The sequence below is a fragment of the Streptomyces sp. Ag109_G2-15 genome, assembly GCF_900215565.1.
Classification (GTDB): Bacteria; Actinomycetota; Actinomycetes; order Streptomycetales; family Streptomycetaceae; genus Streptomyces; species Streptomyces diastatochromogenes.
The window spans coordinates 7476971-7590577 of the sequence record NZ_OCNI01000001.1 but is presented as its reverse complement, the minus strand read 5'-3'; the positions used below and the strand labels follow the sequence as shown (position 1 = coordinate 7590577).

At 72.0% G+C, this 113607-nt stretch carries 102 protein-coding genes and 7 pseudogenes (2 of these 109 only partly in view); 52 read left to right on the top strand and 57 right to left on the bottom strand.

The genetic code is table 11. The annotated features are described in order from the left end of the window. On the top strand, positions 1-1684 hold the 3' portion of the coding sequence (locus CRP49_RS34155) for a LuxR C-terminal-related transcriptional regulator (RefSeq protein ID WP_097256826.1). 788 nt of this gene lie to the left of the window's left edge; only the last 1684 of its 2472 coding nucleotides appear in the window; its start codon lies beyond the left edge, outside the window; its stop codon occupies positions 1682-1684. A 307-nt stretch (positions 1685-1991) separates the two neighbouring features. Then, on the top strand, positions 1992-2768 hold the full coding sequence (locus CRP49_RS34150) for a CAP domain-containing protein (protein ID WP_097256825.1): 777 nt from the start codon (positions 1992-1994) through the stop codon (positions 2766-2768). A 157-nt stretch (positions 2769-2925) separates the two neighbouring features. Here CRP49_RS34150 and CRP49_RS34145 read toward each other — a convergent pair whose 3' ends face one another. The 6 genes from CRP49_RS34145 to CRP49_RS34120 form a co-directional block, all read right to left on the bottom strand. After that, the gene (locus CRP49_RS34145) at positions 2926-3252 is read right to left on the bottom strand and encodes an SCO4225 family membrane protein (RefSeq protein ID WP_097256824.1); all 327 of its coding nucleotides are present in this window, start codon (positions 3250-3252) and stop codon (positions 2926-2928) included. A 106-nt stretch (positions 3253-3358) separates the two neighbouring features. Beyond that, a complete protein-coding gene (gene tatA, locus CRP49_RS34140) occupies positions 3359-3637 on the bottom strand; it encodes a Sec-independent protein translocase subunit TatA (RefSeq protein WP_097257693.1) in 279 nt (92 codons plus the stop codon). A 59-nt stretch (positions 3638-3696) separates the two neighbouring features. Beyond that, positions 3697-5406, bottom strand: coding sequence for an LCP family protein (locus CRP49_RS34135; RefSeq protein ID WP_179851838.1), 1710 nt, complete (start codon positions 5404-5406; stop codon positions 3697-3699). A 144-nt stretch (positions 5407-5550) separates the two neighbouring features. Beyond that, complete coding sequence (locus tag CRP49_RS34130) at positions 5551-5910, bottom strand: metalloregulator ArsR/SmtB family transcription factor (protein WP_097256823.1); 360 nt, start codon at positions 5908-5910, stop codon at positions 5551-5553. A 104-nt stretch (positions 5911-6014) separates the two neighbouring features. After that, the gene (locus CRP49_RS34125) at positions 6015-7940 is read right to left on the bottom strand and encodes a peptidoglycan recognition protein (protein WP_373560405.1); all 1926 of its coding nucleotides are present in this window, start codon (positions 7938-7940) and stop codon (positions 6015-6017) included. Between the two features lie 484 nt (positions 7941-8424). Continuing rightward, entirely contained in the window at positions 8425-8874 is a 450-nt protein-coding gene (locus CRP49_RS34120; RefSeq protein ID WP_179851837.1) for a hypothetical protein, read from the bottom strand. A 139-nt stretch (positions 8875-9013) separates the two neighbouring features. Here CRP49_RS34120 and CRP49_RS34115 point away from each other — a divergent pair, with 139 nt between their 5' ends. Then, a complete protein-coding gene (locus CRP49_RS34115; RefSeq protein ID WP_097256822.1) occupies positions 9014-9442 on the top strand; it encodes a hypothetical protein in 429 nt (142 codons plus the stop codon). Between the two features lie 21 nt (positions 9443-9463). Here the strand turns inward: CRP49_RS34115 and CRP49_RS49245 are convergent, their stop codons facing one another. The 4 genes from CRP49_RS49245 to CRP49_RS34095 form a co-directional block, all read right to left on the bottom strand. Then, positions 9464-10957, bottom strand: coding sequence for an ABC transporter ATP-binding protein (locus CRP49_RS49245; RefSeq protein WP_373560378.1), 1494 nt, complete (start codon positions 10955-10957; stop codon positions 9464-9466). A 110-nt stretch (positions 10958-11067) separates the two neighbouring features. Further along, positions 11068-11901 (bottom strand): ABC transporter permease, encoded by an 834-nt coding sequence (locus CRP49_RS34105; RefSeq protein ID WP_097256821.1) that lies wholly within the window; start codon positions 11899-11901, stop codon positions 11068-11070. Next, positions 11898-12917, bottom strand: a complete 1020-nt coding sequence (locus CRP49_RS34100; protein ID WP_257033582.1) for an ABC transporter permease — start codon at positions 12915-12917, stop codon at positions 11898-11900. Before CRP49_RS34100 ends, CRP49_RS34105 begins: the two co-directional genes overlap by 4 nt. Next, entirely contained in the window at positions 12902-14458 is a 1557-nt protein-coding gene (locus CRP49_RS34095) for an ABC transporter substrate-binding protein (protein ID WP_097256820.1), read from the bottom strand. The genes CRP49_RS34100 and CRP49_RS34095 overlap by 16 nt, the downstream gene beginning before the upstream one ends. A gap of 231 nt (positions 14459-14689) precedes the next feature. Here CRP49_RS34095 and CRP49_RS34090 point away from each other — a divergent pair, with 231 nt between their 5' ends. From CRP49_RS34090 to CRP49_RS34065, 6 genes are all read left to right on the top strand, one after another. Further along, on the top strand, positions 14690-15679 hold the full coding sequence (locus tag CRP49_RS34090; RefSeq protein ID WP_097256819.1) for a TauD/TfdA family dioxygenase: 990 nt from the start codon (positions 14690-14692) through the stop codon (positions 15677-15679). Beyond that, positions 15676-16677, top strand: a complete 1002-nt coding sequence (locus CRP49_RS34085) for an ornithine cyclodeaminase (protein ID WP_097256818.1) — start codon at positions 15676-15678, stop codon at positions 16675-16677. The genes CRP49_RS34090 and CRP49_RS34085 overlap by 4 nt, the downstream gene beginning before the upstream one ends. After that, on the top strand, positions 16668-18026 hold the full coding sequence (locus CRP49_RS34080) for an alanine racemase (RefSeq protein WP_218892974.1): 1359 nt from the start codon (positions 16668-16670) through the stop codon (positions 18024-18026). Before CRP49_RS34085 ends, CRP49_RS34080 begins: the two co-directional genes overlap by 10 nt. A gap of 13 nt (positions 18027-18039) precedes the next feature. Then, a complete protein-coding gene (locus CRP49_RS34075; protein WP_097256816.1) occupies positions 18040-19098 on the top strand; it encodes a cysteine synthase family protein in 1059 nt (352 codons plus the stop codon). Further along, positions 19098-20489 carry an MATE family efflux transporter gene (locus CRP49_RS34070; protein ID WP_097256815.1) on the top strand — a complete coding sequence of 464 codons (1392 nt, stop codon included), beginning with the start codon at positions 19098-19100 and terminating at the stop codon, positions 20487-20489. Before CRP49_RS34075 ends, CRP49_RS34070 begins: the two co-directional genes overlap by 1 nt. A 104-nt stretch (positions 20490-20593) precedes the next feature. After that, on the top strand, positions 20594-21331 hold the full coding sequence (locus CRP49_RS34065) for a VOC family protein (RefSeq protein WP_097256814.1): 738 nt from the start codon (positions 20594-20596) through the stop codon (positions 21329-21331). Between the two features lie 32 nt (positions 21332-21363). On the opposite strand, the gene CRP49_RS34060 is transcribed toward CRP49_RS34065, so the two are convergent. Both CRP49_RS34060 and CRP49_RS34055 read right to left on the bottom strand, forming a co-directional pair. Further along, on the bottom strand, positions 21364-22269 hold the full coding sequence (locus CRP49_RS34060) for a YegS/Rv2252/BmrU family lipid kinase (protein ID WP_097256813.1): 906 nt from the start codon (positions 22267-22269) through the stop codon (positions 21364-21366). Between the two features lie 47 nt (positions 22270-22316). Continuing rightward, positions 22317-23906, bottom strand: a complete 1590-nt coding sequence (locus CRP49_RS34055; protein WP_179851835.1) for an FAD-binding oxidoreductase — start codon at positions 23904-23906, stop codon at positions 22317-22319. A gap of 83 nt (positions 23907-23989) precedes the next feature. Here CRP49_RS34055 and CRP49_RS34050 point away from each other — a divergent pair, with 83 nt between their 5' ends. Next, complete coding sequence (locus CRP49_RS34050) at positions 23990-24589, top strand: TetR/AcrR family transcriptional regulator (RefSeq protein WP_097256812.1); 600 nt, start codon at positions 23990-23992, stop codon at positions 24587-24589. Further along, positions 24586-26184: a glycerol-3-phosphate dehydrogenase/oxidase gene (locus CRP49_RS34045; protein WP_097256811.1), complete on the top strand. Its 1599-nt coding sequence runs from the start codon at positions 24586-24588 to the stop codon at positions 26182-26184. Before CRP49_RS34050 ends, CRP49_RS34045 begins: the two co-directional genes overlap by 4 nt. Here CRP49_RS34045 and CRP49_RS34040 read toward each other — a convergent pair. From CRP49_RS34040 to CRP49_RS34010, 8 genes and pseudogenes are all read right to left on the bottom strand, one after another. Further along, a complete protein-coding gene (locus CRP49_RS34040) occupies positions 26162-27523 on the bottom strand; it encodes a tannase/feruloyl esterase family alpha/beta hydrolase (protein WP_097256810.1) in 1362 nt (453 codons plus the stop codon). The two genes, CRP49_RS34045 and CRP49_RS34040, sit on opposite strands and share 23 nt — an antisense overlap. Before the next feature lie 305 nt (positions 27524-27828). Next, entirely contained in the window at positions 27829-29193 is a 1365-nt protein-coding gene (locus tag CRP49_RS34035) for a S41 family peptidase (protein WP_097256809.1), read from the bottom strand. A gap of 130 nt (positions 29194-29323) precedes the next feature. Next, positions 29324-29722 carry an ACT domain-containing protein gene (locus tag CRP49_RS34030; RefSeq protein WP_097256808.1) on the bottom strand — a complete coding sequence of 133 codons (399 nt, stop codon included), beginning with the start codon at positions 29720-29722 and terminating at the stop codon, positions 29324-29326. A gap of 24 nt (positions 29723-29746) precedes the next feature. Further along, a pseudogene (locus tag CRP49_RS49240) lies at positions 29747-29911 on the bottom strand (pyoverdine biosynthesis protein PvcA); the annotation flags it as partial. Further along, a pseudogene (locus CRP49_RS48895) lies at positions 29909-30016 on the bottom strand (asparagine synthase-related protein); the annotation flags it as partial. The pseudogenes CRP49_RS48895 and CRP49_RS49240, both read right to left, overlap by 3 nt. A gap of 193 nt (positions 30017-30209) precedes the next feature. After that, complete coding sequence (locus tag CRP49_RS34020; protein WP_257033581.1) at positions 30210-30929, bottom strand: ScbR family autoregulator-binding transcription factor; 720 nt, start codon at positions 30927-30929, stop codon at positions 30210-30212. Between the two features lie 220 nt (positions 30930-31149). Next, positions 31150-32388, bottom strand: coding sequence for a cytochrome P450 (locus tag CRP49_RS34015; RefSeq protein ID WP_097256806.1), 1239 nt, complete (start codon positions 32386-32388; stop codon positions 31150-31152). A gap of 112 nt (positions 32389-32500) precedes the next feature. Then, the gene (locus CRP49_RS34010) at positions 32501-33184 is read right to left on the bottom strand and encodes a ScbR family autoregulator-binding transcription factor (RefSeq protein ID WP_097256805.1); all 684 of its coding nucleotides are present in this window, start codon (positions 33182-33184) and stop codon (positions 32501-32503) included. Between the two features lie 393 nt (positions 33185-33577). Between CRP49_RS34010 and CRP49_RS34005 the strand changes: the two genes are divergently transcribed. After that, positions 33578-35524, top strand: coding sequence for an acyl-CoA dehydrogenase (locus CRP49_RS34005; protein WP_097256804.1), 1947 nt, complete (start codon positions 33578-33580; stop codon positions 35522-35524). 57 nt (positions 35525-35581) lie between these two features. Here the strand turns inward: CRP49_RS34005 and CRP49_RS34000 are convergent, their stop codons facing one another. Further along, positions 35582-36187 (bottom strand): TetR/AcrR family transcriptional regulator, encoded by a 606-nt coding sequence (locus CRP49_RS34000; protein ID WP_097256803.1) that lies wholly within the window; start codon positions 36185-36187, stop codon positions 35582-35584. Positions 36188-36281: 94 nt separating this feature from the next. On the opposite strand from CRP49_RS34000, the gene CRP49_RS33995 reads away from it, so the two are divergent. Next, positions 36282-37103 carry an SDR family oxidoreductase gene (locus CRP49_RS33995; protein ID WP_097256802.1) on the top strand — a complete coding sequence of 274 codons (822 nt, stop codon included), beginning with the start codon at positions 36282-36284 and terminating at the stop codon, positions 37101-37103. A gap of 38 nt (positions 37104-37141) precedes the next feature. Here the strand turns inward: CRP49_RS33995 and CRP49_RS33990 are convergent, their stop codons facing one another. Beyond that, entirely contained in the window at positions 37142-39604 is a 2463-nt protein-coding gene (locus CRP49_RS33990) for a SpoIIE family protein phosphatase (protein WP_097256801.1), read from the bottom strand. Positions 39605-39779: 175 nt separating this feature from the next. Here CRP49_RS33990 and CRP49_RS33985 point away from each other — a divergent pair, with 175 nt between their 5' ends. The 3 genes from CRP49_RS33985 (at position 39780) to CRP49_RS33975 (ending at position 44188) form a co-directional block, all read left to right on the top strand. Next, positions 39780-41846, top strand: coding sequence for a SpoIIE family protein phosphatase (locus CRP49_RS33985; RefSeq protein WP_097256800.1), 2067 nt, complete (start codon positions 39780-39782; stop codon positions 41844-41846). A gap of 94 nt (positions 41847-41940) precedes the next feature. Beyond that, entirely contained in the window at positions 41941-43419 is a 1479-nt protein-coding gene (locus CRP49_RS33980) for a glutamate-cysteine ligase family protein (protein WP_097256799.1), read from the top strand. Positions 43420-43510: 91 nt separating this feature from the next. After that, positions 43511-44188, top strand: coding sequence for a DUF6215 domain-containing protein (locus CRP49_RS33975; protein WP_097256798.1), 678 nt, complete (start codon positions 43511-43513; stop codon positions 44186-44188). 12 nt (positions 44189-44200) lie between these two features. On the opposite strand, the gene CRP49_RS33970 is transcribed toward CRP49_RS33975, so the two are convergent. The 5 genes from CRP49_RS33970 to panD form a co-directional block, all read right to left on the bottom strand. Continuing rightward, positions 44201-45121: a DMT family transporter gene (locus CRP49_RS33970; RefSeq protein WP_257033580.1), complete on the bottom strand. Its 921-nt coding sequence runs from the start codon at positions 45119-45121 to the stop codon at positions 44201-44203. Positions 45122-45304: 183 nt separating this feature from the next. Next, positions 45305-46432: a potassium transporter TrkA gene (locus CRP49_RS33965; RefSeq protein WP_097256796.1), complete on the bottom strand. Its 1128-nt coding sequence runs from the start codon at positions 46430-46432 to the stop codon at positions 45305-45307. Beyond that, positions 46429-47181, bottom strand: a complete 753-nt coding sequence (locus CRP49_RS33960) for a TauD/TfdA family dioxygenase (RefSeq protein WP_097256795.1) — start codon at positions 47179-47181, stop codon at positions 46429-46431. The genes CRP49_RS33965 and CRP49_RS33960 overlap by 4 nt, the downstream gene beginning before the upstream one ends. 35 nt (positions 47182-47216) lie before the next feature. Then, on the bottom strand, positions 47217-48635 hold the full coding sequence (locus CRP49_RS33955) for a DUF6002 family protein (protein ID WP_097256794.1): 1419 nt from the start codon (positions 48633-48635) through the stop codon (positions 47217-47219). Between the two features lie 91 nt (positions 48636-48726). Beyond that, complete coding sequence (panD, locus tag CRP49_RS33950; RefSeq protein ID WP_094222546.1) at positions 48727-49146, bottom strand: aspartate 1-decarboxylase; 420 nt, start codon at positions 49144-49146, stop codon at positions 48727-48729. Positions 49147-49521: 375 nt separating this feature from the next. Between panD and CRP49_RS33945 the strand changes: the two genes are divergently transcribed. After that, on the top strand, positions 49522-49935 hold the full coding sequence (locus CRP49_RS33945) for a cytidine deaminase (protein WP_097256793.1): 414 nt from the start codon (positions 49522-49524) through the stop codon (positions 49933-49935). A gap of 25 nt (positions 49936-49960) precedes the next feature. Here CRP49_RS33945 and CRP49_RS33940 read toward each other — a convergent pair whose 3' ends face one another. Then, positions 49961-50737, bottom strand: a complete 777-nt coding sequence (locus tag CRP49_RS33940; protein WP_097256792.1) for a cache domain-containing protein — start codon at positions 50735-50737, stop codon at positions 49961-49963. A gap of 37 nt (positions 50738-50774) precedes the next feature. Beyond that, on the bottom strand, positions 50775-51536 hold the full coding sequence (locus CRP49_RS33935; protein WP_257033579.1) for a FadR/GntR family transcriptional regulator: 762 nt from the start codon (positions 51534-51536) through the stop codon (positions 50775-50777). A gap of 110 nt (positions 51537-51646) precedes the next feature. Between CRP49_RS33935 and CRP49_RS33930 the strand changes: the two genes are divergently transcribed. From CRP49_RS33930 to CRP49_RS33915, 4 genes and pseudogenes are all read left to right on the top strand, one after another. Then, the gene (locus CRP49_RS33930) at positions 51647-52678 is read left to right on the top strand and encodes an ABC transporter ATP-binding protein (protein ID WP_097256791.1); all 1032 of its coding nucleotides are present in this window, start codon (positions 51647-51649) and stop codon (positions 52676-52678) included. Positions 52679-52736: 58 nt separating this feature from the next. Next, on the top strand, positions 52737-53930 hold the full coding sequence (locus CRP49_RS33925; RefSeq protein ID WP_097257687.1) for an ABC transporter substrate-binding protein: 1194 nt from the start codon (positions 52737-52739) through the stop codon (positions 53928-53930). 3 nt (positions 53931-53933) lie between these two features. Next, positions 53934-54828: pseudogene (locus tag CRP49_RS33920) on the top strand (ABC transporter permease). 12 nt (positions 54829-54840) lie between these two features. Continuing rightward, positions 54841-55656: an ABC transporter permease gene (locus CRP49_RS33915; protein WP_097256789.1), complete on the top strand. Its 816-nt coding sequence runs from the start codon at positions 54841-54843 to the stop codon at positions 55654-55656. 279 nt (positions 55657-55935) lie between these two features. On the opposite strand, the gene CRP49_RS48205 is transcribed toward CRP49_RS33915, so the two are convergent. Then, on the bottom strand, positions 55936-56118 hold the full coding sequence (locus tag CRP49_RS48205) for a hypothetical protein (protein ID WP_257033578.1): 183 nt from the start codon (positions 56116-56118) through the stop codon (positions 55936-55938). Between CRP49_RS48205 and CRP49_RS48200 the strand changes: the two are divergent. From CRP49_RS48200 to CRP49_RS33860, 12 genes and pseudogenes are all read left to right on the top strand, one after another. Then, positions 56096-56428 (top strand): annotated as a pseudogene (locus CRP49_RS48200) (FG-GAP repeat protein); the annotation flags it as partial. The gene CRP49_RS48205 and the pseudogene CRP49_RS48200 overlap by 23 nt on opposite strands. A 128-nt stretch (positions 56429-56556) precedes the next feature. Then, on the top strand, positions 56557-57183 hold the full coding sequence (locus tag CRP49_RS48195; RefSeq protein WP_257033577.1) for an FG-GAP repeat protein: 627 nt from the start codon (positions 56557-56559) through the stop codon (positions 57181-57183). Between the two features lie 68 nt (positions 57184-57251). Then, entirely contained in the window at positions 57252-58100 is an 849-nt protein-coding gene (locus CRP49_RS33905) for a DMT family transporter (protein WP_097256788.1), read from the top strand. A gap of 326 nt (positions 58101-58426) precedes the next feature. Then, positions 58427-59608, top strand: coding sequence for an ATP-binding protein (locus CRP49_RS33900; protein WP_097256787.1), 1182 nt, complete (start codon positions 58427-58429; stop codon positions 59606-59608). Continuing rightward, positions 59605-60447 carry a roadblock/LC7 domain-containing protein gene (locus CRP49_RS33895; protein WP_257033576.1) on the top strand — a complete coding sequence of 281 codons (843 nt, stop codon included), beginning with the start codon at positions 59605-59607 and terminating at the stop codon, positions 60445-60447. Before CRP49_RS33900 ends, CRP49_RS33895 begins: the two co-directional genes overlap by 4 nt. Further along, positions 60444-60827, top strand: coding sequence for a DUF742 domain-containing protein (locus tag CRP49_RS33890; RefSeq protein ID WP_094222555.1), 384 nt, complete (start codon positions 60444-60446; stop codon positions 60825-60827). The genes CRP49_RS33895 and CRP49_RS33890 overlap by 4 nt, the downstream gene beginning before the upstream one ends. 3 nt (positions 60828-60830) lie before the next feature. Next, the gene (locus tag CRP49_RS33885) at positions 60831-61391 is read left to right on the top strand and encodes an ATP/GTP-binding protein (protein ID WP_097256786.1); all 561 of its coding nucleotides are present in this window, start codon (positions 60831-60833) and stop codon (positions 61389-61391) included. A 13-nt stretch (positions 61392-61404) separates the two neighbouring features. Continuing rightward, complete coding sequence (locus tag CRP49_RS33880) at positions 61405-62766, top strand: cytochrome P450 (protein WP_097256785.1); 1362 nt, start codon at positions 61405-61407, stop codon at positions 62764-62766. 96 nt (positions 62767-62862) lie between these two features. Continuing rightward, positions 62863-64110, top strand: a complete 1248-nt coding sequence (locus CRP49_RS33875) for a cytochrome P450 (RefSeq protein ID WP_097256784.1) — start codon at positions 62863-62865, stop codon at positions 64108-64110. After that, positions 64107-64904 carry an enoyl-CoA hydratase/isomerase family protein gene (locus CRP49_RS33870; protein WP_097256783.1) on the top strand — a complete coding sequence of 266 codons (798 nt, stop codon included), beginning with the start codon at positions 64107-64109 and terminating at the stop codon, positions 64902-64904. Before CRP49_RS33875 ends, CRP49_RS33870 begins: the two co-directional genes overlap by 4 nt. Before the next feature lie 93 nt (positions 64905-64997). Next, positions 64998-65396, top strand: coding sequence for a nuclear transport factor 2 family protein (locus CRP49_RS33865; protein ID WP_097256782.1), 399 nt, complete (start codon positions 64998-65000; stop codon positions 65394-65396). Further along, a complete protein-coding gene (locus CRP49_RS33860) occupies positions 65393-65800 on the top strand; it encodes a hypothetical protein (protein ID WP_097256781.1) in 408 nt (135 codons plus the stop codon). The genes CRP49_RS33865 and CRP49_RS33860 overlap by 4 nt, the downstream gene beginning before the upstream one ends. A gap of 96 nt (positions 65801-65896) precedes the next feature. Here CRP49_RS33860 and snpA read toward each other — a convergent pair whose 3' ends face one another. Beyond that, positions 65897-66580, bottom strand: coding sequence for a snapalysin (gene snpA, locus CRP49_RS33855; RefSeq protein ID WP_097256780.1), 684 nt, complete (start codon positions 66578-66580; stop codon positions 65897-65899). 185 nt (positions 66581-66765) lie between these two features. On the opposite strand from snpA, the gene CRP49_RS33850 reads away from it, so the two are divergent. The 3 genes from CRP49_RS33850 (at position 66766) to CRP49_RS33840 (ending at position 70124) form a co-directional block, all read left to right on the top strand. Then, the gene (locus tag CRP49_RS33850) at positions 66766-67734 is read left to right on the top strand and encodes a LysR family transcriptional regulator (protein ID WP_097256779.1); all 969 of its coding nucleotides are present in this window, start codon (positions 66766-66768) and stop codon (positions 67732-67734) included. A 120-nt stretch (positions 67735-67854) separates the two neighbouring features. Next, entirely contained in the window at positions 67855-68703 is an 849-nt protein-coding gene (locus CRP49_RS33845) for an alpha/beta fold hydrolase (protein ID WP_218893003.1), read from the top strand. Positions 68704-68822: 119 nt separating this feature from the next. Continuing rightward, complete coding sequence (locus CRP49_RS33840; protein ID WP_097256778.1) at positions 68823-70124, top strand: hypothetical protein; 1302 nt, start codon at positions 68823-68825, stop codon at positions 70122-70124. Positions 70125-70164: 40 nt separating this feature from the next. On the opposite strand, the gene CRP49_RS33835 is transcribed toward CRP49_RS33840, so the two are convergent. The 17 genes and pseudogenes from CRP49_RS33835 to CRP49_RS33755 all read right to left on the bottom strand — a co-directional run bounded on the left by CRP49_RS33835 (position 70165) and on the right by CRP49_RS33755 (position 90814). Next, positions 70165-71679, bottom strand: a complete 1515-nt coding sequence (locus tag CRP49_RS33835) for a hypothetical protein (protein WP_179851834.1) — start codon at positions 71677-71679, stop codon at positions 70165-70167. 199 nt (positions 71680-71878) lie between these two features. Further along, positions 71879-73017: pseudogene (locus tag CRP49_RS33830) on the bottom strand (sugar phosphate isomerase/epimerase family protein). Then, complete coding sequence (locus CRP49_RS33825) at positions 73014-74432, bottom strand: nucleotide pyrophosphatase/phosphodiesterase family protein (RefSeq protein WP_097256776.1); 1419 nt, start codon at positions 74430-74432, stop codon at positions 73014-73016. The pseudogene CRP49_RS33830 and the gene CRP49_RS33825 overlap by 4 nt, the downstream one beginning before the upstream one ends. Further along, entirely contained in the window at positions 74429-75592 is a 1164-nt protein-coding gene (eboE, locus tag CRP49_RS33820; RefSeq protein ID WP_097256775.1) for a metabolite traffic protein EboE, read from the bottom strand. Before eboE ends, CRP49_RS33825 begins: the two co-directional genes overlap by 4 nt. A gap of 5 nt (positions 75593-75597) precedes the next feature. Then, positions 75598-76446 carry a TatD family hydrolase gene (locus CRP49_RS33815; RefSeq protein ID WP_097256774.1) on the bottom strand — a complete coding sequence of 283 codons (849 nt, stop codon included), beginning with the start codon at positions 76444-76446 and terminating at the stop codon, positions 75598-75600. Then, a complete protein-coding gene (locus CRP49_RS33810) occupies positions 76446-77084 on the bottom strand; it encodes an EboA domain-containing protein (protein ID WP_097256773.1) in 639 nt (212 codons plus the stop codon). The genes CRP49_RS33815 and CRP49_RS33810 overlap by 1 nt, the downstream gene beginning before the upstream one ends. After that, positions 77081-77974: a sugar phosphate isomerase/epimerase family protein gene (locus tag CRP49_RS33805; RefSeq protein ID WP_097256772.1), complete on the bottom strand. Its 894-nt coding sequence runs from the start codon at positions 77972-77974 to the stop codon at positions 77081-77083. Before CRP49_RS33805 ends, CRP49_RS33810 begins: the two co-directional genes overlap by 4 nt. Positions 77975-78107: 133 nt before the next feature. Further along, the gene (locus tag CRP49_RS33800; RefSeq protein ID WP_097256771.1) at positions 78108-78953 is read right to left on the bottom strand and encodes an SCO3242 family prenyltransferase; all 846 of its coding nucleotides are present in this window, start codon (positions 78951-78953) and stop codon (positions 78108-78110) included. Further along, positions 78950-80074 (bottom strand): inositol-3-phosphate synthase, encoded by a 1125-nt coding sequence (locus tag CRP49_RS33795; RefSeq protein WP_097256770.1) that lies wholly within the window; start codon positions 80072-80074, stop codon positions 78950-78952. The genes CRP49_RS33800 and CRP49_RS33795 overlap by 4 nt, the downstream gene beginning before the upstream one ends. Before the next feature lie 139 nt (positions 80075-80213). Beyond that, a complete protein-coding gene (locus CRP49_RS33790) occupies positions 80214-82700 on the bottom strand; it encodes a PQQ-dependent sugar dehydrogenase (protein WP_097256769.1) in 2487 nt (828 codons plus the stop codon). Positions 82701-82797: 97 nt separating this feature from the next. Further along, entirely contained in the window at positions 82798-83796 is a 999-nt protein-coding gene (locus CRP49_RS33785) for a sugar phosphate isomerase/epimerase (RefSeq protein WP_097256768.1), read from the bottom strand. Between the two features lie 12 nt (positions 83797-83808). Beyond that, the gene (locus CRP49_RS33780; protein WP_097256767.1) at positions 83809-85056 is read right to left on the bottom strand and encodes a Gfo/Idh/MocA family protein; all 1248 of its coding nucleotides are present in this window, start codon (positions 85054-85056) and stop codon (positions 83809-83811) included. A 52-nt stretch (positions 85057-85108) separates the two neighbouring features. Then, positions 85109-86173 carry a substrate-binding domain-containing protein gene (locus tag CRP49_RS33775; protein WP_097256766.1) on the bottom strand — a complete coding sequence of 355 codons (1065 nt, stop codon included), beginning with the start codon at positions 86171-86173 and terminating at the stop codon, positions 85109-85111. A 16-nt stretch (positions 86174-86189) separates the two neighbouring features. Beyond that, a complete protein-coding gene (locus CRP49_RS33770; protein WP_097256765.1) occupies positions 86190-87209 on the bottom strand; it encodes an ABC transporter permease in 1020 nt (339 codons plus the stop codon). Then, positions 87206-88723 carry a sugar ABC transporter ATP-binding protein gene (locus CRP49_RS33765; RefSeq protein WP_097256764.1) on the bottom strand — a complete coding sequence of 506 codons (1518 nt, stop codon included), beginning with the start codon at positions 88721-88723 and terminating at the stop codon, positions 87206-87208. Before CRP49_RS33765 ends, CRP49_RS33770 begins: the two co-directional genes overlap by 4 nt. A gap of 190 nt (positions 88724-88913) precedes the next feature. After that, entirely contained in the window at positions 88914-90095 is a 1182-nt protein-coding gene (locus CRP49_RS33760; RefSeq protein ID WP_097256763.1) for an ROK family transcriptional regulator, read from the bottom strand. Between the two features lie 176 nt (positions 90096-90271). Next, positions 90272-90814, bottom strand: a complete 543-nt coding sequence (locus CRP49_RS33755) for a HEAT repeat domain-containing protein (protein WP_097256762.1) — start codon at positions 90812-90814, stop codon at positions 90272-90274. Between the two features lie 159 nt (positions 90815-90973). Here CRP49_RS33755 and CRP49_RS33750 point away from each other — a divergent pair, with 159 nt between their 5' ends. Next, positions 90974-91624, top strand: coding sequence for a DedA family protein (locus CRP49_RS33750; RefSeq protein ID WP_097256761.1), 651 nt, complete (start codon positions 90974-90976; stop codon positions 91622-91624). A 6-nt stretch (positions 91625-91630) separates the two neighbouring features. Here CRP49_RS33750 and CRP49_RS33745 read toward each other — a convergent pair whose 3' ends face one another. Further along, positions 91631-92599, bottom strand: coding sequence for a PHB depolymerase family esterase (locus CRP49_RS33745; protein WP_097256760.1), 969 nt, complete (start codon positions 92597-92599; stop codon positions 91631-91633). Between the two features lie 176 nt (positions 92600-92775). Here CRP49_RS33745 and CRP49_RS47035 point away from each other — a divergent pair. From CRP49_RS47035 to hypA, 12 genes and pseudogenes are all read left to right on the top strand, one after another. Next, positions 92776-92870 (top strand): annotated as a pseudogene (locus CRP49_RS47035). Between the two features lie 130 nt (positions 92871-93000). After that, a complete protein-coding gene (locus CRP49_RS33740) occupies positions 93001-94116 on the top strand; it encodes an aromatic acid exporter family protein (RefSeq protein WP_097256759.1) in 1116 nt (371 codons plus the stop codon). Further along, entirely contained in the window at positions 94113-95258 is a 1146-nt protein-coding gene (locus CRP49_RS33735; RefSeq protein ID WP_097256758.1) for a PP2C family protein-serine/threonine phosphatase, read from the top strand. The genes CRP49_RS33740 and CRP49_RS33735 overlap by 4 nt, the downstream gene beginning before the upstream one ends. 302 nt (positions 95259-95560) lie before the next feature. Next, positions 95561-96061, top strand: a pseudogene (locus CRP49_RS33730) (LysR substrate-binding domain-containing protein); the annotation flags it as partial. Positions 96062-96188: 127 nt separating this feature from the next. Further along, a complete protein-coding gene (locus CRP49_RS33725; protein ID WP_257033575.1) occupies positions 96189-97745 on the top strand; it encodes a hypothetical protein in 1557 nt (518 codons plus the stop codon). Positions 97746-97802: 57 nt separating this feature from the next. Beyond that, entirely contained in the window at positions 97803-98864 is a 1062-nt protein-coding gene (locus tag CRP49_RS33720) for a hydrogenase expression protein HypE (protein WP_097256756.1), read from the top strand. 64 nt (positions 98865-98928) lie between these two features. Further along, positions 98929-100722, top strand: coding sequence for a nickel-dependent hydrogenase large subunit (locus tag CRP49_RS33715; RefSeq protein ID WP_097256755.1), 1794 nt, complete (start codon positions 98929-98931; stop codon positions 100720-100722). After that, positions 100715-101287 carry a NifU family protein gene (locus CRP49_RS33710; RefSeq protein ID WP_097256754.1) on the top strand — a complete coding sequence of 191 codons (573 nt, stop codon included), beginning with the start codon at positions 100715-100717 and terminating at the stop codon, positions 101285-101287. The genes CRP49_RS33715 and CRP49_RS33710 overlap by 8 nt, the downstream gene beginning before the upstream one ends. Continuing rightward, complete coding sequence (locus CRP49_RS33705; RefSeq protein WP_094222043.1) at positions 101284-101880, top strand: DUF5947 family protein; 597 nt, start codon at positions 101284-101286, stop codon at positions 101878-101880. Before CRP49_RS33710 ends, CRP49_RS33705 begins: the two co-directional genes overlap by 4 nt. Before the next feature lie 21 nt (positions 101881-101901). Continuing rightward, positions 101902-102108 (top strand): hypothetical protein, encoded by a 207-nt coding sequence (locus CRP49_RS33700; protein WP_097256753.1) that lies wholly within the window; start codon positions 101902-101904, stop codon positions 102106-102108. A 17-nt stretch (positions 102109-102125) separates the two neighbouring features. After that, entirely contained in the window at positions 102126-102317 is a 192-nt protein-coding gene (locus tag CRP49_RS46565; RefSeq protein ID WP_143670046.1) for a hypothetical protein, read from the top strand. A gap of 7 nt (positions 102318-102324) precedes the next feature. Next, positions 102325-102681, top strand: a complete 357-nt coding sequence (gene hypA / locus CRP49_RS33695; RefSeq protein ID WP_097256752.1) for a hydrogenase maturation nickel metallochaperone HypA — start codon at positions 102325-102327, stop codon at positions 102679-102681. 59 nt (positions 102682-102740) lie between these two features. On the opposite strand, the gene hypE is transcribed toward hypA, so the two are convergent. Genes hypE through CRP49_RS33660 form a run of 7 tightly spaced genes read right to left on the bottom strand, consistent with a single transcriptional unit; the run spans position 102741 to position 110730 of the window. Next, positions 102741-103823, bottom strand: coding sequence for a hydrogenase expression/formation protein HypE (gene hypE, locus CRP49_RS33690; RefSeq protein ID WP_097256751.1), 1083 nt, complete (start codon positions 103821-103823; stop codon positions 102741-102743). After that, complete coding sequence (hypD, locus tag CRP49_RS33685; protein WP_097256750.1) at positions 103816-104943, bottom strand: hydrogenase formation protein HypD; 1128 nt, start codon at positions 104941-104943, stop codon at positions 103816-103818. Before hypD ends, hypE begins: the two co-directional genes overlap by 8 nt. After that, positions 104940-105230 carry a HypC/HybG/HupF family hydrogenase formation chaperone gene (locus CRP49_RS33680; protein WP_094222048.1) on the bottom strand — a complete coding sequence of 97 codons (291 nt, stop codon included), beginning with the start codon at positions 105228-105230 and terminating at the stop codon, positions 104940-104942. Before CRP49_RS33680 ends, hypD begins: the two co-directional genes overlap by 4 nt. A gap of 3 nt (positions 105231-105233) precedes the next feature. Further along, positions 105234-107633, bottom strand: a complete 2400-nt coding sequence (hypF, locus tag CRP49_RS33675) for a carbamoyltransferase HypF (RefSeq protein ID WP_097256749.1) — start codon at positions 107631-107633, stop codon at positions 105234-105236. Beyond that, positions 107630-108355, bottom strand: a complete 726-nt coding sequence (gene hypB, locus CRP49_RS33670) for a hydrogenase nickel incorporation protein HypB (RefSeq protein WP_094222050.1) — start codon at positions 108353-108355, stop codon at positions 107630-107632. Before hypB ends, hypF begins: the two co-directional genes overlap by 4 nt. A 60-nt stretch (positions 108356-108415) precedes the next feature. Next, positions 108416-109006 carry a hydrogenase maturation protease gene (locus CRP49_RS33665; protein WP_097256748.1) on the bottom strand — a complete coding sequence of 197 codons (591 nt, stop codon included), beginning with the start codon at positions 109004-109006 and terminating at the stop codon, positions 108416-108418. Then, positions 109003-110730 carry a hydrogenase maturation protein gene (locus tag CRP49_RS33660; RefSeq protein ID WP_097256747.1) on the bottom strand — a complete coding sequence of 576 codons (1728 nt, stop codon included), beginning with the start codon at positions 110728-110730 and terminating at the stop codon, positions 109003-109005. Before CRP49_RS33660 ends, CRP49_RS33665 begins: the two co-directional genes overlap by 4 nt. A 208-nt stretch (positions 110731-110938) precedes the next feature. On the opposite strand from CRP49_RS33660, the gene CRP49_RS33655 reads away from it, so the two are divergent. From CRP49_RS33655 to CRP49_RS33645, 3 genes are all read left to right on the top strand, one after another. Further along, positions 110939-111544 carry a hypothetical protein gene (locus CRP49_RS33655; RefSeq protein ID WP_097256746.1) on the top strand — a complete coding sequence of 202 codons (606 nt, stop codon included), beginning with the start codon at positions 110939-110941 and terminating at the stop codon, positions 111542-111544. Between the two features lie 16 nt (positions 111545-111560). Beyond that, a complete protein-coding gene (locus tag CRP49_RS33650; RefSeq protein ID WP_097256745.1) occupies positions 111561-111983 on the top strand; it encodes a DUF2267 domain-containing protein in 423 nt (140 codons plus the stop codon). Between the two features lie 178 nt (positions 111984-112161). Further along, complete coding sequence (locus tag CRP49_RS33645) at positions 112162-113331, top strand: AI-2E family transporter (RefSeq protein ID WP_097257683.1); 1170 nt, start codon at positions 112162-112164, stop codon at positions 113329-113331. A 47-nt stretch (positions 113332-113378) separates the two neighbouring features. On the opposite strand, the gene CRP49_RS33640 is transcribed toward CRP49_RS33645, so the two are convergent. Continuing rightward, positions 113379-113607 carry the 3' portion of a TetR/AcrR family transcriptional regulator gene (locus tag CRP49_RS33640; protein WP_097256744.1) on the bottom strand. The gene runs 329 nt beyond the window's last position, so the window shows 229 of its 558 coding nt (coding positions 330-558); its start codon lies off the right edge, out of view; it ends in the stop codon at positions 113379-113381.

Here is a 113607-nt window from a genome sequence, read left to right as displayed (position 1 = left end):
GCGGCTGGACGGCCTGACCCTCGCCGTCGAACTGGCGGCCCGGCACGTCGGTGCCCTGGCGCCGAGTGACATCCTGGCCGGGCTGGACGACCAGCTGTCCCAGCTGGACCTCCTGGCCGACGGAAGCAGAACCGGGCCCCGACGCCACCGAGGGCTCGCCGCCGCCGTCGACTGGAGTCATCGGCTGCTGGACCCGGCGGAGCGGGCCGTCTTCAGGCGCCTTGCGGTCCTGGTCGGCGGATTCGACGTGGCCGCCGCGCGCTCGGTGTGCGCGGGCGACGGCATCGGACCGGGGCAGGTCTTCCGCATCCTGTGCGCTTTGGAGGCCAAGTCCCTGGTCGTACGACTGCCAGGAGACGCGGCGCCCACCCGTTTCCGGCAGCTCGGCACCATCCGCGCCTACGCCATGGAACGGCTGCGCGCGTCCGGGGAGCTGCCCGGCACCCTGCGACGAGCCCTCGTCTGGCTGACCGGGCTGGCCGACCGTGGCCGCGGGGATGTGTTCGCCGACCAGGCGAGCAGCCCGCTGGCGGCGGAACGGGACAATCTCGCGTCGGTACTGGCCTGCGCCACCGGCCAGGACGACGCCGCGCGGGCGCGGCTCACCCTCGAGCTGGCGCGTGTGCACTACCAGCAGGAGCAGCCGTCGGCCGCCCGCGCGCTGCTGACCGGACCGCTGGGCGGAGCCGGCGCCCCGGCGCCGGGCGGAGAGGTGCCCGCGCTCGCCGCGCGAGTGGCCTGCCAGCAGGCCGACCTGGACGAAGCGCTGCGGCGGGGCGAGCAGGCAGTGGCCAGGGAGCGGATGCGCCACGACCCCGCCGGGCTGGCCAACGCCCTGGACGCCCGGGCGGCGGCGCGGCTGTGCCGCGGGGAGTTCACCGAGGCCGTCGCGGACCTGCGCGAGTGCCTGGACGTCGTCGCCTCGCTCGGCACACCGGAGGAGATCGCCTGGTGCACCCATCACCTGGCCTGGGCACTGCTCCAGGCGGGTCGGGCACCCGAAGCCGACGCACTCATGGCGCGGTGCCTGCCGGTACTCAGGGAGCAGGCACCCTGGCCTCGGACCGCGGCAGCGCTGCACACCGCGGGGGCCGTACGCCTGGCTCTCGGGCATCTGGAGAGCGCCGAGCGACTGTTCACCGAAGTCCTGCGGATCACCCCCGGGACGAGCTTCCATTCCTTGTATCCCGTCGAGGGCCTGGCCCTCGTGGCCGCCGAGAGCGGGGACCCGCAGCGCGCCCTGCGGTTGTACGAGGCGAGCGCGCGGGCACGGCACCGGCTGGACACCGAGCCCGAGGTGCCCTGGCGGCGCACGATGGAACAGGCGGCGGACCGTGCCAGGAAGCTGCTGTCGCCGGCCGCCCGGGAGGCCGCCGTCGCCGGCGCACGGGGGCTGCACGGGGAGCGGCTCGTCGCGTACGCCCTGCGGGCGAGGCGCGGCGCGGACGAGGGGTCCCGGCTGACCGCACGGGAGTCCATGGTGGTCGAGCTTGTCCGAGAAGGGCTGACCAACCGACAGATAGCGGAGCAACTCAGACTTTCGGTGCATACGGTCGCCACACACCTGGACAAGGTCCGCGACAAGCTAGGTCTTCGCTCACGCACACAGATCGCCCTGTGGGCGGCCGACGAGAACCGGAAGCTTTGGTTCCGTGACATCCGTCACGCCGCCCCCGAGAGCTAGGGGTGCCGAATAGTAGATGCCGCTCTGGCGACATATGGGATTTGTCCGGCTTGACGTAGGAGACTGGCGGGTCAGGCAGGACGCCATACCCTCGGCTCGGCATTTCCGCCCGTTCCCCGAAGCTCATCGGGTTTCTGACGGGGCAACAGCAACTCACGCAAACTGCGAACGCCGGACCAGCACGCTCGCCTGCCCTTGGCAAGGGCCCTCGGGATCTACGAAGCAAGGTAGTACGAAGGCTCTTTGCGCTCTCTGTGAGGCCTTTCTAAGAATGACGGCCCGCAGGAAGTTACCGGTGAGGTCACGCATGGCGAAGCATCGTAAGAAGCAGCATTACCGGCGGATGGTCATCGCGGCTGTCGCCTTGAGTGCCGTGGGCGTCCCGACCGCCGCCATGGCCTGTGGCGACTGGGGGAACGACGGCGAGCCCCAGGCCGACGGTGCCGGGAACTACGCGGCCCAGACCTGGCAGTACCAGACCCATCGCCATCACCACCACAAGAGCCACTGGAAGCACCACTGGCAGGGCGGCGAGACCAGCACGCCCGCTCCGGCGCCGTCGAAGACCCCGACCGCCTCCGCGACTCCCCACGAGACCGTCAAGCCGAAGCCCAGGCCCAGGCCCACCGCGACGCACAGCGTCCCCAGGCCGACCGCCTCCGCGACCCCCACCCCGTCGAGCACCCCGAAGCCCACCGCCACGGCCTCCGGGGTCGCCGCTCGCATCGTGGCACTCGTCAACGCCGAACGCGGCAAGGTCGGTTGCGCGGCCCTGACGCTGAACGCGACCCTGACCAAGGTGGCGCAGGCCCACAGCCAGGACATGGCGGCCCACCAGAACATGTCGCACACCGGGTCCGACGGGTCGTCCCCCGGCGACCGGATCACGAGCGCCGGCTACAACTGGAGCACCTACGGCGAGAACGTCGCCTACGGCTACTCCACTCCCGAGCAGGTCATGGCGGGCTGGATGTCCAGCCCCGGCCACCGCGCCAACATCCTCAACTGCTCGTTCAAGGAGATAGGCGTCGGCCTGGCCCAGCCCAACAGCTACTGGACGCAGGACTTCGGCACCGCCCGATAAGCGCTCCGTGGGATGTGCCGCGATGTGCCGTCAGCCGTCTGCGGCGCTGTCGTGGCTGGTCGCGCAGTTCCCCGCGCCCCTTTGCGGCTCTGCAGAACCGCAGCCGACTTCGCCGACCCCGCTTGGTCAGCGCAACAAGAGGCCTCCGGCCGTCTCCTCACGCACCGCTCGGGCGGGTGCCGTGACGGGGGCGGCCGGAGAGCTTTCGGTACGCGACACCGAGCACCACAGCCTGGAACAGGGCGCCCACGACGATCCCGGTCCACGGGAGAGGCTCCGGCAGCATCAGGAACAGCCAGGAGGTGGGCGCCGTGACCACGAACAGCAACAGACCGGCGAAACTTGCGTCCTGGTGCTCGACGAAGTGCGCGTCCACCTCGACATAGGCGAGGACGCCGACCACCATCGCCAGATAGCCCAGTGCCATCGGGTTGAGCAGGTAGTGGCACACCGTCGCGGTGAGGGAACGCGGCGAACCGTCCATGTCGAAGAACCCCCTGAGATCGTTTCCGGCTTCCAACGATCCGGCAGGAGGGCGACACGAGCCTGAGTAGCCGTACTCACGTTCGCACGCGCGGCTACCCAGGATGTCAGCGAGCGGGGGTGTCCTCGGCCATCGTGCGGGCCGCGGCCGTGTCACCCGGGGTGGTCTGGATGACCTTGGGGGCCGACTGCTCGGGCGCGCCCTCGGCGGGGGCCGCGGACTGCGCGACGCCGTCCTCCTTCATGGCCTTGGCCTCGCTCTTGAGGATGCGCATCGACTTGCCGAGCCCGCGGGCGGCCTCGGGCAGCTTCTTGGAGCCGAACAGCACGATGACGACGATCGCCACGATCAGCAGGTGCCAGGGTTCCAGCCCGTTGCGCAGCATGCCGCCCACCCCTTCTCGATGATTGCTACCTTGCGCAACTGTACAACCCAGAGGTCGGATCAGGCGTCGGAGTCGGGCTTGCCGCGGGCCGCCGCGTAGGCCTGGGCCGGGGTCATGGGGACACCGTTGAGGCTGACCGTCTTGTAGGGGCTGACCTTGGCGCAGGTCTTGGCCTGGTCGGCGGTCTGGGCGTGGGCGTTGGAGACCGCGGCCTGGGTGTCGGCGGGCGCGGGCGAGGACGTACCGCCGCCGTAGCTGGTGCCGCTGGGCCAGTCGCTGCCGATCACCAGGGTCAGGCCGCCGCCGGCGCCCTGCTTCAGATGCGCGGCGGACAGGCCCAGCGCCTTCGCGACCGTCTGCGCCTGGGCCTTCTCACCCGTGCCGTAGGTGAGCGTGGTGGTGGTCGCGGGGCTGGGCGCGTTGGCCGTGGTCGTCTCCGGGCTGAAGCCCTGATCGGTGAGCGCGGTCGCGATCGCGGACGCCCGGCCGGTGACCGTGGTGCCGTTGGCCACCGTCACCGCGATCTGCGCTGCGGGCACCGCCGACGCGGTCGCCTTGGCCGTCGCGGAGGCCGCCGCGGACTTCTTGCCCGAGCCGGTGGTCAGGGACTGGTCGTTGGCGATGGTGGCGAACAGGGTCTTGGCGCCCGCGCCCACCACCACCCGGTCGCTGTTGTTCGGATCGGCGCCGGTCTGCATGGTCGTGAAGGTCATCCGCTTGGTGGGGACCTTGTTCAGGTCCGCCGCCAGCGAGATCAGCTTCTTCACACTGCCCAGCCCGTCGTCCACCGTCAGCGCCTTGGTCGCCGCATCGGCCAGGTCGTAGACCGCGGTCGGGTCGGTGAGCGTGCCCGCGCTCTTGAACTTGCGGATCATCGCGCTGAGGAAGATGTGCTGCGAGACCGTGCGGCCCAGGTCGCTGCCGTCCCCGAAACCGTGCCGGGAACGCACGAACTCCAGCGCCGCGACCCCCTTGAGGGTGTGGCCGCCCTTGGACAGCTTCAGATGCGAGTAGGTGTCGTACACGTCGTCGCTCACACACACGGAGACACCGCCGACCGCGTCCGACATCTTCACCACACCGGAGAAGTCCAGCTTGACGAAGTGGTCGATGGGGATGCCGGTGAGCTGGTGGACGGTGGCCACCTGGCAGGCCGGGCCGTACTGCAGCGCGCTGTTGATCTGCCCGTAGTACCCGGACGTGGACTGGCCGCTCGCGCTGTCCTTGCAGGCCGGGACCCGGGTCATCGTGTCCCGCGGGATGCTCATCACGGTCGCGTTCGAGCGGTCGGCGGATATGTGCACCACCATCTGCACGTCCGCGTTGCTGCCCGTCTGCACGCCGGTCTTCGAACAGCCGCCGCCCAGCTTGCAGTCCGCCTTGCTGGTCCGGCCGTCCGAACCCATCACCAGAATGTTGATCGGCGTCCGGCCGAACGCGTCCGCCTTCTCCGCGCCGCCCTTGCCGTCCAGCGACACACTCTGGATGTTGCCGTTCAGATGCTGGTAGAACCACCAGCCGACGCCGGCCGTGCCCAGTACCAGGAGTGACAGACATATCGCGGCGATCTTCAGTACGCGCTTGCCGCGTCCTGCCGGACGGGCCCGGCGCCCCGAGCGCTTGTCGCCGCGTGAGCGGGAGGCGGCGGCCCTGGCCGCGGCCCGGCCGCCCGGGCGCGGTCCGTCGGGCCCGCCCGTACGCTGTCCGGGCACCCGGGCGGTGCGACCGCGCGTGGCCTGGCCACCCCGATCGTCCCACGGCTCGCTCATCTACCCACTCCCAATGAACCGTCGGACCCATCACCTCGATTGCGTGATTGCGCAATCTAACAAAACCCTGGCCCGAGCAGCACAGATCCCGTGGGAATTCACAGGTGAGGGATCTCATGCAGCGGGGAAGCAGGTCCCGTGGGCTCAGGCGCGGGCCCCGTGGAGCTGCCGTACGAGGGCGGAGGCTGGCTGGGAGCGTGCGGTGAGCTGTCCGACCAGCACCCGTACGACGGCCACGATGTCGGGGTCGTCGATGTAGTAGACCTGGCGGCGGCCCTCACGGCGGGAGCTGACGAGGCCGGCGAGCTTCAGCTTGGCCAGGTGCTGGCTGACCGCGGGCAGCGCACCGCCCACCCGGTCGGCGAGATGCGTGACGTCGCTCTCGCCCTGTGCCAGTGCCCACATCAGGTGCAGCCGGGCCGACGAGGCGAGCAGCCCGAACGTGGCAGCGGCCGCCGCCAGCACCTCGGCCGACGGGTCCTCGAAGCCGCCGTTCTCCGCCACAGTCCTCTCCTGCCCCCGCCCGGTTTCACCGTCCACGCATGTGCGCGCACCCAGTGTAGGGGTCCGCCCAGGGTCACCTGGGCGGACCAGGACCGCGTGCGCGGTTACTTGATGTAGACCAGGCCGTCCGTGGTGACGGTCGGGCGGCCGCTGGTGCCGACCACGACGATCTTGACGGTGTGCTTGGCGCTGCTGGACCAGGTCTTGGTCCAGATGGCCTGGCGGTACTGGGTGCTGGTGGACTTCAGGTCGACCGTGGCGGTCTTCGTGCCGTCCACGTAGACGTACGCCTGCCCGGAGGTGGAGGCCCGGGAGACCACCCAGGCGGCGGAGCGGCCGGTGAAGGTCCAGGTGAGGGCGGCGCCCTTGGAGCCGCTGGAGTACGACTTGCCGCCGAGGTAGCTGGTGGAGGAACGGGTGGTCCAGCTGCCGGACTTGGTGGCGGAGGTCTCCTGCAGGATCACCGGGGTGTAGGAGGGCGAGGAGGTGCGGTAGTTGCCGGCGTAGTCGTAGGCGCGCATCGACCAGGTGGCGGCGGTGCCGGACGCCGCCGTGCGGTTGGAGCTGGTGGTGGTCGGGCCGAAGGTGGCCGTCGTCGGGGACAGCAGGTCCACCTTGCGCAGTGCGGTGTTGTCGGTGGCCTTCCAGCCGAGGGTGACCGGGACCGCGCCGGTGGTGACCGTGCCGGTGCGCAGGGAGAGCTTCGGGGTGGTGGTGAAGGTCGGTGCGGTCGTCTCGGCCACGACGTTCAGCGCGTCGCTCGTCGTGGTCTTCCCGGACTGGTGGACGGCCCGGACGGCGACGGTGTGCGTGCCCGGGGCCAGTGTGGCGCCGGCCGAGGTGGCGTCACCGGACACGCTGGTGGCGGGCTCGCCGTCGACCAGCAGCTCGAACTTGGAGATGAGCGAGGCGGGTGTGGTGGCCGTCCAGTGCAGCGTAACGGCGTCCTTGGTGTAGTACGTCGAGCCGGAGAGGGCCGCGTCGTCGACCGAGGTGACCTTGAGACCCTGCACCGGGCCGGCTGCCCAGGCGCGGATGGTGGGCAGCTGGTCGTAGAGGGAACCGCCCGGGCACTCGGTGTTGTAGCCGTCGCGGTGGCCGGAGATCCGCTGGAAGGAGTAGGTGCTGCCCGCGGTGAAGTTCGTGCTGAAGTAGTTCGTCTGGGTCGCGCCGGCCGTCAGCTGGGAGCTGCCGTCCGGGTCGAGGCCGTACTGGCCGAGCTTCCACGCGGCCACGCGGGCGATCGAGGTCAGCGCGGCGTCGGTGGCGCCGGTGGTGGTGTAGTCGCCGAGCACGGCGATGCCCGCGGACTCCCGGTTCCAGCCGTAGGTGTGGGCACCGAGCACCGGCAGGTCGACACCGCCCTTGCGGCCCTCGAAGACGGTGCCGCACTTGTCGACCAGGAAGTTGTAGCCGATGTCCTTCCAGCCGTTGACCTGCACGTGGTACGCGTAGATGCTCCGCACGACCGACGCCGAGTCGGCGCAGGAGTAGTCGTTGCTGCCGTCCGTGTGGTGGACGAAGACGGCCTTGACGTCCGCGTTGTACTCGGGCGCCTCCGGGCTGATCGACTCGTCGGCGCCCCAGTCGGCGCGTGAGGTGATCGGCGGTTCGGGCACGGTGGACGGCGGCGCCGACGGTGTGGTGGGCGACGGGCTCACCGAGGGGGACGGGCTCGCCGAGGGGGACGCCGTGTCCTCGGCGAACGCTGCCGGATGGGCGTCACCGGCGCCGGACTTGACCTCGGCGGCGGTCACCACGCCCGGGTCGACCAGGTTGACCTCCAGGCCCTTGGGCAACGGGCCGGTGGAGCCGTCCTTGTGGACGACCTGCGCCTGGACGCCGTCGGAGGGGCCGACCCACAGCGGCTCGGAGGCACCGCGGACTTCGGCGTCGGGGTGCTCCAGCGGATCGACGTTCACCTCGAGATCACGCCATGCGCTCCAGTCCCCGGTATCCCGGCTCCGGGTGCGCACCTGCGCCTTGCCGTCGAGCCGCTTGGCGCCGCCGGTCCAGGACACACCGAGCATCGAGAACTGCGCGGTGTCGGTGCGGGGCAGCTCCCGCCTGCCGTTCGCGGTGCCCTTCAGCGCGAGGTCGTAGACCTTCACCGGCCGCTTGGCCCGGCCGGCGGCACCCGAGTCGTGGGCGGGGCTGGCCACCGCGTAGGAGACCACTCCCCCGCCGCCCAGGACCACCGCACCCAGTGTCAGCCATGCCCGCCGCTTGAGACTCAACGGTCTGTACGCATGCGCTGTACGACGGCTCACGGAGAGTCCACCCCCACAATCGGCCGGGAAGGGCCATAGAAGAACGTCACGTCAGGCCCACCCGTCACAGAGGCTGCCCCTTTCGAAAGCGCGTACCGGCCCGCAAACATCACTGGTGGACGGGGTGAAGTGAGCCAAGACACACCTCCCGACGCCCAGCGAGATGATCTTGGCCTGATAACGCCACAATTACCCGCAAGTTATAGGCAAATGGGCGTCAATGTGCCTGTTTGTCGCCGAAGGCTCAGATGGTGATGGCGAGTTCCTGGTCCGTGAACGCGCCGTACGACGGGTTGACGTCGCTCTCGCCGCCCCGGCCGTCACAGCCCCGGTCGGGGTTGAACGTCAGGTACGTCCCCGACGAGCAGGTGATCCACATCTCGGCGTCCCCGCCGAGGACGAGGCTGCCGGACAGGTTGGCTCCGCCCTGGACGATCGCGCTGTCCCTGACGACGACGTCGCGCTTGATCTTGTTGTAGCCGTAGTCCGAGGGCGCCGGCGCGTCCGGGATCGCGTAGTGGCCGGCGGACTGGTTCACGGCGTTCACCGGGACGCCGTTGTAGGCGTTGAGGAAGCCCGCGCCGCACAACGTGCTCGCCGTCCGGGTCGACAACAGCGGCCAGAACAGCCGCTGGTGCTCGGGCTCCGGCATCTGCCGGCACACCTGGCTGACCGTGACGGGTCCCGTGCGCATCCCGCTGTGGGGCGTGCCGTCACGACACCCGAGGTCAGCGCGCGTCGCTCGGTCGCCCATGTGGAGGTGTCGGTGGCCAACCTCGGCGCGGCGGCCGCGGCTGCGGAGGTGCGCGTCACCGTCGTCGACCCGGGTCACCGTGCCGTACCAGCCGGGCGAGTTGACGGCGATCGCCTACCGGGCCGGCGCGGAGTTCGGCCGGACGTCGCTCGGCACGGTGGGCGCCCCGGCCGCGCTGCGTCTCGTCGCGGACGTCCGCGCCCTGACCACGAGCCGGGCCGATCTCGCGCACGTACTGGTCGAGGTGACGGATCGTCAGGGCAGGCTCGCGCCGGACACGACCGTCCAGGTGTCCTTCGACGTCGAGGGTGCCGGGGAGCTGGTCGGGGTCGCCAACGGCAACCCGCACGACGTGGACAGCTTCGAACAGCCGCGCCGCCACACCTGGCACGGCCGGGCCCTGGCGATCCTGCGCCCCGCGAAGAGACCGGGCCACGTCACGCTCACCGCGAAGACACCGGGCCTGCGACCGGCGAGGCTCACGCTGCCCGTGACGGTCCGAAGCTGAACACGCGTGCTCCTGAACGGCTCAGGCCAGGTCCGCCGGCTCGGCGGTGCCCAGCAGGGCGCGGGTCGTGGGATGTCGTGGTGCGGTGAACACCTCGGCCGTGCGGCCCGACTCCACGACCCGGCCGCTCTCCAGCACGGTCACGGTGTCCGTGCGGTCGGCGACGAGCCGCAGGTCGTGGCTGATCAGGACGAGGGCGGTGCCGCGCCGCTCGCGCAGGCCGGTCAGCAGGTGCATCACCGCCGCTCCGGTGTCCGCGTCCAGCGCGGAGGTGACCTCGTCGCAGATCAGTACCTCCGGGTCGGCCGCGAGCGCTCGGGCGATGGCGACGCGCTGGCGCTGTCCGCCGGACAGCTCGTACGGGTAGCGGTCCGCGAACGCGGGCGGCAGGCCCACCTGTTCGAGGAGGTCCGCGACGCGTTCGCGGACCTCTCCGGCCGCGCACCTGCGGTGCAGGCGCAGGGGTCTGCCGAGGGTCGCGCCGACGGTCCGGCTGGGGTTCAGCGCACCGAGCGGGTTCTGGGGCACCAGCTGCACCGCTCGCCGCTGCTCGCGGCCGCGCCCGCGCAGGCCCGTGCGCAGCGGCGTGCCGGCCAGGTGGACGGTGCCGGAGGTCGCGCGCTGCAGGCCCACGACGGCGCGGACCAGGGTGGTCTTGCCGGAGCCGGAGACACCTACGATGCCGACCGCGGAGCCCGCCGCGACGGTGAGGTCGACGCCGTCGAGGGCCGGGACGCCACCGAACGCGACGTGCAGGTCCCGTACTTGGAGGACAGGCGGGCCGTCTTGGTTCTCCTGCCGGGGCTCGGCGGGGCGGGTGTGGCTGTGCGTCCGCGGTCGGGGCAGGTGTGTGCCGAGGGTGACGACCTCGTCGGCGTACCGTTCGACCACCTCGGGGTCGTGGCAGGAGAAGGCGACGGCGAGGTGGTGCTCGCGGGCCAGGTGGCCGAGCAACTCGCCTATCTCGTCGCGGAGTTCCGGGTGGAGGCCGGCGGTGGGTTCGTCCAGGAGGAGGACCTCGGGTCGGCGGGCGAGGGCCCGGGCGAGGGCGACGCGGCGCTGCTGTCCGCCGGAGAGGGCGCCGGGCCGGCGTGCGGCCAGACATCCGTCGTCCGGGAGGCGCACCTCGGCGAGGAGCGCTCGCACTGCCTCGGGGCGTCGGTCGACGGCAAGTTCGCTGATGAGCGTCCGGACCCGCATACGCGGGTTGAGGCCGGAGCCGGGGTCCTGGCCGACGTAGGCGAGACGCTTGCCGCGCAGGGCCCGCAACTCCCGCTCGGGCAGGGCGAAGACGTCGTGGCCGAGGACGTCGACCCGGCCCGCGGTACGGGTGGTGCCGGGCGGCAGCAGGCCGGTGACCGCCCGCAGCAGGGTGGTCTTGCCCGCGCCGGAGGGACCGGTGAGGGCGGTGAGCCGGCCGGGGCTCAGGGTGAGGGAGGAGTCCTGGAGCAGGATCCGGCCGTCCGGGGCGGCGACGGTGAGGCCGCCGATGCGGACCGCGGGGCCGTCGGCCACGGGCCTCTCCGGCCTGGCGTAGGGATCACCGGATCCCTCCGGCTCCGCCTTGCCGACTGACGGGTCGTGTACCGGATAATCCGGCCCGGAGCGCTGGTCGCGGGTGTGGCTCACTGGACGGGCACCGCCTTCCGGCCGGTCTGCGGGGCGAGCGCGGAGGCCGCCAGGTTGACGCTGAGGGCGAGCAGGGCGACGGCGGCGCCGGGGGCGACCACGGCCCAGGGGTTGAGGAGGATCCCGGCGGAGTTCTCGCGGATCATCAACGCCCAGTCGGCGGCGGGTGGTTGGGGGCCCACCTGAAGGAACCCGGCCGTGGCCACGAGGTACACGGCGGCGACGAACCTCAGCCCGAAGAGCGTGAGCACGGTGGCGCGCAGGTTGGGCAGGATCTCCCGGACCACGAGGTACCACAGGCGCTCACCGCCCGCCGCCGCTGCTTCGACGTACCCGGCCTGCGCGACCGGCGCGGCCGCACCGGCCGTGAGCCGCACGGCGTACGGGACCCCGAGGACGACGGCGGCCGCGATGACCGCGAACCTGCCGCCGCCGGGCCAGGACAGGGTGACCAGCAGGATGGCCAGGACGGAGGGCAGCAGCATGAGGACGTCCGCGATCCGCTCCACCAGCCGCCCCACCAGGGGCCGTACCGCGCCGGCCGCGCCGAGGACGGCCGCGGTGCCCGTGACCAGTACGGCGACCAGCAGCGAGGAGAGGACGAGGTCGCGGCCGCCGGCCAGCAACCTGCTGAGCACGTCCCGGCCGAGCTGGTCGCCGCCCAGCAGCGCCTCCCCCGTACCCGCCGCGTAGGGCGCGGTCACCGGGGTGTCGATCGGGTGCGGCGCGATCCAGGGGCCGACCAGGGCGAGGCCGATCAGCAGGAGGGCGGGCAGGATCCGTACGGCGGTCGCCGTGCGCGGGGTCGCTCCGCGGGTGTCCGCGGTCATCGTCGTCCTCCCGTGAGCAGGTCCCGCACCAGGTCGGCCAGGAGCAGCATCCCGGTGATGACGGCTCCGGTGAGAGCCGTGACGCCGGCGATGACGGGGCTGTCGCGGTCGGTGACGGCGGAGGCCAGCACCGAGCCGATGCCGGGGTAGTTGAAGATGGTCTCGACGGCCACGGCGCCGCCCAGCAGCATGCCGGTTGAGGTGGCGAGGCCCGCCGCGACGGCGGGCAGCGCGCCCGGCAGGACGTGGTGGGTCAGGACGCGACGGGGCGGGAGACCGTCGAGGACGGCGGTCTCCACGTGCGGGGCGCGGGCCTCGTCGGCGAGGGCCGCGCGCACGATGCGGGTGTTCCAGCCGACCTGGGGGACGGTCAGGGCGAGGACGGGCAGGACGAGCATGTCCCAGGAGGCCGGGGAGCCGCCGGCGTCGGTGAGGGTCACCGCGGGCAGCCAGCCGGTCCACAGGGACAGCACCAGGACGAGGGCGACCGCGAGCACGAACTCGGGCAGCGCGAGGACCGCCGTCGCCGTGCCGGAGACCGCCCGGTCGAGCCTGCTGCCCGGCCGCAGGGCGGCCCAGCAGCCCAGGGCCAGCGAGAGCACGGCGGTGAGCAGCAGCGCGATGCCGCCCAGCAGCAGCGTGTTGGGGAAGGCGCCGGAGACCAGGTCGGTGACCTTCTCGCCGCGTGCGGAGGTGCCGAGGTCACCGGTGGGCAGGCCGGTCATCCAGTCCCAGAAGCGTTCCAGGACCGGCCGGTCGAGGCCGAGCAGTTCGCGGCGCGCCGCCAGGTCGGCGGCGGTCTCGCCACGCTCGGAGGTGGCCTTGGCCGCGTCACCGGGGAGTAGTTCGACGGTGACGAAGACCAGGGCGAGCAGCGCGGCCAGCAGGGCGGCCCGCTTCAGCAGGACGAGGCCGGCGCGGACGAGCAGCGGTGCGGGGGTCCGCGCCGGCCGCCGGTCCGGGGTGAGCGGAGAGGCGGCCGGCATCGTGGTGTCCGGGGTCAACTGGCCAGCCATGCGCTTTCGAGCTGGACCCGTCCATATCCGGGCAGCGTGGGCAGCCCGCGCACCCGGGACGCGGCGAGGTCGATGCCGTCGGCCATGCCCCACAGCAGATAGCCCGAGCGGTCGTACTCGATCTGCTGGAGCTGCTGGAGGAGCTTGGTGCGCCGGGCGGTGTCGGCGGTGCCGATGGCCTTCTCGTAGGCCTTGTCGAAGGCGGAGTCCTTCCAGCCGGCCTCGTTCTGGCCACTGTCGGAGACCATGGTCTTGCTGGCGAAGAAGACCACGGAGTCGTTGGTGCCCCAGTAGGTCGTGTAGAGGTCGCCCTTGAGCCAGGTCTTGTCCCAGAAGACGGCCGACTCCTGCTTGACGACCTTGATCTTCACCCCGGCCTCGCGGAGCTGGGAGGCGAGCAGGGTGGCCGATTCGGCGAGTCCGGCTATGTCCTCGGTGGTGAACAGTTCGTACGTCCGCGAGGTGTCGAAGCCGGCTTCCCTGAGGAGCTTCCTGGCCTTGGCGAGGTCGCGGGTGCGCTGCGGAACGTCCTTGTCGTAGGCGGGGTCGCCGGTGCCGAGGATGTCGTTGGCGACCGTGCCGTATCCGGACAGGACCTGCTTGACCATGGCCTCGCGGTCGACGGCGAGGCGCAGCGCCTCGCGCACCTTCGGGTCGGCGAACGGGCCGTCGGCCGTGCGCATGACGAGGGGCATCGCCATGTCGTTCGGGCGGCGGACCGTCTGGATGTCCTTGCGGGACGCGGCGGTTCGGGCGGCGACGGCGCCGGCGTTCGAGGCGACGTCGATCTGGCCGGCCAGCAGGGCGTTGGCCATCGCCTGCGGGCTCTCGAAGATCTTCACCTCGATGGCGTCGAGGTGGACCTCGCCGCCGTACCAGTCGTCGTTGCGGACCAGGCGGGCGTTGCCGGAGCGGAACCAGTCGAGCTTGAAGGGCCCCGTGCCCGGGGCCTTGGCGATGTCCTTGTCGGAGGTTCCCTCGGGGACCACGAAGGTGGTGAGCCTTGTGAGCAGCGGCAGTTCGGCGTTGGCGTAGTCGGAGACCAGGACGACGGTGTCGGTGCCCTCGGCGGTGATGTTCTTCGCCTGGATGCCGGGCAGCCGGGAGGCGCCGGACGGGGTGGCGCGCAGCCGCTTCAGCGAGAAGACGACGTCCTCGGCGGTGACCGGTGAACCGTCGTGGAACCTGGCCCCCTTGGCGAGGGTGAAGCGCCAGGTCCTGAGGTCGGCGGACGGCTTCCAGCTCGCCGCGAGCCGGGGCAGGGTGTTCGGCTTGGCGCCGGGCACGGTGAGGGTGTCGTATACGAGGCTGAGGATCAGGTAGTCGCTCTCGTTGGACTGGGTGCCGTGCGGGTCGCGGGTGATGGCACCGGCCCGGCCGAGGGCGCCGACGCGCAGCGTGCCGCCCTTGCGCGGCTTGGCGGAGCCGCCGGAAGCGGACCCGGCCGGCTCGTCGCCGCTGCCGCCTCCACAGGCGGCGAGCAGGGCTGCCGCGCTCAAGGCGCCACCTACTCCGAGCAGTTGACGTCTCGTCAGGTCCACTTGGTCCTCGATTTCACAAGCCGAGCTGAAACTTTGCTTAGGCTTGCCTACCCTAAATCACAGCTGGGACACAAGGGCACACAGGCTGTGACGTAGATCAAACTTAGGTAAGCCTTGCCTACTCCCTGTGGGCTGACTATGTTTCCGATCGGCTACCGGGCCGCGCCACAGCAGCCCGCCCCTCCGTACCGCGACCGCACCCCCCACCCGCACCGAACGGACGGTTCACCCATGCCGACGGGAGCCATCCCCGTACGCCGGCTCAGCCCCGACTCGGTCGAGGAGCTGACCACAGCGGCCCACGCCCTGCTCGCCGCCTTCGACGGCCGCGCCACCCAACCCGATCTGCTCGCCGAAGTCCCGCACACGGCCGCCTCGTTGGGGGACGGGATCCGGCAGGCCTGCCGCCCCGTCGACACCCCGGACGGACTGTTCGTCCTGCGTGGGCTCCCCGTGGACGACGAGGCGATCGGCCCGACCCCCGGCCACTGGTCGACCGCCGCGGACGCGGGCGCCGCATTCGACGTAGTCCTCCTCCTGCTCTCGACCCTCATGGGCACACCCGTCGCGTGGGAGGGTCAGCAGGACGGCCGGTTCGTGCACAACATCGTCCCCTCGCCCGGGCACGAGCAGGAACAGACCGGCGCCAGCAGCAGCGTGCTGCTCAGCCCGCACACCGAGGACGCCTTCCACCCCGGCCGTGCCCATCTGCTCGTCCTCGGCTGCCTGCGCAACCACGACTCCGTCGCCACCACGGCCGCCAGCGTCCGCCGTGTCCAACTGGGCGCCGAAGATGTCGAGTTGCTTAGCCGGCCGGCTCTTCCCATCCTTCCCGACGACGCCTACGCCGAGGCCCAGGCCTACGCCGGCGATCCGCCGTCGGTGCCCACGCTGTGGCAGGCCGAGGACGGCCCCACCCTGCGCTTCGACCCCGCCTACACCCCGCTGGAGCGGGCCTCCGACGCCCATCGCGCCGCCTACCGCCGCCTGGAGGACGAACTCGCCCGGGTCTCCGTGGCGGTGAGCCTGAACCCCGGCGAGGTCCTGGTCGTCGACAACGACCTCGTGGTCCACGGCCGCGTCCCCTTCCAGGCGCGCTACGACGGCACGGACCGCTGGCTGAAACGTTCCTCCGTGCGCGTGCCCGGACGCCGCACCCGTCCCCCCGCCGAGCGTGCGGAGCACGGCTACGGCCAGACCGTTGTGGAGGCTTTCGCATGAGCGGCATACCCGGCAGCGCGGGCAGCGCACTGCGCGTCCTGAGCACCAGCGATGTGGCGGGCATCGACATCGGCCTCGCCGACGTCGTCTCCGTGGTGGAGGAGGCCTACGGCACGCTCGCCGCCGGCCGCTCCGACAACCCGCGCAAGCTCACCGTCCAGCCCGGCGACGGCCACTCGGTGGCGTACGCGATGCTGGGCCGGGACGGCGTGCGCGACGTCGTCGCCGTCAAGACGTCGTACAAGCACGGCCTGCACGAGGACCGCGCCAAGCAGCACTACTACACGACGCTGACCCTCTACGACGACACCACCGGCCTGCCCGTGGCGATGATGGACTGCGGCCGGGTCGGCGCCCTGCGCACCCCGGCCGTCTCCGCCCTGCTCGCCCGGGAACTCGCCGCCCCCGGCAGCCGCAGCGCCCTGGTCGTCGGCACCGGCACGCAGGGGCGGCTCGCGCTGCCCTTCCTGCTGACCACCCTGCCGGACCTGGACCGGCTGATGCTCTTCGGCACGCATCCCGACGGCGTCCGGGCAGTGCGGGAGCAGTTGCGGGCGCACTTCCCCGAGCGGGACGTGGAGGTGGTGACCGACCTGCGGGCCGCCGCCGGGGACGCCGACATCGTGCTGGCCACAGCGGGGCCGAACACCCCGGCCGCCGTGGAGTCCGCCTGGCTCAAGCCCGCCGCGCTGTCCGTGCTGGTCGGCTACGGCATAGCCCCCTCCACCCTGCACCACGCCGACCGGGTCGTCGCCACCAGCGCCGCGCAGATGCGCGTCACCGGCACGGACATGGCCGACGCGGACGGCCGACTGCGCGATGTGGACGCCGAGTTCCCCGAGGTGCTGGCCGGGCGCGCGGAAGGCCGTACGGACCCGGGGCAGCGAATCTTCGCCTACAACAGCGGGCTGGTCGTCACCGACATCGCCCTCGGCCACCGGTTCGCCCAACTCGCCCTCGCCCAGGGCCTGGGCACGGCGGTACAGGTGTGGCAGTGACGCCCCTGCCGACCCTGCCCGGTCGCACGACCGAAGCGGTGCGCGCGCTGCTCCGGCCCGACTCCCTGTTGTTCGAGCTGAGTTACGCGTTCGGGGGGCCGTACCACGTGCTGTTCCCTGAGCTGTTCGACAGCAACGCCAGAGCGTTCCGGACGGCGTTCGCCGAGGCGGGTGTCGACGGGCACGTCTACTACGCCAAGAAGGCCAACAAGGCGGCCGTGTTCGCGGAGCGGGCCGCGGTGCTGGGCCTGGGCGTCGACGTGGCGAGCCACGGCGAGCTGCGCGAGGCGCTGGCCGCCGGGGTACGTGGAGCCGATCTGGTGGTGACCGGCCCGGCCAAGGCGGACGAGCTGCTGCGCGTAGCCGTGCTGCACGGCGCGCTCATCGCCGTCGACGCCCTCGACGAGCTGGACCGACTGCTCGGCCTCGCCGCCGAACTGGGACGCACCGCCAGGGTGTTGCTACGGCGGCTGCCGCCGGCGCAGCCGGACAGCCGGTTCGGGCTCGACACCGGCGAACTGGAGGCGGCACTGCGGCGCTGCGCGGCGGCCGGCGTGGACCTGGAGGGCTTCAGCTTCCACCTCTCCGGCTACGAGGTCGAGTCGCGTGCCGACCTCGCCGCCGAACTGGTCCGGCTGTGCCTGCGCGCACGGCAACTGGGCCTGCGCGCCGACCGGATCAGCATCGGCGGCGGTTTCGCGGTCGACTACGTGGACGCGGGTGACTGGGACTCCTTCGACGAGGCCCTCCGTCCCGAGCACGTCCACGCGGGGAAGACGTTCTCCGGCTTCTACCCCTACCACTCCCCCGTCGCCGGGGCCGACGCCCTGCGCGCGGTCCTGGCCGCCGTGCCCGCCGGGGAGCAGGCTCCGCTGGCCACCCTCCTGCGCACGGCGGGAGTGACGCTGCTCGTGGAGCCGGGGCGGGCCCTGCTGGACCAGGCCGGATGCACGGTGTTCGGCGTCCAGGGCGTCAAGGAACGCGACGGGTACGGGATCCTCACCGTGGACGGCACCAGTCTGAGCCTGTCCGAGCAGTGGTTCGCCAGCGAGTTCCTGCCGGACCCGGTGCTGGTGCCCGCGGCTCCCGGACCCGGGGCGCCCGAAGGGCCGTACCCGTGCTGTGTCGGTGCCGCCTCCTGCCTGGAGTCCGACCTGCTCACCTGGCGCAAGATCCCCTTCTCGCGCCGCCCCGCCGTCGGTGACCTGCTCGTCTATCTCAACACCGCCGGCTACCAGATGGACTCCAACGAGTCACCGTTCCACGAACTGCCGCTGCCGCCCAAGGCCGTCATCGAGCCCGCCGCCGGCCCGGGCCGCCCCCGCTGGCGCCTCGACCGCCACCCATAGAGAGTTCCCGACCATGGACCTGTCCCTGCACCGCCCGCCCGTCGTGCGCCGGGTCTCCGAACTCATCGGTGCCACCCCGCTGTTCGAGCTGTGCCGCACCGAGGACGACGTACGGTTGCTGCTGAAGCTGGAGCAGTTCAACCCGACCGGGACGGCCAAGATACGCATGGCCCGGCAGATGGTCCTCGACGCCGAGGAGCGCGGGCTGCTGCGCCCCGGCGGGAGGATCGTCGAGTCCACCTCCGGCAACACCGGTCTCGGCCTCGCCGTCGTCGCCGCCGAGCGCGGCTACACCTTCACCGCCGTCGTCGACCACCATGCCGCCGCCGACAAGCTGCGCGCGATGAAGGCCCTCGGCGCCGAACTCGTCTACGTCGCCGACGAGGGCGACGAGGAGCTGGCCACCGCGGCCCGCGAGGAGTTCGCCGAGAGGCTGGCCGCCGAGACGCCGGGCGCCTACTTCACCGAGCAGCACAACAACCCCGCCAACGGGGTCGGTTACCACGCCGTCGCCCGCGAACTCGACGCCGCGCTGGACGGCCGCGTCGACGTGCTGATCGCAGCGGTCGGCACCGGCGGCGGGCTCTTCGGCACCGGCGGCGAACTGCGCAGGACCGTGCCGCAGGTGCGGATCGTCGGCGTGGAACCGAAGGGCTCCATCGCCTTCGGGCCACCCGCCCACGACTACTACCAGTCCGGCACCGGCACGCCCGAGGGCGCGACGATCGGCGCCATGGTCGACTACGACCTGCTGGACGAGGGCGTGAAGGTCGGCGACGTCGAGGCCTTCGCCACCGCCCGCGTCCTCGCCCGCCGCACCGGGCTGCTGATCGGCGGCTCGGCGGGCGGGGTGGTGTACGAGGCGCTGACCCGGCTGTCCTCGCTCCCGCCCGGTACGACTATGGTCGCGCTGGTCAACGACGGCGGCGAGAAGTACATGGACACCGTCTTCGACGACGACTGGATGACCGCCCGCGACCTGCTCGACGCCCATGTGGAGCGCGAGGTCGACGAGTTGCTGACCAAGCTCCGCCCCACCACCGCGCCGGACACCCCACAGGAACAGCACTGATGCCGCCCGTCCTCGCCCGCCTGCTCACCGACGGCCGCGCGCTGGCCACGCTCGCCGTACCGCTCGCGCTCACCCAGCTCGCCCAGGTCGCGCTCACCACCACCGACACCGTCATGATGGGCCTGATCAGCACCGAGGCCCTCGCGGCCGGCGGTCTGGCCATGGTCGTCTTCAACCAGCTGCGCACCATGGGCGTCGGTCTGGTCACCGCCGTCGGCAACCAGGTCGCCGCCGCCGACGCACGTGCCGAGCGGGACGGCGGCGAACAGGCGCGCGATGAGGTACGGGACCTGGTCCGGGCGAGCCTGCTGCTGGCGACCCTGGCCGGGCTCGTCGGCGCGGTGCTGATGGTGCTGATCGGGCATGCCATGGTCTGGCTCGGCCAGGACCCGGACGTCGTCGACACCGCGAAGCCGGTGCTGTACGCCATGGCACCCGGACTGATCCCCTGCCTGTGGTTCCAGGCGATCCGGCAGTTCACCGTCGGCATGCGCCGCCCACAGGCCCTGCTGCGCATCACCCTTGCCTCGATCGCCGTCAACGCGGGTCTCAACTGGGCCTTCATCCACGGTACTTGGATCGTCCCGAAGCTCGGTCTGCCCGGCATCGGGCTCGCCACGACCGCGGTGTACGCCCTGTCGTTCCTGGCGCTGTACGCCTCCGCCCGGCGCGATCCCGCCCTGGCGCCGCTACTGTCCCTGCGCATCTGGCGGACCCGTCCGGCCACCCTGCGCCGGCTGACCGCGCTCGGCACGCCGATCGCCGCCACCTACGGCTCGGAGGCGGGCTTCTTCTCGGTCGTCGCGCTGATGGTCGGCAGCTTCGGCACCGCCGCGCTGGCCGCGCACACCGCCGTCAACCAGCTCGTGTACATCGTGTTCCAGATCGCCGTGGGCCTCTCCCACGCCGCGTCCCTCGGCGTCAGCCGCGAACTCGCCCTGGGCAACAAGGCGGCGGCCCAACGGCTCAAGACCACGGCGCTGGCCTGCGCCGCCGCGGTCATGGCGGTCGTGGCGCTGGTGTACGTGACCGTGCCCCGCCTGGTCCTGGCCCCGTTCTTCGACACCGGCGACTCGGCGGCCACCGACATCGCCGTGCATCTGCTGCTCGTCGCCGCGGTCCTGCAGTTCTTCGACTGCACGCAGAACATCGGCGTCGGCCTGCTGCGCGGCCTGGACGACACCAAGGGTGGCTTCCGCGTCACCCTCGTCGGCTACTGGCTCGTCGGTCTCCCCACCGCGGCGCTGCTCGGCCTCGGCACCGGACTCGACACCCTCGGCATCTGGCTCGGCCTCCTCACCGGCCTCGCCGCCACCGCCGTACTCCTGCTGCGCCGCTTCAACCGGGGCGTCGGCCGACTGGAGGCGACCTCGGCACCGGCGACCGTCTGAACGGGCGGCTGGTCGGCGAGCTGAGCATTACGGCTGGTGAGCCAGTCGATCTTTGTGTGGCGAGGTATCTGCGGTGTCGTTGCAGCGTGCATAGGATCGCCGGCATGACACTCCGACCTGCTCTGGTGAACATAAAGGCACTTGATGACTCGGCGGTCGGCCGGTTCTGGGCGGAGGCGCTCGGCTGGGGTGTTTCCAGCTCGCAACCCGGCGCGACCGCCGCCAAACCCGCCGGCTTCGATTGGCTGGACCCGGTCGGCGTCTGCATCTGCGTCATCGCCGTCCCGGAACCCAAGACAGCAGCAAAGAACCGTGTGCACGTCGATCTCGCCACCACCTCTGCGGCCCATCAGGCGGAGTTGGTCGCGCGCCTCCGGGCTCTCGGTGCGACGCCCGCCCACGTGGGCCAGGGCGACGTGCCGTGGACGGTCCTCGCCGACCCGGAGGGCAACGAGTTCTGCGTGCTGGAGCCGCGGGAGATCTACCGGGACACCGGGCCGATCGCCCGGGTGGTGGTCGACTGCGCCGATCCGCGGGCCATGGCCCGCTTCTGGGACGAGGCGCTGGACTGGACCCTGCACGAGGTGACCGACGATCACGCGGTGCTGCGCTCCGCCAAGGGTGTCGGCCCGTATCTCGAGTTCCTCCGCACCGGCGTGAAGACCGTGCCGGACCGCGTCCATCTTGACCTGGTGCCGGACGCCGGTGACGACAAGGCAGCGGAGGTGGCCCGGCTGCGGGCCCTCGGCGCCACCGACCTCGACGTCGGCCAGGGTGACGTCCCGTGGACGTGCCTGACCGACCCGGAGGGCCACGAGTTCTGCGTCCTCTCCCGGTCCTGACGCCGAGCAGCTGAACGACGGCCGCCGAGAAGTCAGGGGCGGTCCGCGGTGGCCGGCCGCCACAGCATCGGCAGGTCCGCGGGCCGTACCCGCACCGTCACCGGCAGCGCGGCCTCCACCTCGCCGTCGGCTCCGTAGGGGACGGGGCGGGAGGCCTCGATGCGGATCTCCTTTCCGCGCAGGACCCGCACCTCGGGGCGGTGGACGTGGCCGCCTGTCTTCAGCTCGTTCATGAGGGTGAAGAACAGCCGGCGCGGGGCCTCGCGGATCATGACGATGTCCAGCAGTCCGTCGTCCACCCGCGCGCCGGGCGCGATGAGCCGGCCGGAGCCGTAGTAGGGGGAGTTGGCGGCCACGACGGTGTAGCCGCGGTGGGCGTGCTCCTCGCCGTCTACGGTGACGCGGTAGTCCGCCGGTCGCCAGGTGGTCACGGCGCGCAGGCCGCCCGCGTAGTACGACGCGGACCCGCGCAGCAGCCGGGCCTCGTTGGCGTGCCGGTTGGCCAGCGCGTCGACGCCGGCGTAGACGCTGCCCAGGACCACGGTGCGGTGGTGGACGGCCGACTCCACCTCGATGGTGTCGACAGGGCTGGGCTCGGCGTGCAGCAGGAGGTCGGCGAGCGCGGCCGGGTCGGCCGGCAGGCCCAGCGCCCGGGCGAAGTCGTTGCCCCGGCCGGCGGGTACGAGGCCCAGGACCGTACCCGTGCCGCTGAGCGCGCCGCCGATGCCGCCCGCCATGCCGTCGCCGCCGACCGCCAGGACCACCCGGCCGCGTTCCCCGGCCTGCCGGGCGATGTCCTGGGCGTGGGCGAGGCTGTTGCTGTACTCCGTCTCCAGCTCGGCTCCGGCCTCGCGGAGCAGTCGGGCCAGGTGGAGCAGCGATGCCGCCCCGGTCGAGTCGCCCGCGGTCGGGTTGACGACGGCGGTGAACTGTCGCATCGGTGGGCCTCCGGGCGGTGACGAGAGTGACGGGCTGGCGGAACGGATCAGTCGGTGGGCAGCAGGACGCCCGGGTTGAGGAGTCCGTCGGGGTCGAGGCGGCGCTTGACGGCGCGCAGGGCCTCGACACCCAGCGCTCCGGCCTCCCTGACATACCAGTCTCGGTGGTCGGTGCCCACCCCGTGGTGGTGGGTGATCGTGCCGCCGGCGGCGAGTACCGCGTCGTTGGCGGCGTGCTTGGCGTGCGTCCAGTGCGCGACGGGGTCCTCGCCCTGGGCGCTGACGACGGTGAAGTACAGCGAGGCGCCGTTCTCGTACACGTGGGAGATGTGGCACATCACCAGGGGCGGGGTGCCGGCCTCGGTGAGGGTGTCGGCGAGGGCGGTGCGGACCGCCGCGTACAGGTCGGGGATCCGGGACCAGAAGGCGGCGGTCTCCAGCGTCTCGGCGAAGGCTCCCGCGTCGAGCAGGGAGTCGCGCAGGTAGGGCGCCGAGTAGCGGCCGTGGGCCCAGCGTTCGCCCGGTTCGGATCCGATCAGGGTGCCGCCGGCGGCGCGCAGGACGGCCGCCGCCTGCTCGCGGCGCTGGGCCGTGTCCTCGGCCGTGCCCTCGTAGCCGGTGATCGCCATGCATCCGGCGTTGCTCTCCAGGCCGGCGCCGATGGCGTCCGGCTGGGCGAGGCCGATGAGCGTCTCGGTCTCGTCGGACAGGCGCAGCACGGTCGGCCGGGGTCCGTCCTGGGCGAGCCGGCGCAGTGCCGCGGTTCCCTCCTCGAAGGAGGCGAACCGCCAGCCCTCGTAGACCCGCTCCTCCGGCAGCGGGCGGATCCGTACGGTGACGGAGGTGATGACGCCGAAGGCGCCCTCGGAGCCGAGGATCAGCTGGCGCAGGTCGGGTCCGGCGGCGGAGCGGGGGGCTCGGCCCGTCTCGATGGTTCCCTCGGGAGTGGCGAGGGTGAGGCCGAGCACCATCTCGTCGAAGCGGCCGTATCCGGCGGAGGCCTGTCCGCTGGAGCGGGCGGCGGCGAAGCCGCCGATGGTGGCCCACTCGAAGGACTGCGGGAAGTGGCCGAGGGTGAAACCCCGTGCGGCGAGCAGGGCTTCGGCCTCGGGGGCGCGCAGGCCCGGCTGCAGTACGGCGGTGCGGGAGACCGGGTCGAGGTCGAGCAGGCCGGTCATGCGGCGCAGGTCCAGGGCGACGAAGGTGCTCCGCTGGGGCGCGAGTCCGCCCACGACAGAGGTGCCTCCGCCGAAGGGGACGACGGCCAGGCCGTGCACGGCGCAGGCTCGCAGCACGGCGAGGACCTCGTCGTGGGAGGCGGGCAGGACCACGGCCTGCGGGACGTCGGACGTGTCGCCGGCGCGCAGCCGCAGCAGGTCGGGGGTGGACTTGCCGCGGGTGTGCCGGATGCGGCTCTCGGCGTCCGTGCGGACGTGGTCCTCGCCGCCGACGGCCTGGGCGAGCGCCTTGAGCGCCGCCGGGTCGGCCGTGGGCGCGGGCAGGTCGATGTCCTGAAGGGCGAGCGCCGGCGTGGTCCGCGGTTTGACGCCGAGCAGGTCGCGCAGCAGTCCGGTCACCGTGTCGGGCAGCGGTGCCGCCTTGGCCGGGTCGCCCCAGCCGTTCCACAGCATGTCCATCGAAGGGTCGTCCTCACAGGTCGGTGTGCTCGGTTCGCGCGGCGGCGTCTCCGCCCGGCCCCCGGGGCGTTACACTGTGACACATGACGCCTATTCGTCACAACGGTTCGGACAATGATCACGTGCTCGACGCGGTGCGCGACTGTGTGCTGGCCGTCGGGGTCCGCCGCACCACCCTCGCCGACGTGGCCCGCCGCGCCGGCGTCTCCCGGATGACGCTGTACCGGCGCTGGCCCGACCTGCGCACGCTGGTGGGCGACCTGATGACCCGTGAGTGGATCGACGTGGCCACCCGCGCGATACCGGAGCACACGCCCGGCACCGAGACGCGCGGCCGGATCGTGGCGGGGCTGGTGGCGGGGGTGGAGGCGTTCCGCGCCCACCCGCTCTTCCGCAAGATCGTCGACGTCGATCCCGAGCTGCTGCTCCCCTACGTGCTCGACCGGCGCGGGGCGAGCCAGGAGGCGCTGCTGGCCCTGCTGGCCGACGCGCTGCGCGAGGGCCACGCGGACGGCTCCGTGCGCACCGCGCACACCGAACGGCAGGCCCGTGCCCTGCTGTTGATCGTGCAGTCCTTCACCCTGTCCCTGCGCACGATGACCGACGAGGACGATCCCGACCTCGACTCCGCGGCCTTCCTCGGCGAGCTGCGCACCCTTCTGGAGAGGACCCTGACGCCATGAGCCACCTCGAGGCCGTACGAGGCTCGTCCCTCGGCGCGGGTCGGCGTACCCGGGAACTGGCCGAGGCCACCGACGGCAGGGTCGCCGACGTCCTGGTCGTCGGGCTCGGCGCCACGGGGGCCGGAGCCGCCCTGGACGCGGCCGCCCGCGGTCTGGACGTCGTCGCGGTCGACGCCCATGACCTGGCCTTCGGCACCTCCCGCTGGAGTTCCAAGCTCATCCACGGCGGGCTGCGCTATCTGGCCTCCGCGCAGTTCGACGTCGCCCACGAGAGCGCGGTCGAGCGCGGAGTGCTGATGACCCGCACGGCCCCGCACCTGGTCGCCGCCCAGCCGTTCGTGCTGCCGCTGACCCCGCTGGTGTCTCGGGCGCAGGCCTCGCTGGCCTGGGCCGGGTTCCGGGCCGGCGACATGCTGCGGCTGGCCGCCCGGACCCCGCGTCAGGTGCTGCCCGCCCCGCGCCGGCTGTCGGCGACGGAGGCCCGGCACCTGGCGCCCTCGGTGCGCGCGGCCGGGCTGCGCGGCGGGCTGCTGTCCTGGGACGGCCGGGTCACCGACGACGCCCGGCTGGTGACCGCCCTGGCGAGGACCGCCGCCGCGCAGGGCGCCCGGGTGCTGACCCGGGTCAGGGTGCTGGAGCTGACCGGCACGGTCGCCCGCGTCCGCGACGAACTCACCGGCGAGGAGGGCGAGATCCGCGCCCGCGCCGTGATCAACGCCACCGGCGTGTGGGCGGGTGACCTCGTCGACGGCATACGGATCCGGCCCTCCCGCGGCACGCACCTGGTCCTGCGCTCGGAGCGGCTCGGCGCCCTGCCGGCCGGCCTGCACATCCCGATCCCGGGCGAGACCAACCGCTTCGTCCTGGTCCTGCCCCAGGGGGACGGCCGGGTCTACGTCGGCCTCACCGACGAGCCGGTCGACGGCCCGATCCCCGACGTACCGGAGGTCCCCGAGACCGACATCGGCTTCCTGCTGGACGTGCTCGGGTCCGCCCTGGACACGCCGGTCCACCGGGACGAGGTCGTCGGCGCCTTCGCCGGGCTGCGCCCCCTGCTGGACACCGCCGGGCACGACGGCCCGGGTGACGGACCGGCCCGTACCTCCGACATCTCCCGCCGGCACGCGGTGCTGACCTCCCCCGACGGGGTGACCACCATCGTGGGCGGCAAGCTCACCACCTACCGGCGGATGGCCGAGGACGCCGTGGACGCCGCCGTCGAGGCCCGTGGCCTGCCCGCGCGCCCCTCCCCCACCGCCGCCCTGCCGCTGGTCGGCGCCGCCGCACCGGACCGGCTGCGCGCCCTGCCCGCGCCCCGCCGGCTGGTCCGCCGCTACGGCACCGAGGCCCCGGCCGTCCACGCCCTCACGGAGCGGGATCCGGCCCTGGCCGAACCGGTGCTGCCCGGGTACCCGGTCACCCGGGCCGAACTCGTGTGGGCCGCCGGGCACGAGGGCGCCCTCGACGCGGCGGACCTCCTGGACCGGCGCACCCGGATCGGCGTCGTCCCCGAGGACCGCGCGGAGGCGCTCGCGATCGCCCAGGAGGTCCTGGCACAGGCGACCACCGACGTCAGGTCAGTGAACCAGCGTTGACCGGATCACCGGAGCGCGGCCGGGGAACGGTGCCGCTCGGCGGCGGCTCCTCGTCGTGCTCCACCCAGGCCGTCAGCGCGGTGAAGGCGGTGCGGTAGCAGGGCAGGATCGGACGCAGCCGGTCCGGGAAGGTGTCGTAGAGGCTGTCGACGTGGGTTCCGCCCTCGATCCGGTAGTACCGATGCAGTCGGGAGCGGCCCTGCTCGGCGATCATCCGCGCGTAGACGTCGGACTGGACGGTGATCGGCAGCAGTGCGTCCAGGGTTCCGTGCAGCGTGATCATCGGTCTGCCGATGCGGCCGGTGAGGGAGATCCGGGCGACGGCCTCATGGACGGGACGCGGCCGTGCGGCGTAGTCGTACGCGGCGTCGGAGGGGCAGGGGGCGAGGATCTCCTCGGGGGTCGTACCGGCCGAGGCGCCGGGACAGGCGGGGTCGTAGCCGGGGTCGAACTCGGCGCGGTAGATCTTCTGGGTCAGGCCCCAGTACGCCTTCTCGTGGTACGGCCACAGGAACTCCGACCCTCGCGCGAAGCCGGCCGCGTACATGTCCTCGTCGTCGGCCCGGCCCAGTTGGCGGGCGACGGCGGTGGGCAGGAAGGTGAGCAGGTTCGGGCCCTCGGGCCGCCACAGCGGGCCCTCCCAGTCGACGCCGCCGTCGTACAGCTCGGGGTGGTTCTCCAGCTGCCAGCGGGTGAGGTAGCCGCTGTTGGAGATCCCGGTCATGTACGTGCGGCGCGGGGCGTGGCCGTAGTGCTGGGCCACCACGGCCCTGGCGGCCCGGGTGAGCTGGGTCGTGCGCCGGTTCCACTCGGCGACGGCGTCGCCGGGACGAGCGCCGTCGGTGTAGAAGTCCGGGCCGCAGTTGCCCTTGTCGGTGGCGGCGAAGGCATAGCCCTGGGCCAGCACCCAGTCGGAGACGAGGGTGTCCATCGCGTACTGCCTGCGGACGCCCGGGGCACCGGTGACGACCAGCTTGCCGTTCCAGTGTTCGGGCAGCCGCATGACGAACTGGGCGTCGTGGTTCCAGCCGTGCGCGGTGTTGAGGTGCGAGGAGCCGGGGAAGTAGCCGTCGATCTGCCAGCCGGGCACGCCGGAGGGGTTGTGGGTGCCCCGGGCGGTGAGTCCGGCCCAGTCCGCGGGGTCGGTGTAGGGCGTGCCGGTGAGGGCGCTGGTCGTCAGGTCGTCGTGACGGGAGATCAGCTGCCGTTCGGCACCGGGAACCGTGATCCGGCGCCGGCCGCCGGGACCGTCGTCGGCTCGGGCGGCAGCCGTGGGCGTGACCGCCGATGCCGCCAGCAGGGCGGCGGACAGGAGGGTGGTTCGTCGACTGGGGCGCATGACGCACATCGTTGGCCTCCCGCACCGGGTCGGCCATGGAGGGAGCCCACACTCCGACGGCCTCCGCAGTAGAGCCAACGACCATGCTGCGATGGGCGTCTCCGGCGTGCGGGCTGACGGTGCCTACGGCACGCTACGGGACGGTCGAGAGCACGAGCCGACGTCGCAGCCGGGCGGGGAACAGATCAAGGCGTACTCGACCGCTTCCCCGGCGTCCGGCTCGCCGTACCGGCCGCCGAGGTCGAGTTCCAGCGCGGGGGCCTCATTCGCGGGCCGAGGACGCTGCCGGTCGCCTGGCAGCCCGCTCACGCGGAGGGGAGTGTCCGCACCGCCCGGTCGAACGCCGAGTCGCGGCCCCGGTCGAACTCCTCCTTCGTGAAGACCGGTTCGGTCAGCTGCGGCGGGACGCCCGTGCCGTCGAAGGTGCGGCCGGTGCGGGTCAGGTACTCCTCGTTCGGCAGGCCGAAGAGCATGCCGTCGGGAAGGTGGCGCAGCATCACGTCCGAGAAGACGCCCTGCGTGGGCTGCCCGACGCGCACCGTACGGCCCGGCCGGTCCAGGAGTGCCTGGGTGAAGGTCTCCCCCGCGCTCACCGTGGAACCGCCGGTGAGGACGGCGACGGGGCCGGTGTAGCGGGGTGCGTCGGCCGGGACGACCGGAACGGGTTCGGGGCGGGTGTGCCGGGTCGGGTCGGCCGGATCGTTGCGGGCCCGCTTGGAGTACGCGATGTAGGGGGTGTCGGTGAGGCGCTGGGCGATGCGGATGCCGAGGGTGTCGGAGCCGCCGCCGTTGATGCGCAGGTCGATGATCAGCCCCGTCAGGCGTCGCACCCGGCCGGGGGTCAGGATCGTGTTCAGCGCCCTGTCGAGTTCGGCCTGCTGCGCGCTGTACGGGGCGTCCTCGCCGGCGTATCCGCCGAAGCCGGAGATCCGCAGATAGCCCTGGCCGCCGCGCAGGTCGGCATAGGTGATGCGGCCGTCGGCGAAGTCCCGCCGGCAGGGCGCGTCCTCGAGGTCGCGGGCGACGATGAACTTCTTGACCTTCGCGTCCAGTTCCTCGCTCGGCATCTCGGTGCCCGGCCGGACCTGGTAGAAGACGCGGTCGCCGTCCTGGATCCCGACATGGGCGTCGTACAACGGCCGCACCATCCGGCTGAAGACGTCGAAGAGTTCCTTCCTGGTGGTGTCCTTGTGCACCGACGGCCGGTACCGGTCGCGTACGGCGTGCCAGTCGACGCCCTTCGCGGCGAAGAACGGGTAGTTCTCCTCGAAGGTCTGCCAGAAGACGTCGAAGTCGGCACGGGGGTCGTCCGGCAGGACGCGGGTGCAGTCGGCCGGCAGTGCGGCGATCCGTCGGAGCCCCCGGTGGCCCACCGAGCTGTCCGCGGCGAGTACGGCATGGTCGCGGTCGTGCACGGTCCGGACGGTCAGGACGGTGCCGTCCGTCGTCGTGTAGGTGCCGGGTCCCGTCTGCTGTGAGGTGTCGCCCTTGACGCAGCCGGCGGACGTGGTCTGGTACTCCTGGAGGACTCCACCGCCGAGGGTGAGGACGGTGCCGTAGCCGTCCATGCGCCACACACCGTCGGTGCTCGGCCGCGCGGCGGCTGCGGCGGTCGGTGCGGCGGCCGCGGTGAGGGTGAGGGCGACGACGGTGGCCGTGACGATGCGCACGATGTGTCCTTCCGGTGCGTGCCCGCGGTGCCTGCGGGGCACCACCAGCGTGGCCGACGGCGCCGCGCCCGCTCCATCCGGCGAACCGGTGCATCGAAGGTCGGGACAACCCCCGTGTCCCGGTGCCGGCTCAGGCGGAGTGCCGCGCCAGACTCTCCAGGACGGCCACCGCCTGATGAGCGTGCTCGTACGGCACGAAGAGGTGGTCGTGGTGGAACCCGGCGACGACGTTGCAGCTCAGGCCGGCGTCGGCGAGTTCCCGCGCGACCGCGGCGGTCAGCCCCACCGCCTCGAGCGCCGAGTGGACCCGCAAGGTGATCCAGGCGGCCACGTAGTCGTACCCCAGCCCCGCCGCGTCCGCCTCGTCCAGTCGCGCCACCAGGGTCAGGCCCTCCTGCTCGGCGACCGTGACCACCGGGGTGATGCCGGAGGGCACACCTCCCTCGACCGTGGTGAACACATAGCGGCCCGGATTCAGCTCGGGGCGCATCCCGCTCAACAGCTTCTGCAGATCTCTCTCGCCGGTCATGACCACACGGTACGGAACCCGCGATCACCGCTGCTCGAAATGGCTCGGTCTGTCGTCGCGGTAGACCAGACGGCCCAGCCGGGCCGCGCGCTCGCGGGGCATGAGGGCCCAGGTGCCGTCGGTGCGGCGGAGCGCGGCCGAGTGCCACGGGGTGGTCCAGGCGTCCGGGGCGTCGGGCAGGCGGATGCCGTCGTGGCTCTTCAGGGCCCAGGGTGTGGTGAAGGCGTACTCGACGAGCCGGTGGTCGCAGTACGGCACGCGCACCTCCAGGCCCTGGGCCATGCTCAACTGGTCGGCAGGGCGATGCCCTTGTCGAAACCGGGGAGGTCGCGCAGCCAGGACAGTTCCGCGGCCGCCTGCCCGGCGACCGCGGCTGCGCCGCAATGTGCGCCACCGTGGGAATCAACCGGCGCCCCGCTATGGCCCGTACGAGCAGCACTCCGCCAAGACCTGCCCTGCCCTGCCCTGCCGTCAGGGCAGCGCCGTCCTACAGCCCGGCCATGCTGTTCTCGGCGTCCCGGTCGCCGGTCGGCTCGCCCTCCAGCACCCGGGCGAGGTCCGGTCCGGGCACGGTCGCCAGCCGTGGCAGCAGGCAGGTCCAGAACTCGACCATGCGCTCCTTCGACAGCCAGTCCCGGTCCCCGCTGCCGAGGACCTCGAAGCCGACCGTCGCGGCCACCACGGCCCCGGCCACGCACTCGGGCGAAACGTCGTCCGTCAGCTCTCCCGCTTCCTGCGCCTGGGCGACCACGTCGCGCACCCAGCCGTGCCAGGAGTCCACCACCGCGGTCCCGCCGTCCCGCGCGGGGTCGCCGCTGAGCGCGAATCCGGCCCGCATGACCGGGTCGGCCGCGAACGCGACCACCAGCTGGCGAATCGCGGCGACCAGCACCCCGAGCGCACTGCCGCCAGTGGACCGGCAGTGCGCGGTCATCTCCTCCACCGTGCGCGCCGCCCCGCTCTCGATCTCGCTCGCGAGGGCGTCCTTGCTCGGGAAGTGGAAGTGCAGCGCGCCGGCGCTCACCCCGGCCCGCTTGCTGATCGCGGGCAGGGACGCGCGGGCGTATCCGTCGTGGGCGAAGGCCTCCGCCGCCGCGCGGATGAGGGCCTGCCGTGTGCGAACCGCCCGTACCTGCTTGACCATGACGCCCTCCTCCTGGGCCTGCGCGGAGACGAGCCCACACACCTCGGCCGAATATAACCGCATGTTCAGTATGTTTACGAGGGTGCGGTGCGGCAAGACCTGACGGCACGCCAGGACGAAAACACTCAGGAACTGCACAAACGCCTCCGCCCTGGTGATCTGACGCCCCATCGACCACGAAGCAAACCGCGTGCATGGTTTGACTGTCGGGAGCGTGACACACAAGGAAGTCCGCCGCCCGCGACGGGCGGCGGACTTCCGGCGGGCGCACCCGCCCGCACGCTCAGGACGCCGATGGACGCAGCAGCACCGGCAGCGATCGGTATCCGTTCAGCATGAAAGTCGGAAGCGGGGCCAGCTCCTCGGGCGTGCAGGCAAGTTGTACGTCCGGGAACAGATCGAAGAGCTTGGAGAGGGCGGAGGCGGCCTCGATCTCCCCGAGCGGTGCACCGAGGCAGCGGTGCGTTCCGTGGCCGAAGCCGAGGACGTCCCGGTCGCCGCTGCGCAGCAGGTCGAAGCGGTCCGCGTCCGGCCCGTGCCGGTCGCTCTCGTGGCCGCCCGCCGCGAAGTTGACGAGGATGCAGTCGCCCTTGCGGATCCGCACCCCGTCGAGGTCGATGTCCTCGACCGCGAACCGCATCGGCGCGTACGCCCCGGGCGTGTGCACCCGCATGGTCTCGGCGACCACGTCCGCCCAGGTCGCCCGGCCCGCGCGCAGGTGCGCCAGTTGCTCGGGATGGGTCAGCAGGGCGCCGGCCGCGTTGGTGATGAGGGTGGCCGTGGTGTCCTGTCCCGCGGCGATGAACATGAAGAGGGAGCCGAGCAGTTCGTCCTCGGTGAGGCGGTCGCCGTGGTCCCGGGCCGCGATCAGCGAGCTGGTGAGGTCGTCGCCCGGCCGCTCCCGCTTGGCCTTGACCAGCGCGGCGAGCCGCCCGAAGGCCTCCAGCCGGGCGGCCTCCATCTCCTGGCCGCTGACGGTGGAGCTGAACACCGTGCTGAGCGCCGCGGACAGCGCGTCCGTCTCGGCGCCCTGCGGTACGCCGAACAGCTCGCAGATGACCCGCAGCGGCAGCACCTCCGCGTACGCGGTGCGCAGGTCGACCGGGGTGCCGGGCGGGAGGGCGGCCAGTTCGCCGAGCAGTTCGGCCGACAGCTCCCGCACCCGGGGACGCAGCGCCTCGGAGCGTCGCGCGGTGAACGCGCCGGCCACGAGGCGGCGCAGCCTGGTGTGGTGCTCCCCGTAGGCGAACAGCATGTTCTCGTTCGCCACCCACGGATAGAGCGGCCACTCCTCGGTTATCTTCCCCTCGATGAACGGCGGCCAGTGCAGGCGGGCGCTGCGCGAGACGCGCGGGTCGGTCAGCAGCTGCTCCACGTACCTCTGCTGTACGACGGCCCAGGCGAGCACGCCGCCCGGCAACTCCACCTGGACCGCGGGGCCTTGGGCGCGCAGCATCGCGGCCTCCCCCAGGTGGTCCTGGCCGGTGAGGTCGAGGGCGTACGGGCAGGCGGTCTCTTCCATCGGTGTGCTCCCTGGGTCGGTCCTGCATCACGTTGTGGCGTTGCGACGTGCCCATGGCAGCGATGTCCGCTCCCCCGGCTCCCGGCGTCCGCGGTCCGCGGAGAGACCCCGGTCAGCCGGCGGCCTGCGCCTCCTGCGGTTCCCGGCGCAGCTCCATGGCCTCTTCGTAGACGCGCCGGCCCCGGTCGAGCGACATGTCCAGGCGCACCAGCACCGCGGGGACCGCGATGCTGGTCATCAGGTGCCGGTAGAGGTCGACCACGCGTTCCATCAGGTCGGCATGGTCGTTCATGATCTTGGACAGCACCTGCGCCCCGGTGAACGCGGCGACGAACGCCTTCGCCGCTGCCTCCACGTCGACCTGGGGCAGCACCTCCCCGTTCGCCTTCGCCCGCTCCAGGAGCGTGGCGTTGTAGTCGACCCAGGAGGCCATCGGCACCCGCCGGTCCAGCCCGTCGTGCGGTGACCCCTGGTCCACGGTGAGGCGGATGCTGCCGCGCACCATGGGGTCGCCCGAGCCGAGCAGATGAGCGAGGAGGAAGCCGGCGTCCAGTCCCTCCTGGAGCACCAGCTCCCGCGGCGGCGATTCCGGCACCGACTTCAGCTGGTCGGTCAGCACCGCCTGGGCGAGCTGCTCCTTGGAGGAGAAGTGGAAGTAGAGGGCGCCCTTGGTGACGTTCGCCCGCTGGAGGATCTCCGAGATGGTCGCCGCCTCGTAGCCGACGTCGGCGAACACGTCGGCGGCTGCCACCAGGATGTTGCGCCTCGTCCTGATCGCTCGTTCCTGCAGGGCCACGGCACATCCTCCGCACTGGCTTCACGGACCGGTCGGCCACAAAAAGAAACCGACAGGTACGTATCCTGCCACCTCGGAAGATGGCCTTTCAACCATGTGAACGCCCCCTCCTCACCCGGTACGCCAGAACTCCTCGAGCCGTCGCTGACCGCCACAATAAAACCTGTCGCCCGGTATCTCAACGTTCGCGCAGCGTCTGCCTGTGCAGGGAAGTCCGCCAGAGCGGACCGGAGTTGAGCATCCCGCTTACTTCTGAGGCCGAGGAGCGTCCTCAAGACACCACAGTTCGGCCACCGTTGGCAGAAATTTGGCTTGATAAGCAAACCGGGAGGTCCGTATCTTCTGACTCTGCGCATCCCTACCCTTCCGGATCTGCGACGACGGGAGAGGACCATGACCCTTCTGACACCCCAGGTACATCTCCCCTCCTTGCCGGAGATCGAGCACTACGGCACGAATCAGGCGCTCGGTCCGGACACGTTCCGACCCGACGGTCTGGATTCCGGGCCCGGCGGAGCCCTCTCCGGCACCGTGTCCGGCGAGTTGACCCGGCTCCTCTTCGACGGCGACGACCGGGAGCACATCCACGGGATGTGGCGCGACCTCATCTCGAAGGACACCTTCCGTCACCGCCCCGGGCTCGGCTCCGCCGAGCGTGCCGCCCTCTCCTACGAGTGGCTGCGTCTGGTGAACGACACGGCCGGCGGGGCCGAGCGGCTGGCGGACGACCCGCGGCTGCTGGCGGGGTTGCACGAGTGGGCGGCGATCGTGGACGGCGGCGGGGGCCTGTGCACGGTGGCGAGCATCCACTACAACCTGTTCCTCGGCAGCCTGCTCGATCACGAGGGCGCGGAACGCCGGGATCTGTCCGACTTCACGACCCTGCGGCGTACCGGCACGTTCCTGTGCACCGAGCTGGACCACGGCAACGACGCCTCGGCCCTGGAGACCACCGCCGAACTGGACCCGGCCACCGGCGGTTTCGTGCTGAACACACCGCACCCCGGCGCCCAGAAGTTCATGCCCAACACCAGCATGACCGGCGGACCGAAGAGTGCCGTGGTGGCCGCCCGCCTCATAGTCGACGGCCGGGACGAGGGCGTCTTCCTGTTCCTGACGCCACTGAGCGACGAGCGGGGCCTGCTGCCGGGGGTGCGGGTCCGCCGGCTGCCGCTGCGTACCGGCGCCCCGGTGGACCACTGCCTGACCGCGTTCGACCGGGTGCTGCTGCCGCGCGACGCGCTGCTGGAGTCCGAGCACGGCCGCCTGGACACCGACGGCCGTTTCCATAGTAATCTCGGCAATCGGCGCAAGCGGTTCCTGCAGTCCATCGGCCGGGTCACGATGGGCAAGCTGTGCATGAGCGGTGCCGCCGTCGGTGCGACCCGGGCCGCGCTCTCCATAGCCGTCCGCTACGGCGACCACCGGCAGGTCAGCGGGCCCCGCGCGGGCGAACGCATCCCGGTCAACGCCCACCGATCGCACCACGGGCGGCTGCTGAAGGGCCTGGCCTCGGCCTACGCCATGACCTTCCTGCACCGCTCGGTGCTCGCCCGCTGGGCCGCCGTGCACGCCGGCGGCGACGCCGGAGAGCGCGCGGAGACGGAGCGGCTGATCGCGATCGCCAAGAGCTGGATCACCTGGCAGGCGCGGGACATCACCATCGAGTGCCGGGAACGGTGCGGTGCGCAGGGCCTGTTCGCCGCCAACGGTCTGTCCGAGTTCCCGCAGTACGTCGAGGGCACGATCACCGCCGAGGGCGACAACCTGGTGATCTGGGTGAAGGCCGCCGCCGAGATGCTCTTCGAGCACCAGCCGCCCCGCGAGGCCCCCGAACCCCCCGGTGACGTGGAGCGGCTGACGGATCCCCGGCATCTGCGCGGACTGCTCGCCCGGGCCGAGGCCGCCTGGCAGGACCGGGCCCGGGCGGCGCTGCGCCGGGGTCCCTCCGGGGATCCGGTGGAGCGGTGGAACGGCGCTTCGTCCGCCGCCCTGGAGATGGTCTCGGTGCACGCCCGGCTGCAGGCGGCCGACGCCTTCCTGGACGCGGTCGCCCGGGCGACGGACCCTGAGGCCCGCGAACTGCTGGAGCGGCTCTGCCGGTTGTTCCTGCTGCAGCAGCTGGGCGAGCACACCGGCGACCTGCTGGCCGACGGCCATCTCTCCGCCGAGCAGGTGCGCGCCCTGCCCCAGCTGCTGGACGAGCTGCTGCGCGACCTCGCCCCGCACATGACGGACCTGATCGAGGGCTTCGATCTGCCCACCGCGTACCTGGAGGGAATCCCGCTGGCCAACTCGGGCCGCCTCTCCCTGGCGGACTACACGACCGAGGCCGAGTGACAGCACTCCGAAAGGCGCGATGCGGACCCCGGGATCAGCGGAACATCTGATCCCGGGTCAGGGCCGTGCGAGGCCGTCGACCCACGCCTGGAGGCGTTCGCCCTGAGCGGCCATCAGGCCGGGGTCGCGCAGGGTGTTGGTGAGGACCGACATGCCCTGGTAGGCGGCGACCAGTTCGATGGCGAGGGCGTGGGCGTCGGGGCGGCCCAGCTCGGTGAACTGGCCCTCGACCCAGTCGATCAGGGCCCGCATGACCTGGGCGGCGGCCAGGTCCAGGCCGTCGTCGCGCTTGTCGAGTTCGGTGGCCAGGGTGCCGAAGGGGCAGCCGAAGCGGGCGGCGGTCTCCCGCTCCTCGACCCAGCCCGCGATCAGGGTCTTCAGCCGGGCGGCCGGGTCGGGGAGCCGCTCCAGGCCGGCCGTGAGCGCGGTGAGCTGGTCGCAGTGGGCCTCCACGGCGGCCTCGACCAGCTGGTCCTTGGTCTTGAAGTAGTAGTAGACGTTGCCGAGGGGCACGTCGGCGGCGCGGGCGATGTCCGCGAGGGTGGTCTTCTCCACGCCCTGCTGGTGGAAGACCTGGACGGCCGCTTCGACCAGGCGTGCGCGCTTGCCGCCCCTGCGGGAGGTGGCGGCTCCGGCCGTCGTACCGGATTTTGAGTCAGTCACCTGACTAAGGATAGACAGCGCCCGGTGGACCGGCTAGCGTAGCGACTTAGTTAGTCAACTAACTCAGTTCAACCGACTCGGTCGAGGAGACGTCATGATCGTCGTAACGGGTGGTACGGGGAACGTCGGGCGGGCCCTGGTCGCGCAGCTGGCCGCGGAGGGAGAGGCCGTGACCGCGGTGGCCCGGCGCATCACCCCCGAGGACGTCCCGGCGGGGGTGCGGGCCGTGGCCGCCGATCTCGGGCAGCCGGCCGGTCTCGGCCCCGCGCTGGAGGGGGCCACGGCACTGTTCCTGCTCGTCGCCGGGGACGACCCGGAGGGAATCCTCAAGCAGGCCGCCGCGGCCGGCGTCACCAAGGTGGTCCTGCTGTCCTCCCAGGGCGTGGGCACCCGGCCGCACGGCTACGCGCACGCCGCCGGCTTCGAGGCGGCCCTGGCCCGATCCGGACTGGCCTTCACCGTGCTGCGCTCGGGCGGGATGGCCTCCAACGCGTTCGCCTGGGCCGAGCCCGTGCGGCACCACCGCACCGCGGCGGCACCCTTCGCCGACGTGGCCCTGCCGTTCGTCGACCCGGACGACGTCGCCGCGGTCGCCGCCGCTGTCCTGCGCCGGGACGGGCACGACGGCCTCACCTACACCCTGACCGGCCCCGAGGCCACCACACCCCGGCAGCGGGCCGCCGCCCTCGCCGAGGCCCTCGCCGAGCCGGTGACCTTCGTGGAACAGAGCCGCGAGGAAGCCCGCGCGCAGATGGCGCAGTTCATGCCGAGCGCGGTGGTGGAGGCAACCCTGTCCATCCTCGGCGACCCGACCCCGGAGGAACAGACGGTCAGCGGGGACGTCGAGCGGATCCTGGGGCGACCTGCGGCTCCCTTCGCGGCGTGGGCGGCACGCAACGCACCCGCGTTCCGCTGAAGCTCGGAACTCACCCAGAAGCCGGTGCCCCGACGGCCTCACGGGATCTCCTGCTCGGCCCAGATGATCTTCCCCTCGGCCGTGTACCGGGCGCCCCAGCGGAGGGCGAGCTGGGCCACCAGGAACAGTCCGCGGCCGCCCTCGTCCGTGCTGCGGGCGTGTCTCAACCGGGGGGCGGTGCTGCTGGCGTCGGCGACCTCGCAGGTCAGGCGGGCGTCGCGGAGCAGCCGTAGCCGGATGGGCGAGTCGGCGTAGCGGATCGCGTTGGTGACCAGTTCGCTGACGATGAGTTCCGTCGTCATGGCCTGTTCGGGGAAGCCCCAGTCGATCACCTGGCGGGTCGCCTCGGCCCGGACATGTCCGACGGCGGCCGGGTCGGCGGGCACGTCCCACGACGCCACCTGGTCCGCGGCGAGGGTGTGGCTGCGGGCCAGCAGCAGGGCGATGTCATCGGGCTGCGGCTCGGACACCAGTTGCTGCACCGCGGAGGTGCACAGCGTGCCGAGGTCCGCCTCGGTCCGGGCCAGCGCCTCGCAGAGCCGGGCCATGCCCGACTCCACGTCCCCGTCGCTTCCTTCGATGAGGCCGTCGGTGAAGAGACCGAGGAGGCTGTTCTCGGCCAGCTCGATCTCGGCGGCTTCGAAGGCCATGCCGCCCAGCCCGAGCGGCGGCCCGGCCGGGATCTCGGGGTAGTAGGCGTGTCCGTCCGGTGTGACGATGACGGGTGGCGGGTGCCCGGCCCGGGCCATCGAGCACCGCCGGGAGACCGGGTCGTAGACGGCGTAGAGGCAGGTCGCGCCGGTGAAGGTCGACGTGCTCCGGTCGGCCGGGGCCCGCTCGGTCTCCTCGTCGGTCAGCCGCAGCACCAGGTCGTCGAGGTGGGCGAGCAGTTCGTCGGGCGGCATCTGCATGTCGGCGAGGGTCTGCACCGCCGTACGCAGGCGGCCCATGCTGGCCGCCGCGCTGATGCCATGGCCCACCACGTCACCGACGACGAGGCCGACGCGTGCGCCGGACAGGGGGATCACGTCGAACCAGTCGCCGCCGACCCCGCCCGTCGGGTCCGCCGGAAGGTAGGAGGAGGCGACCTCCACCGCCGTTCCGCCGGTCAGGGCGTGGGGCAGCAGGCTGCGCTGCAGGGTGACGGCCGCGGTGTGCTCGCGGGTGTAGCGGCGGGCGTTGTCGACGCACACCGCCGCGCGTGCCACCAGCTCCTGGGCCAGCAGGACGTCGTCGGGCCCGAACGGGACCGTGTTGAGCGACCGGGCGAACGTGGTGAGGCCCAGTGCCGTGTTCCTCGCCCGCATCGGCACGGAGATGAGGGAGTGCACACCGAACTCCCGGATGCGGGCCGCTCTCTCGGGCTGCTCGGTGGCCCACAGGGCGTCGGACGGGTCGAGGACCGGGATGAGGACCGGCTCGCCGCTGATGAGGAGGTTGACGTCGCTGGGCGGAGGCAGGAAGTACACCTCCTCGCCGATCCGCACCACGGCCTCGGGAACGCCCTCCCGCACCGACTGCAGTCCCGCGCGGCGCATCGTCGGCCGGGCGGGCGCCGGTCCGGCGTCGGTCAGCCAGGCTCCGTGGCCCTCGGTGCTGAGCACGGGCTCCAGGAGGTCGACGGCGACGAAGTCGGCGAAGCGCGGGACCGCGAAGTCGGCCAGTTCCTGGGCCGTCTCCAGCACGTCGAGGGTGGTGCCGATGCGAGTGCCGGCCTCGTTGACCAGGGACAGGAGCCGGCGGGCGGTCCAGCGCTCGGTGACGTCCAGGACCATGTAGCAGACCGCGGTGGTGGTGCCCTCGGCGTCCACCAGGGGGAAGAAGGAGGTGGAGTAGGCGTGCTGGCGGTGCGGATCGGCCCAGCTCCAGCCGCTGTACTCGTAGTCGGTGACCGGCTCCCCCGTCGCCAGCACCTTGCGCATCAGGCCTTCCAGGGTGTCCGCCTGCAGCCCGGGCAGCAGTTCGCTCAGCCGGCGCCCCAGCCGCTGTTCCCGGGGCACACCGCCGAACCGTTCCAGCGTGTCGTTCAGCCAGATGTAGCGCAGCTCCAGATCCATCACGGCCATGCCGACCGGTGCGCGGGTCAGGAATCCGTCGAGGACGGACTGGCCGACCGTCCACTGCGGCCGCTGCTCCCGGGCCGAGAGCAGAAAGCACTCCTGCCCTCCCATCCGGAAGGCCGCCGAGACCCGGAGATCGATCTCGATGCGGCGGCCGTCCCGGTGTCGTACGGGCACGAGACCGTTCCATCCCATTCCGGCGCGGCACCGCTCCGCGATGCCGGCGGCACGGGCCGGGTCCTCGGGCACCGCCAGCAGGCGCGCGGCGGGGTGGCCGACGACCCCGGGCGCGGGGCGGCCGAGCAGCGCTTCCGCGCCCCTCGTCCAACCGACCACGACGCCGTCCGCCGAGATCACCGCCGCAGCGTCGGTGGAGGCGTCCAGGAGATCACGCGGTTCCACAGATGTGGACGCGTCGAAACCCTTTCGCGGTGGTTCCATCTGCTCCATCCTCTTTCTTCACCATGGTCCTGCTTGTTCACCGGATACGCACGGGCCGGTGCTGGGGTTGGGGCAGGCGGAACCAGGGGGCAGCATGGAGGTGACGGTCATCGGCGCTCGGGCGTGCGGCCGTACCGGCACGGACGGGTGACCGGCCGCTGGAGGTGGTTCTGGCATGGCAGTGGAATCCTTGCGCGCCGGCGACGACGAGCAGAACCCCCAGCCGCCCCGGCCGACCGGCCTGCTGGACGTGCTGAGCGTGGCCGCGGTGGCACTGGACACCCGTGGGCGCATCGTCTTCTGGACCCCGCAGGCCGAGGACCTGTTCGGCTACACGGCGGAGGACGTCCTCGGCAAGTACGCCGCGCGGCTGCTCATCCGTCCCGAGCATCTGCAGGCCGTGGTGAGTCTGTTCACGGAGGTGCTGGAGACTGGCCGGGGCTGGGCCGGCGCCTTCCCCGTGCGGCACAAGGACGGCAGCAGCCGGCTGACGGAGTTCCGTACGATGCGGCTGCTCGACGACCTCGGCGATGTGTACGCCCTGGGCATCGCGGCCGACCACACCCTGCTCCAGCGCGTCGAGACCGACCTGGCGCTGTGCGAGCGGCTGATCAACCAGTCCCCGATCGGTCTGGCCCTCATGGACCCCGATCTGAAGTACCTCCTGGTCAACCCGGCACTGGAGCGGATCGACGGGATCCCGGCCGAGGAGCACATCGGCCGTCATCTGAGGGAGACCCTGCCCTTCCTCGACGTCAAAACCGTCGAGTCCGCCCTGCGTCAGGTGCTCACCACCGGCATGCCCCTCCTCGACCAGTACCACGTGGGCTGTCCCCCGGCCGATCCCGACGACGAGCACGCCTGGTCGCTGTCCTTCTACCGGCTCGAGGACCCGGGTGGGCGGGTCCTGGGCGCGGCCGCGTCGGTCGTCGACGTCACCGAACGGCACCACGCGGCCGCCGAGGCCGACCGGGCCCGGCGGCGCCTGGCGCTGATCGCCGACGCCTCCGCCCGCGTGGGCACCACGCTGGAGGTGGAGCAGACCGCCCTGGAGCTGGCCGACATCTGCACGCCCGTGCTCGCGGACGTGGTCGCCGTGGACGTCCTCGACGCCGCGCTGGCCCTGCGCCGCGCCCGCCGGCCGGACAACGGCCCCGAGCTGTTCCGCGCCCTCGCCCTCAAGGCGGCCCACCCCACCGTGGCGCTGCGCGCCGCCGACGCGCCCGGCGACGTCGCCTCGTACGACGGCGACCGCCTGGTCACCCTGTGCGTCCACACCGGCCGGCCGGTCCTGGTGCGCCACGTCGGGGCGCGGGATCTGCGGCAGATCGCCCGGGACGCCGAGGCCGGCGCGCTCCTGTCCCGGGCCGGCGTCCACTCGTATCTCGCCGTGCCGCTGATCGCGCACGGTGAGGTGCTCGGCGCCCTCGATCTCAAGCGCACCCGCAACCCGCTGCCCTTCGACGAGGACGACGTCGTCCTGGCCAGCGAACTGGCCAGCCGTGCCGCCGTGGCCATCGACAACGCCCGCTGGTTCCAGAGCGTGCGCAACACGGCGCTCACGCTCCAGCGCAGCCTGCTGCCCGACCACTCGGCGCACCACACGGGCCTGGAACTGGCCTCCCGGTACCAGCCCGCGCAGGCCACGAGCGAGGTCGGTGGCGACTGGTACGACGTCATCCCGCTGGCCGACGACAAGACCGCCCTGGTGGTGGGCGACGTCATGGGCAACGGCATCGACGCGGCCGCGACCATGGGCCGGCTGCGCACCGCCACCTGTGCGTACGCGGACCTGGACCTGGCCCCCGGCGCGGTGCTCCAGCACCTGGACAAGATCACCTGCGATCTGGAGCACTACATCGTCACCTGCCTCTACGCCGTCTACGACCCCCGCACCAGGCGGTGCACGATCGCCAACGCGGGACACATGCCGCCCGCCCTCGCGCGGCCCGGTCAGGCGGCCGTGTATCTCGACCTGCCCACCGCGGCTCCGCTCGGTGTCGGCGGCATCCCGTTCGAGGCCACGACGACCGAACTGCTGCCCGGCGACCTGCTGGTGCTGTACACCGACGGTCTCGTGGAGACCCGGCAGCACCCCATCGACGACCGCCTCGCCGTCCTCCTCGGCTTCCTCGACGAGCCCCGCAGGCCGCTGGAGGAGACCTGCGACCTCCTGCTGTACGGCCTGCGCCATCCCGACGACCACGACGACGTGGCCCTGCTCGTCGCACGGGCCCTGTAGCTCGTGCGGCGGCTCTCCATCCGCTTGGTGGGGGTCGCCCGTCGGTGCGACTCTGGGGGGAGAGGTGTCCGAGGAGCGGAACCCAGGAGGGCCGATGGGACGGGACGTCCCGGCGCTCGTCTTCACCCGCGAGGACCGCCGCCGGTACCGGATCAAGATGCAGGAGTGCCTCGACGCCCTGGCGCAGATGCTCCGCGACGCTCGCTTCGAGTCCGAGCGACCTCAGGTCGGACTGGAGATCGAGCTGAACCTGGTCGACGACCGGGCCGAGCCGGTGATGCGCAACACCGATGTGCTGGAGGCGATCGCGGACCCCGCCTGGTCGACCGAACTGGGCCGGTTCAACCTGGAGATCAACGTTCCGCCGCGCGGGCTGACGACGGGCGGACCCGACGCGTGGGAGTCCGAGATCCGCTCCGCGCTGAACCACGCGGACGAGCGGGCCAGATCGGTGGGCGCCCGCCTGGTCATGATCGGCATCCTGCCCTCCCTGCGCCAGGAGGACATCGGCGAGGCGTCCCTGTCGGAGAACCCGCGCTACCGGCTGCTCAACGACCAGGTCTTCGCGGCCCGGGGCGAGGACCTGCGTATCGAGGTGGACGGCGTCGACCGGCTGCGGACCTACGCGGACACCATCACTCCGGAGGCCGCGTGCACCAGCACCCAGTTCCATCTGCAGGTGTCCCCGGATACGTTCGCCGCCTACTGGAACGCGGCGCAGGCCATCGCCGGGGTCCAGGTCGCCCTGTCGGCCAACTCACCGTTCCTGTTCGGCAAGGAGCTGTGGCACGAGACCCGTATCCCGCTGTTCGAGCAGGCGACGGACACCCGCCCGGAGGAGATCAAGGTCCAGGGGGTACGGCCGCGGGTGTGGTTCGGCGAGCGCTGGATCAACAGCGTCTTCGACCTCTTCGAGGAGAACCTGCGGTACTTCCCGGCCCTGTTGCCCCTGTGCGACGAGCAGGACCCCGGGGAGACGCTGGACCGCGGGGACATCCCCGAACTCTCCGAACTCACCCTGCACAACGGCACCATCTACCGCTGGAACCGGCCCGTCTACGCCATCGCCCACGACAGGCCTCACGTCCGGGTGGAGAACCGGGTGCTGCCCGCCGGACCGACCGTCGCCGACACGCTCGCCAACGGCGCCTTCTACTACGGGCTCACGCGCGCCCTGGCGGAGGAGGACCGCCCGGTGTGGTCGCGGATGTCCTTCTCCGCGGCCGAGGAGAACCTCCACACGGCGGCCCGGCACGGCATCGAGGCGCTGCTGTACTGGCCGGGCATGGGCGAACTCCCGGTGCCCGAACTGGTGCTGCGGCGGCTGCTGCCGCTGGCGCACCGGGGGCTGGAACTGTCCGGCATGGACGCGGCCTGGCGGGAGCCGCTGCTCGGCATCATCGAGCAGCGCTGTGTCACCGCCCGCAACGGGGCCGTGTGGCAGAAGGAGATGCTGCACCGCGTCGAGGACACGACACAGGCCGGCCGCCACGAGGCCCTGCGGCGGATGACGGAGCTGTACATCGACTTCATGCACCTCAACGCCCCGGTGCACACCTGGCCCGTCGACTGACGGGGCCTGCCCCCTATAGGAGATGCCGGAGGAGACGATCACCGGTTAGGCTCCTCCAGCGTTTGTCGGGGGACGGCTGAAGTGGGGGAACATGGTGGACGATTCCGCGTCCGAGCAGGCCCGGAGACCGGTGGTCCAGGCACTCGCGGCGGTGTTGGTCTTCGCGGGGGTGGCGGGAGTCCTGTGGGCGCAGGCGGCACTGCACGGCTCCTCGGACGAGGGACCGGCCAGCTGCTCCAGCGACCGTCACAAGCCCGGCAAACATGTGTCGGCGGCCCGGTTGTGTACGGCGCTGAACCGATCCGACCTGCCCGTGCTCCTCGGGACCCCGCAGGAACAGGCCGAGATCGCCTACGGCTCCGAGAGTTCGGCCAAGGACGCCGACGGCACCAAGACCCCCTCGTCCGAGGCGGAGGTCGACCTGAAGACGTACTCCGTGAAGCTGTGGGCGTCGGACGACGATCTGCGGGTCCGTGAGTTCTCCGGGCTCTTCGCCAGCGACGTGGAGTCGAGGAAGGTCCTGGGTCACCCGGCCGTCCTCTACTCGGACAACACCATCTCCCTCCGCTTCAACCTCGGCGGCGGCAAGATCGACTCCGGCCCCGGTGGCATCGCCCGTCATCTGCTGGTCGCCAGGGACCCGAAGGACGGAGGCGGTTCGCTCGAGATCGCCGTCTGGCGCCAGGACGACGTACCGCCCGACGACACCGCGCTCTTCCGCGTCGCCGAGCGGGTGCTGCCGACGGTCCCCGGCTGGACCGGCGGCTGAGGCCGGGCTCTGTCACGTGCCCTTGCCGAGCGGGCGCGGGCCGTGCGTCGCGGGCCGCGATCCGGTGTCCTCGTGCGGACCGTCGTCCGCGCCCTCCACTCCGCCGTCCGTGTCGGCGGGTTCGCCCGTGCGCGTGGCCCCCACCGAGGCCAGGGCCACGGCGCCGACGCCCACCCACTGGGTCGCGGCGAGGTGCTGGCCCAGCAGGAGCAGGCCCAGCAGCGCGCCGACCGCCGGTTCCAGGCTGGTGAGCACACCGAACACGCGGGGCGGGAGCCGGCGCAGCGCCTCCAGGTGGAAGGTGTACGGCAGGACGCTGGAGAGGACGGCCACGGCGGCGGCCAGGGCGAGGGTTCCCGGGGCCAGGAGCCGAGTGCCCGCCTGTGTGATGCCGTAGGGCAGGCTCAGCAGGGCCGCCCAGGTGACCGCGACAGCGAGGCCGCGGCCGTCGGGGAAGCGCTCGGCCAGCCGCTTGCCGACCAGGATGTAGCCGCCCCAGCAGCAGCCGGCGACGGTGGCGCAGGCGACGCCCGCTCCGTCGAGGGCGGTCCCGGAACGGCTGAGCAGCACGACTCCGGCGGCGGCCAGGCATGCCCACAGCAGATCGGGCACGCGCCGCGAACCGCACAGGGCGATGGCGAAGGGGCCGAGGAACTCGAGGGTGGTGGCGGCCCCCAGGGGCAGCCGGTCGACCGCTTCGTAGTAGGCGAGGTGGTGCAGGGCGAGCAGGGTGCCCGCCGCCGCGGCGATGCCCAGGGTGGCCCGGTCGCCCCGGATCCGGGGCCGCCACAGGGAGACGAGGACGAAGGCTGCGATGCACAGCCGCAGGGTCACCACCCCGGCCGGCCCCACGGCGGGGTACAGGCGGGTGGTGAGCGCGGCCCCGCCCTGCAGGCCGAGCACACCGCCCATGACGAGTCCCGGGGCGGGCACGGCACCGAGCCCTCGGCCGATGGCCGTGGCGGCGCGAGCGCGGGGGGTGTGGAGCCGGCTGATGAGGGGCCTCCTTCCGGCGGCCCGGCCCGCAGGGCACGGGGCCGCCTTCCTTGGTGGATCGTCGCGGGGCTGCTGGCTGCCCCGGGGGGCCGGGCTGGGCCCGGAGGACGGGTTACGGCGTCACGCGGCCGAGTCCGTGTGCGCGGCGGGCCGTTGCGTCCGCAGGGTGTCGCGCAGGCTCAGGAGCCTGTGCGTCAGGGGTGCGATGTCCCTGGTGTGACGGGCTTCGGCCAGGTCCGGCAGACGGGCTGCCAGGGCCTGGCGGGCCCGTGGACCGAAGCGGACCTCGCCGGACGGACGGACCGTGACACCGTCGTGTGCGGCCATCCTCGTCTGCCACGCCACCGCTTCCTGCTGTGTGAGACCGGGAGGCAGGTCGAGGCCGATGCGGCCGCCGGTGATACGGACGGGGTAGCCGCCCGGCAGTCCCAGCGGCCCGGGCAGGTCGGCGTACACCTCCTGGGCCGCGGCCAGCCGGGCGGCGAGCACCGCGGCGGTGTGCCCCGTCACCGCGTTCAACTCCTCGCGGGAGCAGGCGCGGTGGGCCGTGAGCAGTTCGCCGACCTGCGGCACCGGCCGGTCGTCCAGCCATACACGGGCCTCGTCCGCGGGGTCGGCGGGCGCGTGCAGATGGGCATGGTGGGCGAGCACCCTGAGCCGTTCGCCGGCCTGCGGCCGCAGTACGGCGCGCAGGGATGCCGCCAGCGTGGCGGAGTTTCCTACGCCGCAGAACACGGGCAGTCCCTCGGCGTGCAGCAGGGGGTTGACCGCGTCGGGGTAGCAGGCGTTCACGAACAGCGTCGGGACCCGGCTGCTCCGGATCGCCTGTGCCACGTTCCGGGCCAGTACGGCATGGAGCGGCAGAGCGATGCCGAAGCCGCCGGCCGAGAGCAGGTCCGTCCACGCGGAGGGAGCCCGCGCGGCTTCCCAAGGGGACTGCACGGACGCGCAGTTGAGCACGACCCGGGGCCGGATGCGGGCCAGGACCGCGGTGAGCGCCTCCTGGCCGGCCGCGTCGACGGGCTCGGCCGTGAATCGGGTGGGGGAACCGGAGACGGCTGCCCGGGCGCCCGCGATGGAGGCGATCTCATGGGCGGCCCGGGCGGAACGGGCGAGCACGGTCACCGTGCCGGGCGGTGGCACGGCCGCGACGGCCAGTGAGTAGCAGATGGCGCGGGCCAGGGACCCGCCGCCCACCACGGCGATGCCCTGCGCTTCCTCGTGCCGGGCGGCCTCTTCGGCCGTCATGCGGTGACCCGCTGGGCGATCTGGATGCGGCGCAGGTGGCGTCCGGTGTCGGTGAAGGCGTTGCGGGCGTGCAGCATGCGCCAGTTGTCGAAGACGAGCATGTCGCGCCGCTCGTACTGGATCGCGATGTGCTCCCGCTCGAAGTACGCCTTCGCGCCGTCGAGCAGCGGGCCGATGCGTTCGTCGTCCCCACGCACCAGGTTGTTGAAGGAGTAGCGGACGATGGTGCCGTCGGGGTGGTCCTCGATGACCGGGTGCTCGGGATGCAGGTCGAGGCCCAGGTGGCGCATCGCGTCCGTGGTCTCCCAGGTCCAGATCCGCTCGCGCAGGAAGGCGCGGTCGTCCTCGGCGAGCGTCGCGGTCCAGGCGTGCGCGTCGGCGAGCGTGGTCTCGCCGCCGGCTCCCGTGTTGGGGGTCTCGCACCACAGGGCAAGGTAGCGCGGGGGCAGGCCTTCGAAGTCGTAGCCCTCGGAGTGCGGGTAGAGGGGTTTGGTGTTGCCCGCGTGGTAGAACTCGTCCATGCCCGGTTCGGGCCGGACGTCGCCGACCAGGACGCCGGTGTACTGGGGGACGAAGTCGCCGAGCCGCTTGCAGAAGGCCACCGGGTCGAAGGTGTCGGGTACGCGGCTCATGAGGACGTAGCCGTGGCGGTCCATCAGGGCGTGGAAGCTCTGCCACACCATGTCGTCGGCGAGCGGGGCGCCGTTGAAGTCGGTCAGGGACAGCAGGCTGTCGGCGTGCCTGGGCATGGTTCCTCCTGTATGTGGTCCGGTCCGGGGCCGGTTCAGCGGGCGGCGGTGGCGCGGACCGCGTCCTCGATGTGGCCCGCGAGTTCTGTCACGTCGGCCGCGGTGCGGCGATGTGCTTCGGGGACCGGCCGGTAGTCCTGCTCGCCGTAGCTGCCCGAGCCGTGGATCAGCAGGTCGTCGCTGTCCGGGAGCAGCCCGCGGTCGGCGGCGTTGAGGGTGCCGGTGACGGCCATGACCAGCGACCACTCGCGCAGCCTGCGGGGATCGGCGGGCAGAGCGAGGCCGGCGGCGGCGAGGAGGGCGCGCACCTCGGCGTAGCGGCCCAGGCACTCGTGCAGGGAGACGACCACGCCTCCCCCGCCGTGCGCGGCGATCAGGGGGTCCATCCGGGCGGAGGTGACGGGGCGGCGGGTGTAGAAGGTGGGGTCGAGCTGTTCCTCGGGATCGAAGGTGGTCGCCGGGAAGTGCGGGTCCTCCTCCTGCCGGTAGAGGCCCGCTGCGGTGTCGAAGCGGTACGCGGGCAGGTTCGCCCGGTCATGGGTGCCGTGGCGCAGGCTGAGCACCATGTCCGGGGTGCCGAGGTGCTGGACGAGGAAGTAGCGGGACTGCGGCAGGCTGCTTCCGCCGGCCGTGACCGTGCGGTGGCCCAGCTCGTGTCCTAGCAGTCCGAAGGCGCTGGAGACGGAGTGCACGTGGGTGCGGCTGCGTGTGCCGTCGTCGCCCGTGGGGAGCAGGTCCCGCTCGGCGAAGGCCCGCAGGACGTCCGCGGCCCGGTAGTTGTCGAGCCCGAGGGTGTACCAGACGCGGGTGCCGTACTGCCTCCACAGCCGGTCGGCGTGGGTGACGGCGAACGCGGTGGCCAGCTCCTTGACCGCGGCCGGTTCCTCGCAGGCGTGCACCACGAGGGGGTTGCGGACGCGCAGTGCGGGGTCCTCGCTCAGCGGTGACGCCCACAGCTTGGCCGTGGACTGCGCCGGGACCACGCTCGCGATGTGCAGCTGATCCGCCGTCACCAGCCCGCAGTCGACGGCGCGGTGGACCGCGTCGCGCAGTGCGGTGGCCTTGTTGGCGGAGGACGGGGTCACGATCAGGACGCGCTCGCCGGTCTCGGTGATGTGCCGTACCGCCCGGGCGACGATCACGAGCGACGCCAGGGTCTTGGTGGTACGGGTCGCCGGGTTGCGCATCAGGTCGAGCAGGCGCAGGCGGTGGCCGCGGTAGTCGGGCAGGTCGGTGACGCCGATGTCGGAGACGGCGAAGAAGCGTTCCAGAGCGGGGCTGGGGTCGGGCAGCCGGAAGGCCGGGGAGAACATCGGGGCCCCGTCGGGGCCGTCGGCACGGTCGTGTTCGAGAGCGGTCAGCGCCTGCCGCAGTTCGGCGTCGTAGTGCGTGAGGGCGTTCCTCAGGACCGTGGCCGTGGACGTCTGTGCGGATGCGGAGAGGGTGGGGGTCACGTCGTTCCCGTTCAGAAAAGGGGGGGTGGGGGTGGGGGTGCGTGTGGGGCGGGGCCCCGGGGCTCGGCTCGGCCCCGGGGCCCCGTCCGGGTCAGGCTCCGGCGACCTGGTCTCCGCGGATCAGGCCGCTGCCCGGTGGGACCTCGGCCGGGTCGCCGCCGAATCCGGTGATCCTGTTCTTGCCGTCGACGAAGACGACCTTCGGCTCGAACTCCTCGGCCTCCTCGGCGGTGACGGAGGCGTACGACACGATCAGCACGAGGTCGCCGACCTGTGCCTGGCGGGCCGAGGGGCCGTTGACGCCGATGACGCCCGACCCTCGGGGTCCTTCGATGACGTAGGTCGACAGGCGTGCGCCGTTGGTGACGTTGACCAGGTCGACCTTCTCGTGACGGCGGATGCCCGCCGCTTCCATCAGATCGGCGTCGATCGTGATCGAGCCGACGTAGTTGAGGTGGGACTGGGTGACGGTGGCACGGTGGATCTTGGCTTTGAGTGTCTCGAAACGCACGGTGGCCCTTCGCGATTGCGTCCGGTCAGTCGATGATCTCGGTGTCGCGACGGAAGGGAGCGTGGCATGCGCCGAGGGTGGGTACAACCCCCGACTGATCAACGAAATCCGAAGTAAAGAACGGGGTTTGACCTTGTGATCACATCCTCAGGACCGTGATCACCGCCGACCGCGAGCCTGCCCATTTCGTGGCTCTGCCCCTGCGGAGCGTCGCACCTTTGCTGGCTCTTTGCAGAACGTATCGGACTGCTGCGCCCCCAGGCCCGGTTGGACGGGAACGAGTGGAGCACGGTCGGGGAGGTGCGCGAGGCGGCGCGGATACCGTACCGGGAGTGGCCGCCCGACGGCGCCTGACACCTCACGAAGGCAGAGAAGATGACCACCGAGACCCACGACGTCGACCACGAACTCATCGAGGCCGCCGCCCACGTGGCACGCACTCGCTGCCGTGGCGACAACCACACCATGGCGGCCGCGGCCCGCGCCCAGGACGGCCGGATCGTCACCGCGGTGAACGCCTACCACTTCACGGGAGGGCCCTGCGCCGAGCTGGTGCTCATCGGTGCGGCAGCCGCCCAGGGCGTCTACGCGCTGGACACCGTCGTCGCCGTGGGCGACCGCGACCGGGGGGTGGTTCCTCCGTGCGGCCGGTGCCGTCAGGTGCTCCTCGACTACTTCCCCGCCCTCAAGGTCATCGTGGGCGCGGGCGACCGCGTCCGAACCGTCCTCATCACCGACTTGCTGCCCGAGAGCTACGTCTGGGCCGACCACCAGCTCGACGCCGAGTGAACGCCGGACGTTGCCTGTTGCGGCCCTAGGCGAGCACGAGGACGAGCGGGATGCCGTGGCAGGGCACCAGGCGCAGGCCGGCATGCTCGGCGGGCGTGGCCTCGGTGAGGAGTTCGCCGAAGTCGGGGCCCTTGGTGAGGGAGCCGGCCAGGTGGGCGGGGTCGGCGGAGGCGGCGACGCGGCCGCGGGCGTTCACCAGGTGGGCGGGCCGGGGCAGCCGCCGCAGCAGCGGGAGTACGGCCGCTTCGAAGTGCCGTAGGTACACGTCGGCCGCGGCGACCCCGGCGAAGCGCCCTTCGGACTCGACCGGTGCGGACAGGGTGAGGCTGTACTCGTCGGAGCAGAGGTAGTCGACGTACGGCCCGGCCACGGCGCGGCGCCCGGTGTCGCGGGGCAGGGCGAACCAGTCCCAGTGGGTGTAGTCGGAGTACGCCGAGTGCCCGGGGTCGAGGTCGAGCAGCAGGGGTCGTACGTCGCCGTCGGCGCCCGTCTGCCACCACTCCAGCCAGGCCGGTACGTCGGTGAGCAGGCCGGGGGCGGCCACGAAGCCGACGCCGGAGACCAGTTCCTCGCGGGTCAGCCGCTGGTGCAGTCCGGGGCGGAGGGCGGCGAGGTCCGCGCTCGCGGGGCGCCGGCCCTGCGCGGCCGCCTTGGCGAGCAGGGCCGCCGTGTCGTCCCGGGTGGCGGCGACGGTCTCGAACACCGCCTCCAGCGCACCGCCCACCTGCGAGGCCACCCACGCCTCGGCGTCCGTGTCGAGCGTCGCGGCAGCCGAGTGGACCTGCCCGGGGCTCCAGCCCATGGTGTCCTCCAGCGGACGGGAACCGGACGCGGCGCGTTCAGAGGGTGAGGCGTACGGCGACGAGCCGCGCCGTCGACTCCCTGACGCACCGCTCGGCCAGCGTGCCGGCCGATTCGTGGGCCCCATCTTGCACGGCCGAGATCACGGAGCGGTGACGGTCCGCCACTTCTTCACGATATTCGCCGCTCCCGAGGACCAGGCACAGCAGCGCACCCACCTCGCTCTGCAGCGCGACCTGTTCCCGGGTCAGCCGGGCGGACTGGGCGGCCGCCGCGAGTTCCACGTGGAAGCGGCCGTACAGGCGGCTGCGTGTCGCCGTCTCCTCCGCGTGTGCCAGCTCCTCGGCCGTGCGACGCAGAGGGTGGAGGTCCTCGGGTTCCGTGCGCTGTGCGGCGAGGCGGGCGGCGGCGCCGGACAGGGCGGCCCAGTGGTCGCCCAGGTCGCGCAGTTCCTCGGTGCTCCAGCCGCACAGCCGGACCCTGAGCCGGTCGTCGGCGGGGACCTCGGGCAGCGACACGAAGCTGCCGCCGCCGCGGCCCCTGCGGGTGGTGACCAGGCCCTGCTGCCGGAGCGCCATCAGTGCCTCACGCAGGGTCACCGTCGACACACCGAGCTGTGCGGCCAGTTCGCTCTCGCCGGGAAGCTGCTCTCCGTCGGCGAGGAGCCCCAGTTCTATGGCATCGCCGATACGGCGGACGACCGTGTCCACGCGGGCCCGGTTGTCCACCGGGCTGAAGACGACCCGGCGGGCGCCGCCGCCCGTTCCCCGGGCACCGCCGCCGATCTCGTGTTGCCTCACGGCCACCACCTCGTGCGTTGACTCAAGCTTTACCCTAAGGGGACCTTGAGCTTAGAACTATGACTTCATATGTTTGCGGTCAACGTAGAGCGCGCCAGAAAGGTTCCCGCATGGAGGGAATTGCGATCCGGCTGCAGGACCTGCGGAAGTCGTTCGGGGAGACGACCGCCGTGGCCGGTGTGGACCTGGAGATCCGGGACGGGGAGTTCTTCTCGATGCTCGGCCCCTCCGGCTCCGGGAAGACCACGGTCCTCAGGCTCATCGCCGGGTTCGAGACGCCCACCGCGGGCCGGATCGAACTGGCCGGACAGGAGGTCACCGGCCTCGCCCCGTTCGAGCGGGACGTGCACACCGTCTTCCAGGACTACGCCCTGTTCCCGCACATGACGGTCGAGCAGAACGTCGCCTACGGGCTCAAGGTCCGCAGGGTGCCGAAGCCCGAACGTCTCGTCCGCGCCCGCAAGGCGCTCGCCGAGGTCCGCCTGGAGGGCTACGGCCAGCGGCGCCCCGCGCAGCTCTCCGGCGGGCAGCGCCAGCGCGTCGCCCTCGCCCGCGCCTTGGTCGGCCGCCCCCGGGTCCTGCTGCTCGACGAACCCCTCGGCGCTCTCGACCTGAAGCTGCGCGAGCAGATGCAGGTCGAACTCAAGGCGCTCCAGCGGGAGGTGGGCATCACCTTCGTCTTCGTCACCCACGACCAGGAGGAGGCCCTGACGATGAGCGACCGCATCGCCGTCTTCGACCAGGGCCGTATCGCCCAGGTCGGCACACCCGCCGAGATATACGAGCGCCCCGCGACCCCGTTCGTCGCCTCCTTCGTCGGCACCTCGAACCTGCTCGACGGCGAGGCGGCCCACCGGATCGTCGGCACGCCCGGCACGTACAACATCCGCCCGGAGAAGATCCGTGTCCTGAAGGAGTCCGCCGAGGCGGACGAGCCCGGGCACGCGACCGTCACCGGCACGGTCGCCGAGGTCGTCTACCTCGGCGACGCCACCCGCTTCCTCGTCGATCTCGACGGCGGCGGCCGACTCACCGCCCTCCAGCAGAACCTGGAGACCTCCTCCGAGGACGTCGCCGCCTACCGCGGCGCCCGGGTGCGTCTCCAGTGGCACCGCAGACACGCCGTCCGAATCCCTGCCTGACCCCCCACTCCCCCGAACCCCCGCTCCGCGCAAGGCTCCCTCACTCTTGGAGATCGTCGTGCGTCTCACCCGAACCCTCGTGGCCACGGCCGGCACCGCGGCCCTGCTGCTCACCGCCGCCTGCGGCTCCTCCGGCAACGGCTCCTCGGCCACCGGCTTCAATCCGCCCGACCTCAAGGCGCCGACGAAGCTCGGCAAGACCGAGGGCCAGGTCAACCTGATCGCCTGGGCGGGCTATGTCGAGAACGGTTCCAACGACCCCAAGGTGGACTGGGTCAGCGACTTCCAGAAGCAGACCGGCTGCCAGGTCCACTCCAAGGTCGCCGCCAGCTCCGACGAGATGGTCAAGCTGATGAAGACCGGGGAGTACGACGCCGTCTCCGCCTCCGGGGACGCCTCCCTGCGGCTGATCGCCTCCGGTGACGCGGCCCCGGTCAACACCGACCTCGTCCCCAACTACAAGGATGTCTTCAGCGGACTGAAGAACGGCTCCTGGAACTCGGTGAAGGGCCAGATGTACGGCATCCCGCACGGCCGGGGCGCCAACCTGCTGATGTACAACACCGAGAAGGTGAGCCCGGCGCCCACCTCCTGGTCGGCCGTGTTCGACGGCGCCTCGAAGTACAAGGGGCACGTCACCGCGTACGACTCGCCCATCTACATCGCGGACGCGGCCCTGTACCTCAAGGCCACCCGGCCCGACCTGAAGATCAAGGACCCGTACGCGCTCGACCAGAAGCAGTTCGACGCCGCCGTGGCGCTGCTGAAGAAGCAGAACGCGGACATCGGCGAGTACTGGAGCGACTACCTCAAGGAGATCTCCGCCTTCAAGAGCGGGGACTCGGTCGTCGGGACCACCTGGCAGGTCATCGCCAACCTGACCGCCGGTGAGGGCGCCAAGGTCAAGGCGTTCGTCCCGAAGGAGGGCTCGACCGGCTGGTCCGACACCTGGATGGTCTCCGCCAAGGCCAAGCACCCCAACTGCGCCTACAAGTGGCTCGACTGGATCGTCTCCCCCAAGGTCAACGCCCAGGTCGCCGAGTACTTCGGCGAGGCCCCGGCCAACTCCAAGGCCTGCGCCGAGACCAGCGACAAGAACTTCTGCACGACCTACCACGCCGCCGACGAGGGTTACTGGAAGAACATCGCCTTCTGGAACACGCCCATCGAGCAGTGCCTCGACGGCCGCACGGACGTCAAGTGCGTGCCGTACGCGAAGTGGGTGCAGGCCTGGACCGAGATCAAGGGCTGAGCCGTGACGAGTGAAGTGACGCCCGCCGCCGGACGGGGAACCGTCCGGCGGCTCGCCGGGACGCTGCACACGAGACCCCCGGCTCCGCCTGGCCCTGCTGCTCACCGCGCCGCTGCTGTGGCTGACCGTCCTCTACCTGGGCTCGCTGACGGTCCTGTTCGTCTCCGCGTTCTGGACGACCAACTCCTTCACCTCCCAGGTGGTGAAGGTCTGGTCGACGGACAACTTCCACGCCCTGTTCACGACCCCGGTCTTCCGCCAGGTGATCCTGCGCAGCGTCGGCGTGGCGCTCGCGGTGACCGTGCTGTGCGCCGTGATCGCCTTCCCGGTCGCCTTCTACACCGCACGGGTGGCCCGCCCGAAGTGGCGCCCACTGCTGGTCGTGGCGATCCTCACCCCGCTGTGGGCGAGCTACCTGGTGAAGGTGTACGCCTGGCGGCTGATCCTCTCCGAGGGCGGCCTCGCCGACTGGATGCTCAAACCGTTCGGCCTGAGCGGCCCGGGCTTCGGCCTGCCCGCCACCGTGCTCACCCTGACGTACCTGTGGCTGCCGTACATGATCCTGCCGATCCACACGGCCCTCGAGCAGCTCCCGGCCAACCTGCTCGACGCCTCCGCGGACCTCGGTGCGAAGGCCGGCCGCACCCTCCGTTCGGTGGTGCTGCCCATGGTGCTGCCGTCCGTGGCCGCCGGCTCCGTGTTCACCTTCTCGCTCAGCCTCGGCGACTACATCACCGTGCAGATCGTCGGCGGCAAGACCCAGCTCGTCGGCAACCTCGTGTACTCCAACATCGAACTCAACCTGCCCATGGCGGCCGCGCTCGGCACCGTCCCCGTGCTCGTGATCGTGCTGTACCTGCTGGCGATCCGCCGCACGGGCGCCCTGACCAGCCTGTAGGAGAAGAGCGCCATGCATCTCAGCCGCACCGCGCGCATCGCCCTGCGCGCAGGCGCCGCACTCGGCTTCGCGGTGATCTACGTCCCGCTCCTGCTCGTCCTCGTCAACTCCCTGAACCCGGACCGCAGTGCGAGCTGGCCGCCGCCGGGGTTCACCCTGCGCTGGTGGTCCGTCGCCCTCGACAACACCGGTGCGCGCGAGGCGCTGTGGGTGTCCGTGAAGGCGGGCCTGGGCGCCACCGCGATCGCGCTGGTCCTCGGCACGCTGATCGCGTTCGCGGTGGCCCGGCACCGGTTCTTCGGCCGCGACACGGTGTCGTTCATCGTGGTCCTGCCGATCGCGCTGCCCGGCATCGTCACGGGCATCGCGCTCAACTCGGCCTTCGGCACGGTCCTCGCGCCGCTCGGTGTGGGCCTCGGGCTGTTCACCGTGATCATCGGCCACGCCACCTTCTGCATCGTGGTGGTCTTCAACAACGTGGTGGCCCGGCTGCGCCGTACGGCCTCCTCGTACGAGGAGGCGGCGATGGACCTGGGAGCGACCACCTTCCGCGCCTTCGCGGACGTCACCTTCCCGCTGGTCCGCTCCGCACTGCTGGCCGGCGCCCTGCTCGCCTTCGCCCTGTCCTTCGACGAGATCGTCGTCACGACCTTCACCGCCGGACCCGGCATCGAGACCCTGCCCATCTGGATCTTCGACAACATGACCCGGCCCCAGCAGGCGCCCGTGGTGAACGTCGTGGCCGCCGTCCTCGTCCTGCTGTCGGTCGTCCCGATCTATGTCGCCCAGCGGCTGTCCTCGGACACGGCGACGTCGAGCCGGGTGTGAGGAGAGGCGGACCCGCACCACAGCGACCCCTAGAGTTCACCCAAGACCCGGGCAACCCCTGCCCCTTGCCGGGAGTCTCCCGATCGCCACAGCGCCCCGAACGCGTGAACGACCGCGTTCGGGGCGCTCATTCGACCTTGGAGACCCCTTGCGCAAGCGCCCCACGCTCCTGGCCGCGGCCCTGCTCGCCTGCGGCCTGCCGCCGGTCGCCCTGGCCGCACCGGCCGCGGCGGCCCCCGCGAAGTACGCGGACGACTTCAACGGCGACGGCTACCGCGACTACGCCGCCTTCTCCCACGGCCCCGACTCCCGCAGCAAGGGCGGCGGGGTCCTGGTGACCTTCGGGACCGCCGACGGGCCCGGCACGAAGACCCAGTTCATCGACCAGTCGAGCCCGGGCGTCCCCGGTACCGACGAGACGGACGACGACTTCGGCACGGTGAGAACCGCGGCCGACTTCAACGGCGACGGCTACGGCGACCTGTCGGTGTCCGCGCCCCACGAGGACAACGGCAGCCACAAGGACGAGGGTGCGGTCACCATCCTGTGGGGCTCGCGCTCGGGCCTGTCCGGCGGCACCGCCGTGCCGAACAAGGGGTCCCGGGGGTCGTACGACGACATGGGCAACGACCTGGCCACCGGCGACTTCAACGGCGACGGCAAGCAGGACCTGGCCGTCGTCGACGACGGCCGGACCTATGTCTACCGCGGCCCGATCGACCGCTCCGGCGTCCACGGCTCGGTCTCGCTCCTGGACAAGGACGCCGACTTCTACGCCACCGCCCTGATCTCCGGCAAGGTCAACGGCGACGGCAAGACCGACCTCGTCATCATCGGCGACGTCGTGAACCCCTCGTCCATCGGCTCGGACGCCTGGTTCATCGCCGGCGGAAGGCCCGGATGTACCCGGGCAGGACGCTGCACCTGGAGTCCGTACGGGCCGGCGGGGGCAGCAGCGGCCGGGGCGGCGACGGAGTCATCAACGACTTCGACAAGGACGGCTACGGCGACATCGCCATCGGCACCCACAAGGCCGACAACTACACGGGGCGCGTCTGCGTCTGGTACGGCTCGGCCTCCGGACCGGACAGGAGCGCCCGCTTCACCCAGGCCACGACGGGCATCGCGGACACCCCCGAGGCCGACGACGCGTTCGGATCGAGCGTGTCGTCCGGCGACATCAACGGCGACGGCTACCGGGACCTGGCGATCGGCGTCGACGGCGAGAAGCTCGGCAACAGCCCGTACGCGGGCGGCGTGGAGATCCTGTACGGCTCCGCCTCGGGCCTGTCCGGCAAGGGCTCGCAGTGGTTCACCCGCAGCTCCCCCGGCGTCCCGGGCTACCCGGCGGAGGACGACGCCTTCGGCGGCACGGTACGGCTGCGGGACACCGACCGGGACGGCAAGTCCGACCTGTATGTGACCGGTAACTACAGTTCCGTGCTGCTGCGGGGTTCGGCGGCGGGCGTCACGGTCCAGCGGGCCATGACCGTCGACGGGGACATCATCCCGGGCATGCTGCAGTAAGGCCGAATCCGTAGGCTGAGAGTGCCCCGAGCTCCTTTGGGAGGTGTGCCCGCAGGCGGGAGACGGTCGTGATCGAACTGGCCGCGGCGTTCGCCGTCGCCGGAGCGGCGAGCAACGCCGTGGGCACGGCGTTCCAGCGCAAGGCCGCGTCCACGAGCCGTCGCGGCGGGGTGCGGCTCCTGGCGGAGCTGGTGCGCCGGCCGGCCTGGGTGCTCGGCATGGCCGGGGTGATCGGCGCCGCGCTGTTCCAGAGTCTGGCCCTCGTCAACGGCCCGCTCGCGCTGGTCCAGCCGCTCTTCATCCTGGAGCTTCCCTTCGCCCTGCTCGTCGCGGGGCCGCTGATGCGCCGCCGGCTGCCTCGCTCGGGGTGGTGGGGTGTCGGCGGCGTCGTGACGGGCTTGGGCATCCTGCTCGCCGCGGCCGCCCCGCACGGTGCCACCTCCCAGGCGGCGCTCGTGCGCTGGATCCCGGCGCTCGGCCTGTGCCTCGGCGGGATGGCCGCCGCGGTCCTGCTGGCCGGGCGGGGGCGCCCGGCGGTGCGCCGTGCCGCGCTGCTGGCGGCCGCCTCCGCCACGGGCAACGCCCTGACCGCCGCGCTGCTGAAGTCGGCCACGGGGACCTTCGCCGACCACGGCTTCCTGGCGTTCCTGCGGTCCTGGCAGACGTACGGCTTCGCGGTGACCGGCGCGGTCTCCGTGCTCCTGCTGGAGAACGCGCTGCAGGCCGGTCCGCTGGCGGCGGCGCAGCCCGCGCTGACCATCGGGGACGCGATGGTCAGCCTGGCCCTGGGCATGACCCTGTTCGACGAACGCATCCGCACGGGCTGGTGGCTGGTGCCCGAGTTGTGTGGTGCCGTACTGATCGTCGTGGGTGTGGTGGTTCTGAGCCGGGCCGTCCAGCGCCTCATCGTCCGTTAAGTCCATGAAAGAGCAATCGGTCCTTCATGCTGCCGACATAAATGCCGCACCCCTCACGTCTCCACCGCACTGCCGTTGACCGCCGTTCAATTAAAAGCCTCCGTGGCGAACCCGCAACGGTTACCGGTCGGCGACGCGTTGTGAAGGTTCCCCTATCTCAGTGATAGCATCCCCGCGTCTGCGACCTTGGTTCACTCGGCTCAGGCGCTGTTTTGAGATCGGGCCGGTTCTCAACACGACGGCGACGAGTCGCACCAAGCGGTTGTGCCACGGATTCCCCCGATCCGCGCGCCGACGACTGCAGGCTACATATAGGAAAGGTTTCCATGAATCGAGACGCACTCGTGTGGTGCCTGGTTGCGGCGACGGTGCTCGCCGTCGCCGCCGCCCTGGTGCTCAGTCGTCGCAACAAGGCCATAGCGGCGAAGAAGCAGCAGGCCGAGGCCGCGCTCACGCAGCGGCTGAGCGAGGCAGACCTGCAACTGACCGCTTTAAGAGCCGAGTTGCAGCAGCACCAGGACGAGCACGACAAGACCATCCAAGAAGCCGAAGAGGCGGCCGAGGAGAGCACCAAGGCTGTTCTCAAGGGTTCCGCGCGCTTTCTGCAGAGCCTTGCCGCGGAACAGCTGGCGCTTCTTGAGGAAATCCAGCGCAAGTACGGCGGCCATTCCGTCCTGGGCGATTTGCTGGAAGTAAGTCACGCCAATGCACAGATGGCCCGCAAGGCACAGGGCATTGCAGTTATGTGTGGTGCTCCCCTGGGTCGCCGCAATAGGCCCGCGAGCGTTTATGACGTGGTGCGCAGCGCGCAGGGTCAGATTCGCAACTTCCGGCGCGTCGAAATCATGCAGCAGACCGGTTTTGCATTGAAGGCGTCCGCTGTTTCTCCGGTCGCGCTCGCCGTCGCCGAACTTCTCGACAACGCTGCCAGCTTTTCTCAGCAGGGCTCGCCGATCGAGATCACTTTCCAGCGGGTGCAGAAGAACCTGTGCATCGTCATCGACGACGCCGGTGTCGGTATGAGCGACGAGGACCGACAGAAGGCCTCCGCGCTGCTCTCCGGTGACTTCCGGCCCCGTCTTTCCCATCTCGGAAACCAGCCCAAGTTCGGTTTCCCCGTCATCGGCCTGCTCGCGCAGCAGTACGGATTCCGGGTGGACGTGACCGGTGTCTCCCGCTACGGCGGTGTTCGAGCGGTCGTACTCCTGCCCGAGGAGCTGTGGACCGAGGAGGAGACGGCGCCGGCCGAGGACGCTCAGGTCAGCGGTATCCGCGGGGCCGTCGGCCGACCGGAGCCCGTGGCCCGTACCGCGCACGGCCTGCCCCGGCGTGGAGCCCGCCAGGTGCCCATCGCCAGTGTTCCCGACCGGGACGCCACGGAGTCGCCCGCCGCGGCACCGGAGGACGCCGGCCGTGCCGCGGGCCGGAGCCTCGGAGCCTTCCAGCGCGGCACGCTCTCGGGCCGCAATCTCGCCTCGGCGCCGTCCGAAGGGTCCGATGACGCATGACCACAGACCTGTCGTGGATGCTCGAGGACATCGTGCACAACGTGCCGAAGGCACGTCACGCTGTCCTGCTGTCCGCGGACGGCCTTCCCCGGGGCGCGACCGACGGCATGGCCCAGAAGGACGTGCGGACGATCTCCGCCGCCATGGCGGGCATGCAGTCGCTCAGCCGCGCGACCTCCCACTTCGCCGGGCCGGGGGAAGACAGGCAGTGGAACCAGACGATCATCGAGTTCTCGCACGGCTGGATCTTCCTGATCGGCGCCGGGCAGGGCGCCTACCTGGCGGCGGCCGCGGCGCCCGACGTCGACATGCAGCAGATCTCCTTCCGCATGCACCGGCTGGTCGCCCGGCTCGGCAACAACCTCACCTCCCCGCCCCGGGTGACCTCGGACGGCGTCGACGGGCTCTCGGGCCGGGCCGGGGCACAGCACGAGGCGGGCGGCAAGGGGGTCCCGATCGCGGACCTCGACGAGGTGGTCGGTGAGGTGCAAGGCGCCCGCCACGCCGTCCTGTTGGGCTCCGACGGGCTGCCCCGCGGCGCCACCACGGGCATGAGCCAGGACCTGGCGGACACCATCTCAGCGGCGATGACGGGGATTCACGCCTACAGCCGGGCCACCTCGCAGTTCGCCGGTGTGGGCCAGGAAGCGCAGTGGCGGCAGACGGTGATCGAGTTCCAGCACGGATGGATCTTTCTGATCTCGGCCGGCCGTGGTGCGTTCCTCGCCGCGGCCGCCGAACACGACGCCGATATCGAGGAGTTCACCACCCGGCTGCATCAGGTGGTGCCCCGGCTGAACGCATATTCGGCACCACGCGGGGAGGCGAGCCGCACGTGAATGACGAGCCGGATCAGGAACTGGAGCTGACCTCCGCATTAGTCCCGCTCTTCGTGATCACGAACGGGCGTGCCCTGCCCCCGGACAATGCCTACGAGCGCACGACCCTGGTGTCCGCGCAAGAGGGTGCCACTGCTTCGGCTCGCACGCTTTCTCCGGAGGCGCGGCAGGTTCTGGAGCTGGTGACGGAGGGTTTTCTCTCCGTCGCCGAAGTGGCCGCACACACGCACCTGCCGCTGGGGATCGTGCGGATTCTCCTGGCGCAGATGGAGGAGAGCGGTCTCATCATCGCGCGGAAGCCCGTGCCCCGCGCCGAACGTGTCGACCGAGAAGTGCTCAACGCCGTACTCGACGGCCTCAAAGCCCGATTCGGAGCGTGATTCGTGTACCTGGATTCAGGTGTCCTCACCGCGGTGAAGATCCTCGTGGTGGGGCACTTCGGGGTCGGGAAGACCACGTGCATCGGCAGCATCTCCGAGATCGAGCCCCTGCGGACCGAAGAGGAGATCACCGAAGCCAGCGTGGGTTTTGACGACCTGTCGGGGACTCCGGACAAGACCACCACGACGGTCGCCATGGACTTCGGCCGACTGACCATCAGCGACGAGGTGGTGCTCTACCTCTTCGGCACGCCCGGTCAGGAGCGCTTCAAGGAGATGTGGGAGGAGCTGTCCCGGGGGGCGCTGGGCGCGCTCGTCCTCGTCGACCCGGAGCGGCTGTCGGAGTCCTTCCCGGTCCTGGACCTGGTCGAGCGGTTCGGCCTGACGTACGCCATCGGCGTCAACCACTTCGAAGGCACGACCGACTACCCGCTCGCGGAGATCCGCGAGGCGCTGAACCTGTCCGACCGGACGCCTGTCGTCTCCTGCGACGTACGGGACCAGCAGTCGTCGGCGCAGGCCCTCATCACCCTCGTCCACCACCTACTGACCCTTCTCAACTAGGAGTCACCCCCAAATGCAGCAGCGTCCTGGCATACAAGGGCCACCCCCCGGCTGCCCTGCGCACGGCAACGTGCAGCTCTTCGGCCCGCAGTTCGGCTCCGATCCCGACGCCCACTACGAACACCTGCGCAGCCTCGGGCCGAGCGCGCCGGTCGACATCGCCCCGGGCGTGGAGGTCGAGCTGGTCACCAGCTACGACGCCGCCCTGTACATCCTGCAGAACCCCGCTTCGTTCGTCCGGGACTCACGGCGCTGGCGGGCGCTGAACGAGGGACGGGTGCCCGAGGACAGCCCGGCCCTGCCCATGATGGGGTACCGGCCCAACGCGCTGTTCAGCGACGGAGCGGCACACGCCCGCCTCCGCCAGGCCGTCACCGACTCGCTGGCCACCATCAACGAGATCCAGCTGGTGCGGCAGACCCAGCAGTCCGCGGACTACCTGGTCAGCCGGTTCAGTTCCGACCGGCTCGGGCAGGCCGAGCTGATGGCCGAGTACGCGCAGCCGCTGCCGCTGCTGGTCTTCAGCGACCTGTTCGGGTGCCCGCCCGAGATCGGCGACCGGGTGATCGTCGGCATCAGCGGCATCTTCGACGGTACGCCCGGTGCCGACCAGGTGCTGGGCGAGGCGCTCGGCGAGCTGATCGCGCTCAAGCGGCGGCGCCCCGGGCACGACCTGACGACCCGTCTGATGGAGCACTCCGCACAGCTGACCGACGAGGAGGTGCTGCACCAGCTCGTGACGCTGCTCTCGGGCGGCACCGCACCCCTGTCGGCGACGATCGGCACCAGCAGCGCGCTGATCCTCGGCGAGGACTGGCAGACCGGCCTGCCGGTCGAGGACGCGGTCGGCCAGGCCCTGTGGAACTACGCCCCGATCGCCAACTACGCGGCCCACTACCCCACCCACGACGTGGAGTTGGGGGGCCGGATGCTCCGCGCGAACGACCCGGTGGTGATCTCCTTCGCCGCCGCCAACACCGATCCCCGGCTGGCGGAGCACCGCGAGCAGCTCAGCGCCAAGGCGCATCTGTCCTTCGGGGCCGGGCCGCACGCCTGCCCCGCCAAGGACCCGGCGTTCGTGATCGCCGTCACCGCCGTCGAGTCCCTCCTCAACCGGCTGCCGGACATCGAAGTCCGGGTGCCGTTCAAGGACTTGAGCTGGGTGCCCGCTCCCTGGAGCCGCTCCCTGGTGGCCCTGCCGGTCCGGTTCACGCCCCGTGCCGTGGCGCCGACGCCCGCTCAGGCGGCGCAGCAGACGCCCACGCCCACGCCGCACCACACCCCGGGCCTCGCACCGCAGCCTGCGGTGTCGGCCGCACCCAAGGCCAAACCGGGTCTCTTCAGCCGGTTCCTGGCATGGACCAGGGGAGAGTGACGTAGGCAACTCTCCACGGGAATAGTCATCTTGTATGTATCAGTCAACGGGGGGGTATGCATGGCGGCTGATACGTGAGAGCAAGAAGGGGACATCGTGGAGATTGCGATAACTCCGCCCATCGACAGACGATTTGCCATTTCGCTGTTTTCCCGCTTAAGAACGGCGAAAGGCCAGGCCAATCCCTTTCCGATCTACGGAGAGCTTCGGTCGAGGGGCGGAGTCGTCGCAGCCCCCTGGGGCGGACACCTCGTCACGGCCTTCGACCTGTGCGACCAGGTCCTGCGCAGCCGCGACTGGCTGGAGCCCGACGCATGCTGGCGGGAGCAGCAGGGAGACGGTACGCGCTGGACAGCGCCCTCCTCGCGGGAGATGAGCCGGACACTGCCCGCTCTCAACCCTCCGGACCACACCTGGGTGCGCCGGTCGGCGGGCATGTTCGACCGCGCCTCCCTGGAGCAGCTGAGCGGAACGGTGGGCCGCATCACGACCAGGCTCCTCGACTCGCTCGCCGAGCGGCTGCACGAGGGCGAGGCGGACTTCAACGCCCTGGTCGGCGAGGAGCTGCCCGTTGCCACCATCGGGCACTGGCTCGGGCTGCCGACCGCCGACTTCCCCCGGCTGCGGGATCTGACCCACGACCAGGTCTTCACCCAGGAGCTGCTGCCGTCGGCCAGCCAGCTGGCGAAGTCGGACGCGGCCACGGCGGAGCTGCGGACCTACTTCACGGACCTGGTGCGCGAGCGGCGGGCCCGTCCCGGTGACGACCCCGTCTCGCGCTGGATCGCGGTGTGGGACGGCATGGAGAGCGACCGCGACAAGGCCGATGAAGCGGTCTACTACCTCGCGTTGTTCGTGCTGCTGGCAGCGCTGGAGACCACGTCCACACTGCTGTCGACGATGACGCTCCTGCTGCTGGAGCACCCCCGGCAGTGGGACTGGCTCACCGTGCACCCCGAACTCGTGCCCGCCGCTGTTGAAGAATCGTTGCGCTACGACCCGCCCACGCACGTCATCAGCCGCGTCTCCTCCCGGGACGGCGTCCTCGGCGGAGTCGAGGTCCGCAAGGACGAGATGGTCCACCTCATGGTGGGCGCGGCCAACCGGGACCCGGCCAAGCACGAGGATCCCGAGCTGTTCAACCTCCACCGCAAACCGGCGCACCTCGCCTTCAGCGGTGGCATCCACTACTGCCTCGGGGCTCCCCTGGCCCGTATGGAGGCACAGACCCTGCTCCACCAGCTGGTCCGGCGTTTCCCCCGCCTGACCCTCGTACGCAGGCCGTCGTGGGCACCCCGTGTGGCCTTCAGACGCCTGCTGAACCTGGACGTCGCCCTCTCATGACCGACATGATCAACACCTCCCCCCACTTCCCCTACAAGGCGCTGCACGTCGAACACGACGGGCCGGTCCTGAGGGCCCGTTTCAACTCCTCGGGACAGGACAGCACGCTGACCGTCGCCGCCCTCGACGACCTCGCCGCCCTGCTCCACAGCCTCCACGACCGGCCCGACATCCGGGTGCTGATCCTCTCCGCCGCCGGCGAGGACTTCTGTCTCGGTGCCGACCGGTTCGAGTACCAGACGGCGCTGGCCGAGGACCCGACGGGAGCCGCCATGCGCCGGATCGCCGACAAGGCCTACCGCGTGTGCGACGCGCTGGAGAACACGCACGCGGTCACCATCGCCAGGCTCCACGGCAAGGTCGTCGGCGCCGGACTCGCGCTCGCCTCCTTCTGCGACCTGCGCGCCGGAGCCGACAGCTGCCGGTTCCGCATGCCCGAGATCGGCCTCGGTCTGCCGCCCGCGTGGGGCGGCGCCATGGGCCGTCTGATCGTCGAGGGCGGAGCCGCCAGGATCCGCGAACTCATGCTCACCTGTGAGACCTTCGACGCGGTCACCGCCCACCGGCTGGGCCTCCTGCACAAGGTCGCCCCGCTCGAAGAGCTGGACGCGGCCGTCAACGCCTGGGTGCGCCCGCTCGTCCGGCGCTCCCCCGAAGCCCTCACCCTCACCAAGCGCATGTTCGCGGGTTACTCGCGGGCCAACCGCACGGCCGACGTCGCCCTGCTGGACGCGCATCTCCTCACCGCACAGCTCAACCAGGCCCGCCCCCAGCGCGTGGTCGAGCACTCCTAGGGAACCGACGCCCGGTCAACGGCGACTGGGCGGCACCCTGAACCCAACTGCGCGTGCCTTGGCGGACCTTCGGGTGCGTGGTAGCTTCACGCGGTGTCCAAGATCGAGATTGACGCGGTGACGGCCGAGTTCTTCGGCGCCTTCGACAACCGCGGCGGCAGACCGGCCGACGTGGCACGCATCCGCCGGCTCGTTCTCCCTTCCGGCGTCATCGTCATGACCGGCCCGGACTTCACGGTCTACACCGTGGACGAGTTCATCGAACCTCGCCGGCAGCTGCTGTCGGACGGCCGGCTCACCGAGTTCTCCGAGTGGGAGACCTCCGAACGAACCGAGATCGCGGGCGACATCGCGTCCCGCGTGTGCGAGTACAGCAAGTCCGGGATCCTGCACGGCGAGCCGTACGAGGGCGGCGGCACCAAGACCCTGCAGTTCGTGCGCACCCCGGACGGTTGGCGCATCGCCGCCCTCGCCTGGTACGACCGCCCGTGAGGAACGAGCGTCGCCTCCGTCGCCTCGCCGTCGGTGAGACCGTCTGGTACTGGACCGTCCGGCACCGCGTCGGGCCCACCCACGGCGACTGCCGCCTCACGCTCTCCTTCTGCACCGGCGGACCCGCCAAGGGTGTCGGCCGCCGGCTCTCCCTGGTCTTCGCCCCCTGCGTGCTCGGGGTTGTCTCGAACACGTACTTCGAGTCGGGCACCGTGGTGCGCCTGCCGGACCGCAGCCACCTCAACCTCTACGAGCCCGGGGCGGCACGCCGCCTCCTGGACGCCGCGGCACCCGCCCTCCATGCGCAGCCGGCGGTGCGGAACGTGGCGGTGGACGGCTGGCCGTACTTCGCCGAGGTCGTCGACCGCGCGGACCAGCCGGCCGGCGGCCACGAACCTGCGTGAGGCGGGCCGCGCCCGGGTGGCACGGCCCGCCTCCGGCCGATGACGGATGGTTCTCGGACGGTCGGCGCGCCTTCGGTCAGTGCACCTTGTTCCGGGTCAGTGCACCTTGTGCAGCTTGTCGAGGGCCTTGGTGAGGCCGTTGGCCCACAGCTGGTTGACGCGGGCGCGCTCGGCCGCGTTCGGGTAGCGGTTGGTGCAGGACGTACCCGGGCCGCCGCCCGACATCAGTTCGCTGCACGGGCCGCTGTAGTGGTCCGGCAGTCCCAGCACGTGACCGGTCTCGTGTGCGGCGACGCGGATGGAGTCGTACTGCCGGTTCTGCGCGTAGTCGAGGAAGATGTAGCCGTTGCCGTGGCCGTCCGTGGAGGCGTAGGACCCCTCGGGGTCGTTGCCCTCGTAGTAGGCGAAGTCGGCGCCGCCCGAGGTCGCCTGCAGCTTGACGTTCGAGACGGAGCTGTTCCATATCGACGCGGCGCTCGATATCTGCGAACGGAAGCTCGGCGCCTGGGAGGCGTCGTAGTAGACGGTCACCGACCGCAGGTCCGGGTGCGCCGCCTGCTTCCTGGCGACCGAGGCGAGCACGGCCTCGAAGAACGCCTTGTTGTTCGCCGTCTCGCCGGCCGGGCCCGTGTAGCGGGCGTGCGGCGTGGCGGTGGAGCCGGTCGCCTGGGCGCTCGCCGGGACCGCGGTGCCCAGCGCAGCGAACGCCAGGCCCAGGCCGAGCGCCAGGACTCTCCTGGAGGCCTTCGCGGAAGGGGAGGACGTACGGATCGACGTCATGTGGGGGGCTCCTACTCGTTCGTGTGGGGTGGTGAACGGTGGGTTGCCCATGAGTCTGAGTCAGCCCCGCGGTCGGCGGATGATGGCAACCGGGGATAGCGTGCGGCTATCACGACCAACTCCGGGCGTTCCGTTGGCGTTTGAACATCTGGCGCCTCATCAGGCACAGCCCTTACCCTCCGTGCATGGAGCTCGAGGTGAGGCATCTGCGCGTTCTGTGCGCCATCGCCGACGCCGGCAGTCTGCACCGGGCCGCTCGCGAACTGGGCATGGCCCAGCCCTCGTTGAGCACCCAGCTGCGCCGCATCGAGCAGACGCTCGGCGGCCGGCTCTTCACCCGTGACCGTACGGGCAGCCGTCCCACACCGCTGGGACACATCGTGGTCAGTCGGGCCCGGCCGCTCGTCGCCGAACTCGCCGCGATCGTGGCCGAGACCAGGGCCGCGGCCGCCCGTGCCACGGGCGGTCCCCGGCTGCGCATCGGCGCCACGGCCAGCCGAGCCCTGCCGGGCTGGCTCCGCCGGCTGCGCACCCGTGTCCCGCCGGTCGAGCCGAGCCTCCAGATGGACGTGTCCGCGAACTCCCTGCTGCGCATGGTCGCCGAGGGCAGGCTCGACCTGGCGTTCGTGCACGAGGTCGAGGGCAGCCCGCTGCGCATCCCGGCCGGGTTGCGCCTGCGGGTCCTGGTGGAACGCGAACCGCAGTTCGTCACCCTGGCCGCCGACCACCCCGCGGCGGCGCGGCCCGAGATACCGCTGACCGACCTCGCCCACGAACGCTGGATGATCGACTCCACCGTCGACGGCGAATGGGACGGCCTGTGCCGGGTCCTGCGCAAGGCGGGGATCGAACCCGACCTGCTGCACGGCGACTACCTCACCGCCTACTCCCTGGCCGCCATCGGCGAGGTCGTCACGGTCAGCCAGCCGACCGCACGCCCCCGCCCCGACCTCGCCATCCGGCCGCTGCGGGGCGACCCGATAGGGGTACGGCTACTGCTCGCGGCCCGGACAGCGGCGGAACTCGACAACGGTGTCAGTGAGTTGGAGGAGGCCTACTGGGAGGCGGCCCAGCAGGCGCCGGCGTATCAGGAGTGGCTGGAGCGCAGAAGACCCGGACGTCCGGCCCGGCCGCTCCGCTCGGTACGGACCTGAGGGTGTCGGACTTACGGACTGTCGCCCACTCGGCCGAGCGATGAGTTCCGGGAGTCCGCGGGGTCAGTTACGCGGCCAAGCACTCGGCACCCGCCCGGAAGGACCCACGCAGTGACGAACATCCACGTGACCGAATCCGACCTGGAGCTGCCCGACGGGCGCAGACTGCACGTCTACGACACCGGCGCCGGCGGATCCGGTGCTCTCCCCGTCTTCTGGCATCACGGCACACCCAACGTGGGCCTGCCGCCCAGGCCCCTCTTCCCCGCCTCCGCCCGGCTCGGGGTCCGCTGGGTGTCGTACGACCGCCCCGGATACGGCGGTTCGACCCCGCTCGACGGCCGCGGCATCGCATCGGCCGCCGCCGACGTCGCCCACATCGCCGATGCGCTCGGCATCGACCGGTTCGCCGCCATGGGCCACTCCGGGGGCGCCTCGCACGCCCTGGCGTGTGCCGCCGTACTGCCGGAGCGGGTGCTCGGCGTGGTCGAGGTGTCGGGTCTGGCCCCGTTCGACGCCGAGGGGCTCGACTGGTTCGCGGGCATGGCCGCGTCCTGCCGGGCATCACTGACCGCGGCCGCGGCGGGCCGCGAGGCCAAAGAGCGGTACGAGGCGGAGGCGCTGTACGACCCCGAGATGTTCACCCCGGCCGACCACGCGGCCCTGGCTGGTGACTGGTCCTGGTTCGAGGAAGTGGTCAAGCCGGCCGTGGCCGCCGGTCCAGGCGGACTCGTCGACGACGACCTGGCCTACGTTCACCCCTGGGGCTGCGACCCCGGGTCAGTCACAGCGCCGGTCCTCGTCCTGCACGGGGGTCAGGACAGGATCGTGCCGAGCACCCACGGCGAGTGGTTGGCGAACCGCTGCCCGCACTCGGAACTGGTGCTTCGGCCGGCCGACGGCCATCTCTCCGTCCTGAACGGTGGGAGTGCCGCGCTGGAATGGCTGGTGCAGCATGTGAAGCGATGACCCCCGACAAAGCCGGGGCTCTGTACAACCCTTGGGCGGTGACGGAGGTCTCCTGTGCGGGAACGCGCGTTCCCGCACAGTTCAGCTGTCCGTAGCAGCCGCTTCATGCAGAGGATTTCATGCCCCCCACGCTTTCCGGCCCGCGTGTCCTTCGCCAGACCGCCGGTGCCGTCGGTGCCGTCGCCCTGATCGCGCTGGGTGCCGCGCCCGCCGGCGCCGCAGACGCGGGACCCGGCCTGGTGCTGGGCAGGATCGCCCCGATCGACGGCGTGCAGCCCGGCAGCGAGTTCGCGGTCCCGGCCTCCTTCACCAACACCGGCACCGCGGCGCTCGGCAAGGTCTGGATGTCGTACTCGGTCACCCGCGGGCTCAGCCACACCGAGGTGCCCTCCAACTGCCTGCGCTACGAGATCCCCTCCTTCGACGAGGCGCCCAGCTCCTCGGACGTGGTCTGCGAGTTCGACCAGCAGGTGGAGCCCGGCGTCGTCTACGCGCCCGACCAGACCCTGACCCTGAAGGCACTGGACCGCGCGCTGTACGACGAGCTGCGGGTGACGGTTGCCACGTACGACCCCGCGTTCACGGACGCCGGCCCCGCGCCGGTGCGGGGTACGGGCCCTGCGGTGAAGCTGGTCGAGCGGCCCGACGAGACCCCGGCCGCCCCGGGCTCCGCGCGGCACGAGGAGTGGGACGCGGCGACCGTGCAGGTGACCGCGGAGAACACGGCCGACTTCCAGGTGACCGACGTCCGGCTGAAGGGCAAGGTCGGGGACACGGTCCCGCTGGTGGTGAAGTTCACCAACGCCGGGCCCGGCTGGGTGCTCCGGGAGATCGGCGCGGGGGCGACCCGCGTACACATCAAGGTGCCGGCCGGTACGTCGGTCGCCAAGACTGACGGCTTCTGCGAGAGCGTGGGGTCGCGGACGTACGAGTGCGGCACCAGCGAGGCGTGGGTCGACGAGAACAGCGGGGAGACGTACGAGTTCCGGCTGAAGATCAACAAGGTGGTGTCCGGGGCCAAGGGCTCGGTGGCACTCGCGGGAGAGCCCCGGCCGTTCGACACCGACAAGGCGAACGACACCGCGGACATCCTGCTCGACGTCTCGGGCGGCGGCTCCACGGGTGGCAGCGGTGGCAGCGGCTCGACGGGCTCCACCGGGGGCTCCGGCACGGCGTCCACCGGCGGTTCGGGTTCCGGCTCCGGGTCCGGCTCCAGTTCGGGCTCGGCTTCCGGCTCCTCGTCCAGCGCGACGGGCGGCACCGCCACCACCGGCACCTCGGGTTCCTCCACCACGGGTGGTGACCTGGCGAGCACCGGCGCCGGTCCGGTCCTGCCCCTCGCGGCGGCCGCGGCCGGGGCCGTGGTCCTCGGCACGGGCGCCGTCCTGGTGGTACGCCGTCGCGCCGGGCGACGGCGGTGACGACAAGCGGGCGGGGCGGGCCTCGGCCCGCCCCGCACCGTCAGTAGCTGGAGCCCAACGTCGACGTCGTGTAGGCGCATTCCGTGTAGATGTACCCGGACCGGAGCTTGGCCGTGTCCGAGGCCGGCGTGGCGGTGCTGTCGCCGTGCGGCTTGTGCACGAAGTACGTGGTGCCGACGGGGAGACTGAGCGTCCGCTGCGGGTAGTTCTTGCCGCCGTTGCAGGGCTTGAAGCCGATCCTCAGCGTGTCGACGAGGGAGTACGACTTGCAGCTGCCGCATCCCTTGAGCGTGAAGCTGCCGGTGACGGGGCCGGTGTAGAGGACCGTGACGTCGTCGGGGCTGTCGTTCTTGACCGTGACGCTGATGCTGCCGCCGGAGGCGGTGGTGGGCAGCTTCTTCCCGGCGGCCGGCAGGGTCTGGGCCACCTCGGCTCCGATGGCGATCTTCTTGGCCCGGTCCCGGTTGCTGCCGTTCTTGTTGTCGGAGACGTACTGCTCCATGGTCTTCTGGGCCTCGTCGTAGTCGCCGTCCTTGTACTGGTCGACTCCGCAGGCGTACTCCCCGGCGTTGCCGCTCCGGTCGGCGCGATCGGCGGACTTGGTGAGACCGTCGGCGGCGTTCCCCGACGACCCGGACAGGGAGGTGATCCGGGTGTTCAGGTCACGCAACTGCTCGACGGCGGTGCAGGGTTCGCCGCCGTTCACGGCCTTCTCCGCCTTCTTCACCTGCGCGTCGACGGCGGGTGCGACCTTGGACGCCGACGGGGACTGCGGGAAGGTGTCCAGCAGCTCGCCGAAGCGCGTGACCCAGTCGGCCTGGCCCGCTGTCAGGCCCGCCCGTCCGCACTCGTACAAGGAGGTGGCGAGCCGGTCGTCGGGCCACTCGCTCAGCGAGCCGAGTGCTTTCTTCGGCATCGTGCGGGGCACCGTACGCAGGTACTTCAGCGGCTCGATCGCATCGCAGTACTGCTGGTGGCCGTAGGCCGCGCCGACCGTGGTGTAGTAGGTCCGCAGGCGGTCGGGGACCTGGTCGGCCGCGCGGGAGCCGGAGTGGTTGACCGCGAGGTCGCGGTAGACGTCCAGGGCCTGCCCGTAGTCGGACCGAGCGGTGGAGAAACTCTGCCGCCCTGCCGCCGTCACCTGCTGGTCGGCCTTCGCGAGGCGATCCAGCAGCGCTTGCTGTACGGCTTCCTCGTGGGCGTCGTCGTACCACACCGCGCCTCCTGCCGGCGCGGCGAGCAGCAGCACACCGAGCAGCAGGGCGAGGTGCGCTCTGCCGGGCCAGGTGAGCCGGTTGCGCAGGCCGACGATCGCGCCGTGCACGGCCGCGAGCAGGATGAGGGCGCCGTAGAGAGTGAGCGCGGCCCCCGGGACGCCGTCGGCGTCGGCGGGCAGGGCCACGAGCAGCAGGACGACGGTTGCCGCCAGGCAGGCGGCCATCAGGACCCATCTTCGGACCAGCGCGTACCCGAGGCCGAGTCCGCTCAGGTTGAGCACCGCGACGGCGGCCGCCCGCCAGCCGTCCGGTGGCGCGGGCGGCGGAGTCGAAGGCATCGGTGGTACGGCGAATGACTGGTGCGGACCGTACGGATCGGACATGGTGGGCTCCCCCCGTCAACTGCCCCCGAAAAACTGCGGATCGGCAGTGTAAGGCCCGGAACAGGGGCCCGACAGAGGGTGTCCGGCCAGTGGTCGGCCGGCCGGGGCGGAGGGCCTGCCGGCCCCCGGGAAGGCCCTCCGCCCGCGCCTGCCGCTAGCCGCGCAGGGCGGCCATGTTGCGGTAGCCGATCGCCGCGTGTTCCAGGGACTGCGCCGGGTTGGTGGCGCTCGGGGCGTTGTCCTGCTCGACCATCGGGTTGTGGTAATTGCGGTGGCCCACGCGGGAGAAGAACGTGCGGTAGTCGATGACGCCGGTGCCGAACGGGACCATGTCGTAGCCCATCCCGTTGGTGGTGTTGACGACGCCGTCCTTCGCGTGGAACAGCGGGTAGCGCTTGTCGTGACAGGTGACCAGGGCGGCCGGGTCGAAGACGTTCGTCTGCGTGGAGCCGTCGTGGGCGGTGTAGGAGCGGAACTTGTACTGGGCGACGTGGGCCCAGAAGACGTCCATCTCCAGCCAGATCAGCTGGGGTCGGTGATGGACAGGAAGTACTCCAGCTTGCGGATGCCGGAGCTGCGGGTCGGGCGGCCCTGGGCGTCCAGCGGGCCGCCGTCGAGGAGGAAGCCGTAGGCCGCGTCGTGGTTGTGGGTGTACAGCTTGAGGCCGGCGCGGCGGGCGATGGCCCCGAGGGCGTGCCACTTGTCGGCGGCCACGTCCCAGTCGGCCTTGTAGGCGCTGCTGGTGGGGTCGGCGCCGGTGCCCATGTGGGCCAGGCCGAGGATGTTCGCGATCTCCAGGTGCTTCTTGAAGGTGTCCAGGTCGGCGTTGGTGAAGGGCCAGGAGCTGGGGATGAAGCCGTGGTTGCCCTGGGCGCGCAGCCCGTTGTCGTCCAGCCAGCGGCGCAGCAGCTTGGCGCCCTCGACCGACTCCAGGCTGCCGCCGCCGGGTGCGTTCGGGTGCTGGCCGTAGCCCGCGAACTCGACCTGGCGGTAGCCGAAGCGGCCGAGCTGCTCGAAGACGGCGCGGAAGCCGGAGGGCAGGGAGGTGGTCAGCGGGTCCCGGCCGATGGCGTCGCGCACCGTGTAGAGGATGATGCCGCGCTTGTCCTCGGGGACGAGTGCGTGCCCTCTGCCGGTGCCGCCGGACTGCGGTGCGGCCTGCACGGGGCTCGCGCCGAGGACGGGCGCGGCAATGGCGCCGGCCGCGACGGCGGTGCAGGTGCTCAGGAAGCTGCGGCGGCCGAGGCCGAGGCTGCGGCGCAGCTGGTCGTCGCTGTGATGCGTGGTGTTCACGGGTGCCTTCCTTCGGACGGGGTGTCGGTGCCGAGACCGGCGAGGTGGAGCAGGAGTGACTTCACGTCGGTGGCCGCGATGCGGTCGCCGACGGCGCGGGGGGTGGAGCACAGGAGGAGCGGACCGTCGTCGTCGCTCGTGGGCAGGCGGCCGTGGCTGCCTCGGACGGGTGCGGGGTCGAGGGGTACGACCGCCATGCGGTAGCGCAGCCCGAGCTTCTTGCGGGCGAGTGCGGTGGCCGCCTTGACCTTCACGTAGGGGTCGAGCGGGTCCATGAACAGCTCGACCGGGTCGTAGCCGGGTTTGCGGTGGATCTCGACCAGGCGGGCGAAGTCGGGCGCGCGGTCGTCGTCCAGCCAGTAGTAGTACGTGAACCAGGCGTCCGGTTCCGCGATCGCGACCAGTTCGCCGGAGCGCGGATGATCCAGGTGGTGCGCCTTCTTGCCCTCGTCGTCCAGGAGTTGCTCGATGCCGGGCAGTCCGTCCAGCGCGGCGCGGGTGGCGGCCAGGTCCTCGGGCCGGCGGACGTAGACGTGGGCGACCTGGTGGTCGGCGACCGCGAAGGCGCGCGATGCCATCGGGTCGAGGTACTCCATGCCGTCCTGGGTGTGCACCTCCAGCAGGCCGGCGCGGCGCAGGGCGCGGTTGATGTCGACGGGCCGGCTCACGCGGGTGATGCCGTACTCGGACAGCGCGACGACCGTACGGCCCTCCGCGTGCGCGTCGTGCAGGAGCGGGGCCAGGGCCGCGTCCAGGTCGGCGGCCGCCTTGTGGGAGCGGGGGTCGTCGGGGCCGTGGCGCTGCAGGTCGTAGTCGAGGTGCGGAAGGTAGCAGAGGGTCAGGTCGGGCTGCCGGGTGCGGAGGATGTGCCGGGTGGCGTCGATGATCCACTGGCTGGAGACCAGGTCGGCGCCGGGCCCCCAGAAGCGGAAGAGCGGGAACGTACCGAACTTCTCGGTGAGTTCGTCGTGGAGCGCGGGCGGTCGGGTGTAGCAGTCGGGTTCCTTGCGGCCGTCGGCGTAGTAGACGGGGCGCGGGGTGACGGTGATGTCGGTGTCGGCGCCCATGGCGTACCACCAGCAGATGTTGGCGACCGTGTAGCCGGGGTGGGCGCGGCGGGCCGCGTCCCACAGCTTGTCCCCGGCGACCAGGCCGTTGTGCTGGCGCCACAGCAAGACGTCGCCGAGTTCGCGGAAGTACCAGCCGTTGCCGACGATGCCGTGCTCGGCGGGGTGGGCGCCGGTGAGGAAGGTGGACTGGGCGGCGCAGGTCACGGCGGGCAGGACGGTGCCGAGGTGGGCCCGGGAGCCGGCTGCGGCGAGGGCCTTGAGGTGGGGCATGTGGTCCAGCAGCCGGGGCGTGAGGCCGACCACGTCGAGGACGAGGAGCGGGGTGGGTCGCGCGGGCCCGGTCATGGCAGCTCCTTCAGGCCGAGGTCGGTCAACAGGCCGCGGGCGAGGGCGAGTTCGGCGGCGATGCCGTCGGCCAGCCGGGCCCGGCCACGGGGGCGCAGTGCGGGCGGGAGCGCCTGCCAGGTGTAGGTCTCGACCTCCAGGTGCCGGGTGAGGGGGTGCGGGCCGCCGACGAGGTGCGTCAGGGCTGTCCGGAGGACCGGGAGGGTGGAGGTGAGCGGTGCGGCGGGGGCCGCGTGCAGCGGGACGTGGAAGTGGGCCCGCCAGGGTGCGGCACGGGACAGGGTGTCCAGGGCCTCGTCGAGGTCGTCGGTGCCGCGCGGGCCGGCCGGGGTGAGCGTGCGGGTCTGGTGGAGGAACCGGGGTTCGGCGTAGGCGCCGAGCGCGGCGCGGACCTCCGTGCGGCCCGGGTGCTCGGCGTGCACGGCGGCCGACAGCTGGGACTTGACGACCGGGATCCCGGCGCCGGCGAGCGCGTCCAGCGCGGCCGAGGGCTCCTCGAAGGAGGTGGCGAGGTGGCAGGTGTCGACGCAGACGCCGATGCGGGGGTGTCCGACGGCGGTGAGCGGGGCGAGGGCGTCGCCGGTGGTCTCCACGGTGCAGCCGGGCTCCGGCTCCAGGCCGACCCGGATCGAGCGGCCGGTCAGTTCCGCCAGCGTGTCGAGGCGCTCGGCGAGGGTCAGCAGGGCTGTGCGGCCCGCCTGGGCGCGGTCGGCGGTCCAGGCGGTGCGCCAGCCGAGCGGCAGGGTGGAGATGCTGCCCTCGGTGACGTCGTCCGGCAGCAGTGCGGCGAGGATCCGCGCCAGGGCGGTGGTGTACTCCAGGCGCTCCGGATCGGCCCAGTCCGGCTTGTACACGCGGTACTTGACCTCGTCGGCGCCGAATCCCTCGTACGGGAAGCCGTTGAGGGTGACGACCTCCAGGCCGCGCAGGTCGAGTTCGCGGCGCAGGGCACGCAGTGCCGACGGGTCGGTGTCGAGGGTGCGGGCGGCGGCGTGGGCGAGCCACAGGCCGATGCCGAGGCGGTCGCGGCCAAGACGGCGGCGGACGGGCTCGCAGTGGTCGCGCAGCTGGGCGAGGACGCCGTCGAGGGTCTCGGCGGGGTGGACGTTGGTGCAGTAGGCGAGGTGGACGGTGGTGCCGTCGGGGTGGCGCAGCCGCATGGCGCTCACTCCCCGCCGCGCAGCAGGGAGTTGCCCTCGTGCGTCGCCTCCGGCGGGGTGACCGTCAGGTCCAGGCGACCGCTGAGGCCGTAGAAGGCGACGGGGTTGCGCCACAGCACCCGGTCGACGACGTCCTCGGTGAAGCCCTCGGCCAGCATCAGGTCGGCCACCCGGCGGGTCTTGAGCGGATCGCTCTTTCCCCAGTCTGCGGCGGAGTTCACCAGCACCTGCTCGGGCCCGTACGCGTGCAGGATCTCCACCATCCGGCGCTCGTCCATCTTGGTGTCGGGATAGACCGAGAAGCCGAGCCAGCAGCCGCTGTCCTTGGCCTCCTTGACGGTCGTCTCGTTGAGGTGGTCGACCAGGACCCGCTCCGGGGGCAGGGCGGACTCGCGGACGACGTCGAGGGTGCGGCGCAGGCCCGCGAGCTTGTCGCGGTGCGGGGTGTGCACGAGGGCGGGCAGGCCGTGGTCGGCGGCGAGCTGGAGCTGGGCGGCCAGCGCCCGGTCCTCGGCGGGGGTCATGGAGTCGTAGCCGATCTCGCCCACGGCCACGACCTGGTCCTTGAGGAGATAGCGGGGCAGTTCGCCGAGGACGGGGAGGCAGCGGGGGTCGTTCGCCTCCTTGGGGTTGAGGGCGAGCGTGCAGTGGTGGGCGATGCCGTACTGGGCGGCGCGGAAGGGCTCCCAGCCGAGCAGGGAGTCGAAGTAGTCGAGGAAGGAGGCGGGCGAGGTGCGGGGCTGGCCGAGCCAGAACGCCGGCTCCACCACGGCCCGGATCCCCGCGGCGCGCATGGCCTCGTAGTCGTCGGTGGTACGGGAGGTCATGTGGATGTGCGGGTCGAACAGGCGCATCAGGACTCCTCACCGGTCTGAGCGGTGGCCAGGGCCAGGACGTGGTGGAGGCCGCTGGGTACGGGCCGTCCGGCGGCGGTGCGCTCGGCCGCGAAGTCGGCGAGCATGCGGGCGAGTTCGGCGTCCGCGCGGGCCCGCTCGGGGAGGCCCGCCACCGCGTCGACCGGGACGCCGGTGAACAGGCACTTCAGTACGGCGTGCCGCCAGGCGTGGGGGGCGAGGTGGCGGGCGGCGTAGGGGCCGAGGGCGGCGGTGATCAGCCGGGTGTCGTTGGTGCGCAGGGCGTCCTCGACCAGCGGCACGGCGTCGGGGCCGGGCACGAGGTGGGGCAGGGCGTGCAGGACGGCGCGCCGTTCGGCGGCGGTGCCCTGCCGGTAGACGCGGGTGAGGGCGGCCGTGTCGGCGCGGGCCGCGTGCAGGATCAGCACGCGGACGGCGTCGGCGTGCCGGCTGCCGCAGCGGCGGGCGGCCTCCGCGAGGCGCAGCTCCCACACGGAGATCGGCCCGTGCGCGCCGGGGTGGGCGGCGGCCTCGGCCACGGCCTGGTGGAACCAGGCGCGGGCGGCCGGGTCGAGGTGGGTGTCCAGGTGGGCGCGGAGGGCGTCCGGGCCGGTGTGCGCGGCGGGGTGCTGGGTCATGGGGTGCTCTCTTCTGGCACGGCGGCCGGGATGCCGGTGGCCGCCGCGCGGCGGAGGAACGGCAAGGAGATCTCGGCGTGTTGGGGACCGGCGTGGGAGTGGCGGGGCAGTTCCACGACCGTCAGTCCGCGGTAGCCCGTCGCGGCGAGGGCGGCGAGGACGGGCGGGAAGTCGATCTCGCCCTGCCCGAACGGAAGGTGGTCGTGGACACCGCGCCGCATGTCCTCGATCTGGACGTGCCGCAGCCAGGGCGCGGCCAGGCGCACGCAGTCGGCGGGCGGGAGGGGTTCGAGGCACTGGCAGTGGCCGATGTCGAGGGTGAGTCCGAGGGCGGGCGGGTCACCGAGGAGGCGGCGCAGGTGGTGGAAGTCGGCGAGGGTGGCGAGGAGGTGGCCGGGCTCGGGTTCGACCGCGAGCGGAATGCCGGCGGTGGCGGCGGCGTCGAGCACGGGGGTGAGGGAGGCGGCGAGCCGCTGCCAGGCGGTGGCCGGGTCACTGGTCGGCGGAACGGTTCCGCTGAAGCAGTGCACGGCGTGCGCACCGAGGTCGGCGGCCACCCGCACGGCCCGCACGAGCAGGTCCACCCGGCGGGCCCGCGCCTCGGGATCCGGGTCGAGCAGCGAGGGGCCATGCTTGCGGCGCGGGTCGAGGACATAGCGGGCCCCGGTCTCGACCGTGACCTCGAGCCCCAGCTCGGCGAGGCGGCGGGCGGTCCGCCGGGTGCGGGCGGCGAGATCGGGGGCGAGCGGGTCGAGGTGCATGTGGTCGAGGGTCAGGCCGACGCCGTCGTAGCCGAGGTCGGCGAGGAGGGCGAGGGCGTCGTCGAGACGGAGGTCGGCGAGGCCGTTGGTGCCGTAGCCGAACCGGAGGGTCGTGGGCCGGGAGGTCATGTGATGCTCACCTGCCTGGCGATCTGTCGGGCCACTCGGGCGAGCGGGGCGTGGGCGTTGAACAGGCCGTTGCCAGCGCAGGCACGGGCGCCCTTGCCGGTGCAACCCTGACGCGGAGCCACGCCCTGAGGCGTCATGTGATGCTCACCCGCCTCGCGAACCGTCGAGCCAGTGCAGCGAGGGCCGCTGTGCCGAGTGCGGTGGCGGTGGCTCCGGTGCGGGCGGCGAGGGCGGCCTGCAGCGGGATGGTGGCGCGGATGCCGGCGGCCACGGCGCGCTGGGTGAGCGCCGGTGAGGGGTTGAGGGTGGCGTGGAGGTAGGGGCGGGCGGTGGTGGTGGCGTAGGTGAGGGCGAGGGCGGTGGTGAGGGGGGTACGGGTCGGTAGCAGCCGGGCGAGGAGGGCCGTGCCCGCCAGTGCCGCGAGCGGCGCGAGGGGGGAACCGTCGTGGGTCTCCTGGCGGGAGACGGCGGTGACCGCGAGGGTGTGGGTGCCGAGCAGCCCGGCCGAGGGCAGGGCCGGGCGGACACGTCCGGCGGTGGCCGCCGCTCCGAGGAGCAGGTCGAGGCCGCGGGCTGCGGCCATCGCGACCGGGCCGGCGGGCGTGCGCTTCAGGCCGAGGTCGTACGACCAGACGGTGGCCGCGAGCGGCACGGCGACCGCCAGCGCCGGGCGGCCCGCGCGACCGGCCAGGGCGAGGCCGGCGGCCGTGAGCGCGCAGGCCGCGGCGAGTGCGGCGCCGGGGCGGACCCGCCCTGAGGGGAGGGGGCGGTGGGGACGTTCTACGGCGTCCTCCGCGCGGTCGGCCCAGTCGTTGAGGGCCATTCCGGCCTCGTACAGGCACAGGGAGCTGCCGACGGCGAGCACGGTACGACGGTTCGGGCCGACGCGGACGGCGGCCGCTCCGGCGAGGGCGTCGCCGGGGACGGTGAACAGGACGGGCAGACGCAGGAGTTCGGCCCAGGCCCGGTACCGGTTCACTCCCCCTCCCCCAACCGACGGGCGAACCGCACCAGTTCGGCGTACTGCTCCGCCAGCGCCGACCGCGCCTCTCCCACGGGGTCCTTGAAGAAGAAGGCCAGTTCGGACAGGGGTCCGGCCAGGCCGGTCTCATGGGCGCGGGCGACCAGCCGGGCCAGGTCGAGGACCAGGGGTGCGGCCAGGGCGGAGTCGCAGCCCTGCCAGATGGTCTGCAGGACCATGCGGGTGCCGAGGAAGCCGTCGAAGGCAATGTGGTCCCAGGCGGTCTTCCAGTCGCCGAGCGCGGGCACGTCGTCGATGTGGACCTCGCCCTCCGGGGCGGATCCCAGGGTGTCGGCGAGGACACGCTCCTTGCCGGCGTTCTTCGCGGCCGCGGCGGCCGGGTCGGACAGAGAGGCGCCGTCACCGCCGCCGAGGAGGTTGGTGCCGGACCAGGCGCGGACCGCCAGCGCACGCTGGGTGAACATCGGACCCAGGACGGAACGCAGGAGAGTCTGCCCGGTCTTGCCGTCGCGGCCCGCGTACGGCAGCCCGCCGCCCGCGGCGAGCGGGGCGAGGTCCGGGTGGTGCAGGCCCGTCGAGGGGGTGAAGTTGACGTAGGGGCAGCCGGCGCGCAGGGCGGCCGCCGCGTAGAGCGAGCTGGGCGGGAGTCCGGGGCCGGTCGGGGCCGGTTCCGTGGAGGCGACGTTCACGACCACGGCTCGCTCCAGGCCGTGCCGTCGTACGAAGTCCTGGATGTCGGCGGCGAACGCGGTGATCAGCTCACCCTCGTCCCGGGTGTCGCCGGAGAGCGGGCCGCCGGGCCTGATCTCCCGGTCCGCTGCTGCGAGTTCGGCGGCTACGGCGGCCGGGAGGCCGGCGGGCAGCACGCCGCCCGCGGCCAGTTGCTCGGCGCGTTTGGGCAGGGGGCAGTCCGTGGTGTCGTGGCCGCCGAAGACCAGCGAGGCCAGGTCGGGCAGACCGCTGCCGGCGAAGTCGGGCGTCTCGGTGACCAGGCCGGTCGGCGGGCGCAGGCCCGCGGTCACGGCGGCGCACCCCGCGACGACGGTGGTGGCGACCGAACCGCGGGCTCCGACGAGCCAGACGCCGACTCGCGGAGGACGGGAGAGGGACGCGGACATGGGCTGCCTCCTTGTCCAGGGCATGAGCTTCCCGAGGGGAAGGGAGTGGTGACGGCGGGCGGGAGTCCGGCGTCTCCCGCCCGCCGCCGTTCAGCGGCCCTTGCCGGGCGGTTTTCCGATGCGGTGCTGGTCGACCACGTCAGCCGGTCGTGAAGGTGAAGTCGTCCAGGTCGTAGAGGGCGCCGCTGCCGCCCTTGAACACCAGGTAGAGCGTGGTGGTGCCGCGCGGTGCGCGGGACAGGCCGGCGGTGACGTCCTGGTAGGTCTCCCAGCCGCCGGTCACGGGCACGGTGGCCTTGCCGAGGAGGGTTCCGGTGGCCGAGCCGGCGCGGACCTCGAGGGTGCCGCCTGCGCCGCCGGAGGCGATGCGGGCGGTGATCTTCGTGGCGTTGTTCAGGACGTACGGGGTGAAGGCGATCCAGTCGCCGTTGTGGATGTCGCCGACGACCTTGCCGCCGTGGGCGGTGTCCCTGGCGGTCACCGTGATGCCGGAGCTGGTGCCGAAGTGCTCGGCCTGGCGGTGGCGGGGCTGCTGGACGTTCTGGTCGTGCGAGGTGAGCGGGGCCTGGCCGCCGCCTCCGCCGTCGGTGTACTCGGCGTCCATCACACCGAAGATGTTGGCGTCCTCGTCGTGGCCGCCGTCGGCACTGGTCTGGATGGTGCCGGAACAGCCGTTGGCCGAGGTCATCGGGTGTCCGTGACTGTCATGACCGAGGACGAAGGTGACCTTGACCTTGGAGCAGTCGATCGTCCGGCCGTCCTCGGGGTCGGTGACGGTCACCTTGAACGGGATGGCGTCACCGAAGCTGAACAGCTGACCGTCCTTGGGGGTGTCCAGGACGACCTTGGGTGCGGTGTTGCCGACGACGATCTGGACGCTGGCGCCGCCGGTGCGGCCCGAGGGGTCCTTGGCCGTGACGGTGGCGGTGTAGGTGCCGTTCTTCCTGTACCTGTGGGCGGGGTTGGCCGCCGTCGAGGTGCCGCCGTCGCCGAAGTCCCAGCTGTAGGTCAGCGTGTCACCGTCCTGGTCGGTCGTGCCCGCGGAGGAGAACCGCACTTTCAGCGGGGCCTGCCCGGAGGTGCGGTCCGCCGCGGCCTGCGCCGACGGGGAGTGGCCGTCGGTCGCGTTCTCGATGCGGTACAGCGCCGAGTGCTCGTCGCCGCCGAACCAGGCGGTGCCGTAGTCGAGGACGTACAGCGCGCCGTCGGGGCCGAAGGCCATGTCCATTACCTGGGTGCCGCTCCAGGGGATGTCGTTGATGGACTGCACCTTGCCGTCGGTGTCGCTGGTGATCCGCTTGATCCAGCGGCGGCCGAACTCACCGGCGAAGAAGTCGCCGTCGTACGCCTGCGGGAACTTCACGGGCGAGTCGAGTGCGGGGTCGTAGTGGTAGACCGGGCCGCCCATGGGCGACTCGGAGCCGTCGCCGAACTCCGGTACGGACGGGCCGTTGTACGGGATCCAGGCGGGCTGGGCCGGGGGCAGGTCCGTGAGGCCGGTGTTGTGCGGGGAGTTGTTCTTCGGGGCGTTGCAGTCGAAGGACGCGCCTGACGTCCTGGTCGCGAAGTCGTAGTCCACGTAGGCGTCGTTGGCGCCGGTGCAGTACGGCCAGCCGAAGTTGCCGGGCCCGGTCACCCGCGCGAACTCGACCTGGCCGGCGGGGCCGCGGGCCGGGTCGGCGGCGCCCGCGTCGGGGCCGTAGTCGCCGACGTAGAGGATGCCGGTCTTCTTGTCGACGCTGAACCGGAAGGGGTTGCGGAAGCCCATCGCGTAGATCTCGGGGCGCGTCTTGTCCGTGCCGGGTGCGAAGAGGTTGCCGTCGGGGACGGAGTAGGAGCCGTCGGCGTTGACCTTGATGCGCAGGATCTTGCCGCGGAGGTCGTTGGTGTTGCCCGCCGAACGCTGGGCGTCGAAGGCCGGGTTGCGGTCGGCGCGCTCGTCGATGGGGGTGTAGCCGCCGGACTGGAAGGGGTTGGTGTCGTCGCCTGTCGACAGGTACAGGTTGCCCGCCGCGTCGAAGTCGATGTCGCCGCCGACGTGACAGCACAGGCCGCGGGAGGCCGGGACGTCGAGGATCTTCTTCTCGCTCGCCGTGTCGAGGGTGCCGTCCGTGTTCAGGACGAAGCGGGAGAGGCGGTTGACGCCGTCGAAGGGGGCGAAGTCGGCCGCGGTGCCGGTCTCGGGGGCGTCGCCGGCCGGGGTGTCCAACGGGGGTGCGTAGTAGAGGTAGATGGCCCGGTTGGTGGCGAAGTCCGGGTCCACGCCCACGCCTTGGAGACCTTCCTCGTCGTGGGAGTAGACGTCGAGCTTGCCGATCAGCCGCGTGTTGCCCGCGGCGTCCGTCAGGCGCAGTTCGCCGTCGCGTGAGGTGTGCAGGACCGAGCGGTCGGGGAGGACGGCGAGCGACATGGGCTCACCGACCTCCGCCTCGCCCTTGGCGAGGGTGACCTGCTGGAAGTCCTCGGCCGCCGCGGCCGGCTCGTGGTCGGCGACGGCTGCGCCGGCCTGAGGGGTGGTGAGGGTCAGGGTCGCGCCGGCGAGGAGGGCGCCGCTGAGCAGTGCGAGCGCCTTGCGCAGGCGTGATCTGTGGGTCGCGGTCCTGGTGGTGCGGTCGTTCCCGGGCACGGATTGCCTCCAGAATGGGGCTGGTGGTACGGGCGGGTGCGAACGCCGGGATGCGCCGTCATCCCGGAGAGGATGACAACTGACCTGCTGTCTTCGGTCAGTTGGAGAACGCCGCGTCGAAGGAGGCCGACGGCGGCTCGAAGTCGTAGGCCTTGAGGCGGGTGAGGGCCTCGGGGGCGCCCTGGAGCCGGTCCATACCGGCGTCCTCCCACTCCACGGAGATGGGGCCCCGGTAGTCGATGGAGCGCAGCATCCGGAAGACGTCCTCCCAGGGGACGTCGCCGTGTCCGGCGGAGACGAAGTCCCAGCCGCGGCGCGGGTCGCCCCAGGGCAGGTGGGAGCCCAGGCGGCCGTTTCGGCCGTCGAGGCGCCTGCGGGCCTCCTTGCAGTCCACGTGGTAAATGCGGTCGCGGAAATCCCACAGGAAGCCGACGGGGTCGAGGTCCTGCCACACGAAATGGGAGGGGTCGAAGTTCAGGCCGAAGGCCGGGCGGTGGCCGACCGCGTCGAGGGCGCGGTGGGTGGTCCAGTAGTCGTAGGCGATCTCGCTGGGGTGGACCTCGTGGGCGAACCGTACGCCCTCCGTGTCGAAGACGTCGAGAATCGGGTTCCAGCGCTCTGCGAAGTCCTCGTAGCCGCGCTCGATCATCGACTCGGGGGCGGGCGGGAACATCGCGACGAGATGCCAGATCGCGGAGCCGGTGAAGCCGACGACGGTGTCGACGCCGAAGGCGGCAGCGGCGCGGGCGGTGTCCTTCATGCGCTCGGCCGCACGCTGCCGCACCCCCTCGGGATCGCCCTCCGCCCACACCTCACCGGGCAGGATGGCCTGGTGGCGCTCGTCGATGATGGCGTCGCAGACGGCCTGGCCGACCAGGTGGTTGGAGATGGCCCAGCACTTCAGGCCGTAGCTGTCGAGGAGTTGGTGGCGGGACTTGACGTATCCGGGATCGGCGAGGGTTTTGTCGACCTCGAAGTGGTCTCCCCAGCAGGCGAGTTCGAGGCCGTCGTAGCCGAAGTCGCGGGCGAGCCGGCAGACCTCCTCCAGGGGCAGGTCGGCCCACTGGCCGGTGAACAGGGTGAACGGGCGCGGCATGGGCGGGCCTCCTCAGTCCCCGACGGGGGTGTAGACGGAGTTCTTCTCGGCGCTCTCCTCCACCGCGGCGAGGACCCGCTGGACCTGGAGCCCGTCGGCGAAGGAGGGTTCGGGGCGGCGGCCGTCGGCGATGGCGTGAACGAGGTCGCGGGCCTGGTGGACGAAGGTGTGCTCGTAGCCGAGTCCGTGCCCCGGCGGCCACCAGGCGTCCAGGTAGGGGTGGTCGGGTTCGGTGACGAGGATGCGGCGGAAGCCGGCCTCGGCGCCGGGTTCGGTGGCGTCGTGGAACCACAGCTCGTTGAGGCGTTCCAGGTCGAAGGCCAACGAGCCGCGCTCGCCGTTGAGTTCGATGCGCAGGGCGTTCTTGCGCCCGGTGGCGTAGCGGGTCGCCTCGAAGGAGGCGAGGGCGCCGGAGGCGAACCGGCCGGTGAACAGGGCGGCGTCGTCCACGGTGACCGTGCCGGTGCCGGCCCGCGTGGCCGCTGTGCCCAGTCCGCTGGTGGCGCCGGTGGGCAGCGGCCGCTCCCGTACGAAGGTCTCGGTCAGCGCGGACACCCCGGCCAGCCGCTCCCCCGCCAGGTACTGGGCAAGGTCCACGATGTGCGCGCCGAGGTCGCCGAGCGAGCCGGAGCCCGCCAGCTCCTTGCGCAGCCGCCAGGTCAGCGGGAACTCCGGGTCCACGAGCCAGTCCTGGAGGTACGACACCCGGACGTGGCGCAGGGTGCCGAGCCGGCCGTCGGCGACCATGCGCCGGGCGAGAGCGGTGGCGGGCACCCGGCGGTAGTTGAAGCCGACCATCGCCAACTGGCCGCGAGAGTACGCCTCTTCGGCCGCCCTGGTCATGGTCTCGGCCTCTTCGACCGTGTTCGCGAGGGGCTTCTCGCACAGGACGTGCTTGCCGGCGGCCAGGGCGGCGAGAGCGATCTCGGCGTGGCTGTCCCCGGGGGTGCAGATGTCGACCAGGTCGACGTCGTCCCGGGCGATCAGCGCCCGCCAGTCGGTCTCGGCCGCCGCCCAGCCGTGGCGGTCGGCCGCAGCGCGTACGGCGGTGGCGTCCCGGCCGCAGATCACGGCCAGGACCGGCTGCCGGGGCAGGTCGAAGACCCGGCCCGCGGTGCGCCAGCCCTGGGAGTGGGCGGCACCCATGAAGGCGTACCCGATCATGCCGACGCGCAACGGAGTCCGTCCGGCCTCCGACACGGCTTCGGCTGCCGTGTACGGCCCCGGCTTCGGCTCCGCTGACTGCTGCGGCTGTTCCATGCGCTCGTCCTCCTCTTCGTCGTGGCGCGGTGGGGGGTGCGGGCGGAGCGCCTCACCGGAAGCCGGTGGGCATGTACTGGTCGACGTTGTCCTTGTCCACGACGGCCGAGTAGAGGGTGATCGACGCGGGGACCTCGTACTCGGCGAGGCCGCCGACGCCCTTGCCCTGGCCGAGGGCGCGGGCGAGGTCGATCGCGGAGGCGGCCATGGTGGGCGGGTAGAGGACAGTGGCCTTCAGCACGCCGTTGTCCTGCTTGATGGCCTGGAAGGCGGAGAGCGCGCCGGCCCCGCCGACCATCAGGAAGTCGTCCCGTCCGGCCTGCTCGATGGCGCGCAGCGCGCCCACGCCCTGGTCGTCGTCGTGGTTCCACAGAGCGTCGAACCTGGGCTGGGCCTGCAGGAGCTGGGCCATCTTGGCCTGTCCGGACTCGACCGTGAACTCGGCCGCCTGGCGGGCCACCTTGCGGATGTTGGGGTAGTTCTTCAGGGCGTCGTCGAAGCCCTGGGTGCGCTGCTTGGTCAGCTCCAGGTTGTCCAGACCCGCCAGCTCGATCACGCGGGCGTTCGGCTTGTCCTTGAGCTTCTCGCCGATGTAGTGCCCGGCGTTGAGGCCCATGCCGTAGTTGTCGCCGCCGATCCAGCAGCGGTACGCCTGCGCCGAGTTGAAGATGCGGTCGAGGTTGATCACCGGGATGCCGGCGCGCATCGCCTTCAGGCCGACCTGGGTGAGGGCCTTGCCGTCGGCGGGCAGCACGACCAGGACGTCGACCTTCTTGTTGATCAGGGTCTCGATCTGGCCGATCTGCTGGGCGGTGTCGTTGGAGCCCTCGGTGATCTCCAGGGTGACGTCGGAGTACTTCTTCGCCCGGTTCTTGGCGTTGTCGTTGATGGCGTTGAGCCAGCCGTGGTCGGCCTGGGGTCCGGCGAAACCGATGGTGACGTGCTTGCCGGGCCTGTCGTCGGCGGCCGGCCGGGTGTCGGCGGCGGGGCTCTCGTCCTTGGTGTCGTTGCTGGTGCAAGCCGTGAGGAAGGCCCCGGCGGACACCGCGGCGGTCCCGAAGAGGAGTCCTCTGCGACTGGTGCGGCCGTTCGTGGCGCGGCTCGTGTGCTCTGGCATGGCGGTGAACCTTTCCTCAGGACGTTCTGGCGGTGCGGCGCTGGACCAGGACGGCGGCGACGATGATCGCGCCCTTGGCGATCTGCTGGACGTCGCTCTGCAGGTTGTTCAGGGCGAAGATGTTGGTGATCGTGGTGAAGATCAGGACGCCGAGCACGGAGCCGGTGATGGTGCCGCGGCCGCCGCTGAGCAGGGTGCCGCCGATGATCGCGGCGGCGATGGCGTCGAGTTCGTAGAGGTTGCCGTTGGTGTTCTGGCCGGAGCCGGAGAGCACGATCAGCAGGAAGGCGGCGATGCCGCAGCACAGTCCGGACAGCAGGTAGAGGTAGAGCCGCTGGCGGCGGACGTCGATGCCGGCGAGCCGGGCGGCCTCGGCGTTGCCGCCGACCGCGACCGTGCGGCGGCCGAAGGTGGTGCGGTTGAGCAGCAGCCAGCCGACGATCGTCACGATCGCGAACACCAGCACCAGGGGCGGGATACCCAGCACGTAGGAGTCGCGCTCGCCCAGCTTGAGGATGCCGTCGACGGTGACGATCTGGGTACGGCCGTCGGTGATCTGCAGGGCGAGGCCGCGCGCCGAGGCCAGCATGGCGAGGGTGGCGATGAACGGGACCATCCCGCCGTAGGCGACGAGCAGCCCGTTGACCAGGCCGCAGCCGAGGCCGACGACCATCGCGGTGAAGAGGATCCCGGCGAAGCCGTACTCCTGCGTGGCGACCGTGGTGGCCCACACGGAGGCGAGGGCGACGATCGCGCCGACGGAGAGGTCGATGCCGCCGGAGGTGATGACGAAGGTCATGCCGACGGTGACCACGCCGATCACCGACGCCTGGGTCAGCACGAGTTGGAGGTTGCGGGTGTCCAGGAACTCGTCGGGCTTGGTGACACCGCCGATGACGACGAGTGCGGCGAGCACGCCGAGCAGTGACAGGGTACGGACGTCGGCGCGGGCCAGCAGGCCGCGCCAGGCGGGGGGTTGACCGGCCGAGGGTATCTTGTCGGCGGTGTCCCGGGGCGGGGAGACGGGCTGCGTCATGACGCCGGGCTTCCTTCCATGACGAGGTCGAGGACTCGGTGTTCGTCCAGCTCCCGGGCGGGTGCCGTGTGCACGACCCGGCCCTCGCGGAGCACCAGGACGCGGTCGGCGAGGCCGAGGACCTCGGGCACCTCGCTGGAGACGAGGAGCACGGCGAGGCCTTCGTCGGCCAGCCGGCGGACGACCGCGTACAGTTCGGCGCGGGCGCCGACGTCGACGCCGCGGGTGGGTTCGTCCAGCAGCAGCACGCGGCAGCCGCGCAGCAGCCAGCGGGCGAGGACGGCTTTTTGCTGGTTGCCGCCGGACAGGGTGCGTACGGGAGCGTCCGGGTTGTCGGGCCGCAGCGACAGCTCGCGGGTCGCGGCCCGTGCGGCGCCCCGCTCGGCGCGGCGGTCGATCCAGCCGGCCCGGGAGAAGCGGGAGAGGGTGGAAACGGAGACGTTGCGGGTGACGGACTCCAGCATCAGCAGGGCCTGTGCCTTGCGCTCCTCGGGGGCGAGCCCGAGCCCGGCGCGCACGGCCGCGCGCACACTGCCGGCCTTCAACGGCCGCCCGTCGAAGAGGACTTGGCCTGCGCTGGGCTTCCGCGCACCGTAGACGGTCTCCAGGATCTCGGACCGCCCGGAGCCGACCAGCCCGGCGAGGCCGACGATCTCCCCCGGCCGTACGTCGAGGTCGAGCGGTGCGAACTCGCCGTCGCGGGCCAGTCCACGCACCCGGAGCACGGGCTCGCCGGCGGGTGGCACCGGGGGCCGCTCCGGGAAGACGTACTCGACGTTGCGGCCGGTCATCAGGGCGACCACGTCCCTGGTCGGGGTGGTCTTGGCGGGCAGTCCCCCCGCGACCGCCCGCCCGTCCTTGAGCACGGTCACCCGGTCGCCGATCCGCCGGATCTCCTCCAGGCGGTGCGAGATGTAGACGACGGCGACGCCCTCGGCGGTGAGGTCGCCGACGATACGGAAGAGGTTGTCGACCTCGTCGGGGTCGAGCGCGGCGGACGGCTCGTCCATGACGATGAGGCGTACGTCGTGGGAGAGCGCCCGGGCCATCGAGACGATCTGCTGCTGCGCCGCCGACAACTCCCCGACCAGGCGGGCCGGATCGATCTCCGGATGTCCGAGCCGCTTGAGCAGCTGGGCGGTCGAGGAGCGCGCCGCCTTACCGCGTACGACGAACCCGGCGGCCGTCGGCTCATGGCCGAGGTGGACGTTCTCGGCCACCGACAGGTGCTCCACCAGATCGAGTTCCTGGTAGATGGTGGCGACGCCGAGGCGCATGGCGGCGATCGGCGAGCGCAGGGCGACGGGTTCACCGCGCCAGCGGATGGTGCCGCCGTCCGGCTGGTGGGCGCCGGCCAGGACCTTGATGAGGGTGGACTTCCCGGCGCCGTTCTGGCCGAGCAGGCAGTGCACTTCACCGGCCTGGACGTCGAGGTCGACGCCGTCCAGGGCGCGGACTCCGGGGAACGACTTGGTGATGTCGGACATGCTGAGCAGGGGTGGTTCGGGTGCCATGTGGGTTCCCCTCGGCGGACGTGCGGGCCGGTTTCAGGGCGTGCGGGACCTGGGGCCGGGCGCCGCGTGGGGCCGGGCACAGGTGTGCTTCAGGTGGGGCCGGTGTGTGCGTGCAGAGTGGGCGTGCTCGCGTGTGTACACGAGTCAGTGGACGCGCTGAGGTCTGCTCGGACGAGTGGGCGGTAGTCGCTTACGCGGGTGAGAAGAGGTGGTCGCTGATCAGCCGGGCCGCGCCGATCACACCGGCGGTCTGGCCCAACTCCCCGAGGACGATCGGCAGGTTGCCGGTCGCCAGAGGCAGCGACTGGCGGTAGACCTGGGTGCGGATCGCGGCGAGCAGGGTGTGGCCGAGGCCGGTCACCCCGCCGCCGATCACCACCAGGCCGGGGTTGAAGAAGGAGACGAGTCCGGCGATGACCTGGCCGACTCGGGTGCCGCCCTCGCGGATCAGGTCGAGCGCGGTGGCGTCGCCCGCGGCGGCCGCGGCGGCGACGTCGACGGCGGTGAGTGTGCCGTTCGCCGCCAGCCGGGCCGCGAGTTCGGCGGACAGGCCCTGTTGGGCTGCCTGCACCGCGTCCCGGGCCAGTGCGGCGCCGCTGAAGTGGGCTTCCAGGCAGCCCCGGTTGCCGCAGGCGCAGGGGCGGCCGTCGGGCACGGCCTGGATGTGGCCGATGTCGCCCGCGCTGCCGGTGGTGCCGCGGTGGACGGTGCCGCCGGCGACGATGCCGCAGCCGATGCCGGTGCCGATCTTGACGCAGAGGAAGTCGGCGACGGTGCGGGCGACTCCGGCGTGCTGTTCCCCCATGGCCATGAGGTTCACGTCGTTGTCGACCATGACCGGGCAGCCGAGTTCCTGGCTGAGCGCCTCCCGCACGGGGAAGCCGTCCCAGCCCGGCATGATCGGCGGGGCGACCGGGACGCCCTCCGGGAACCGGACCGGTCCGGGGACGCCGATTCCTGATCCGTCGAAGCCCTCGGCGAGCCCGGTGGCCTTCAACTTTCCGGCCATGTCCAGGACTTGCTCGAAGACGGCGACGGGGCCCTCACGGACGTCCATCGGCTGGTTGAGGTGACCGAGGATCTCCAGCTCGGCGTTGGTGACGGCGACGTCGACCGAGGTCGCGCCGATGTCGACGCCGAGGAAGCGGAGGCTCGGGTTGAGCCGGACGTTGTGGGAGCGGCGGCCGCCGCGCGATGCGGCGAGTCCGTCGGCCACCACCAGGCCCGTCTCCAGGAGCCGGTCCACCTCGACCGCCAGCTTGGACCGGGACAGGTCGACCTGGTCGCCCAGCTGGGCACGGGAGTTGGGGCCGCCGTCCCGCAACAGCTTGAGCAGGCGGGCCTGGTGTGCGTTCGCCGGTCGTGCCGTCATGCGCCTCACGAGCCCCTCCCCGCCAGTATTCGGCCACCAGTGTCTGGCTTTCGTAGGGAACGTAGCAGTGGCTGCCGAGCCTGGGAAGAAGCTGTGCATGGATTCCCACGAACTTTCTCCACTCGCAGGACAAAGGGCGATGGTCAGCCCCCGGCCCGACTCACCGGCACGGCACGTCACCTGAGCGGGCGCGGGCGGGTCCGTTCGTGGACGGTGCCTCCGGGCAGGAACCAGCCCGCCTTCTTCCGGACGGCCGGGCTCGGGTCCTGGGCGTGCGACCTGTCCAGGGCGGCGAGTGCGCGGGCCTCGGTATGCACGAACTTGCCCACGACTTCTGCGGCCATCGCCCGGACATGCGGATCGGGGTCGGCGGCCAGGCGCCGCAGCCCGGGACCGAGCACCTGGTCCGCGCCGGGCGCACAGGTGTCGCCCTTGCACCGGTCGCAGGCCAGCGCGTGGAGCGCGGCGATCCTGACCCGGGCGTCGGCGTCGTCGGCCATGGCGATCAGCTGCCCCATGGACTCGCCGTCGACCAGATGGTCCAGGAGCCGGCAGCAGCCGGTGCGGACGGCCGGGTCCGGGTGGCCCAGACCGGCACGGATGGCGTCCACCGCGGCGGAGTCGCGGCGCAGCAGCTCACGGTGGGCGGCCACAGCACGCTGCGGGTCGCCGAGGCAGGAGACGAGGGCGTCGTTGTCGGTGCTGACGAATCCGAGCATGACGTCAGTCTCGGCCCGGGCGCGGGGCCCCGGCAAAGGAGTTTCCCTCCCCTCGGAGCGGCGGTCGCGAGCCCGGCCACCCCGTTGTCCGGGCGGCACAGCCGCGCCCACGTGACACTTGAGGGAGGCGACGACGAGCAGGGCCGGGAGGCGAGGGCGGTGATCGCGGTCAATCCGACCGACAGCGCCTCGCTGCTCGCTGCCTTCGGCGCCCTGAGTGTCCTGGTGGTGATCTTCGCCGAGTCGAGTCTGCTGGTCGTCGGCTTCTTCCTGCCGGGTGACACGCTGCTGTTCCCGGCCGGTGTGCTGTGCGCGGCAAGCGGTCAGCACGCGCCGCGGCTGGAGCTGTGGCAGGTGCTGCTGTGCGCGGCCGTCGGTGCCGTGGCGGGCGGCCAGGTGGGCTATCTGATCGGGCAGCACGGCGGGCGGCCCCTGCTGACGCGCACCTCGCGGCGGCGGGTGAAGGAGGGTACGGCCCAGGCGGAACGGCTCCTGGCCCGCTACGGATACCGCAAGGCGCTGGTGATCGGCCGATTCGTCCCGATGCTGCGCTCCGTTCTGCACCCGGCGGCCGGCGCGCTCGGCGTGCCCGTGCGGACGTTCACGATCTGGCAGACCGTGGGCGGTCTCCTCTGGTCCCAGAGCCTGGTACTCGCCGGATACCTCCTCGGTTCCTCGATGTCCCACGTCGACGACTACCTGCTGCCGCTGGTCGCGGTCATCGTCGTCGTCTCCCTGCTGCCCCTGCTGGCGGAGGCCCGCCGCACGCGGCGCGAACGGCGGGACCGCTCCCGTCCGAGGGGGAGTTGAGCCTGGTCAGCCCAGGCCCCAGGCCTGGCCGAGCCGGTAGGCGGCGCACAGGTGGACGTCGAGGACGTACGGGGCCGTGGTCCCGCACCCGGTCGCCGGGTCGACGGGCTGCCCGTGGCCCATGCCGGTGATGCTGTAGGTCTCCACCACGGCCTGCCCGGCGGAGGTCCGGTAGACCTGGTGCGGATATCCCGCCACGGTGTCGGTGACGTCGGCGCTCTGGTCGGCGCCCTGCACGTCGGTCCACTGCCTGACCAGGTCGGTCATGTTGGACGGCTTCACCGTGCCGTCGGCCGAGCCCTGGAAGACGGTGAGCGTGGGCCAGGGGCCGGTGTATCCGGGGCGGCCCCTGCGGACGCGGTCGCCCCACTGGGCCGGCGTCTGGTTCGCCCACCCGTACATGCACGGGTACGGTCCACCGGCCGCGTTGGAGCAGTCGTACGGCAGTCCGGCGACGATGCCGGCCGCCCGGAACTTCTCCGGGTACGTCGCCATCATCACCGCCGTCATACCGCCGCCGGCGGACAGGCCGGTGACGAACACGCGCGAGGGATCGCCCTGGACGTCGGCGAGTTGGCGGTCCACCATCTGCGCGATCGAGGCGGCCTCGCCGTCGCCGCGCTCGATGTCCCCGGGCTGGAACCAGTCGAAGCACTTGCTGAGGTTGTTGTTCGTGGACTGCTGCGGGACCACGACGGAGAAGTGCCAGTGGTCAGCGAGCGTGGTCCAGCCGCTGTTGACGGCGTACCCGGCGTCCTGGGTGCAGCCGTGCAGGGCGACGACGACGGGGGCGTTCGCCGGCAGGTCCGGGGGGTCGTAGCGGAACATGCGCAGCGCACCGGGGTTGGAACCGAAGCCGGTGACTTCGGTGAGGGAGGCGGCAGCGGCCGCCGTGCGGGGGGTGAGGAGTCCGGCGGCCAGGGCGACCACGAGGGCCACCAGGGCGGCTGTCAGGCGTGCGGCTCTGGTCTGCATGCCCGCAGATGCTAGGAGCCTGACACGGCTGGGATATGGGGTCGGACACCATAGTGTCCTCGCCGGACGTGGGTACGGCGCGGGCTCCGCACGTCAGTGAGACGTCACCGGCGCGTCAGCGGGGCCTGGCACCGTAGTTGATGTGAACGGCACGGGAAACCGGGAGCCGGTCACGGGGAGAGGTGCCCGGAGTGGTTGATCGGGGACCAGCGAGCACGGCTCGAGGTCGGGCCCCATGGGGCCCACGCAGGTTCGAATCCTGCCCTCTCCGCTCCTCACCAACCTGATGCGCTCCTTATTTGCCAGATGCCCCATTTGTCCGATTATCCTGGGCGGCTGTTGCTCCGCGCCCGCCCACGCGGGCCGCGGGAATCCGGCAAAGGGAAGGAGGCACGGAAGGCATGCTCAGCGCACGGATGTCCGCCCGCGCGATGCCCTTCGGCCGAACCGATTGCGCCGACGCCGCGCGGGCGACCGTGGCGGCCGGGCTGACCTGGCAGGTGTGCGTGACCCTGCTGCATACGCCCCACCCCTATGTGGGCGCCGTGGCGGCACTGCTCATCGTCGAGGCGACGGTGGTGCGCACGGTCGCCGCCGCGACCCGGTACGCCGCGGGATGCCTGCTCGGCGTCGTCATCGCCGTACCCGCCGCGCTGTACGTCGAGCCGGCGATGGTCGGCCTGGGTCTCGTCGTCTTCGTCTCCGTCCCGCTGGCCCGGCACGAGTTGCTGGGCCACCAGGGGCTGCATCTGCCGACGACGGCCCTGATCACCTTCGCCCTGGTCCGTGGCCGTCACCCCGCCGAGTTGGTCTCCCACCTCGCGGAGATCACGCTGGGCATCGCCTTCGGGCTGGCGTGCAGCGCGTTGCTGTTCCCTGCCGTACGGGTACGGTCCGCGGAGCACTCGGTGGAGCGCCTGCGCACTCTGCTCGCCCGCCACCTCGACGGTCTGGCCGACGCCGTCGCCCGGCGCGAGCGGCCGCGGAACGTGCTCGGCTCCGGCTGGGAGCGGGAACTCGACGCCGCGCTGGCACAGGCCCGTACCGCCGTGGACGAAGCGCACGAGAGCGTGCGGTGGAACGTACGGCCGACGGCCCGGCGGCGCCGCTGGCACCTGGACCGGCGCGTCATGCGGACGCTGGCCGACGTGGAGCGGCAGGTGTGCGCGGCCGGACGGCTCCTGGACACGCGGCCCGCGGTGAGCCGGCCCGGCGCTCGGGGCGGGGGCGCTGCCGCCGCCGACGGTTTCGCCGGGCCGTACGCAGGGTTGCTGCGCACGACGGCCCTGTGCGTCTACGGCTGCCGGGGCGGGCGCCCCCATCCCGCGCTGCCGGCCGCCCGGCACGCCCTCGCCCGCCTCGGCGGACCCGACCGCGATCCCCCGGTCGACCGCGACGAGGACCGCCATCTCGTTCACCACCTGGACGCGGTCCTGTCCTGCCTGACCACGTCCGTACCCACCCCGACCCGACAGCACCGGGTGCTCAGCCCGCTGCGGCCCTCACAGCGACGATGACCTCTCACCCCACGGATCACCCGCACAGCGACACCGCTCCCACCGACATCACCGGCCGTACCCCACCCGCCTGGCGCCGACTGCCCCTCACCCTGGCCCCCGTCCTGCTCATGCTGGTCGTCGCCCTCACCGACCTGCTGACGCCGGACTGGCTGCACGTCTCGCCGGTGATGGCCGCCGTGCCGGTCCTGGCCGCCGCCCTGCTCCCCCTGTGGGCGACGGCTGCCCTTGCCTGCGCCGCGCTCTCCGTGACGGCGGTGCTGCAGATGGTCGCGGGCCGGCTCGGCCGCCCGGACTCGGACGTCATCCTGGGCGCCCTGGCCGTGGTCGGGCTCGCCTCCCTCGCCACCTGCTCCCTGCGACAGCGCCGGGAACGGCAGCTGCGCCAGGTCCGCTCCGTGGCGGAAACCTCCCAGCGCGCGCTGATGCACCCGCTGCCCGGCCGGATCCGCTCGCTGGCCCTGTGCGGTGTGTATCTGCCGGCCGAGTCGGAGGCACGGATGGGCGGCGACTTCTACGAGGCGCTGCGGACGCCGTACGGCACCCGGATCCTCATCGGTGACGTGCGAGGCAAGGGGCTGACGGCCGTCGGGGCCTCCGCGAACCTGCTCGGCGCGTTCCGGGAGCTGGCCGACCGTGAGGCGTCCCTGACCAAGGTGGCCCAGGGGCTGGACGAGCGCGCCCGACGGCAGATCTCGGCGCTGGACGGCCAGGGCATGCGGGCGCTGTTCACGGAGCGGTTCGCGACCGCGCTGGTCGTGGAGTTCCCGCCCGGCGAGGCGGTGGCCCGCATCGTCCACTGCGGCCATCCCGAGCCGCTCGTCGTCCGGGCGGGCCAGGTCCACGCCCACCTGCCCGACCAGCCCGGGGCACCCCTCGGACTCGGCGACCTCCTGGCCGCGGAACCGGTCGCGACGACGGTGCCGTTCGCCCCGGGCGACCGGCTGCTCCTCTTCACGGACGGATTCATCGAGGCCCGGGACCGCAGGGGCCGGTTCTACGACCTCCCCGCCCACGCCCGCACCCACGCGGACCGCCCGCTGCCGGCCATGGTCACCGCCCTGCGCCGCGCCCTCCTGCACCACGTCGACGGCGACCTCGGCGACGACGCGGCGCTGGTGGCGCTGGAACGGCTGCCGTGAGAGCGCCTGCGGGCGTCAGGGGCCCAGCTGCCGCCCCGCCTCGATCACCATCGCGGCGAACGCGATCGTGTCCCGCAGGCGCGCGCCCGGCCCACCCTCGTACACGGAGGTGACGGAGCCTGCACGCATCCGAAGCGCTTCATGCACGATCGGCTGCCAGCGCTCCCCGAAGGCGGTCAGCGCGTGCCGCCCGGCGCCGGTCTTGGAGGTGAGCCGCCTGGCGCAGCTCGGTGCGCCACCCGGGCCGGCGCCGGGCGGCGGCGACGATCTCCTGCGTCGCCTCGTTGGCCGCGCTCGCCAGGAACCCGAGCGCCGGCCTGGCCACCCGGGACGTGGACGCCGCACTGCTGCGGCTGCCCTTCCCTGTCCGGGAAGCCCTGCGCGTCGAGCCGCTGTTCGGCGAACCGCGCTGGGTCGCCCTGCCCGCCGCGCACCCGCTGGCCGCGCGCGGCACGATCGCCTTCCGCGATCTGTGGGACGAGCCGTTCGTCGCCGCCCCGCAGGAGACCGGGGCCTGGCGCCACCACTGGCTGGCCGCCGACGAGCGCGAGGGCCACCCAGTCCGCATCGGCGCGGTCACCGAGCAGCCCGACGACCGGCTGAACACCATCGCCAACGGATACGGGATCGCCCTCGCACCCCAGTCCGCCGCACGGTTCTACGCCCGCCCCGGTGTGGTCTACCGACCGGTCACCGGCGTGAGCCCCACCCAGGTGGGCGTCGCCTGGGCTCCCGCCGACGACCGCAATCCGGTCGTACAGGACTTCGTCCGCTGCTGCCTCGATCTCGCTCGACCGGCGTGATCGTCCCCTGCCCGGCCCAATCCCGGTCCGCCTAAAGAGCGAGCACCCGTGAGGGGTGTGACCGTGGTGGAAGGGATCGGCGGGTGCACCTGTGGCATCGGCGGTGCACCTGTGGCGAGGAGGCGGAATGGCCGGGACGGGCGGCGTGGATGGTGGCGTGGCGTGTGCCGCCGTGGCGGGAGGCGACGCGTCCGGCGACGCCTTCGCACAGGTGAGCGCGGTCGCCGATGCCGTCCTCTACGAGGGCTATCTCCTCTACCCGTACCGCCGCTCCTCGGCCAAGAACCGCGTCCGCTGGCAGTTCGGGGTACTGCTGCCGCGGGACTGGGTGGAGGCGGACGGGCCAGTCGCCCCGGGCCTCTCCGGTTCCGCGGACTCCTGGTACCAGCAGACCGAGTGCCTGGTGCGCGTGCGGCGGCCCGGAGCGGTCGTACGGGTGCGGCTGCGGTACCTGCAGATGCAGCACAAGCAGGTACAGGCGGCCGACACGGACGGACGGTACCGCCCGGTCGAGTCGCTGCGGACGGACGACGGGACGGCCCATCTCACCTTCGACGAGGCGGTGCCGCACGAGGTCGGTTTCGCGTGGCCGCTCACGGATCTGCTGCGGGGCGAGTGCGGTACCGAGGCCGGGGCGCCGCCGGGTGAGGAGACGGAACCGCTGCCCGGGGGTGCCGGGCGCGTGGTGCGGCGGCGTGAGGAGGTCCGGGCGCGTACGACCGTCGTGGCGGAGCCGCTCACCGACGACGTGTACCGGCTGCGGGTGCGCACCGAGAACACCGGGCGCGCACCGGATGCCCGGGCCGCCCGGGGCGATGCCCTGCGGCACGCGCTGCTGGCCGCGCACACCCTGCTCGGCGGCGAGGGCGTGGAGTTCGTCTCGCTGACCGATCCGCCCGCCGGTCTGCGCGAGCATGTGCGCGACTGCCGTAACGCGTTCACCTTCCCCGTCCTGGGCGGCGCGCCGCAGGAGACGGGTCCGGTCGGTCGGGTCGTCCTGTCCTCCCCGATCATCCTCCCGGACCGTCCGCAGGTGGCGCCGGAGAGCCCGGGCGATCTGCACGACGCGGCGGAGATCGACGAGATCCTGACGCTGCGCACGATGCTCCTGACGGACGAGGAGAAGGCCGAGGCACGGGCCACCGACCCGCGGGCCGCGCGGATCCTCGACCGCGTCGACAGCATGCCCCAGGAGGTCTTCGCCCGGCTGCACGGCGCCATCCGCTCGCTCACCCCGGTCACGCCCGCCGTCCCCGGGGACCCGTCCGAACGGCCCGCCTGGTGGCAGGAGGACGCCGACGAGGGGCTGTCCCCGACGACCGACACGGTGCTCGTGGACGGCGTCCCGGTCGGCGGCGGCAGCCGGGTGCGACTGCGGCCGCGCGGCCGGGGCGCCGACGCCCAGGACATGTTCCTGGCCGGCCGGACCGCGCGGGTGGCGGCGGTCTTCCACGACGTGGACGGCAGCGTGCACCTGGCGGTCACCGTCGACGACGATCCCGCGGCCGAACTGCACGGCTGGTACGGCCGTTTCCACTACTTCCGGCCCGACGAGGTCGAACCTCTCGCGGGCGCGCACGCGCCGGGGCTCGCCGACCCGGTCCACCCACCCCGGCCGCAGTCCCCGCGGCCCCGATGTCCGGCCGCCGGGCCGGAGGAGGGACGGCTCGATGGACACCCCTGACCTGCCGGCGCACGCCGGTCACCGACTCCCTGACCGACCGCAGCAAAGGCCGACGACATGACGACCCAGAGCAGTGCCACCCAGGAGCGCGACGCGATCGACGAGATCCACATCCTCTGGATCTCCGAGGGGATGAGCTGCGACGGCGACACCGTCTCCCTGACCGCCGCCGACCAGCCCTCGATCGAGGACGTGGTGCTCGGGCTCATCCCGGGCCTGCCGAAGGTCAACCTGGTCAACAAGGTGCTCTCGCCCAGCCTGGGCGGCGAGGACTTCCTCGCCCCGTACCGCGCGGCGGCGCGCGGCGAACTGGCCCCGTTCATCCTCGTCATCGAGGGCTCGATCCCGAACCAGAACATCATCGAGGGCGACGGCTACTGGACGTCCTTCGGCAACGACCTGGAGACGGGCCAGCCGCTGCCGCTGAACTGGTGGATCGACCAACTGGCGCCCAAGGCCTGGGCGGTGGTGGCCGCCGGCACCTGCGCCACCTTCGGCGGCATCCACGCCATGGCCGGCAACCCCACCGGCTGCATGGGCCTCGCGGACTATCTGGGCTGGGACTACAAGTCGCAGGCCGGACTCCCCGTCGTCAACGTGCCCGGCTGTCCCATCCAGCCCGAGAACTTCATGGAGACCCTCATCTGGGTGCTCCAGCATGCCGCCGGTGCCGCTCCCCCGCCCCCGCTGGACCACATGCTGCGTCCCCAGTGGCTGTTCGGGAAGACCGTGCACGAGGGCTGCGACCGGGGCTCGTACTACGAGCAGGGCGACTTCGGCCTCGACTACAACTCCCCCAAGTGCCTGGTGAAGACGGGCTGTTGGGGCCCGGTGGTCAACTGCAACGTGCCCAAGCGGGGCTGGATGTCCGGCATCGGCGGCTGTCCGAACGTCGGCGGGATCTGCATCGGGTGCACGATGCCCGGCTTCCCCGACGCGTTCATGCCGTTCATGGACGAACCACCCGGGGCGACGCTGTCGACCCTCGCCGTCAAGCCGTACGCGGCGGTCATCCGCCGGCTGCGCGGCCTGACCAACGACATGGTGAACCACGAACCCAAGTGGCGCCACAACAAGCGCAGGCTGACCAGCGGTTACGACCCGCACTACCGCCCGTGACGCCGCCCGTCGCGTATCCCGCCATCGACCCGCCGAACCCGAACAGCAAGGGGCAGTACCGCAGATGACGACCACCGAGTCCCGGTCCACCAAACGCAAACCTGCGCAGATCGTGGACATGTCCTGGGATCCGATCACCCGGATCATCGGCAACCTGGGCATCTACACGAAGATCGACTTCGCCAACCGGGAAGTCGTGGAGTGCCACAGCACCTCGTCGCTGTTCCGCGGCTACTCGGTGTTCATGAAGGGCAAGGACCCGCGTGACGCGGGCTTCATCACCTCGCGCATCTGCGGCATCTGCGGCGACAACCACACCACGTGCTCCAACTACGCCCAGCAGATGGCCTACGGCGTCAAGCCGCCCAAGCTGGCCGAGCACATCACCAACCTCGGCGAAGCGGCCGAGTACATGTTCGACCACACGCTCTTCCAGGACAACCTGGTGTTCGTGGACTTCTGCGAGGCGATGGTCAAGGCCACCAACCCCGCTGTGCTGGCCCGTGCCGAGCGCACGGACGCGCCCCGGGGGAACGTCCACGGCTACCGGACCATCGCCGACATCATGAAGGCCTTCAACCCCTTCGAGGGCGAGGTCTACAAGGAGGCGCTGAAGGTCAGCCGGGTCACCCGGGAGATGTTCTGCCTGATGGAGGGGCGGCACGTCCACCCGTCGACGCTGTACCCGGGCGGGGTCGGCACGATGCCGCAGCCGAACACCTTCACCGACTACCTCAGCCGGCTCATGCGCGTCATCGACTTCGTCAAGAAGTCCGTGGCGATGAACGACGACGTCTTCGACTTCTTCTACGAGGCGCTACCCGGCTACGAGGAGGTCGGCAAGCGCCGCATCCTGCTGGGCTGCTGGGGCGCCTGGCAGAACCCGGACGTCGTCGACTACCGCTACGCGAACATGAACCGGTGGGGCAAGGCGATGTACGTCACCCCCGGCATCATCGTCGACGGCGAACTGGTCACCAACAACCTGGTCGACATCAACCTCGGCCTGCGGATCATGCTCGGCAGCTCCTACTACGAGGACTGGGTCAACGAGCAGCCGTTCGTCACCCACGACCCGCTCGGCAACCCCGTCGACATGCGTCACCCGTGGAACCAGACCACCGTGCCGGTGCCGCAGAAGCGGGACTTCGACGGCAAGTACAGCTGGGTGATGAGCCCGCGCTGGCACCACTCGGGGACCGGCGAACACCTCGCCCTGGACACCGGCGGCGGGCCGCTCGCCCGGCTGTGGACGACGGCGCTGAGCGGCCTGGTCGACACGCCGTACGTCAAGGCGACCGGCAGCAGCGTGCGCATCTCCCTGCCCAAGGGCGAGTCGCTGCCGGAGACCACGCTCGAGTGGCACATCCCGAAGTGGAGCAACACCATCGAGAGGGACCGTGCCCGGCCGTACTTCGTCGCCTACGCCGCCGCCATGGCCCTGCAGTTCCTGGAGGAGGCGATGGGGATGCTCCGCGACGGCGACTCGAAGGTGTACGAGAACTTCGAGGTGCCCGACGAGGCGATCGGCTGTGGTTTCCACGAGGCGGTGCGCGGTGTCCTCTCGCACCACCTGGTGATCCGCGACAAGAAGATCGCCAACTACCACCCGTACCCGCCGACCCCGTGGAACGCCAGCCCCCGCGACATGTACGGCACCCCCGGGCCGTACGAGGACGCCGTCCAGGGCCAGCCGATCTTCGAGGAGAACGGGCCCGACGACTTCAAGGGCGTGGACATCATGCGCACCGTCCGCAGCTTCGACCCGTGTCTGCCCTGCGGGGTGCACATGTACATGGGCAAGGGCAAGACGCTGTCGACGGTGCACTCGCCCACGTACGGGGCCGGGCATGGCTGACACGGCCGTACGGCTCCCGGATCCGGCGGTGGAGGCGCGGCTCGCCCGGCTCGACGAGCTGCTGGCCGGGCTGGAATCCATGCCCGGCCCCGCCGCCCGGGAGGCGCTGGAGTCGGTGACGCTGCTGACCGAGGTCTACGGCGAGGCGCTCGCCCGGGTCCTGGACCACGCGGACGAGCGGCTGCGCGAGCGCCTGGCCGACGACGAGCTGCTCGGACACCTGCTGGTGCTGCACTCCCTGCACCCCGAGACCGTCGAGCGACGGGCCGCCCACGCGGTCGAGCGGCTGCGGCCCGCGGTCCGCGAACGCGGCGGTGACCTGGAGTGGGCCGGCGTCGAGGGGCAGGTGGCCCGGGTCCGGGTGAGCACCGGCGGCGGGTGCGGTTCCGGGTGTGGCGGCGGGTCGTCCGACGTCACCGCGGCCGTCCGCGCGGCGGTGCTGGCCGCCGCCCCCGAGCTGGACGCGGTGGAGCCGGTCACCGCCGAGCGGCGGGCGGCCCCGGCCTTCGTACCCCTGACGACACTGACGCGCCGGACCGCGCCGCGACCGCAGGAGCCCCGGTGACCACGGACGGGGCACTGGCCCGCCTCATCCGCTCGGCGGCCGGCCGCACGGCGACCGCCGAGGCCGAGGCGTGCGAACTGTGCGCCGCCCCGGTGGCCGACGTACACCCCCACCTGTACGACATCGAGGCCGCCGAGGTGCGGTGCGTGTGTCACCCCTGTTCGGTGCTGTTCGCCGAGGACGGGGCGGGCGAGGGACGCTACCGGCTGGTACCCCGGCGCCGGCTGCGGCTGCCGCCGGTCGACACGGCTGTGCTGGGCGTACCGGTCGGCCTGGTGTTCTTCGTGCCGCGCTCCGACGGCACCGTCACCGCACAGGGGCCGAGCCCGGCCGGGGCCATGCGGTGGGAGGTGGACGCGGCGGCCTGGCAGCGGCTGACCGCCACGTTTCCACAGCTCGCCTCCATGGCACCCGAGGTGGAGGCGCTGCTGGTGAACACCGTGCGGGGCCTCGACGAGCATTGGATCGTGCCGGTCGACGACTGCTTCCGGATGGTCGCCCTCGTCCGCCGCGAGTGGCGGGGCCTGTCCGGTGGCGACGGGGTCTGGCCGGCCGTGGAGCGGTTCTTCGCGGAGCTCACCGAGCGTTCGTGAGGACCTGGAAGGAGAACAGACATGGGCAGCATCAGAGTGGGCCGCCCCCAGGCGAAGCCCGACACGCCCAGCCATGTGCCGGGCATGCACCAGGGCAACCATGGCCCCTACGAGCACCAGACCGGGCACCACGAGGACGGCACCGCCGACGCGCGCCGCTCCACCGGGATCCACTGGAAGCGGCATGACGCCCTGCTGGACGCCATGCCGAACATCTCACCGGGATGAGAGAGCAGGGAGAGAGCGTGAAGAAGCGCTGCCGAACGGCGAACACAGCGAGGTCGGCGATGTCCGGACGTCAGGTGCTGCTCGCGCAGGCCGCTCTGGTGGGTGGTCTGGCACTGGCCCTGTTCATGATGGAACTGCCCAGTATGGTGCGTGAGTTGCGGATCTACCGGATGACCGGTGGCCTGCGCGCGAACCGCCGCTACCCCTGAGCCGGCCGTGCACGAGTTGTCCATCGCGACGGCGATCGTGGAGCAGGCCGAGGAGATCGCCCGGGCGGACGGCGCCGACGACGTCTCGTCGGTGACCGTCCGGGTCGGCGAGCTGGCCGGTGTGGTGCCGGACGCGCTGCACTTCGCCTTCGAGGTGGCCCGTGACGGCACGGCCCTCGCCGCGGCCCGCCTCGTGGTCGAGCAGGTGACGGCACGGGCCTGGTGCGGCGGGTGCGCCGAGGAGTTCGCGGTGGGCATGCCGCCGTTCTTCTGGTGCCCGCGCTGCGACCAACCCTCGCAGGACCTGCGCAGCGGCAGAGAACTGGAGATCACGGACGTCGAGGCGGGTGCGGCCCGGCCCTGACGGCAGTCGACCCCGCCGGTGCCTCGGGCTCCGGCGGGGTCCGCTGCTGTCCGGGCTCCTCAGCAGATACGGGGCAGCTGCTCCCCCAGGGGCAGGTCCACCACCCGGGTGCCGCCGAGCCCGGTGGCCACGACGACCATGCCCGGATGCTCCTCGACACACTCGCCGATGAGGGTCGCGCCGGTGCCCTGCGGGTGGGCACGCATCGCCGCCAGCACGGCTTCGGCCTCCTCGCGGGGCACGAAGGCGACGAGCCGTCCCTCGTTGGCGACGTAGAGCGGGTCCAGGCCGAGGAAGCCGCAGGCGTTCGCGACCTCGTCCGGGACCGGGACGGCCCGCTCCCGCAGCCGTACGCCGGTGCCGGAGGCGCGGGCGATCTCGTTGAGCGAGGCGCCGAGCCCGCCCCGGGTGGGGTCGCGCAGGACGTGGATGTCCCGGGTGACCGCCAGCATGTCCGCCACCAGGCCGGCCAGCGGCGCGGTGTCGGAGGCGATCTCGATCCCGAACTCCAGCCCCTCCCGCACGCTCATGATCGCCACGCCGTGCAGGCCGATCGGGCCGCTGACGATGACGGCGTCGCCCGGCCGGGCGCGCTGCGGGCGGATGTCGACTCCGTCGGGGACGAGGCCGACGCCCGCGGTGGTGACGTAGACGCCGTCGCCGTGCCCGGACTCGACGACCTTGGTGTCGCCGGTGGCGATGGTGACGCCGGCCGTCTCGGCCGCCGCGCCCATGGCCCGCGCGATGCGCTCGACGACGGTCAGCTCCACGCCCTCCTCCAGCACGAAGGCGGCGGAGAGGTAGGCGGGCCGGGCGCCGCTCATCGCCAGGTCGTTGACCGTGCCGTTGACGGCCAGGTCGCCGAGGCAGCCGCCGGGGAAGAAGAGCGGCCGTACGACGTAGGAGTCGGTGGAGAACGCCAGCTGGGCCCCGCCGAGGTGGAGGACGGCCGAGTCGGTCATCCCGGCGAGCAGGGCGTTGCCGTAGGCGGGGGCGAAGACCTGCTCGATCAGCTCGGCGGACAGGGCGCCGCCTCCGCCGTGGCCCATGACCACGACCGGCTGGTCGCGCAGGGGTGCGGGGCAGGTCCAGTTCGCGGGGTCGGTGGCCGCGGCTGCAGCTTCGACGGCGAGGTCAGCCAACGGGGTTCATCTCCTCGCGTGGGAGCGCCGGTTCGGACATCCGGCGGTACAGGTAGTACGCGGCGCAGGCACCCTCGCTGGAGACCATGGTGGCGCCGAGCGGGGTGCGCGGGGTGCAGATGGTGCCGAAGGCCGCGCAGTCCGTGGGCTTGATCAGCCCTTGCAGCACCTCGCCGGCACGGCACTCGGCCGGTTCCTCGGTGCGGATGCCGGAGACGTCGAAGCGGTGCTCGGCGTCGTACGCCCGGTAGGCCTCTCTCAGCCGCCAGCCGCTGGCGGGGATGCGGCCGATGCCGCGCCAGTTGCGGTCGGTGACCTCGAAGACGTCCTCGATCATGCGGATCGCGGCCGGGTTGCCGTCCTCGCGCACGGCACGGGCGTAGGCGTTCTCCACCCAGTGCTCGCCGCGCTCCAGCTGGCGGACCGCGCGGCGGATGCCCTCCAGGATGTCGAGGGGTTCGAATCCGGTGACGACGATCGGCACGCGATGCCGCTCCGCCAGCTCCGGGTACTCGCTCATGCCCATCACGCTGCATACATGCCCGGCGGCCAGGAAGCCCTGCACCCGGCAGGTCGGGGCGGTCATGATGGCCTCGACGGCCGGAGGGACCCGCACATGGGAGACCAGGAGGCTGAAGTTGGTCAGGCCCAGGCGCCTGGCCTGGTGCACGGCCATCGCGTTGGCGGGTGCGGTGGTCTCGAAGCCGATGGCGAAGAACACCACCTGCCGGTCCGGGTGCTGTCGGGCGAGTTTCAGCGCGTCGAGCGGGGAGTACACGACGCGTACGTCACCGCCCTCGCCCTTGACCCGGAAGAGGTCCCGGTCGGTGCCGGGGACCCGCAGCATGTCGCCGAAGGAGCAGAAGATCACGTCCGGGCGGGCTGCGATGTCCAGCGCCTTGTCGATACATTCCAGCGGCGTCACACAGACCGGGCAGCCCGGGCCGTGGATCAACTCCACCTTGTCCGGAAGGAGTTGGTCGATGCCGTGGCGGATGATGGAGTGGGTCTGGCCGCCGCAGACCTCCATCAGCGCCCAGGGGCGGGTGACGGTCGCGCTGATCTCGTCCAGCAACCGTCGGGCCAGGTCCGGGTCGTTGAACTCGTCGATGTACTTCACCGGACCTCGCTCCCGTTCTCCTGCCGGGCCGCCTGCTCCCAGGCGTCGCCGAACTCCTCCTCCAGCAGTCCGAGTTGCTCGAACAGCTCCAGGGACGCCCGGGCCGACTCCTCGTCCAGCCGCTGCAGGGCGAACCCGACGTGGACGATGACGTACTCCCCGACCCGCACATCGGGCAGGTACTCCAGACACGCCTGTTTCCGTACTCCACCGAAGTCGATCAGCCCGGTGAGGGGGTCGGCGCCGTCGTCGATGGCCACGACCTTGCCGGGCACTGCCAGACACATGGGTCACTCCGTCTCGTCGTTGGTTGGTGTTGCCGCGACCATGAGCTGCCCGAGCGCCAACCCGCCGTCGTTCGGGGGTACTTCGCCGTGCCGGAGGACCGTGAACCGGTCCGCGGCCAGCAGGGCGGCGCACTCCTCCTCCAGCAGGGCGTTGGCGAAGACGCCTCCGGTGAGGGCGACGGTGGTCAGGCCGGTCGTTCCGCGGGCCCGACGGCAGATCTCCGTGACGGCCCGGGCCACGCCCCGGTGGAAGCGGGCCGCGAGCACGGGGGTGGGGGTGCCGCGGCGCAGGTCGGTGAGGAGGGTGTGCAGCGGGGGTGCGATCTCCCATCTGCCGGCCCGGCTCAGTCGGCCGAGGGGCTGACGAGCCGAGGCTTCCATCGGTGGGAGGGTCCGGAAGCCGAAGCGGTACGCCCCGCTGTCCGCGTGCCACGCCTCCGTCGCTGCGGCCTCCAGCTCCAACGCGGCCTGCGCCTCGTATCCCGCGCGGTGGCACACGCCGATCAGAGACGACACGGCGTCGAAGAGACGGCCCATGCCGGACGTCGGGACACATGCCACCTGGCGTTCCAACTGCCGTCCCAGCACGGCCAGTTCGGACTCCGAACACGCGACGACGCTCGGCAGATCCCGCTCCCACGGCAGCCCCGCCGCCCACAGCCGGGCCAGCGCCAGCCGACAGGGGTTGGCGACGCCCGCGTCCCCGCCGGGGAGCGGGGCCGGGGTGAGGTGGGCGAAGCGCCGGTAGCCGGTGTAGTCGGCGAGCAGCACCTCGCCGCCCCAGACGGTGCCGTCGTCGCCGTACCCGGTGCCGTCGAAGGCGACGCCGATGACGGGGGTGGTGCCGTCGAGACCGTGCTCGGCCATCGCCGAGGCGATGTGTGCGTGGTGATGCTGGACCAACTCCAGGGATGCCGGGGCGAGTTGGGACGCCCGTCGGCGGGCCGAACCCGTGGAGTGGTAGCCGGGGTGCCGGTCGGCGGCGATCAGTTGCGGGGTGACTCCCGTGAGGCGGCTGAGGTGCCGTTCGGCCCTCTCGGCCGCTTCGAGGGTGGCCAGGTCGCCCATGTCGCCGATGTGCGGCCCGAACCAGGCGAGGTCGCCCTCGCCCACGCAGAGGGCGTTCTTCAGGTCGCCGCCGACCGCGAGGGCCGGGCGGACCGGAACCGGCAGACGCAGGGGGCGGGGCACGTACCCACGCGACCGGCGCAGCACCTGTTCGGTGCCGTCGGGGCGTACCCGCAGCAGGGAGTCGTCGCACGGGGAGGCGATGGGCCGGTCGTGGGCGAGCCAGGCGTCGGCGAGTCCGGCCAGCCGGGTCAGCGCCTCGGCGTCGTCGGTGACGATGGGCTCGCCGGAGCGGTTGCCGCTGGTCATGACCAGGACCTGGGGGCCGGGGGTGTCGCCGGGCAGCCCGAACAGGAGCGTGTGCACGGGGGTGTACGGCAGCATCACGCCCACGTGCGGGCTGCCCGGGCAGACCTGGTCGGCGAGGCGGAGCCGGTCCGCGGGGGTGCGTCTGCGCAGCAGGACGATGGGGCGCCGGGCGCTGGTGAGTGCGGCCCGTTCGGCGTCGGAGAGGGCCGCGATGCGCTCCGCCGTGTCGAGGTCGGCGCACATCACGGCGAAGGCCTTGCCGCCGCGTTCCTTGCGGGTGCGCAGGGTGGCGACGGCGCGTGCGTCGGTGGCGTCGCAGGCCAGGTGGTAGCCGCCGACGCCCTTCACGGCGACGATCCGGCCCGCGGCCAGCAGCGCGCGTGCCGCCGCCAGGGCGTCCGCGTCCCGGGCCGGGCGGACGTCGGTTCCGTCGGCCGGGACCAGGCGGAGCCTCGGGCCGCAGTCGGGGCAGGCGACGGGCTGGGCGTGAAAGCGCCGGTCGGCCGGGGCGCCGTACTCCCCGGCGCAGGAGGGGCACATCGGGAAACCGGCCATGGTGGTGGCCGCGCGGTCGTACGGCATCCCCGTGGCGATGGTGAAGCGGGGGCCGCAGTGGGTGCAGGTGATGAAGGGGTGGCGGTGGCGGCGGTCGGCCGGATCGGCCAGCTCTCGCAGGCAGTCGGCGCAGGTCGCGGTGTCGGGCGGGAGCTGGGTACGGCCCGTGGACCGCTCGGTGGGGCGGATGGTGAAGGGGGCGCTGGTGCCGGTGGCGGGGAGGTCCTCGCAGCCGACGCCCGTGACGGTCGCCAGCGGGGGCGGCTGTTCGGCCAACTGGTCGAAGAACCGGCCCACTTCGCCCGCCGGGCCCTCGACCTCGATGAGCACGCCGTTCGCGGTGTTGCTGACGAACCCGGCCAGCGCCAGGTCGGCGGCCAGCCGGTGCACGTAGGGCCGGAAGCCGACGCCCTGCACCGTGCCGCGGACGGTGATCCGGCGGCGGACCGGGCCGGTGGCGGGCGCGGTCACGAGACGGGGGCGGAGGCGGAGTGGTGGTGACCGTGGGGATGCGGGGCGAGCGGAGGCCGGTGCGGCGGGGCGCCGTGCCGGGCGGCGAGGGCGTGGGCCAGGAGAGTGTCGACGCCGTCGCCGGTGCGCGCGCACGACCGTACGATCTCCACCCCTGGGTTGACCCGCTGGACGTTCGCCCGGAAGACCATCTCGTCGAAGCCGGCCGGCTCGGCCAGGTCGGTCTTGGTGACGACGACCAGATGGGCCGAGCCGAACGCGGTCGGGTACTTCAGCGGTTTGTCCTCGCCCTCGGTCACCGCCATCAGGACGATCCGCAGGGTCTCGCCGAGGTCGTACGACGCCGGGCAGACGAGGTTGCCGACGTTCTCGACGAAGAGCAGCGCGGTGTCGGCCGGCAGCCAGCCCTCCAGGCGCGCGCGTACCTGCCGGGCCTCCAGATGGCACAGGCCGTCGGTGAGCAGTTGCTGGACCGGCGCGCCCGAACGCGCCAGCCGGACGGCGTCGTTCTCGGTCGCGAGGTCGGCGGTGAGCGCGGCGACCGGAACGCCGCGCTCCACCGCTCGGGCGAGGATCCGGCCGAGGAGTTCGGTCTTGCCGCTGCCCGGGCTGGACAGCAGGTTGACCACCGTCACGCCCTGCCGCGTCAGCTCGTCGCGCAGGCTCGCGGCCAGGTCGTCGTTCTTCGCCAGGACGGCCTGCTTGACGTCGGACCGGCACATGGGCGCAGCTCCTCGGGGTCGTGCGGCGGAGCCCCGGCCGCGTCCCGTACGGCCCGGGGTCTACCGATCTTCGGCTCCGTGGGCCGCAAGGCCGGGCAGCGCAGCCGCGTGCGGGGGCCCGGATTCCATCGGGCGGCCCAACGGCGGTGCGGGTGCGGCGGGATCGGCCAGCAGGACGGGGACCAGCGTGTGCAGCGCGTCCACGGCGCGGTCGACCGCCTCCCGCATCGGCGCGCTGATCCCCGGCAGGATGTCCTCGTCGCCGCACGGCAGGACGCCGGGCTCGCAGGCCAGGACGAGGACCCGGGGCAGCGGCTCGTCCCCCAGGTGCGTGGCCAGGGCCAGCACCTTCTCCGGGTCCATACCGTGCGCCTCGGGCACGGCCGTGCCGTCGGGCGGTTCCGCCTCGATCAGGGTGAGGGTGCCGGGGCGGTGTCCGCGCGGGGCCGCGTCGACCAGGACCGCGGTGGCGTAGCCGTCCAGCAGCGCGTAGGCGAGGTCCATGCCGCGGATGCCGAAGTCCCGTACCCGCGCCTCGGGCGGCAGCGGGCGCCGGTCGAGAGCGCGGATCACCTCGGGGCCGAACGCGTCGTCGCCGAGGAAGATGTTGCCGACGCCCGCGACGAGCAGCCGGGGCTCCGAGGGGTTCACCGGAGGGCTCCGGCGGCCGGTGCCAGGGGGCGGGCGGAGCCGGTGGGCTTCTTGCGGACGAAGGCCGACCGCAGGGCGTGGTACGGGGCCTCGGGGTCGAAGAAGATGGCGTACATACGGGCGAGTTCGTCACGCCGGTGGTCCGCGAGCGGCCGTACCTGCTCGTCGGCGTGGCGTGCCGCGGCCTTGGCGGCGATCCGGCGCCCGAGGTCCGGGGCGGCGGCGAGGCCGGCGGCCAGTCGCCCGACCTCGGCGGCGAACTCCCCCGGCCCGGTGGGCACGAGCCGGTCCACCAGTCCCAGCCGCTCGGCCGAGGCGGCGCTCAGCGGCAGCGCCTCGTCGGTCAGCCGGTGGGCGGTGTCGGCTCCGACGCGGCGCGGCAGCGTGTACGTCCAGAACTCGGATCCGTACAGGCCCATGCGCCGGTAGTGCGGGTTGAGGACGGCGCCCGTACGGCACCAGACCTGGTCGGCGGCGAGGGCGAGCATGGCGCCGCCCGCGGCCGCGTTGCCGGCGAGCGCGGCCACCACCAGCCGGTCGGTGGTGCGCAGCACGGCCTCGACGAGGTCGTCCATGGCGGTGAGGTTGGTCCAGGACTCCTCGGCCGGGTCGGCGGACGCCTCGATGACGTTCAGGTGGATGCCGTTGGAGAAGAAGTCGCGTGCGCCGCCGAGCACCAGGACGGAGGTGGGGCGGTCGAGCGCGTACCGGTAGGCGGCGAGCAGTCTGCGGCACTGGTCGGTGCTCATCGCTCCGCCCGGGAAGGAGAAGCCGAGGAAGCCGACGTCGCCGCGCCGCCGGTAGCGGATGTCGGTCCAGGTGCGACGGCGCGGGGGCAGTTCGAGCGGGGCGGCGACCTCCGGGAGTTCGAGCGTGCCGGAGAACGAGGCGAGCACGGAGGCGGCGGGGCGCCGGAAGGGCGCCGGGTCGCCGGAGTTCTTGCGCGGGCGGAGTTCCGGGATCCACACGGCGCCGTCCCGGGTGGCCCGGCAGACCGCGCCCGCCCGGGTCGCGAGCAGTTCGCCGGGGCGGCCGCGCAGCCGGTCCTCGGGGTGCCCGCCGTGCAGGAACACCTCGCGGCCGAGGAGTTCGTCCAGGACGCCCGGCTGCGAGTCGGCGCCGCGGAGCTTGCGCAGCACGGTCTCGGTGGTGTCGTGCGCCCAGTCGACGCGCCGCCGCTCCTGCCGGAAGAAGTCGCGCCAGACCACGTGGATGGGGTCGTCGGACGTGTCGGGGTCGGCGGTCTGCGGGCGGGGTTTGTACGAGGCGTCGGCGTACCGGCGTACGGCCAGCAGGACGGCGGCCACGGCGGCGTCGGAGGCCTCGTTGCGGTACAGGTCGCTCTTGCCGACGGACGGCACGGGGAAGGGCTCCGCCGCCCAGATGTCCCCGGCGTCCATGGCCGCCTCGGCCTGGAGCACGGTCACGCCCCAGCGCGGCGCCTGCTCGGCGATCGCCCAGTCCAGCGCGGACGGGCCGCGGTCGCCGGGCGGCCCCGGATGCACGATGAGGCAGGTGTGCTCCCGCCAGACGTCCTCGGGCAGGGCCGTCTTCAGCATCGGCGCGACGACCAGGTCAGGGCGCCGTTCGCGTACGGCGGCACGGACCGGGTCGGCGCCGTGCGCGGCGAGTACGACGTCCACGCGGTGTCCCTGGTCCGAGAGTTCGGCGTACAGCCGCTGGGAGAGGCTGTTGAACGCGCTGGCCACGAGCAAAATGTCCATGACATGGCATGTTCGTCCCTCTCCGGGGAGCCGGGAAGAACCCCTGCGGCGTTTCGTCCGCCCCGGTCGGGTCGCTTCCTCCATCCGGATCGCATTCCGGGCGGCTTCCGCGGCAGCGCGGGCGCGGATGCGGGGGCCGGGCCGCGGCGGCACGATGGAGGGACGGGCGGCCCTGGACAGGCCCGCTCCCCGCGCTGGAAGTGATCCCATGGCACAGCAATCGGCGACCAGGGACCGGACGGCCGCACCGGTCGGGTTCGGCAGTGTCTTCCTCTCCTTCGCACCGTGGATCGTGTTCACGGTGATCGCCGGACCCAGCACCTGGGAGTACGCGGCCCTGGCCGCGCTGATCACCGCCCTCGTGCTGTCCGGCCAGGACATCCTGCACGGCAGGCTCTCGATCCTCGACGTGACGGGCATCGTCTTCTTCGCCGTGATCTGCGTGCTGGCGCTGGCCCTGGGCCGGCAGCAGCTCCTCTGGCTGGAGACGTACGCACAGGTGATCGCCAACGGGGTCATTGGCGTCGTGGCCCTCGGATCGCTGTTCTTCCAGCCGTTCACGGAGCAGTACGCCCGGCGGTCGGCGCCGCCCGAGGTGAGGGACTCGCCGCTGTTCAAGCGCATCAACCGGGTGCTCACGGCGGTGTGGGGCGTGGTCTTCGCGGTCATCGCGGTGCTGGGCTGGCTGGCCATCCGGATGCCGTCGGCGAGCGACTGGCTCAACTGGGTCCTGCCGGTGGCGCTGCTGGTGTGGACCGTCAACTTCACCCGACGCTACCCGGAGTCCCAGCGCGGCCGGGCCCTGCCATCGTGAGGAAGGAACCGGCCTCATGCATCACGACGAGATCATCGGAAAGGTGCAGGCACTCGCCCAGCTGCCCGACCGGGGGTCGGCCGAGCGGGCGACGCACGCCGTGGTGAGCACGCTCTCGGAACGGCTGCCGTCCGGGCTCGCCCGCCATGTGGCCGCTCAGCTGCCGCCGGACCTGGCGGACGACATGCGGCGGGCGGCGGACGCGGCGTTGGGTGCCGACTCGGGCACGGCGGGTGAGCGGTTCGGGCTGACCGTGTTCGCCGGACGGATCGCCGACCGGGCCGGGACGGACGAGGACACGGCGCTGCGCGACGCCGCGGCCGTACTGGAGGTGCTGGACGCCGCCCTCGCCCCGGAGCTGACCGAGCGGATCGCCGGGGCGCTCCCGGCGGACATCCGGGAGCTGCTGCCGGTGGAGCGCGCCACCGAGAGGGGCTGAGGCGGGACCGCGCTGGTTCGCCACCCGACGTTCACCGCGCGAGGGTCGGGCTCACCTGCCCACGGGTTGTGAAGCGGCCCTGACCGCGCGTTGCGCCGTCCCCTTCCGCGGCTTGCGCTTACCGTTCTCTGAATGTGACCGGCAGTCAGGGTTCGGGCGTGGAGCGGAGGCGGGAGGCCTGGTGGGCGGTGCGGGTCGGCAGACGGGCGGCGGGCGTCGGTCGGGTCGGGCGGTGCTGGGCAGCCGTCCGGCGCGCTCCGTGCGACTCCCGGCGGTCGCCCGGTCTCCCGAGCCGGACGCCCCGGCGGCCTGGCACACGGTGCCGTGGCTGCGGGTCGCCGCGGCCTACGCCTGGCGCCTCATCCTCGTCGGCATCCTCGTCTACGGCGTCTTCGGCATCCTCGGCCGCTTCCAGCTGATCGCCGTCGCCCTGTTCCTCGCCCTCGTCGTCACCTCGGTCCTGCGCCCCCTCGCCGATCTCCTCGACCGCGTTCTGCCCAGGCCCCTCAGCGTCGCCATCGCCCTCGTCGGCAGCCTGCTGCTCCTGATGGGCCTGCTCGCGCTCGTGGGCAACGCGGTGGCGGGCGAGTCGGCCCGGCTGGCCGGGGAGTTCCGCGGCGGCATCCACCGCATCGAGGAGTGGCTGCAGCGTCCGCCGTTCCGGCTCAGCCCCGGCCGGCTCTCCGATCTGCAGCGCCAGGTGACCGACTACATCTCCGGGCACCGGGCCAGCCTGCTCAGCAGCGCCCTGTCGGGACTGGGCCGAGTCGTCGAGGTGATCACGGGCGGCGCGCTCGCGCTGTTCGCCTCCGCTTTCTTCATCCACTCCGGCGAGCGCATGTGGCGCTGGGCGCGCGACCAGCTGCTGCCGGGCGGCGCCCGTCCGGCCTGGGACCGGGCCGGGAGCGCCGCCTGGCGGACCTTCGCCGGGTACACGCGCGGCATCATCATCGTGGCGGCCACCAACGCCGTGCTCGTCGGCATCGCCCTGCTCGTGCTGCGGGTACCGCTCGCGCTGCCGTTGACGCTGCTGGAGTTCTTCGCCGCGTTCGTGCCCCTGGTGGGCTCACCGGTCGCGCTCGGCGTGGCCACGATCGTCGCCCTGGCCGGGCGCGGGCCGCTCACGGCCGCGGCGGTGCTGGTGCTGATCGTCGTCATCGGCCAGCTCGAAGGGCATGTGCTGCACCCGCTGGTGATGAGCTGGGCGGTGGCCTTGCACCCGCTCGTCGTCGCCGTGTCCGTCATCGCGGGCAGCATCGTCGCGGGGGTGATCGGAGCCGTCGTCGCCGTCCCGCTCATCTCGGTCGTGTGGGCGGTGCTGCGCGCGCTGCGGACGGTGCCGCCTTAGCCGATGCCACGTCAACTTCCGTGTTTTTCAACGGCTCGGCCCACGGCTCAGCGCAGGGCCGCCGCCACCAGGCCGTGGATCTCCTGCCCGGACACGCTCCCGCCGTTCACCAGCCGGTCGAAGACCAGCCCGTCCACGCAGGTCAGCAGCGTGACCGTACGCTCTTCGGCATCCTCGACACCGTGTGCGGCCAGGAAGTCCTGTACGGCCTGACGCGCCAGGTTCTCGCGCGGAACCAGGATCTCGCGCAGCTCGGGGTGGTGCACACTCTCGACG

Coding starts and splice junctions, on each gene's coding strand:
- CRP49_RS34150 (WP_097256825.1), top strand. CDS start 1,992: ATGGCGAAGCATCGTAAGAAGCAGCATTACCGGCGGATGGTCATCGCG.
- CRP49_RS34145 (WP_097256824.1), bottom strand. CDS start 3,252: ATGGACGGTTCGCCGCGTTCCCTCACCGCGACGGTGTGCCACTACCTG.
- tatA (WP_097257693.1), bottom strand. CDS start 3,637: ATGCTGCGCAACGGGCTGGAACCCTGGCACCTGCTGATCGTGGCGATC.
- CRP49_RS34135 (WP_179851838.1), bottom strand. CDS start 5,406: ATGAGCGAGCCGTGGGACGATCGGGGTGGCCAGGCCACGCGCGGTCGC.
- CRP49_RS34125 (WP_373560405.1), bottom strand. CDS start 7,940: ATGCTCGGTGTGTCCTGGACCGGCGGCGCCAAGCGGCTCGACGGCAAG.
- CRP49_RS34120 (WP_179851837.1), bottom strand. CDS start 8,874: ATGCGCACGGGACCCGTCACGGTCAGCCAGGTGTGCCGGCAGATGCCG.
- CRP49_RS34105 (WP_097256821.1), bottom strand. CDS start 11,901: ATGACCGCGGACACCCGCGGAGCGACCCCGCGCACGGCGACCGCCGTA.
- CRP49_RS34100 (WP_257033582.1), bottom strand. CDS start 12,917: ATGGCTGGCCAGTTGACCCCGGACACCACGATGCCGGCCGCCTCTCCG.
- CRP49_RS34090 (WP_097256819.1), top strand. CDS start 14,690: ATGCCGACGGGAGCCATCCCCGTACGCCGGCTCAGCCCCGACTCGGTC.
- CRP49_RS34085 (WP_097256818.1), top strand. CDS start 15,676: ATGAGCGGCATACCCGGCAGCGCGGGCAGCGCACTGCGCGTCCTGAGC.
- CRP49_RS34075 (WP_097256816.1), top strand. CDS start 18,040: ATGGACCTGTCCCTGCACCGCCCGCCCGTCGTGCGCCGGGTCTCCGAA.
- CRP49_RS34070 (WP_097256815.1), top strand. CDS start 19,098: ATGCCGCCCGTCCTCGCCCGCCTGCTCACCGACGGCCGCGCGCTGGCC.
- CRP49_RS34065 (WP_097256814.1), top strand. CDS start 20,594: ATGACACTCCGACCTGCTCTGGTGAACATAAAGGCACTTGATGACTCG.
- CRP49_RS34060 (WP_097256813.1), bottom strand. CDS start 22,269: ATGCGACAGTTCACCGCCGTCGTCAACCCGACCGCGGGCGACTCGACC.
- CRP49_RS34055 (WP_179851835.1), bottom strand. CDS start 23,906: ATGGACATGCTGTGGAACGGCTGGGGCGACCCGGCCAAGGCGGCACCG.
- CRP49_RS34050 (WP_097256812.1), top strand. CDS start 23,990: ATGACGCCTATTCGTCACAACGGTTCGGACAATGATCACGTGCTCGAC.
- CRP49_RS34045 (WP_097256811.1), top strand. CDS start 24,586: ATGAGCCACCTCGAGGCCGTACGAGGCTCGTCCCTCGGCGCGGGTCGG.
- CRP49_RS34040 (WP_097256810.1), bottom strand. CDS start 27,523: ATGCGCCCCAGTCGACGAACCACCCTCCTGTCCGCCGCCCTGCTGGCG.
- CRP49_RS34030 (WP_097256808.1), bottom strand. CDS start 29,722: ATGACCGGCGAGAGAGATCTGCAGAAGCTGTTGAGCGGGATGCGCCCC.
- CRP49_RS34020 (WP_257033581.1), bottom strand. CDS start 30,929: ATGCGGTTATATTCGGCCGAGGTGTGTGGGCTCGTCTCCGCGCAGGCC.
- CRP49_RS34015 (WP_097256806.1), bottom strand. CDS start 32,388: ATGGAAGAGACCGCCTGCCCGTACGCCCTCGACCTCACCGGCCAGGAC.
- CRP49_RS34005 (WP_097256804.1), top strand. CDS start 33,578: ATGACCCTTCTGACACCCCAGGTACATCTCCCCTCCTTGCCGGAGATC.
- CRP49_RS33995 (WP_097256802.1), top strand. CDS start 36,282: ATGATCGTCGTAACGGGTGGTACGGGGAACGTCGGGCGGGCCCTGGTC.
- CRP49_RS33990 (WP_097256801.1), bottom strand. CDS start 39,604: ATGGAACCACCGCGAAAGGGTTTCGACGCGTCCACATCTGTGGAACCG.
- CRP49_RS33985 (WP_097256800.1), top strand. CDS start 39,780: ATGGCAGTGGAATCCTTGCGCGCCGGCGACGACGAGCAGAACCCCCAG.
- CRP49_RS33980 (WP_097256799.1), top strand. CDS start 41,941: ATGGGACGGGACGTCCCGGCGCTCGTCTTCACCCGCGAGGACCGCCGC.
- CRP49_RS33975 (WP_097256798.1), top strand. CDS start 43,511: ATGGTGGACGATTCCGCGTCCGAGCAGGCCCGGAGACCGGTGGTCCAG.
- CRP49_RS33965 (WP_097256796.1), bottom strand. CDS start 46,432: ATGACGGCCGAAGAGGCCGCCCGGCACGAGGAAGCGCAGGGCATCGCC.
- CRP49_RS33960 (WP_097256795.1), bottom strand. CDS start 47,181: ATGCCCAGGCACGCCGACAGCCTGCTGTCCCTGACCGACTTCAACGGC.
- CRP49_RS33945 (WP_097256793.1), top strand. CDS start 49,522: ATGACCACCGAGACCCACGACGTCGACCACGAACTCATCGAGGCCGCC.
- CRP49_RS33940 (WP_097256792.1), bottom strand. CDS start 50,737: ATGGGCTGGAGCCCCGGGCAGGTCCACTCGGCTGCCGCGACGCTCGAC.
- CRP49_RS33930 (WP_097256791.1), top strand. CDS start 51,647: ATGGAGGGAATTGCGATCCGGCTGCAGGACCTGCGGAAGTCGTTCGGG.
- CRP49_RS33915 (WP_097256789.1), top strand. CDS start 54,841: ATGCATCTCAGCCGCACCGCGCGCATCGCCCTGCGCGCAGGCGCCGCA.
- CRP49_RS48195 (WP_257033577.1), top strand. CDS start 56,557: ATGTACCCGGGCAGGACGCTGCACCTGGAGTCCGTACGGGCCGGCGGG.
- CRP49_RS33900 (WP_097256787.1), top strand. CDS start 58,427: ATGAATCGAGACGCACTCGTGTGGTGCCTGGTTGCGGCGACGGTGCTC.
- CRP49_RS33895 (WP_257033576.1), top strand. CDS start 59,605: ATGACCACAGACCTGTCGTGGATGCTCGAGGACATCGTGCACAACGTG.
- CRP49_RS33880 (WP_097256785.1), top strand. CDS start 61,405: ATGCAGCAGCGTCCTGGCATACAAGGGCCACCCCCCGGCTGCCCTGCG.
- CRP49_RS33870 (WP_097256783.1), top strand. CDS start 64,107: ATGACCGACATGATCAACACCTCCCCCCACTTCCCCTACAAGGCGCTG.
- snpA (WP_097256780.1), bottom strand. CDS start 66,580: ATGACGTCGATCCGTACGTCCTCCCCTTCCGCGAAGGCCTCCAGGAGA.
- CRP49_RS33850 (WP_097256779.1), top strand. CDS start 66,766: ATGGAGCTCGAGGTGAGGCATCTGCGCGTTCTGTGCGCCATCGCCGAC.
- CRP49_RS33840 (WP_097256778.1), top strand. CDS start 68,823: ATGCCCCCCACGCTTTCCGGCCCGCGTGTCCTTCGCCAGACCGCCGGT.
- CRP49_RS33835 (WP_179851834.1), bottom strand. CDS start 71,679: ATGCCTTCGACTCCGCCGCCCGCGCCACCGGACGGCTGGCGGGCGGCC.
- CRP49_RS33825 (WP_097256776.1), bottom strand. CDS start 74,432: ATGACCGGGCCCGCGCGACCCACCCCGCTCCTCGTCCTCGACGTGGTC.
- eboE (WP_097256775.1), bottom strand. CDS start 75,592: ATGCGGCTGCGCCACCCCGACGGCACCACCGTCCACCTCGCCTACTGC.
- CRP49_RS33815 (WP_097256774.1), bottom strand. CDS start 76,446: ATGCGCCTGTTCGACCCGCACATCCACATGACCTCCCGTACCACCGAC.
- CRP49_RS33810 (WP_097256773.1), bottom strand. CDS start 77,084: ATGACCCAGCACCCCGCCGCGCACACCGGCCCGGACGCCCTCCGCGCC.
- CRP49_RS33805 (WP_097256772.1), bottom strand. CDS start 77,974: ATGACCTCCCGGCCCACGACCCTCCGGTTCGGCTACGGCACCAACGGC.
- CRP49_RS33795 (WP_097256770.1), bottom strand. CDS start 80,074: ATGTCCGCGTCCCTCTCCCGTCCTCCGCGAGTCGGCGTCTGGCTCGTC.
- CRP49_RS33785 (WP_097256768.1), bottom strand. CDS start 83,796: ATGCCGCGCCCGTTCACCCTGTTCACCGGCCAGTGGGCCGACCTGCCC.
- CRP49_RS33780 (WP_097256767.1), bottom strand. CDS start 85,056: ATGGAACAGCCGCAGCAGTCAGCGGAGCCGAAGCCGGGGCCGTACACG.
- CRP49_RS33775 (WP_097256766.1), bottom strand. CDS start 86,173: ATGCCAGAGCACACGAGCCGCGCCACGAACGGCCGCACCAGTCGCAGA.
- CRP49_RS33770 (WP_097256765.1), bottom strand. CDS start 87,209: ATGACGCAGCCCGTCTCCCCGCCCCGGGACACCGCCGACAAGATACCC.
- CRP49_RS33765 (WP_097256764.1), bottom strand. CDS start 88,723: ATGGCACCCGAACCACCCCTGCTCAGCATGTCCGACATCACCAAGTCG.
- CRP49_RS33760 (WP_097256763.1), bottom strand. CDS start 90,095: ATGACGGCACGACCGGCGAACGCACACCAGGCCCGCCTGCTCAAGCTG.
- CRP49_RS33755 (WP_097256762.1), bottom strand. CDS start 90,814: ATGCTCGGATTCGTCAGCACCGACAACGACGCCCTCGTCTCCTGCCTC.
- CRP49_RS33745 (WP_097256760.1), bottom strand. CDS start 92,599: ATGCAGACCAGAGCCGCACGCCTGACAGCCGCCCTGGTGGCCCTCGTG.
- CRP49_RS33740 (WP_097256759.1), top strand. CDS start 93,001: ATGCTCAGCGCACGGATGTCCGCCCGCGCGATGCCCTTCGGCCGAACC.
- CRP49_RS33735 (WP_097256758.1), top strand. CDS start 94,113: ATGACCTCTCACCCCACGGATCACCCGCACAGCGACACCGCTCCCACC.
- CRP49_RS33725 (WP_257033575.1), top strand. CDS start 96,189: ATGGCCGGGACGGGCGGCGTGGATGGTGGCGTGGCGTGTGCCGCCGTG.
- CRP49_RS33720 (WP_097256756.1), top strand. CDS start 97,803: ATGACGACCCAGAGCAGTGCCACCCAGGAGCGCGACGCGATCGACGAG.
- CRP49_RS33715 (WP_097256755.1), top strand. CDS start 98,929: ATGACGACCACCGAGTCCCGGTCCACCAAACGCAAACCTGCGCAGATC.
- CRP49_RS33710 (WP_097256754.1), top strand. CDS start 100,715: ATGGCTGACACGGCCGTACGGCTCCCGGATCCGGCGGTGGAGGCGCGG.
- CRP49_RS33700 (WP_097256753.1), top strand. CDS start 101,902: ATGGGCAGCATCAGAGTGGGCCGCCCCCAGGCGAAGCCCGACACGCCC.
- CRP49_RS33680 (WP_094222048.1), bottom strand. CDS start 105,230: ATGTGTCTGGCAGTGCCCGGCAAGGTCGTGGCCATCGACGACGGCGCC.
- hypB (WP_094222050.1), bottom strand. CDS start 108,355: ATGTGCCGGTCCGACGTCAAGCAGGCCGTCCTGGCGAAGAACGACGAC.
- CRP49_RS33660 (WP_097256747.1), bottom strand. CDS start 110,730: ATGGACATTTTGCTCGTGGCCAGCGCGTTCAACAGCCTCTCCCAGCGG.
- CRP49_RS33655 (WP_097256746.1), top strand. CDS start 110,939: ATGGCACAGCAATCGGCGACCAGGGACCGGACGGCCGCACCGGTCGGG.
- CRP49_RS33650 (WP_097256745.1), top strand. CDS start 111,561: ATGCATCACGACGAGATCATCGGAAAGGTGCAGGCACTCGCCCAGCTG.